This is a genomic window from Xanthomonas sp. WHRI 6108 (genome assembly GCF_040202385.2).
Lineage (GTDB): Bacteria > Pseudomonadota > Gammaproteobacteria > Xanthomonadales > Xanthomonadaceae > Xanthomonas > Xanthomonas arboricola.
Map to the genome: position 1 here is coordinate 911720 of NZ_CP168198.1, position 113472 is coordinate 1025191.

At 66.7% G+C, this 113472-nt stretch carries 101 protein-coding genes, 1 other RNA gene and 1 riboswitch (2 of these 103 only partly in view); of the genes, 58 read left to right on the forward strand and 44 right to left on the reverse strand.

Annotation, left to right across the window (positions count from 1 at the left end):
• The 14 genes from rsmH to lpxC form a co-directional block, all read left to right on the forward strand.
• Nucleotides 1-425, forward strand: partial view of a 16S rRNA (cytosine(1402)-N(4))-methyltransferase RsmH gene (rsmH, locus tag ABQ039_RS03820; RefSeq protein ID WP_184610472.1) — the 3' portion only. Its footprint begins 619 nt before the window's first position; the window shows 425 of its 1044 coding nt (coding positions 620-1044); its start codon lies off the left edge, out of view; it ends in the stop codon at nucleotides 423-425.
• Nucleotides 422-685 (forward strand): cell division protein FtsL, encoded by a 264-nt coding sequence (gene ftsL / locus ABQ039_RS03825; protein WP_005991913.1) that lies wholly within the window; start codon nucleotides 422-424, stop codon nucleotides 683-685. The genes rsmH and ftsL overlap by 4 nt, the downstream gene beginning before the upstream one ends.
• A 139-nt stretch (nucleotides 686-824) precedes the next feature.
• Nucleotides 825-2693 (forward strand): penicillin-binding protein 2, encoded by a 1869-nt coding sequence (locus ABQ039_RS03830; RefSeq protein ID WP_024939428.1) that lies wholly within the window; start codon nucleotides 825-827, stop codon nucleotides 2691-2693.
• A gap of 8 nt (nucleotides 2694-2701) precedes the next feature.
• A complete protein-coding gene (locus tag ABQ039_RS03835) occupies nucleotides 2702-4177 on the forward strand; it encodes a UDP-N-acetylmuramoyl-L-alanyl-D-glutamate--2,6-diaminopimelate ligase (RefSeq protein ID WP_024939427.1) in 1476 nt (491 codons plus the stop codon).
• Nucleotides 4174-5667 (forward strand): UDP-N-acetylmuramoyl-tripeptide--D-alanyl-D-alanine ligase, encoded by a 1494-nt coding sequence (gene murF, locus ABQ039_RS03840; protein WP_184610291.1) that lies wholly within the window; start codon nucleotides 4174-4176, stop codon nucleotides 5665-5667. The genes ABQ039_RS03835 and murF overlap by 4 nt, the downstream gene beginning before the upstream one ends.
• Nucleotides 5657-6742 (forward strand): phospho-N-acetylmuramoyl-pentapeptide-transferase, encoded by a 1086-nt coding sequence (mraY, locus tag ABQ039_RS03845; RefSeq protein ID WP_024939425.1) that lies wholly within the window; start codon nucleotides 5657-5659, stop codon nucleotides 6740-6742. The genes murF and mraY overlap by 11 nt, the downstream gene beginning before the upstream one ends.
• Nucleotides 6742-8121 (forward strand): putative lipid II flippase FtsW, encoded by a 1380-nt coding sequence (ftsW, locus tag ABQ039_RS03850; RefSeq protein ID WP_024939424.1) that lies wholly within the window; start codon nucleotides 6742-6744, stop codon nucleotides 8119-8121. The genes mraY and ftsW overlap by 1 nt, the downstream gene beginning before the upstream one ends.
• Entirely contained in the window at nucleotides 8118-9389 is a 1272-nt protein-coding gene (gene murG / locus ABQ039_RS03855) for an undecaprenyldiphospho-muramoylpentapeptide beta-N-acetylglucosaminyltransferase (protein ID WP_184610293.1), read from the forward strand. Before ftsW ends, murG begins: the two co-directional genes overlap by 4 nt.
• Nucleotides 9386-10819, forward strand: coding sequence for a UDP-N-acetylmuramate--L-alanine ligase (gene murC / locus ABQ039_RS03860; protein ID WP_016902185.1), 1434 nt, complete (start codon nucleotides 9386-9388; stop codon nucleotides 10817-10819). The genes murG and murC overlap by 4 nt, the downstream gene beginning before the upstream one ends.
• Nucleotides 10816-11772, forward strand: a complete 957-nt coding sequence (locus ABQ039_RS03865) for a D-alanine--D-alanine ligase (protein ID WP_184230134.1) — start codon at nucleotides 10816-10818, stop codon at nucleotides 11770-11772. Before murC ends, ABQ039_RS03865 begins: the two co-directional genes overlap by 4 nt.
• A 169-nt stretch (nucleotides 11773-11941) precedes the next feature.
• Nucleotides 11942-12778 (forward strand): cell division protein FtsQ/DivIB, encoded by an 837-nt coding sequence (locus ABQ039_RS03870; protein WP_054591400.1) that lies wholly within the window; start codon nucleotides 11942-11944, stop codon nucleotides 12776-12778.
• Nucleotides 12775-14010, forward strand: coding sequence for a cell division protein FtsA (gene ftsA / locus ABQ039_RS03875; protein ID WP_003485272.1), 1236 nt, complete (start codon nucleotides 12775-12777; stop codon nucleotides 14008-14010). Before ABQ039_RS03870 ends, ftsA begins: the two co-directional genes overlap by 4 nt.
• 293 nt (nucleotides 14011-14303) lie before the next feature.
• A complete protein-coding gene (gene ftsZ / locus ABQ039_RS03880) occupies nucleotides 14304-15542 on the forward strand; it encodes a cell division protein FtsZ (protein WP_016902188.1) in 1239 nt (412 codons plus the stop codon).
• Nucleotides 15543-15774: 232 nt separating this feature from the next.
• Nucleotides 15775-16686 (forward strand): UDP-3-O-acyl-N-acetylglucosamine deacetylase, encoded by a 912-nt coding sequence (gene lpxC, locus ABQ039_RS03885; RefSeq protein ID WP_024938333.1) that lies wholly within the window; start codon nucleotides 15775-15777, stop codon nucleotides 16684-16686.
• Between the two features lie 186 nt (nucleotides 16687-16872).
• On the opposite strand, the gene ABQ039_RS03890 is transcribed toward lpxC, so the two are convergent.
• The gene (locus ABQ039_RS03890) at nucleotides 16873-17319 is read right to left on the reverse strand and encodes a DUF721 domain-containing protein (protein WP_080959932.1); all 447 of its coding nucleotides are present in this window, start codon (nucleotides 17317-17319) and stop codon (nucleotides 16873-16875) included.
• Between ABQ039_RS03890 and ABQ039_RS03895 the strand changes: the two genes are divergently transcribed.
• From ABQ039_RS03895 to ABQ039_RS03915, 5 genes are all read left to right on the forward strand, one after another.
• On the forward strand, nucleotides 17320-18264 hold the full coding sequence (locus ABQ039_RS03895) for a M23 family metallopeptidase (protein WP_024938331.1): 945 nt from the start codon (nucleotides 17320-17322) through the stop codon (nucleotides 18262-18264).
• A 155-nt stretch (nucleotides 18265-18419) separates the two neighbouring features.
• Entirely contained in the window at nucleotides 18420-21158 is a 2739-nt protein-coding gene (secA, locus tag ABQ039_RS03900; protein WP_024938330.1) for a preprotein translocase subunit SecA, read from the forward strand.
• A gap of 423 nt (nucleotides 21159-21581) precedes the next feature.
• Entirely contained in the window at nucleotides 21582-21950 is a 369-nt protein-coding gene (locus ABQ039_RS03905) for a VOC family protein (RefSeq protein WP_054591399.1), read from the forward strand.
• A gap of 142 nt (nucleotides 21951-22092) precedes the next feature.
• On the forward strand, nucleotides 22093-23040 hold the full coding sequence (locus tag ABQ039_RS03910) for a Nudix family hydrolase (protein ID WP_349778187.1): 948 nt from the start codon (nucleotides 22093-22095) through the stop codon (nucleotides 23038-23040).
• A gap of 2 nt (nucleotides 23041-23042) precedes the next feature.
• Complete coding sequence (locus tag ABQ039_RS03915; protein WP_104569437.1) at nucleotides 23043-23555, forward strand: AAA family ATPase; 513 nt, start codon at nucleotides 23043-23045, stop codon at nucleotides 23553-23555.
• Between the two features lie 159 nt (nucleotides 23556-23714).
• Here ABQ039_RS03915 and ABQ039_RS03920 read toward each other — a convergent pair whose 3' ends face one another.
• Entirely contained in the window at nucleotides 23715-24386 is a 672-nt protein-coding gene (locus ABQ039_RS03920) for a hypothetical protein (protein ID WP_349778188.1), read from the reverse strand.
• A 70-nt stretch (nucleotides 24387-24456) separates the two neighbouring features.
• Nucleotides 24457-25284 carry a methylenetetrahydrofolate reductase [NAD(P)H] gene (gene metF / locus ABQ039_RS03925; RefSeq protein ID WP_024938327.1) on the reverse strand — a complete coding sequence of 276 codons (828 nt, stop codon included), beginning with the start codon at nucleotides 25282-25284 and terminating at the stop codon, nucleotides 24457-24459.
• A 364-nt stretch (nucleotides 25285-25648) separates the two neighbouring features.
• On the opposite strand from metF, the gene ABQ039_RS03930 reads away from it, so the two are divergent.
• Both ABQ039_RS03930 and ABQ039_RS03935 read left to right on the forward strand, forming a co-directional pair.
• Nucleotides 25649-26626 (forward strand): NAD(P)H-quinone oxidoreductase, encoded by a 978-nt coding sequence (locus tag ABQ039_RS03930; RefSeq protein ID WP_104543330.1) that lies wholly within the window; start codon nucleotides 25649-25651, stop codon nucleotides 26624-26626.
• Nucleotides 26627-26992: 366 nt separating this feature from the next.
• Nucleotides 26993-27928 (forward strand): Gfo/Idh/MocA family oxidoreductase, encoded by a 936-nt coding sequence (locus ABQ039_RS03935; protein ID WP_349778189.1) that lies wholly within the window; start codon nucleotides 26993-26995, stop codon nucleotides 27926-27928.
• 131 nt (nucleotides 27929-28059) lie between these two features.
• Here the strand turns inward: ABQ039_RS03935 and ABQ039_RS03940 are convergent, their stop codons facing one another.
• Nucleotides 28060-29430: an alpha-amylase family protein gene (locus tag ABQ039_RS03940; RefSeq protein ID WP_024938324.1), complete on the reverse strand. Its 1371-nt coding sequence runs from the start codon at nucleotides 29428-29430 to the stop codon at nucleotides 28060-28062.
• A gap of 383 nt (nucleotides 29431-29813) precedes the next feature.
• On the opposite strand from ABQ039_RS03940, the gene ABQ039_RS03945 reads away from it, so the two are divergent.
• Together ABQ039_RS03945 and ABQ039_RS03950 are read left to right on the forward strand one after the other, a co-directional pair.
• A complete protein-coding gene (locus tag ABQ039_RS03945) occupies nucleotides 29814-30359 on the forward strand; it encodes a DUF2058 domain-containing protein (RefSeq protein ID WP_046345723.1) in 546 nt (181 codons plus the stop codon).
• Nucleotides 30360-30416: 57 nt separating this feature from the next.
• Entirely contained in the window at nucleotides 30417-30974 is a 558-nt protein-coding gene (locus tag ABQ039_RS03950; protein WP_024938322.1) for a DUF3228 family protein, read from the forward strand.
• A 261-nt stretch (nucleotides 30975-31235) separates the two neighbouring features.
• On the opposite strand, the gene ABQ039_RS03955 is transcribed toward ABQ039_RS03950, so the two are convergent.
• From ABQ039_RS03955 to ahcY, 3 genes are all read right to left on the reverse strand, one after another.
• Entirely contained in the window at nucleotides 31236-31541 is a 306-nt protein-coding gene (locus tag ABQ039_RS03955) for a hypothetical protein (protein ID WP_102581985.1), read from the reverse strand.
• Nucleotides 31542-31557: 16 nt separating this feature from the next.
• Nucleotides 31558-31806 carry an SHOCT domain-containing protein gene (locus ABQ039_RS03960; RefSeq protein WP_046345726.1) on the reverse strand — a complete coding sequence of 83 codons (249 nt, stop codon included), beginning with the start codon at nucleotides 31804-31806 and terminating at the stop codon, nucleotides 31558-31560.
• A 327-nt stretch (nucleotides 31807-32133) separates the two neighbouring features.
• A complete protein-coding gene (gene ahcY, locus ABQ039_RS03965) occupies nucleotides 32134-33576 on the reverse strand; it encodes an adenosylhomocysteinase (protein WP_016902210.1) in 1443 nt (480 codons plus the stop codon).
• Nucleotides 33577-33607: 31 nt separating this feature from the next.
• Nucleotides 33608-33721, reverse strand: a riboswitch (S-adenosyl-L-homocysteine riboswitch).
• 189 nt (nucleotides 33722-33910) lie between these two features.
• Between ahcY and ABQ039_RS03970 the strand changes: the two genes are divergently transcribed.
• The 8 genes from ABQ039_RS03970 to ABQ039_RS04005 all read left to right on the forward strand — a co-directional run bounded on the left by ABQ039_RS03970 (nucleotide 33911) and on the right by ABQ039_RS04005 (nucleotide 46687).
• Entirely contained in the window at nucleotides 33911-36385 is a 2475-nt protein-coding gene (locus ABQ039_RS03970; RefSeq protein WP_374057856.1) for a prolyl oligopeptidase family serine peptidase, read from the forward strand.
• Between the two features lie 387 nt (nucleotides 36386-36772).
• The gene (gene ppc / locus ABQ039_RS03975) at nucleotides 36773-39487 is read left to right on the forward strand and encodes a phosphoenolpyruvate carboxylase (protein WP_184551436.1); all 2715 of its coding nucleotides are present in this window, start codon (nucleotides 36773-36775) and stop codon (nucleotides 39485-39487) included.
• A 124-nt stretch (nucleotides 39488-39611) separates the two neighbouring features.
• Complete coding sequence (locus ABQ039_RS03980; protein WP_102581988.1) at nucleotides 39612-40184, forward strand: TetR/AcrR family transcriptional regulator; 573 nt, start codon at nucleotides 39612-39614, stop codon at nucleotides 40182-40184.
• Nucleotides 40181-41218 carry a DUF4105 domain-containing protein gene (locus ABQ039_RS03985; RefSeq protein ID WP_349778191.1) on the forward strand — a complete coding sequence of 346 codons (1038 nt, stop codon included), beginning with the start codon at nucleotides 40181-40183 and terminating at the stop codon, nucleotides 41216-41218. Before ABQ039_RS03980 ends, ABQ039_RS03985 begins: the two co-directional genes overlap by 4 nt.
• Nucleotides 41215-43239, forward strand: a complete 2025-nt coding sequence (locus ABQ039_RS03990) for an alpha/beta hydrolase (RefSeq protein WP_349778192.1) — start codon at nucleotides 41215-41217, stop codon at nucleotides 43237-43239. The genes ABQ039_RS03985 and ABQ039_RS03990 overlap by 4 nt, the downstream gene beginning before the upstream one ends.
• Before the next feature lie 325 nt (nucleotides 43240-43564).
• Nucleotides 43565-44767 carry an OmpA family protein gene (locus ABQ039_RS03995; protein WP_349778193.1) on the forward strand — a complete coding sequence of 401 codons (1203 nt, stop codon included), beginning with the start codon at nucleotides 43565-43567 and terminating at the stop codon, nucleotides 44765-44767.
• Nucleotides 44768-45063: 296 nt separating this feature from the next.
• A non-coding RNA gene (locus ABQ039_RS04000) (sX9 sRNA) lies at nucleotides 45064-45140 on the forward strand.
• Nucleotides 45141-45460: 320 nt separating this feature from the next.
• Complete coding sequence (locus ABQ039_RS04005) at nucleotides 45461-46687, forward strand: histidine-type phosphatase (RefSeq protein WP_349778194.1); 1227 nt, start codon at nucleotides 45461-45463, stop codon at nucleotides 46685-46687.
• Nucleotides 46688-47378: 691 nt separating this feature from the next.
• Here the strand turns inward: ABQ039_RS04005 and metK are convergent.
• Complete coding sequence (gene metK / locus ABQ039_RS04010) at nucleotides 47379-48590, reverse strand: methionine adenosyltransferase (protein ID WP_024938312.1); 1212 nt, start codon at nucleotides 48588-48590, stop codon at nucleotides 47379-47381.
• 448 nt (nucleotides 48591-49038) lie between these two features.
• Between metK and ABQ039_RS04015 the strand changes: the two genes are divergently transcribed.
• Together ABQ039_RS04015 and ABQ039_RS04020 are read left to right on the forward strand one after the other, a co-directional pair.
• Entirely contained in the window at nucleotides 49039-49845 is an 807-nt protein-coding gene (locus ABQ039_RS04015; RefSeq protein WP_047129583.1) for a UDP-2,3-diacylglucosamine diphosphatase, read from the forward strand.
• 233 nt (nucleotides 49846-50078) lie between these two features.
• Nucleotides 50079-51167: a metal-dependent hydrolase gene (locus ABQ039_RS04020; RefSeq protein WP_039523615.1), complete on the forward strand. Its 1089-nt coding sequence runs from the start codon at nucleotides 50079-50081 to the stop codon at nucleotides 51165-51167.
• 59 nt (nucleotides 51168-51226) lie between these two features.
• On the opposite strand, the gene ABQ039_RS04025 is transcribed toward ABQ039_RS04020, so the two are convergent.
• From ABQ039_RS04025 to ABQ039_RS04040, 4 genes are all read right to left on the reverse strand, one after another.
• Nucleotides 51227-52054 (reverse strand): class I SAM-dependent methyltransferase, encoded by an 828-nt coding sequence (locus tag ABQ039_RS04025; protein WP_024938309.1) that lies wholly within the window; start codon nucleotides 52052-52054, stop codon nucleotides 51227-51229.
• Nucleotides 52055-52082: 28 nt separating this feature from the next.
• Nucleotides 52083-53081 carry a tRNA dihydrouridine synthase DusB gene (dusB, locus tag ABQ039_RS04030; RefSeq protein ID WP_065032042.1) on the reverse strand — a complete coding sequence of 333 codons (999 nt, stop codon included), beginning with the start codon at nucleotides 53079-53081 and terminating at the stop codon, nucleotides 52083-52085.
• Between the two features lie 432 nt (nucleotides 53082-53513).
• On the reverse strand, nucleotides 53514-54470 hold the full coding sequence (locus ABQ039_RS04035) for a ribokinase (protein WP_349778195.1): 957 nt from the start codon (nucleotides 54468-54470) through the stop codon (nucleotides 53514-53516).
• Nucleotides 54471-54548: 78 nt separating this feature from the next.
• Nucleotides 54549-55847, reverse strand: a complete 1299-nt coding sequence (locus ABQ039_RS04040) for a NupC/NupG family nucleoside CNT transporter (RefSeq protein WP_016903833.1) — start codon at nucleotides 55845-55847, stop codon at nucleotides 54549-54551.
• An 870-nt stretch (nucleotides 55848-56717) separates the two neighbouring features.
• Between ABQ039_RS04040 and ABQ039_RS04045 the strand changes: the two genes are divergently transcribed.
• Complete coding sequence (locus ABQ039_RS04045) at nucleotides 56718-57686, forward strand: aldo/keto reductase (protein ID WP_349778196.1); 969 nt, start codon at nucleotides 56718-56720, stop codon at nucleotides 57684-57686.
• Between the two features lie 141 nt (nucleotides 57687-57827).
• On the opposite strand, the gene ABQ039_RS04050 is transcribed toward ABQ039_RS04045, so the two are convergent.
• Nucleotides 57828-58070, reverse strand: a complete 243-nt coding sequence (locus ABQ039_RS04050) for a hypothetical protein (RefSeq protein ID WP_184551497.1) — start codon at nucleotides 58068-58070, stop codon at nucleotides 57828-57830.
• Here ABQ039_RS04050 and hemP point away from each other — a divergent pair.
• From hemP to ABQ039_RS04070, 4 genes are all read left to right on the forward strand, one after another.
• The gene (gene hemP / locus ABQ039_RS04055) at nucleotides 58017-58256 is read left to right on the forward strand and encodes a hemin uptake protein HemP (RefSeq protein WP_024938306.1); all 240 of its coding nucleotides are present in this window, start codon (nucleotides 58017-58019) and stop codon (nucleotides 58254-58256) included. The two genes, ABQ039_RS04050 and hemP, sit on opposite strands and share 54 nt — an antisense overlap.
• A gap of 155 nt (nucleotides 58257-58411) precedes the next feature.
• Nucleotides 58412-60643 (forward strand): TonB-dependent hemoglobin/transferrin/lactoferrin family receptor, encoded by a 2232-nt coding sequence (locus tag ABQ039_RS04060; protein WP_349778197.1) that lies wholly within the window; start codon nucleotides 58412-58414, stop codon nucleotides 60641-60643.
• Between the two features lie 5 nt (nucleotides 60644-60648).
• Nucleotides 60649-61281: a hypothetical protein gene (locus ABQ039_RS04065; RefSeq protein ID WP_024938304.1), complete on the forward strand. Its 633-nt coding sequence runs from the start codon at nucleotides 60649-60651 to the stop codon at nucleotides 61279-61281.
• A gap of 27 nt (nucleotides 61282-61308) precedes the next feature.
• A complete protein-coding gene (locus tag ABQ039_RS04070) occupies nucleotides 61309-62232 on the forward strand; it encodes a DUF6607 family protein (protein WP_046345738.1) in 924 nt (307 codons plus the stop codon).
• 617 nt (nucleotides 62233-62849) lie between these two features.
• Here ABQ039_RS04070 and ABQ039_RS04075 read toward each other — a convergent pair.
• The 7 genes from ABQ039_RS04075 to ABQ039_RS04105 all read right to left on the reverse strand — a co-directional run bounded on the left by ABQ039_RS04075 (nucleotide 62850) and on the right by ABQ039_RS04105 (nucleotide 70437).
• Nucleotides 62850-63203, reverse strand: coding sequence for a DMT family protein (locus tag ABQ039_RS04075; RefSeq protein WP_024938302.1), 354 nt, complete (start codon nucleotides 63201-63203; stop codon nucleotides 62850-62852).
• 186 nt (nucleotides 63204-63389) lie between these two features.
• On the reverse strand, nucleotides 63390-64274 hold the full coding sequence (locus tag ABQ039_RS04080) for an ABC transporter permease (RefSeq protein ID WP_046345740.1): 885 nt from the start codon (nucleotides 64272-64274) through the stop codon (nucleotides 63390-63392).
• Nucleotides 64271-65110, reverse strand: coding sequence for an ABC transporter ATP-binding protein (locus ABQ039_RS04085; RefSeq protein ID WP_102252746.1), 840 nt, complete (start codon nucleotides 65108-65110; stop codon nucleotides 64271-64273). The genes ABQ039_RS04080 and ABQ039_RS04085 overlap by 4 nt, the downstream gene beginning before the upstream one ends.
• A gap of 3 nt (nucleotides 65111-65113) precedes the next feature.
• Nucleotides 65114-66160 carry an ABC transporter substrate-binding protein gene (locus ABQ039_RS04090; protein ID WP_349778198.1) on the reverse strand — a complete coding sequence of 349 codons (1047 nt, stop codon included), beginning with the start codon at nucleotides 66158-66160 and terminating at the stop codon, nucleotides 65114-65116.
• An 85-nt stretch (nucleotides 66161-66245) separates the two neighbouring features.
• A complete protein-coding gene (locus ABQ039_RS04095) occupies nucleotides 66246-67163 on the reverse strand; it encodes a TauD/TfdA family dioxygenase (protein WP_349778199.1) in 918 nt (305 codons plus the stop codon).
• Nucleotides 67164-67357: 194 nt separating this feature from the next.
• A complete protein-coding gene (locus ABQ039_RS04100; RefSeq protein ID WP_228912021.1) occupies nucleotides 67358-69841 on the reverse strand; it encodes an ABC transporter permease in 2484 nt (827 codons plus the stop codon).
• On the reverse strand, nucleotides 69838-70437 hold the full coding sequence (locus ABQ039_RS04105) for an ABC transporter ATP-binding protein (RefSeq protein WP_024938296.1): 600 nt from the start codon (nucleotides 70435-70437) through the stop codon (nucleotides 69838-69840). The genes ABQ039_RS04100 and ABQ039_RS04105 overlap by 4 nt, the downstream gene beginning before the upstream one ends.
• 109 nt (nucleotides 70438-70546) lie before the next feature.
• Here ABQ039_RS04105 and ABQ039_RS04110 point away from each other — a divergent pair, with 109 nt between their 5' ends.
• The 3 genes from ABQ039_RS04110 to ABQ039_RS04120 all read left to right on the forward strand — a co-directional run bounded on the left by ABQ039_RS04110 (nucleotide 70547) and on the right by ABQ039_RS04120 (nucleotide 73449).
• Nucleotides 70547-71215 (forward strand): arylesterase, encoded by a 669-nt coding sequence (locus ABQ039_RS04110; protein ID WP_349778200.1) that lies wholly within the window; start codon nucleotides 70547-70549, stop codon nucleotides 71213-71215.
• 104 nt (nucleotides 71216-71319) lie between these two features.
• Complete coding sequence (locus ABQ039_RS04115; protein ID WP_002811889.1) at nucleotides 71320-72033, forward strand: response regulator transcription factor; 714 nt, start codon at nucleotides 71320-71322, stop codon at nucleotides 72031-72033.
• Between the two features lie 144 nt (nucleotides 72034-72177).
• Nucleotides 72178-73449 carry a HAMP domain-containing sensor histidine kinase gene (locus ABQ039_RS04120; RefSeq protein WP_104555948.1) on the forward strand — a complete coding sequence of 424 codons (1272 nt, stop codon included), beginning with the start codon at nucleotides 72178-72180 and terminating at the stop codon, nucleotides 73447-73449.
• Between the two features lie 235 nt (nucleotides 73450-73684).
• On the opposite strand, the gene ABQ039_RS04125 is transcribed toward ABQ039_RS04120, so the two are convergent.
• On the reverse strand, nucleotides 73685-74386 hold the full coding sequence (locus ABQ039_RS04125; RefSeq protein WP_184610321.1) for an SGNH/GDSL hydrolase family protein: 702 nt from the start codon (nucleotides 74384-74386) through the stop codon (nucleotides 73685-73687).
• A gap of 318 nt (nucleotides 74387-74704) precedes the next feature.
• Between ABQ039_RS04125 and ABQ039_RS04130 the strand changes: the two genes are divergently transcribed.
• The 7 genes from ABQ039_RS04130 to ABQ039_RS04160 all read left to right on the forward strand — a co-directional run bounded on the left by ABQ039_RS04130 (nucleotide 74705) and on the right by ABQ039_RS04160 (nucleotide 80037).
• Nucleotides 74705-75085 (forward strand): diacylglycerol kinase, encoded by a 381-nt coding sequence (locus ABQ039_RS04130; protein WP_104608404.1) that lies wholly within the window; start codon nucleotides 74705-74707, stop codon nucleotides 75083-75085.
• Nucleotides 75086-75348: 263 nt separating this feature from the next.
• The gene (locus tag ABQ039_RS04135) at nucleotides 75349-75969 is read left to right on the forward strand and encodes a LemA family protein (protein WP_024938291.1); all 621 of its coding nucleotides are present in this window, start codon (nucleotides 75349-75351) and stop codon (nucleotides 75967-75969) included.
• 383 nt (nucleotides 75970-76352) lie between these two features.
• Nucleotides 76353-77249 carry a YgcG family protein gene (locus tag ABQ039_RS04140; RefSeq protein WP_184610323.1) on the forward strand — a complete coding sequence of 299 codons (897 nt, stop codon included), beginning with the start codon at nucleotides 76353-76355 and terminating at the stop codon, nucleotides 77247-77249.
• Entirely contained in the window at nucleotides 77249-77740 is a 492-nt protein-coding gene (locus ABQ039_RS04145) for a TPM domain-containing protein (RefSeq protein WP_024938289.1), read from the forward strand. Before ABQ039_RS04140 ends, ABQ039_RS04145 begins: the two co-directional genes overlap by 1 nt.
• A gap of 54 nt (nucleotides 77741-77794) precedes the next feature.
• A complete protein-coding gene (lgt, locus tag ABQ039_RS04150; protein WP_024938288.1) occupies nucleotides 77795-78685 on the forward strand; it encodes a prolipoprotein diacylglyceryl transferase in 891 nt (296 codons plus the stop codon).
• The gene (locus ABQ039_RS04155) at nucleotides 78682-79476 is read left to right on the forward strand and encodes a thymidylate synthase (RefSeq protein ID WP_184610325.1); all 795 of its coding nucleotides are present in this window, start codon (nucleotides 78682-78684) and stop codon (nucleotides 79474-79476) included. Before lgt ends, ABQ039_RS04155 begins: the two co-directional genes overlap by 4 nt.
• Nucleotides 79477-79542: 66 nt before the next feature.
• Nucleotides 79543-80037 (forward strand): dihydrofolate reductase, encoded by a 495-nt coding sequence (locus ABQ039_RS04160; protein ID WP_349778201.1) that lies wholly within the window; start codon nucleotides 79543-79545, stop codon nucleotides 80035-80037.
• A gap of 350 nt (nucleotides 80038-80387) precedes the next feature.
• Here the strand turns inward: ABQ039_RS04160 and ABQ039_RS04165 are convergent, their stop codons facing one another.
• The 9 genes from ABQ039_RS04165 to ABQ039_RS04205 form a co-directional block, all read right to left on the reverse strand.
• The gene (locus ABQ039_RS04165) at nucleotides 80388-81347 is read right to left on the reverse strand and encodes a symmetrical bis(5'-nucleosyl)-tetraphosphatase (protein ID WP_184615585.1); all 960 of its coding nucleotides are present in this window, start codon (nucleotides 81345-81347) and stop codon (nucleotides 80388-80390) included.
• 28 nt (nucleotides 81348-81375) lie between these two features.
• Complete coding sequence (gene apaG, locus ABQ039_RS04170; RefSeq protein ID WP_039523655.1) at nucleotides 81376-81759, reverse strand: Co2+/Mg2+ efflux protein ApaG; 384 nt, start codon at nucleotides 81757-81759, stop codon at nucleotides 81376-81378.
• 36 nt (nucleotides 81760-81795) lie between these two features.
• Nucleotides 81796-82584 (reverse strand): 16S rRNA (adenine(1518)-N(6)/adenine(1519)-N(6))-dimethyltransferase RsmA, encoded by a 789-nt coding sequence (gene rsmA, locus ABQ039_RS04175; RefSeq protein WP_024938283.1) that lies wholly within the window; start codon nucleotides 82582-82584, stop codon nucleotides 81796-81798.
• A 116-nt stretch (nucleotides 82585-82700) separates the two neighbouring features.
• Nucleotides 82701-83669: a 4-hydroxythreonine-4-phosphate dehydrogenase PdxA gene (gene pdxA / locus ABQ039_RS04180; protein WP_349778202.1), complete on the reverse strand. Its 969-nt coding sequence runs from the start codon at nucleotides 83667-83669 to the stop codon at nucleotides 82701-82703.
• A 4-nt stretch (nucleotides 83670-83673) separates the two neighbouring features.
• Entirely contained in the window at nucleotides 83674-85074 is a 1401-nt protein-coding gene (locus tag ABQ039_RS04185; protein ID WP_349778203.1) for a peptidylprolyl isomerase, read from the reverse strand.
• On the reverse strand, nucleotides 85071-87503 hold the full coding sequence (lptD, locus tag ABQ039_RS04190) for an LPS-assembly protein LptD (RefSeq protein ID WP_024938280.1): 2433 nt from the start codon (nucleotides 87501-87503) through the stop codon (nucleotides 85071-85073). The genes ABQ039_RS04185 and lptD overlap by 4 nt, the downstream gene beginning before the upstream one ends.
• A gap of 126 nt (nucleotides 87504-87629) precedes the next feature.
• Entirely contained in the window at nucleotides 87630-88538 is a 909-nt protein-coding gene (locus ABQ039_RS04195) for a histone deacetylase family protein (RefSeq protein WP_046345757.1), read from the reverse strand.
• 37 nt (nucleotides 88539-88575) lie between these two features.
• Nucleotides 88576-89133, reverse strand: coding sequence for a cob(I)yrinic acid a,c-diamide adenosyltransferase (locus ABQ039_RS04200; protein ID WP_179464620.1), 558 nt, complete (start codon nucleotides 89131-89133; stop codon nucleotides 88576-88578).
• Nucleotide 89134: 1 nt separating this feature from the next.
• Entirely contained in the window at nucleotides 89135-89713 is a 579-nt protein-coding gene (locus ABQ039_RS04205) for a hypothetical protein (protein ID WP_349778204.1), read from the reverse strand.
• A 269-nt stretch (nucleotides 89714-89982) separates the two neighbouring features.
• Here ABQ039_RS04205 and ubiH point away from each other — a divergent pair, with 269 nt between their 5' ends.
• The 5 genes from ubiH to ABQ039_RS04230 all read left to right on the forward strand — a co-directional run bounded on the left by ubiH (nucleotide 89983) and on the right by ABQ039_RS04230 (nucleotide 94884).
• Nucleotides 89983-91191: a 2-octaprenyl-6-methoxyphenyl hydroxylase gene (ubiH, locus tag ABQ039_RS04210; RefSeq protein ID WP_046345759.1), complete on the forward strand. Its 1209-nt coding sequence runs from the start codon at nucleotides 89983-89985 to the stop codon at nucleotides 91189-91191.
• Nucleotides 91188-92369: a UbiH/UbiF family hydroxylase gene (locus ABQ039_RS04215; RefSeq protein WP_046345760.1), complete on the forward strand. Its 1182-nt coding sequence runs from the start codon at nucleotides 91188-91190 to the stop codon at nucleotides 92367-92369. Before ubiH ends, ABQ039_RS04215 begins: the two co-directional genes overlap by 4 nt.
• A gap of 114 nt (nucleotides 92370-92483) precedes the next feature.
• Entirely contained in the window at nucleotides 92484-93206 is a 723-nt protein-coding gene (locus tag ABQ039_RS04220; RefSeq protein WP_054591364.1) for an alpha/beta fold hydrolase, read from the forward strand.
• Nucleotides 93207-93292: 86 nt separating this feature from the next.
• Nucleotides 93293-93724: a nuclear transport factor 2 family protein gene (locus tag ABQ039_RS04225; RefSeq protein ID WP_039523669.1), complete on the forward strand. Its 432-nt coding sequence runs from the start codon at nucleotides 93293-93295 to the stop codon at nucleotides 93722-93724.
• 125 nt (nucleotides 93725-93849) lie between these two features.
• The gene (locus tag ABQ039_RS04230) at nucleotides 93850-94884 is read left to right on the forward strand and encodes a transporter (RefSeq protein WP_349778219.1); all 1035 of its coding nucleotides are present in this window, start codon (nucleotides 93850-93852) and stop codon (nucleotides 94882-94884) included.
• Nucleotides 94885-95085: 201 nt separating this feature from the next.
• On the opposite strand, the gene ABQ039_RS04235 is transcribed toward ABQ039_RS04230, so the two are convergent.
• The gene (locus tag ABQ039_RS04235; protein WP_054591361.1) at nucleotides 95086-95760 is read right to left on the reverse strand and encodes a GntR family transcriptional regulator; all 675 of its coding nucleotides are present in this window, start codon (nucleotides 95758-95760) and stop codon (nucleotides 95086-95088) included.
• A 235-nt stretch (nucleotides 95761-95995) separates the two neighbouring features.
• On the opposite strand from ABQ039_RS04235, the gene ABQ039_RS04240 reads away from it, so the two are divergent.
• The 3 genes from ABQ039_RS04240 (at nucleotide 95996) to ABQ039_RS04250 (ending at nucleotide 98339) form a co-directional block, all read left to right on the forward strand.
• Entirely contained in the window at nucleotides 95996-96901 is a 906-nt protein-coding gene (locus ABQ039_RS04240) for a gallate dioxygenase (RefSeq protein WP_349778205.1), read from the forward strand.
• Nucleotides 96902-96911: 10 nt separating this feature from the next.
• Nucleotides 96912-97271 carry a protocatechuate 3,4-dioxygenase subunit alpha gene (locus ABQ039_RS04245; protein ID WP_016900752.1) on the forward strand — a complete coding sequence of 120 codons (360 nt, stop codon included), beginning with the start codon at nucleotides 96912-96914 and terminating at the stop codon, nucleotides 97269-97271.
• A 66-nt stretch (nucleotides 97272-97337) separates the two neighbouring features.
• Nucleotides 97338-98339, forward strand: coding sequence for a LysR substrate-binding domain-containing protein (locus ABQ039_RS04250; protein ID WP_016900751.1), 1002 nt, complete (start codon nucleotides 97338-97340; stop codon nucleotides 98337-98339).
• A 195-nt stretch (nucleotides 98340-98534) separates the two neighbouring features.
• On the opposite strand, the gene ABQ039_RS04255 is transcribed toward ABQ039_RS04250, so the two are convergent.
• From ABQ039_RS04255 to ABQ039_RS04285, 7 genes are all read right to left on the reverse strand, one after another.
• A complete protein-coding gene (locus ABQ039_RS04255) occupies nucleotides 98535-100013 on the reverse strand; it encodes an AMP-binding protein (RefSeq protein ID WP_349778206.1) in 1479 nt (492 codons plus the stop codon).
• A 204-nt stretch (nucleotides 100014-100217) separates the two neighbouring features.
• A complete protein-coding gene (locus tag ABQ039_RS04260; RefSeq protein ID WP_349778207.1) occupies nucleotides 100218-101687 on the reverse strand; it encodes an aldehyde dehydrogenase in 1470 nt (489 codons plus the stop codon).
• A gap of 83 nt (nucleotides 101688-101770) precedes the next feature.
• Entirely contained in the window at nucleotides 101771-102598 is an 828-nt protein-coding gene (locus tag ABQ039_RS04265) for a p-hydroxycinnamoyl CoA hydratase/lyase (protein ID WP_184610346.1), read from the reverse strand.
• 34 nt (nucleotides 102599-102632) lie between these two features.
• Nucleotides 102633-103106, reverse strand: coding sequence for a MarR family winged helix-turn-helix transcriptional regulator (locus ABQ039_RS04270; RefSeq protein ID WP_024938266.1), 474 nt, complete (start codon nucleotides 103104-103106; stop codon nucleotides 102633-102635).
• Nucleotides 103107-103251: 145 nt separating this feature from the next.
• Nucleotides 103252-103647 (reverse strand): EF-hand domain-containing protein, encoded by a 396-nt coding sequence (locus ABQ039_RS04275; RefSeq protein ID WP_184610348.1) that lies wholly within the window; start codon nucleotides 103645-103647, stop codon nucleotides 103252-103254.
• A gap of 192 nt (nucleotides 103648-103839) precedes the next feature.
• Nucleotides 103840-104562 (reverse strand): hypothetical protein, encoded by a 723-nt coding sequence (locus ABQ039_RS04280; protein ID WP_016900745.1) that lies wholly within the window; start codon nucleotides 104560-104562, stop codon nucleotides 103840-103842.
• A gap of 81 nt (nucleotides 104563-104643) precedes the next feature.
• Nucleotides 104644-105546 carry an SMP-30/gluconolactonase/LRE family protein gene (locus tag ABQ039_RS04285; RefSeq protein WP_184610350.1) on the reverse strand — a complete coding sequence of 301 codons (903 nt, stop codon included), beginning with the start codon at nucleotides 105544-105546 and terminating at the stop codon, nucleotides 104644-104646.
• Nucleotides 105547-105805: 259 nt separating this feature from the next.
• Here ABQ039_RS04285 and ABQ039_RS04290 point away from each other — a divergent pair, with 259 nt between their 5' ends.
• Nucleotides 105806-106915 carry a Gfo/Idh/MocA family protein gene (locus tag ABQ039_RS04290; RefSeq protein ID WP_046345768.1) on the forward strand — a complete coding sequence of 370 codons (1110 nt, stop codon included), beginning with the start codon at nucleotides 105806-105808 and terminating at the stop codon, nucleotides 106913-106915.
• Nucleotides 106916-107226: 311 nt separating this feature from the next.
• Here ABQ039_RS04290 and rlmM read toward each other — a convergent pair whose 3' ends face one another.
• The 6 genes from rlmM to ABQ039_RS04320 form a co-directional block, all read right to left on the reverse strand.
• The gene (rlmM, locus tag ABQ039_RS04295) at nucleotides 107227-108270 is read right to left on the reverse strand and encodes a 23S rRNA (cytidine(2498)-2'-O)-methyltransferase RlmM (RefSeq protein ID WP_102581919.1); all 1044 of its coding nucleotides are present in this window, start codon (nucleotides 108268-108270) and stop codon (nucleotides 107227-107229) included.
• Between the two features lie 36 nt (nucleotides 108271-108306).
• The gene (locus ABQ039_RS04300) at nucleotides 108307-108867 is read right to left on the reverse strand and encodes a nucleoside deaminase (RefSeq protein ID WP_024938261.1); all 561 of its coding nucleotides are present in this window, start codon (nucleotides 108865-108867) and stop codon (nucleotides 108307-108309) included.
• Entirely contained in the window at nucleotides 108867-109283 is a 417-nt protein-coding gene (locus ABQ039_RS04305; protein ID WP_080689359.1) for a hypothetical protein, read from the reverse strand. Before ABQ039_RS04305 ends, ABQ039_RS04300 begins: the two co-directional genes overlap by 1 nt.
• 176 nt (nucleotides 109284-109459) lie before the next feature.
• A complete protein-coding gene (locus ABQ039_RS04310) occupies nucleotides 109460-109711 on the reverse strand; it encodes a hypothetical protein (RefSeq protein WP_167763021.1) in 252 nt (83 codons plus the stop codon).
• Nucleotides 109712-109772: 61 nt separating this feature from the next.
• The gene (locus tag ABQ039_RS04315) at nucleotides 109773-110702 is read right to left on the reverse strand and encodes a DMT family transporter (protein ID WP_184381341.1); all 930 of its coding nucleotides are present in this window, start codon (nucleotides 110700-110702) and stop codon (nucleotides 109773-109775) included.
• A 217-nt stretch (nucleotides 110703-110919) separates the two neighbouring features.
• Nucleotides 110920-112659 (reverse strand): glutamine--tRNA ligase/YqeY domain fusion protein, encoded by a 1740-nt coding sequence (locus ABQ039_RS04320; protein ID WP_228910986.1) that lies wholly within the window; start codon nucleotides 112657-112659, stop codon nucleotides 110920-110922.
• Nucleotides 112660-112903: 244 nt separating this feature from the next.
• On the opposite strand from ABQ039_RS04320, the gene ABQ039_RS04325 reads away from it, so the two are divergent.
• On the forward strand, nucleotides 112904-113472 hold the 5' portion of the coding sequence (locus tag ABQ039_RS04325) for a glutathione S-transferase family protein (protein WP_024938257.1). The gene runs 73 nt beyond the window's last position; the window shows 569 of its 642 coding nt (coding positions 1-569); it begins with the start codon at nucleotides 112904-112906; its stop codon lies off the right edge, out of view.

Here is a 113472-nt window from a genome sequence, read left to right on the forward strand (position 1 = left end):
CCCACCCGGCCACGCGCAGCTTTCAGGCGATCCGCATCTACATCAACCGCGAGCTGGACGATCTGGAAGCCGGCCTGGACGCCGCCCTGGGCGCGCTCAAGCCCGGCGGCCGCCTGGCGGTGATCAGCTTCCATTCGCTGGAAGACCGCATCGTCAAGCAGTTCATGGCCCGCTACGCCAAGGCCCCGCCGAGCAACCGCCGCCTGCCCGAAGCGCAGCCGTTCGTGCCGACGCTGCAGCTGATCAGCGGCGCCATCAAGGCCGACGACGCCGAACTGGGCGTCAACCCGCGCGCCCGCAGCGCGGTGTTGCGGGTGGCTGAGAAGCTGGGATTCGGGAGTAGGGATTCGGGATTGGAAAAGCGCTCTGAGCGAATCTCGAATCCCGAATCCCCAATCCCGGCGTCTCAAGGAGACGCCGCATGAGCCGCCTGCTGCTCATCGTGCTGCTTGCCTGCAGCATCGCCTCGGCGATCGGGGTCGTGTACATGCGCCACATGCATCGCAAGCTGTTCGTGCAGCTGTCCAAGCTCGAGCACACGCGCGATGAATTGAATATCGAATTCGGCCGGCTGCAGCTGGAGCAGGCCACCTGGGCGGAAAGCAATCGCGTGGATCAGGTTGCGCGTGCGCGCATCGGGATGAAGTTCCCGGAGACCAACGACATCGTGGTGGTGCGCCCATGAGCGGACGCCAGGACAGCCGTTTTGCACGGCACAGCCGCCCGCAGGGTGGCGCACACACAGGTACGCCCATGACAAAACGGCAGGACAGCCGTTTTGCATGGCGTAGCCGCCCGCAGGGTGGCGCACACGGAGGTGCGCCATGAAGGCCGGCCGCAACCGCGCGCGCAGCAACTTCAACCTGCGTGGCCGCCTGACGCTGGTCGGCATCGCGCTGGGCCTGTGCTCGGTGACGCTGATCGGCCGCGCGGCGTTCGTGCAGCTGGTCAACCGCGATTTCTACCAGCGCCAGGGCGAAGCGCGCTATCTGCGCGAACTGCCGATCGCCACCTCGCGCGGCATGATCACCGACCGCAACGGCGAGCCGCTGGCGGTGTCCACGCCGGTGGAATCGATCTGGGTAAATCCGCAGGAACTGTTGCGCAACCCGGATCGCATCCCCGAGCTGGCCAAGGCGCTCGGCCAGCCGCTGGACGAGTTGAACGCCAAGCTGGCGCAGAAGGCCGGCAAGGAATTCATGTACCTGCAGCGCCGGATCAACCCGGACAAGGCACATGCCATTGTCGACCTGAAGATCCCCGGTGTGTTCTCGCAGCGCGAGTTCCGTCGCTTCTATCCGCAAGGCGAGGCGATGGCCCACGTGCTGGGCTTCACCAATATCGACGACCGCGGCCAGGAAGGCCTGGAGCTGGCCTTCGACGAATGGCTGCGCGGCAAGCCGGGCTCCAAGAAGGTGGTGCGCGATGCGCGCGGCGCGATCGTGGAGAGCGTGGATCTGGTACGTCCGGCGCAGCCGGGCAAGGACCTGACGCTGAGCATCGACCGCCGCATCCAGTTCCTGGCCTACAAGGAACTGCGCAACGCACTGGTCGAAAACAATGCGGCCGGCGGGTCGATGGTGGTGATGGATGTGGCCACCGGCGAAGTGCTGGCGATGGTCAACCTGCCCACCTACAACCCCAACGCGGTCACCGGCATCAACCCGTCGGCGCGCCGCAACCGTGCGGTCACCGATCTGGTCGAGCCGGGCTCGACGATGAAGCCGCTGACCGTGGCCACCGCGCTGACCGCCGGTGTGGTGACCAAGGACACGGTCATCGACACCAACCCCGGCTACATGTCGGTGGGGCGCTTCACCATCCGCGATGTGCCGCGCAACAACGGCGTGCTCAACGTCACCGGCGTGATCACCCGCAGCTCCAACATCGGCGCGGCCAAGATCGCCGCCAAGGTGCCGGACCAGACCTTCTATCAGTCGATCCGCAACTTCGGTTACGGCGCTGCCCCGCACAGCGGTTTTCCCGGCGAATCGGCCGGCGTGGTGCTGCAGCCGGCGCGCTGGAGCGGCCCGTCCAAGACCACCATGTCCTACGGCTACGGCCTGTCGGTGACGCCGCTGCAGATCGCGCAGGCCTACGCCACGCTGGGCAACGGCGGCAAGCTGACCCCGCCGACCTTCGTGCGCGGCCAGCACAACGAAACCCGCCAGGTGGTCACTCCGGAAGTGGCGCGCCAGGTCATCGACATGATGGAAACCGTGGTCACCCAGGGCGGCGCCAAGGGCGCGGCGATCCTGGGCTATCACGTGGCCGGCAAGACCGGTACCGCGCGCAAGAACGGCGCCAACGGGTACGAGCGCGGGCATTACAACGCGCTGTTCGCCGGCCTGGTGCCGGCCACGCGGCCGCGCTTTGCCACCGTCATCGTGATCAACGATCCGCAGGGCAAGGTGTATTACGGCGGCCTGGTGTCGGCGCCGGTGTTCCACAGGGTGATGGAAGGCGCGCTGCGGCTGATGGACGTGCCGCCGGACGACATCCAGTCGTGGCTGGCCGCGCAGGCCGCCGGCAAGACCGGGCAGCCGGTGGTCAAGCCGCAGCCGGCCGATCTGGATCCGGCGTTGGTGCCGGACCCGGTGGATGAAGTGTCTGCGGGTATTCCCACCGCACTCGCACCGGCTGCACTGCCCGCACCCGCCCAGCCTGCACCGTTGCAGGAGAGCCGCCAGTGAGCCGCAGCATGCCGCTGTCGCAGTTGTTGCCGGACGTGCCGCTTGCGCACGAGGTGCAGGTCTCGGGCCTGGTGATGGATAGCCGTGCGGTGCGTGCGGGCGATGCCTTCGTGGCGATCGCCGGTTTCGGTGCGCATGGTCTGGGCTTTGTCGACCAGGCGCGCGCCAATGGCGCGGCGGCGGTGTTGTTCGAGCCGCCGGCGCCGGCCGATCTGCCGGCACCGGCCGACGCGATCGCGGTGCCGGGCCTGCGGGCGCGCCTGGGCGCGATGGCCGATCAGTTCCACGGCCAGCCCTCGCGGGCGATGCGCATGGTCGGCGTCACCGGCACCAACGGCAAGACCTCCACCGTGCAATTGCTGGCGCAGGCCCTGACGCTGCTCGGCACCCCGGCCGGCACGCTCGGCACCCTGGGCGTCGGCCTGTACGGCAGCGCCGTGCCGACCGGTTTCACCACGCCGCTGGTGCTGCAGACGCATGCCTTGCTGGCGCAGTTGCGCGACGCGGGCGCGCAGGCGGTGGCGATGGAAGTCAGCTCGCATGCGCTGGACCAGGGCCGCGTGGATGCAGTGCATTTCGACGTGGCGGTGTTCACCAATCTCACCCGCGACCATCTCGATTACCACGGCGACATGGCGCAGTACGGCGCGGCCAAGGCCAGGCTGTTCACGCGTGCCGGATTGAAGGCCGCGGTGGTGAACCTGGACGATGAATTCGGCCGCACGCTGCTGGCCTCGCTCGACCCCGCGCTGCGCGCGATCGGCGTGAGCTCGCGCGCGCAGGCCCAGGCAGGCGTGCGTGCGCAGGCATTGCAGCTGGATCACAACGGCATCAACTTCGCGCTGCATCTCGACGGCCAGGTGCACCCGGTGCACTCGCCGCTGCTGGGCCGCTTCAACGTGGACAACCTGCTGGCCGTGGCCGGTGCGTTGTCTGCGCTGGAGATCGCGCCGGCGCAGATCGCCGAAGTGCTCGGTCGGTTGCAACCGATCCACGGCCGCATGAATCGCCTCGGCGGCGCGCATGGCGCACCGCTGGTGGTCGTCGACTACGCACACACGCCCGACGCGCTGGAACAGGCATTGGCCAGCCTGCGTGCGCATGCACAGGACCGGCTGATCTGCGTGTTCGGCTGCGGCGGCGAGCGCGACACCGGCAAGCGCCCGCAGATGGCGGCCATTGCCGAGGTCAATGCCGACGTGGCGATCGTCACCGACGACAACCCGCGCGGCGAAGATGGCGATGTGATCGTGGCCGATATCCTGCGCGGCTTCGCACGCCCGGATGCGGCCATCGTGCAGCGCGACCGCGCCGCGGCGATCCATCAGGCCATCAGCATGGCCAGTGCCTCCGACATCGTGCTGATCGCCGGCAAGGGCCACGAGCCATACCAGGAAGTCGCCGGCGTGCGGCATGCCTTCGACGACGCCATCGTGGCGGCGCAGGCCTTGTTGCCGCGTACCGTGCTGGGAGTGCGCGCATGAAGCTCACGCCGCTGTCGTTGATCGCCCACTGGGCCGGTGGCGAGCTGCATGGCGACGACGCCATGATCGACACCGTCGGCAACGACACCCGCACGCTGGCCAACGGCAGCCTGTACGTGGCGCTGCGCGGCGAGCGTTTCGACGGGCACGACTTTGCCGCAGACGCGGTAGCGCACGGCGCCAGCGGTGTGCTGGTCGATCGCCTGCTGCCGGCGCTGAGCGTGCCGCAGGTGCTGGTGGAAAATACCGAACTGGCGCTGGCGCGTATCGCCGCCGGCATGCAGCGCGATCGTGCCACGCGGGTGATCGCCTTGACCGGCTCCAACGGCAAGACCAGCGTCAAGGCGCTGCTGCTGGCCATCCTGACCGAGGCCGGGCGTGTCGACGGCACCACCGTGTACGCCACGCCGGGCAACCGCAACAACGAGATCGGCCTGCCGCTGGCGGTGATCGCCGCCCCCGACGATGCGGACCTGGCGATCTACGAAATGGGCGCCGGCAAGCCGGGCGACATCGCCTATCTCACCGAGATCGCCCAGCCGCACGTGGCCCTGGTCAACAACATTGCGCCTGCCCATCTGGAACGCCTGGGCAGCCTGCTCGGCGTCGCCCGCACCAAGGGCGCCATCTACGCCGCATTGCCGGCCGATGGCGTGGCGGTGATCAATGCCGACGATGCCTTCGCTGCCTGGTTCGAGCAGCAACTGCATGCGCAGCCGGTGCAGGGCCGCCGCGTGTTGCGCTACGGCCTGCAGGCCAGTGCCGACATCACCGCGCATGGCTTGCGGCTGCAGGCCAGTGGCGCGCAATTCACCCTGGTGACCCCGCAAGGGCAGGCGCAGATCGCGCTGCCGTTGCCGGGCCGCCACAACGTGCTCAACGCGCTGGCTGCGGCCGGCCTGGCCTTGGGTGCGGGCATCGCCTTGCCGATCATCGCCGCCGGTCTGGCGCAGGTGCGTCCGGTGGCCGGCCGTCAGAGCACCCACGCCCTGCCTGGCGGCGCGGTGCTGATCGACGACAGCTACAACGCCAACCCCGGCTCGCTGGATGCCGCCATCGACACCCTGGCCGCTGCGCCTGGCGAAGGCTGGCTGGTGCTGGGCGACATGCGCGAACTCGGCCCGGAAGGCGCGGCCCTGCATGCCGCCGCCGGACGTCGCGCGCGCGCGGCCAAGCTGCAGCGCCTGTACGCGCTGGGCGAGCTCAGTGCCGCCGCCGCACAGGCGTTCGGCGAGGGCGGCCGCGTGTTCGCCACCCATGCCGCGTTGATCGCGGCCTTGCAGGCGGATCTGGCGCAGCTCGCCGTTTCGCCGACCCAAACGCAGGAATCTTCTTCGATGTACGAACACACCGGTGCGGCGGCGCAGACTGCCGCCACCACGGCGCAAACCCCGCCCACGCTGCTGGTGAAAGGCTCCCGTGGCAGCGCCATGGACCGCATCGTCGCCGCGCTGCTCGCACCGGCGGAGGACGCATCCCATGCTGCTTGAGCTGGCGCGTTGGCTGCAGCAACTGGAGAGCCTGTTCGGGCTGTTCAACTATCTGACCTTCCGCGGCATCCTGGCCGCGCTGACCGCGCTATTCCTGTCGCTGTGGATGGGCCCGGCGGTGATCCGCAAGCTGGCCCAGTTCAAGGGTGGCCAGCCGATCCGCCAGGACGGCCCGCAGACGCATTTCTCCAAGGCCGGCACCCCGACCATGGGCGGCTCGCTGATCCTGCTGACGGTGACCTTGTCGGTGCTGCTGTGGGGCGACTTGCGCAACCGTTACGTATGGTTGGTGCTGGCGGTGATGGTCTGTTTCGGTGCGATCGGCTGGTACGACGACTGGATCAAGATCGTGCGCCGTGATCCCAACGGCCTGAAGTCGCGCTGGAAGTATCTGCTGCAGTCGATCTTCGGCCTGGCTGCGGGCCTGTTCCTGTACTACACCGCCGACGTGCCGGCCGCGATCACCTTCTACATCCCGATGTTCAAGTCGATCGCGCTGCCGCTGGCCGGCGTGAGCTTCGTGGTGATCGCCTATTTCTGGATCGTCGGCTTCTCCAACGCGGTCAACCTGACCGACGGCCTGGACGGCCTGGCGATCATGCCGACCGTGCTGGTGGCCTGTGCGCTGGGCGTGTTCGCCTACGCCTCGGGCAACGTGGTGTTTGCCGAATACCTGAAGATCCCGCTGATTCCCGGGGCCGGCGAGCTGATCATCATCTGCTCGGCGATCGCCGGCGCAGGCCTGGGCTTTCTGTGGTTCAACACCTATCCGGCCATGGTGTTCATGGGTGATATCGGCGCGCTGTCGCTGGGCGCGGTGCTGGGCACCATCGCGGTGATCGTGCGCCAGGAGATGGTGCTGGTAATCATGGGCGGGGTGTTCGTGATCGAAACGCTGTCGGTGATGATCCAGGTCGCCAGCTTCAAGCTGACCGGCAAGCGCGTGTTCCGCATGGCGCCGATCCATCACCACTTCGAACTCAAGGGCTGGCCGGAGCCGCGCGTGATCGTGCGCTTCTGGATCATTTCGGTGGTGCTGGTGCTGATCGGCCTTGCCACGTTGAAGGTGCGCTGATGAACGACATGTCCCGCCAGGCCACGCGACTGGACGCCATCGGCGGCCGCTACGACCCGTGGCTGCTCGGGGCCGCGGCCACGCTCGCCTCGCTGGGCGTGGTGATGGTGGCGTCCAGCTCGATCGAGCTGTCCGACAACCCGTTCTATTACCTGACCCGCCATCTGCTGTTCCTGGGCATCGGCGTGGGCCTGGCGTTCTGGGCGATGCGTACCGAGCTCAAGACCATCGAGCAGTACAACCAGGTGTTGCTGCTGGCCTGCTTCGGCCTGCTGATGGTGGTGTTCGTGCCCGGCCTGGGCAGCAGCGTCAACGGCGCCAAGCGTTGGATCAACCTGGGCGTGTCGAAATTCCAGACCGTCGAAGCGGTCAAGGTGCTCTACATCGTGTGGCTGTCCAGCTATCTGGTGCGCTTTCGCGACGAGGTCAATGCAACCTGGCCGGCGATGCTCAAGCCGCTGGGCGTGGCGATCGCACTGGTCGGCCTGCTGCTGATGCAGCCGGACTTCGGCTCGTCCACGCTGCTGCTGGCGATCACCGCCGGCATGCTGGTGCTGGGCGGGGTGAACCTGCCGCGCATGTCGATGCCGATCGTGTTCGGCCTGCCGGTGTTCGCCTTCATCGCGATCCTGGAGCCGTACCGGCTGCGTCGCATCACCTCGTTCCTGGACCCGTGGGCCGACCAGCTCGGCTCCGGCTATCAGCTGTCCAACGCCTTGATGGCGGTCGGCCGCGGCCAGTGGACCGGCGTGGGCCTGGGCGCCTCGGTGCAGAAGCTCAACTACCTGCCCGAAGCGCATACCGACTTCATCTTCTCGGTCATCGCCGAAGAGCTCGGCTTTGTCGGCGTGTGTGGGGTGATTTCGCTGTACGCGCTGCTGGTCGGCCGCGCGTTCTGGCTGGGCATGCGCTGCGTGGAAATGAAGCGTCACTTCTCCGGCTACATCGCCTTCGGCATCGGCTTGTGGATCAGCCTGCAGAGCTTCGTCTCGGTAGGCGTGAACCTGGGCATCCTGCCGACCAAGGGCCTGACCCTGCCGCTGATTTCCTCCGGCGGTTCGTCGGTGCTGATGACCTGCGTGGCGATGGGCCTGCTGCTGCGCGTGTCCTACGAAATGGATCGTGCCGAGCGCCTGCGCAGCAAGTTGTCGCCGCAGGGTGCGGGCGCAGCGTCGGCCGAGCCGGCCGAACCGGTGGTCGAATCGGCCGCGCCGGCCTATGCGCCCGCGCGCAAGCCGCAGCGCGAGCCGGTTGCCGCCGCACCCGCCCCGGCACCGGTTGCTGCAGCCTCGGCCACGTCTGCGCATGCGTCCGAGTTCCTGCGCGGCACCAGCCGCATGCAGCCGCGCGTGGAACCGACCTTCGGGAGGATTGCATGAGCGCTCATGCAAATCCCGCGCAAACGTCTGCACATCCAGGTGCGGGGATCCGACCAGTGATGATTCTGGCTGGCGGCACCGGCGGGCATATCTTCCCGGGTCTGGCCGTGGCCAAGGTGCTGCGCGCGCGTGGCGTGCCGGTGACCTGGCTGGGCGCCGACGGCGCAATGGAAACCCGGCTGGTACCGCAGCACGATATTCAACTCGATACGCTGGCCATCAGCGGCCTGCGCGGCAAGGGCCTGGTGAAATTGCTCGGTGCACCGGTGCGGGTGATGCGCGCAGTGCGCGCCGCCGGCTTCGTGCTGCGCAAGCGCCAGCCGCGTGCAGTGATCAGTTTCGGCGGCTTTGCGGCCGGCCCGGGCGGCCTGGCAGCGCGGCTGCTCGGCGTGCCGTTGCTGGTGCATGAGCAGAACCGCGCGCCCGGCATGACCAACAAGGTGTTGTCGCGGTTTGCGCGCCGTGTGCTGACCGGTTTCCCGGGCAGCTTCGCCGGCGAAGAAGCGGTGGGCAATCCGGTGCGTGCGGAAATCGCAGCGCTTCCCGCGCCGGCCACGCGCCTGCTCGGCCGTGGCACTGCCGTACGTCTGTTGGTGCTCGGTGGCAGCCAGGGCGCACGCGCATTGAACCAGGCGGTGCCGGCGGCACTGGCGGCGCTCGGTCACCCGGATGTCGAGCTGCGCCACCAGTGCGGCGAAAAGCTGCGCGCCGAAGCCGAGGCCGCGTACGCGCAGGCGGGCGTCAACGCCAGCGTCGAACCCTTCATCGCCGACATGGCCGCCGCCTACGCCTGGGCCGACCTGGTCGTGTGCCGCGCCGGTGCCTCCACGCTGGCCGAACTGTGCGCCGCCGGCATCGGCAGCGTGCTGGTGCCCTTCGCCGCAGCGGTGGACGACCACCAGACCCGCAATGCCGAATACCTGGTCGGCGCCGATGCCGCCGTGCTGCTCAAGCAGGACGACACCCTGGCCGCGCGCTTGCAGCAGGTCTTGCAGACCCTGCTCACCGACCCCGTCCGCCGCCTGTCGATGGCGCAGGCCGCCCGCACCCTGGCCAAGCCGGACGCCGCCGAACGCATCGCCGACATCATTCTCCAGGAAGCCGGGAGTGGAGATTCGGGATTGGGGATTCGTAAAGAGCAACAGCACAAGCAGGAAAGCATGCAGAAATCCGTTAATGGTCAATTCTCGGCGCGATCGATCGCCGCCGTTGCCAATCTCCAATCCCGAATTCCCAATCCCGGCACCTCCACCGGAGGTGCTGCGTGATCCGCCGTCTGCAGGACAGTGGCGACCTGGTGCGTGCATTTCCGCGCGTGCATTTCGTCGGTATCGGCGGCACCGGAATGAGCGGCATTGCCGAGGTGATGCTGACGCTGGGCTATGAAGTCTCCGGCTCGGACAACTCCGATAACGTGGCGACGCGGCGGTTGGCCAAGCTGGGTGCGCGGGTGATGCGCGGGCATTCGGCGGCCAACGTACTCGGCACCGATTGCGTGGTGGTGTCCAGCGCGATCCGCGAAGACAACCCCGAGCTGATGGAAGCGCGCAGCCAGCGCATTCCGATCATGCCGCGTGCGGCGATGCTGGCCGAGTTGATGCGGTTCCGTCGCGGCATCGCGGTGGCCGGCACGCATGGCAAGACCACCACCACCAGCCTGGCCGCAGCGGTGCTGAGCGAGGGCGGGCTGGATCCGACCTTCGTCATCGGCGGGCAGTTGCTGGCCGCTGGCGCCAACGCCAAGCTGGGTGGCGGCCAGTGGCTGGTGGCCGAGGCCGACGAGAGCGATGGCAGCTTCCTGCGCCTGAATCCGCTGATGGCGGTGATCACCAACATCGATTCGGATCACCTGGAAAACTACGGCAACGATTTCGCACGCATCCAGGCCGCCTTCGCCGAGTTCCTGCAGCGCCTGCCGTTCTACGGCCTGGCGTTGCTGTGCATCGACGACCCGGAAGTGGCCGCGCTGGCCGGCAAGACGCCGCGCCACGTGATGAGCTACGGCATGAGCGAAAACGCCGACGTACGCGCCGAAGACGTGGTACAGGACGGCCCGCGCATGCGCTTCACGCTGCGTCTGCCCGAAGGCACCACCACCCCGGTGACGCTCGCCTTGCCGGGCCGCCACAACGTGCTCAACGCACTGGCGGCCGCTGCGATCGGCTGGCAGCTGGGCGTGGCGCCGGAGACCATCGCGCGTGCGCTGGAAAACTTCGCCGGCATCGGCCGCCGCTTCAACGACCTGGGCGAAGTCACCACCAGCACCGGTGCGCGCGTGCGCGTGGTCGACGATTACGGCCACCATCCGCGCGAGCTGGAAGCGGTGTTCGCCGCCGCCCGTGGCGGCTGGCCGGACAAGCGCCTGGTGGTGGCATTCCAGCCGCATCGCTACAGCCGTACCCGCGATCAGTTCGATGCCTTCGCCGCGGTGCTGAGCACCGTCGATGCGCTGGTGCTGAGCGAGGTCTATCCGGCCGGCGAAGCACCGATTCCGGGCGCCGATGCGCGCGCGCTGGCGCGTGCGATCCGTGCGCGCGGCCGCAGCGAACCGGTGGTGGTCGGGCAGATTTCCGGCCTGGCCGAAGTGCTGCCGGACGTGCTGCAGGACGGCGATCTGCTGCTGATGATGGGCGCCGGCGATATCGGCTATGTCGCGCAACACATCATCAACAACGGTTTCACCGGAGCGAGCGCATGAGCGCGGTGATTCCCAACGCACGTACCAGCGATCCGGCCGCGTTCGGCCGCGTCGCCGTGCTGCTCGGCGGTACCTCGTCCGAGCGCGAAGTGTCGTTGAACTCCGGCAGCAACGTGCTCGACGCACTGCGCGCGCGCGGTGTCGACGCGCAGCCGGTCGACGGCATTCCGGCCCTGGCGCAGGCGCTGGTCGAAAAACGCTTCGATCGCGTCTTCAATGTGCTGCACGGCCATAACGGCGGCGGCGAAGACGGCATCGTGCAAGGCCTGATGGAAGCCTTCAAGGTGCCGTACACCGGCTCCAACGTACTGGGCTCGGCGTTGAGCATGGACAAGATCCGCACCAAGCAGGTGTGGCTGTCGCTAGGCTTGTCCACGCCGCGCTATGCGCGCCTGGCCGCCGGTGCCAGCGCCGACGACATCCATGCCGCCGCGCGGCAGATCGGCTTGCCGGTGATCGTCAAGCCGGCCAACGAAGGCTCCAGCGTCGGCATCAGCCGCGTGTTCGACCAGGCCCAGCTCGAACAAGCCGTGCTGCTGGCGGCGCGCTACGACGGCGCGCTGCTGATGGAGCAGCTGATCGAAGGCGACGAACTCACCGTGGCCGTGCTCGGCGATGTCGCGCTGCCGTCGATCCGCATCGTGCCCAAGGGCCAGTGGTACGACTACAACGCCAAGTACCTGGCCGACGACACCCAGTACCTGTGCCCGGGCCTGGACGGCGATGCCGAGACGCAACTGCGCCAGCTCGCCCTGGACGCCTTCCGCGCTGCCGGTGCCCGCGGCTGGGGCCGCGTCGACGTGATGCGCGACCGTGCCAGCGGCCAGCTGTATCTGCTGGAGGTCAACACCGCCCCCGGCATGACCAGCCACTCGCTGGTGCCCAAGGCCGCGCGCCAGCTCGGCATCGATTTCGAAGAACTGGTCTGGCGCGTGCTGGAGCAGACGCTATGACGCGGGGATTGGGGATTCGGGATTCGGGATTGGCCAACAGCGACGCCATGCGCGCCGTTGTTGTTGCCGTGGCGAATCTCCAATCCCTAATCCTCAATCCCGCGCGCGCAGCGCGCGCCGTTGCGATTCCCTATTCCCGATTCCCCATTCCCGCGCGCGGAGCGCGCGCATGAACGCCACCTTGCGCATCCTGGCGTGGTTGCTCGCGGTGGCGCTGGTCGCGTTGCCGGTGGTGGCCGTGCTCAATGGCTGGGTCGGTGCCGAGCGTTGGCCGTTGGCGCGCTTGCGGGTGTCGGGCGACTTCAAGCGGGTGCCGGCCGAAGAGTTGCGCGCGGTGGTCCTGCCATATGCGCGCGCGGGCTTTTTCGCGGTGAAGTTGCAGAACGCGCAGGACGCCATCGCGCGCCTGCCGTGGGTGGAAAGTGCGCAGGTGCGCAAGCGCTGGCCGGACGTGCTGGAAGTGCACGTCACCGAGCACAAGCCGTTCGCGCGCTGGGGCACCGACCGCATGTTGTCCGAGCAGGGCCGGTTGTTCCGCACCCCGCCGTTGTTGAAGGATTTCAAGCTGCCGCAACTCGGTGGCCCCGACAGCAAGACCCAGGACGTGGTGGCGCTCTACAACGAATCGCGCGCGTTGTTCGCGCCGACCGGGCTGGATGTGGAGCGCCTGGAAATGGACGCGCGCGGCAGTTGGTCGCTGGGACTGAGCAATGGCGTGCAGATCGTGATCGGCCGCGACGACGCCCGCGCGCGCCTGCAGCGCTTCGCCCGCGTGCTGCCGCAACTGGCCGACCCGCAACGCCCGATCGCCCGCGCCGACCTGCGCTACACCAACGGCTTCACGGTCGAACGGAATTTGGAAAACGCGGTGCCCGAGACCAAGAAAAAACCTCCGCCGGCCACGCCCGCCGCACATCACACGGTCGTGCTGCAACTCCCTCGCACCCATACCCCGCTTTTCTCCAATCCCGAATCCCAAATCCCGAATCCCGGCTTTAAGACATGAACCGCAAAGGCGACAAATCCCTCATCGTTGGACTGGACATCGGCACCTCCAAGGTCGTCGCGCTGGTCGGCGAGTACTCGCCCGGCAATCCGATCGAAGTGATCGGCATCGGTTCGCATGAATCGCGCGGTCTCAAGCGCGGCGTGGTGGTGGACATCGAGTCCACCGTGCAGTCGATCCAGCGCGCGGTGGAAGAGGCCGAGCTGATGGCCGGTTGCGAGATCCGCTCGGTGTACGCATCCATTTCCGGCAACCACGTGCAGTGCAAGAACTCGCCCGGCATCGTGCCGATCCGCGACGGCGAAGTGACCTGGAGCGATCTGGAGCGCGTGCTCGATGCGGCCAAGGCCGTGGCCATTCCTGCCGACCAGCGCATCCTGCACGCGATCCCGCGCGAGTACGTGCTGGACGATTCGCAGGAAGGCATCCGCAATCCGGTCGGCATGACCGGCGTGCGCCTGGAGGTGCACGCGCATCTGGTGGTGTGCGCGCAGTCGGCAGCGGCCAACATCACCAAGTGCGTGCAGAAGTGCGGCCTGCAGGTGGACGATCTGGTGCTGTCGTCGCTGGCCTCCAGCGTGGCGGTCCTGACCGCCGACGAGCGCGAACTGGGCGTGGTGCTGGTGGATATCGGCGCCGGCACCACCGACCTTGCGGTCTACGTGCAGGGCGCGATCTGCCACACCGCCTCGCTGCCGATCGCCGGCGACCACGTCACCAACGACATCGCGCACATGCTGCGCACGCCCACCCCGGAAGCCGAACAGATCAAGGTGCGCTACGCCTGTGCGCTGGCGCAGCTGGCCACCGCCGAAGAAAGCATCCAGGTGCCGTCGGTCGGCGATCGTCCGCCGCGGCGCATGCCGCGGCATGCGCTCGCGCAGGCAGTGCAGGGCCGTTACGAGGAAATCTTCGAAATGGTGCAGGCCGAACTGCGCCGCTCCGGTTTCGAGGAAATGGTGCGCGCCGGCATGGTGCTCACCGGCGGTGCGTCGAAGATGGAAGGCGTGGTCGAACTGGCCGAAGAAATGTTGCAGATGCCGGTGCGCGTGGGCATTCCCCAGCACGTCACCGGCCTGGGCGAGGTCGTCGGCAACCCGGTGCACGCCTCCGGCGTGGGCCTGCTGCTGATGGGCAGCCAGATCGAACACCCGCGCCGCCCGTCGATCCCGACCGGTCGCGCCGGGAGCTTGTTCAAGAAATTGAAGAACTGGTATCGCGGGGAATTCTGAGGGGCCGGGATTTGGAATTCGGAATTTGGGATTGGCAAGGGCGAAAAAAAGCAGAGTGGTAGCAACGATTAAGTGGAGAGCGGCGAGCGGGTAGGCGGTAAAATTTTTTGCAGGCATTGCGTCGAGGAGTAGGTGCCGTGAGTCGTAGAGCGCAACAGCGCATCCATGGCCCAGGCACACGAATCCCGACTTTCAAACAACAACACTCGCCGTGATGCGGAGTGGGACAGGGACCAGCGCCTTTGCGACTCCCCAATCCCCACTCCCCAATCCCGGCTCAAGAGGACACTGACATGGCACATTTTGAACTGATCGAAAAGATGGCTCCCAACGCGGTAATCAAGGTCGTTGGCGTGGGCGGCGGCGGCGGCAACGCGGTTGCGCACATGGTCAACACCAATGTCGATGGCGTGGAGTTCATCACCGCCAACACCGACTCGCAGGCGATCAAGAACTGTGGCGCCAAGCTGCAGCTGCAGCTCGGCACCAACGTCACCAAGGGCCTGGGCGCGGGCGCCAATCCGGAAGTCGGCCGCCAGGCCGCGCTGGAGGACCGCGAGCGCATCATGGACGCGCTGCAGGGTGCGGACATGGTGTTCATCACCGCCGGCATGGGCGGCGGTACCGGCACCGGCGCCGCCCCGGTGGTTGCACAGCTGGCCAAGGAAATGGGCATCCTGACCGTGGCCGTGGTCACCAAGCCGTTCCCGTTCGAAGGCCGTCGCCGCATGCAGGTCGCGCTCAAGGGCATCGAGGAGCTGAGCCAGCATTGCGACTCGCTGATCACCATCCCCAATGAAAAGCTGATCACCGTGCTCGGCCGCAACGCCACCATGATCCAGGCTTTCCGCGCTGCCAACGACGTGCTGCAGGGCGCCGTGCAGGGCATCGCCGACCTGATCGTGCGTCCGGGTCTGATCAACGTCGACTTCGCCGACGTGCGCACCGTAATGTCGGAAATGGGCCTGGCCATGATGGGCACCGGCTCGGCTCGCGGCGACGATCGCGCGCAGGCCGCTGCCGAAGCCGCCATCCAGAACCCGCTGCTGGACGACGTCAACCTGGCCGGTGCCAACGGCATCCTGGTCAACATCACCGCCGGCCCGGACTTCACCATGTCCGAGTTCGACGAGATCGGCCGCACCATCGAAGCGTTCGCCTCGGAAGATGCGACCGTGGTCGTCGGCACCGTGCTCGACCCGGACATGCAGGACGAAGTGCGCGTCACCGTGGTGGCCACCGGCCTGAACCGTGCGGTTGCCCGCCAGACCCAGCGTCCGGACCAGCGCGCGCCGATCAAGCTGGTGCGCAACGCCACCACTGGCCAGCCGGAGTTCGGCGATTTCGACACCAGCGGCGGCGATGCGGTGTCCAAGGCCGTCGGCGGCAGCATGGGCCTGGGCCTGCGTCGTCCGAGCAGCGACTCGGTCGGCAGCGGCAGCAACAACGGCGGCGGTTCGGCTGCGCCGGCCGCAGACTTGCCCAACGACTACCTGGATATCCCGGCGTTTCTGCGCCGCCAGGCCGACTGAGGATCGTCGGCTGCGTCGCTACGGCGGCGCGGTCCGTCCCGCCCCGGGGTTCGCCCCGGGGGTGCAGTGCCATGTCCTTTCTGCCGGATCGGCCACGATCCGGCAGCTTTTGCAGTGGCGTGACCCGGGGATTACAGTTCCCGTCACGCGCGACTTGTTAAAATTCAGATAATCTCTACGGATTAGACAGCCGGTTCAGCGTCTGTCTGCATTGTTCATCCAGACTTCGCATATGACCCAGCAACGCACTCTCAAGAACACCATTCGCGCCACCGGCGTCGGCCTGCACAGCGGCGACAAGGTGTACATGACGCTACGACCGGCTCCGGTCGATCATGGCGTGGTGTTCCGGCGTGTGGACCTGGAGCCGATCGTCGAAGTCCCGGCCGATGCCGAACTGGTCACCGAGACCACGCTGTGCACCGGCCTGACCTGCAATGGCGCCAAGATCCAGACCGTCGAGCACCTGATGTCGGCACTGGCCGGCCTGGGTGTGGACAATGTCATCGTCGAACTGTCCTCGGCCGAGTTGCCGATCATGGACGGTTCGTCCGGCCCGTTCGTGTTCCTGCTGCAGTCGGCAGGCATCGTCGAGCAGAACAAGGCCAAGCGCTTCATCCGCATCAAGCAGACGGTGGAAGTGCGCGAGGGCGACAAGGTCGCGCGCTTCGAGCCGTACGAGGGCTACAAGCTCGGCTTCACCATCGAATTCAATCACCCGATGATCCCGGCCAAGCAGTCGCGCCAGGAAATCGAGTTCTCCACCTCGGCCTACGTCAAGGAAATCTCGCGCGCCCGCACCTTCGGTTTCATGCGCGACCTTGAATACATGCGCGAGCGCAATCTGGGCCTGGGCGGTTCGATGGACAACGCCATCGTGCTGGACGAGTTCCGCGTGCTCAACGAGGACGGCCTGCGTTACACCAACGAATTCGTGCGGCACAAGATCCTGGACGCCATCGGCGACCTGTATCTGGCCGGCGGGGCCATTCTGGGCGCCTACGAAGGCTTCAAGTCCGGCCACGCGCTCAACAACAAGCTGGTGCGTGCGCTGCTGGCGGATCAGGCCGCCTGGGAATGGGTCAGCTTCCCGGAAGGCACCGTGCAACCGCCGGTCACCTACGCCAGCCCCGTCTACGCCTGATGTCGGGGAATGCCGCAGTCGGCGTTCGAAGTGTGAACTGCGTCGGATTACCGGCCCGTTCTTAACTTTTATTTAAGACTTCTCTAACTCCTGCGTGGCTGAGGCCCGCTAGGATGCGTCGGGTCGTGCGCGGTCTTCGCAATTCTTTCACGCTGCGGCGGCCGCTTCGCACCAGCGGCGCGGTGCTCACCGTTTGGTGGGTGGAACATCCTGCAGGGAGGCCAGCGCATCGCGCAGACCTCTGTGCGTGGCCTCCGAGACGGGGCGCGGACGCTCGCGATTCTGCTGCATTGGGGAATGCAGTGGGGTGGTGGCGGTCTTGATGGTCACTGCGGTGGCCTTCAGTCCGATGGATCGGGCGGCATCCAGTAGTTGGGTCTCGGCAAGTCGCAACTTGGCATGCCAGACAGGTGAATCAACCAGAAAAACGAGCTGTTCGTCTCTGACATTGGCCAGCCGGCAACGGGTGGCCAGATGAGGCGGTAACAGGGGGCGCAACTGTCGGTCCAGCGCATCGAGCCACAACGCTCGGCGCAAGGGGTCGCCAGCCTTTTCACCCAACGCGGCCTCGATGGCCGGTTGTGGGACGGAAGGGTTGCGTGCGTTGGACTTGGGCTTGGACATGACACTCATATGGCGTTGAAGAAAGTTGTAATCAAATCTCGCGAAACCCGGGCGCAGCGGTTGGCCCGCCAGTTCCAGGGCTTTGCCGCGGATCGACCGATGGTAGTCCTCGGCGCCGTGCTTGGGCTGGGCATGTTGATCGGCATCGGTGCCAGCACCGCCACCGGCATGGTGACCAATTCCGCGTTGCAGGCCAAGGTTGCCCGGCAGCAGGCCGAGCTGGCCCAGGCGCAGCGCGCCTCGCAGGCGCAGGTCAACGCACTGGCCGCGCGCATGGGCGAGCTGCAGGCGCAGGCCACCCGTCTCAACGCATTGGGCGAGCGGCTGACCGAAATGGGCAAGCTGAAGGACGGCGAGTTCGACTTCGATGCCCCGGTCGGCGTCGGTGGCGGCGACGAGCCGGTCAGCGACATGCCGGTCGAGTCGCTCAAGCAGACGCTGGGGCAGGTCGAACAGCAGTTCTCCGCCTCCGGCCAGCAACTGAACGTGCTGGCCGCGCTGATGTTCGATCATCAGCTCGAGCAGAATTCGGTGCCTTCGCGGATGCCGATCCGCAACACCTACATCACCTCCGGCTTCGGCGGCCGCGCCGATCCGTTCGACGGTGGTTCGGCCTTCCACAAGGGCGTGGACTTCCATGCCAACGTGGGCGACCCGGTGATGTCGGTCGCCGACGGCGTGGTCAGCTATGCCGGCGTGCGCGGTGGCTACGGCAACGTGGTGGAAGTGGACCACGGCAACGGCTATGTGACCCGCTACGCGCACAACTCGCGTCTGGTGGTGAAGGTGGGCGACCTGGTCCGCGCTGGCCAGCAGGTGGCCCGGGCCGGATCCAGCGGCCGCTCCACCGGCGCCCACGTGCATTTCGAGGTGTGGGCGGACGGGCGGGTGGTCAATCCGCGCAAGTTCCTGGGCGATACCAACACGCCGGTGGGCCGCCGCGGGCGCGGTTGACGACGGCGCGGGCGGCGCTTGATTCGTGAAGGCCCGCCCCAAGCTACAATAGGGTGTTGCCATCGACAGGGCGCAGTGCGCCCTGTTTCGTTTACGGCGGCCGGGTCTTGGGGACCGGCGTCGGTCAAACCGTTCCTTTTCAACCGGTTTCTTCAATGATCAACAGTCTGCTTACCCGTGTCTTTGGCAGTCGTAACGAACGCCAGCTGCGCCAGCTCAACCGCCTCGTCACCCAGATCAATGCGCTGGAGCCGACGATCGAGAAGCTCTCCGACGCCGAGCTGCAAGCCAAGACTCCGGAGTTCAAGCAGCGACTTGCCGCCGGCGAGTCCCTGGACAAGATTCTTCCCGAAGCCTTTGCGGTGTGCCGCGAGGCCAGCCGCCGCGTGCTCGGCATGCGCCATTACGACGTGCAGCTGATCGGCGGCATGGTGCTGCACCTGGGCAAGATCGCCGAGATGCGCACCGGTGAAGGCAAGACCCTGGTCGCTACGCTGCCGGTGTACCTCAACGCGCTGCAGGGCGAGGGCGTGCATGTGGTCACGGTCAACGACTACCTGGCGCGCCGCGACGCCGCGCAGATGGGCAAGCTGTACAACTGGCTGGGCCTGAGCGTGGGCGTGGTGTATCCGGGCATGCCGCACAGCGACAAGCGCGAGGCCTACGGCAGCGACATCACCTACGGCACCAACAACGAGTTCGGTTTCGACTACCTGCGCGACAACATGGCGCTGTCCAAGGCCGACCGCTACCAGCGCAACCTGCATTACGCGATCGTCGACGAAGTCGACTCGATCCTGATCGACGAGGCGCGTACCCCGCTGATCATCTCCGGCCCGGCCGACGAGTCGCCGGAGCTGTACATCCGCGTCAACCGCATCGTGCCGCAGCTGACCAGGCAGGAAAGCGAAGAGGGCGAGGGCGACTTCTGGATCGACGAGAAGGGCAAGCAGGTGCATCTGTCCGAGGCGGGCATGGGCCACGCCGAAGAACTGCTGATGCAGGCCGGCATCCTGGAAAATGCCGAAGACGGCCTGTATGCCGCGCAGAACCTGAGCGTGGTGCATCACCTCAATGCCGCGCTGCGCGCGCATGCGATCTATCAGCGCGACGTGGACTACATCGTGCGCGATGGCGAGGTGGTGATCGTCGATGAATTCACTGGCCGCACGTTGAGCGGGCGCCGTTGGTCCGACGGCCTGCACCAGGCGGTCGAGGCCAAGGAAGGCGTGCCGGTGCAGCGCGAGAACCAGACGCTGGCCAGCATCACCTTCCAGAACCTGTTCCGCATGTACAAGAAGCTGTCCGGCATGACCGGTACGGCCGACACCGAAGCCTACGAATTCCAGAGCATCTACGGCCTGGAAGTGGTGGTGATCCCGACCAACCGCCCGACCGTGCGCAAGGACCATCCGGACCAGGTGTTCCTCAACCGCAAGGGCAAGTTCAACGCGGTGCTGGCCGACATCGAAGACTGCGCCAAGCGCGGCCAGCCGGTGCTGGTGGGTACCACCTCGATCGAGACCTCGGAAATGCTGTCCGAGCACCTGCGCAAGGCCGGGGTCAAGCACGAAGTGCTCAACGCCAAGCAGCACGAGCGCGAAGCCACCATCGTGGCCAACGCCGGCCAGCCGGGCGCGGTGACCATCGCCACCAACATGGCCGGCCGCGGTACCGACATCGTGCTGGGCGGTTCGCTGGAAACCGAGCTGCATGCCATGGGCGACGACATCAGCGACGAGCAGCGCCTTGCGGCCAAGACCGAATGGCAGCGTCGTCACGATGCGGTCAAGGCGGCCGGCGGCCTGCACATCATCGGTACCGAGCGGCACGAATCGCGCCGTATCGACAACCAGCTGCGTGGCCGTGCCGGTCGTCAGGGCGACCCGGGTTCCTCGCGCTTCTATCTGTCGCTGGAAGACAACCTGATGCGCATCTTCGCCTCGGACTGGGTCCAGAAGGCGATGCGCATGATGGGCATGAAGGAAGACGACGTCATCGAAGATCGCCTGGTCAGCCGGCAGATCGAAAAGGCGCAGCGCAAGGTGGAAGCGCACAACTTCGACATCCGCAAGAACCTGCTGGACTTCGACGACGTCAACAATGACCAGCGCAAGGTGATCTACGCCCAGCGCGACGAATTGCTGGATGCCGAATCGGTCAAGGACAACGTCGACGGCATCCGTGGCGATGTGATCTACGACCTGGTCGCACGCTTCGTGCCGCCCAACTCTGTCGATGAGCAGTGGGACCTGAAGGGTCTGGAAGCCACGCTGGAATCGGAGCTGGGCATGCCGCTGGCGCTAAGCGAGATGGCACGCACGCAGGAAGAACTGGACGCCGAGCAGATTGCGGCCAAGGTGCAGGCAGCGGTGGATGCGCACTTTGCCGAGAAGGAAGCGGCGGTGGGCAACGACACCATGCGCGCGTTGGAGAAGCACGTGATGCTGACCGTGCTCGACCAGGGCTGGAAGGAGCATCTGGCCAAGATGGATTACCTGCGCCAGGGCATCTATCTGCGCGGGTATGCGCAGAAGCAGCCCAAGCAGGAATACAAGAAGGAAGCCTTCGAGCTGTTCTCCGAAATGCTGGAGAACGTCAAGCGCGAAGTGATCAACCTGCTGGCGCGCGTGCGCATCCGCAGCGAAGAGGAAGTGGCCGAGCTGGAAGAGCAGGAGCGTCTGCAGGCGCAGGCGCGCTTGATGGCCTCGCAGTTCCAGCATCAGGACGCCGGCGGCTACGGTGCCGACGAGGAAGTGGAACAGATGCAGGGCGGCAACGCTCCGGTGCCGGTGTCGCAGGTGACCCGCGACGAGCCCAAGGTGGGCCGTAACGATCCGTGCCCCTGCGGCAGCGGCAAGAAGTACAAGCACTGCCACGGTCAACTCAGCTGAGCTGAGTTGACCGTGCACCAGGCATCCGCTACGCGGATGCCTGGTGCACGGTCCTTGCTTCCGATCCCCGCGCCTTTGGCGCGCCCCCTTACCAAGGGGCTCTGCTTACGGATGGGATCCTGAGCGGGTCTTGAAGCAGGAAAGGGGATATCGCAGACCGGGTGCGAGGCCACGCTCAGGTTTCGCCGCCCTTGGCCAACTCCCTGCGAAGCCATAGCTTGCATTGCTGCCAGGCAAGGTCGACAAGCACGGCATAGACGCTGGAGGAATCCGGCGAGCTGTCTTGCGGCGGGCCTCGGCACGGCAGGTCCGCCACACGCTGTCCATCTCTCGCGGCGCCAACGGCGCCTTCCGCATACAAGCGTCTCCGCCGGTGCCACTGCGGGGCGTATGCTCGATCCATATCCTGCGTGGAGTGCGGTCATGGCGCTGCTGTCCAGCCAGCAATTGAAGGTGTTCGTGCCTGCACGCGACTACGCGCTGTCGCAGCGGTTCTATCGCGCGCTGGGCTTTGTGCAGGAGGACGAGGTAGGCAATGTGACCTGCTTCCGGCATGGCACGCATTGCGCATTCCTGCTGCAGGATTTCTATCTGCGCGAACTGGCCGAGAACCTGATGCTGCACCTGTGGGTGGACGATGCTGACAGCTGGTGGCAGCACGTGCACGACACCGGCCTGGGCGCGCAGTTCGGGGTGAGCTGCAGCGCGCCGGAAGATCGGCCGTGGGGTGCACGTGATTTCACCTTGCACGATCCCAGCGGTGTGCTCTGGCGCATCGGGCATCCACTGTAGGCCGGGATTGGGGATTGGGGATTCGGGATTCGGGATTGGCAGAAGCACACGTGCCGCGCTTTGACCAATCTCGAATCCCCAATCCCCAATCCCCGCCCCCAAGCGATTGCACTGAACGGCTCACTCGCGGCACTCTTGTGCCATGCCTGATTCTCTAAGATCCATCCACGTCGTTGCCGGCGTGATCACCGACGCTCGCGGCCGCATCCTGCTGACCCGCCGTACCGAAACCCGCGACATGCCCGGCCTGTGGGAGTTTCCAGGTGGCAAGCGCGAACCTGGCGAAACCTCCGAACAGGCATTGGTGCGCGAACTCAACGAAGAGCTCGGTATCGAGGCGCAGGTCGGCGAGTGGCTGATGGACGTGCCGCAGTTGTACCCGGACAAGCGGCTGCGCCTGGAAGTGCGCCACATCACCGCATGGAAAGGCAGCCCGCGCGGCCGCGAAGGCCAGGCGATGACCTGGGTGGCCGCCGACAAACTGACCCGTTATTCGATGCCGCCGGCCGATGTGCCGGTGGTCGGTGTGCTGCGCCAGCCCGACCGCTATCTGATCACGCCCGAGCCGGACGATGACGCGCTGTGGCTGGAAGGTCTGGAGCGTGCGCTGCAGGACGGCATCACGCGCATCCAGTTGCGTGCGCGGCAGGCCGAACCGGCGCGCTGGCAGGCCTTGCTGCAGCAGGTGATGCGCCTGCGCGGCCGTACGCGCGCGCAACTGCTGCTCAACCGCGATATCGCACTGGCCAGCGAACTCGGCATCGGCGTGCACCTGGGTTCGGAGCAACTGGCCAGCCTGCAGCAGCGCCCGTTGCCGGCCGAGCAGCCGGTCGCCGCTTCCTGTCACGGACTGGAAGACCTGCGCCACGCACAGCGTCTTGGCTGCGATTTTGCGGTGCTGGGCCCGGTGCAGGCGACCGCGTCGCATCCGGGTGCGACACCCTTGGGATGGGATGGGTTCGAACGCTTGCGCGAGCAGGTCTCCTTGCCGATCTACGCACTCGGTGGCATGCAGGTCGATGACCTGCGCGAAGCCCGTTCGCATGGCGCGCAGGGCATCGCGGCGATTCGCGCGCTGTGGCCGCAGTGACCCTGCAGTCAGCGATCTTGGTGGTGTTCGGCGGATTGCCGGGCGTCGGCAAGAGTTCCATTGCCCAGGCGCTACTGACGCAATGCACTGCGTTTTATTTGCGTATCGATACGATTGAGCAGTCACTACGCGAAAGTGGTGTACTCGCCAACGACGTCGGAGCAGCCGGCTACATGACCGCCTATGCACTTGCCGAGGCCAATCTGCAGCAGGGTCACGTGGTGGTTGCCGATTGCGTGAACCCGTTGCCGGTCACCCGTGAAGCGTGGCGCGATGTAGCTCGTCGCACACGGAGCCGTTTGCTGGAGATCGAGGTAGTGTGCAGCGATCGCAACGTACATCGGCAGCGCGTGGAATCGCGGCAAAGCGACGTGGTCGGATTGCGCGTGCCGGGGTGGGCCTCCGTGCTCGCGCATGATTACGTGGCCTGGACCGAGCCGCACTGGGTGATCGACAGCGCCGTGCTGAGCCCGCAGCAGGCGGTCACGCAGATCATGGGCCGGCTTGTCGTATAGCCTGCAAGCGTCACCTATGAGGCATGAGGTTCGGAGTCTCTGAGCCGATACGCTCACTGCCTCGCAGCCCACACCACCATCGTCACCATCACCGATTGCCGGGGCAATGCGCCGTCGCATGTACTTGGCCGCTGCAATCCGCTTACGCCGGGCGCTGCGCTAAAACGTCACCCAGAAGCAGTTGTACTGCCGGCGCAGCCGCAACACGCTGCTTGCGGGCGCACCGCTGGCGAGGTTCTGTTCCAGGCGCAGGCCCCAGGGGCGTGGGCGGCTTGGCGGTGCCGGGAGTGGGGCGTCGATGGCGCTGCCGTCCAGGGATGGAGCCGCTGCCGTGCCGGCATCGGCTTCCCAGGTCGGCGGATCGCGTTGCGGGTACATCGGCACGATGTCGAGCAATGGGCGTTGCACGATCGCCTCCAGCCGGCTCAGCACCTGGTTGGCAGCGGCGTCGGACTGGCCGCTCCACAGGTAGAGGCTGGAGAGCCGATTGACGTCGCGGCTGTCCACCGCCAGTTGCAGCAACGACACCAGTTCGCTCAGCCGGCGCGGGCAGCCGTAGCGATGCAGGCCGGTGTTGCCCTGCGTGCGCGCGGCCGGCGGCGGGCGCGCCGCGGCGCCGACATCTTCGCAACGACGGTCGGTGAACATGGTCTGCCCGTCCGCTGTCACGCAGCGACGGATCTCCTGCGCCTGCACGCGCGTGGCCGGGCACAGGCAGAACAGCAGTAACAACGGCAGCAGGAGGCGAGGCATCGGCGCAGCGTAACGGGGCGTGCGTGAGCCGGCGAGCAACGCGCCGGGACAGTGGCAGCTTGCACGGCGTTTGCGCATCACGCGCGCGTTTGCCGATGATGTGCCCGCGTGGAGATGCCCGCCGAGGGCATGGCTGCGACCGGCCGGCTCAGCGCCCGAGCAGCTGCAGCACCTGCGTGGTCGGCTTGGCCAGGTTGAGCGTGTAGAAGTGCAGGGCAGGCGCGCCGCCGGCGATCAGGCGCTCGCACACGGTGGCCACCACTTCCGCACCGAAGGCGCGCACCGCATCGGCATCGTCGCCGTAGGACTGCATCTTTTTGCTGATCCAGCGCGGAATTTCCGCACCGCATTGCTCGGAAAAGCGCCGCAACTGCGAGAAATTGGAGATCGGCATGATGCCGGGGATGATCGGGATCTCCACGCCCATGCGCTGCACGGCGTCGCGGAAATGAAAGTACGCGTCGGCGTTGTAGAAATACTGGGTGATCGCGGCATCGGCGCCGGCATCCACCTTGGCCTTGAAGTAACGCAGATCGCTCAGCGCGTCGGTCGCCTGCGGATGGGTTTCCGGATACGCACCCACCTCGATCCGGAACGCATCGCCGTGCTCGGCGCGGATGAAGGCGATCAGGTCCGAGGCATAGCGCAGGTCGCCGGGATGGCCCATGCCCGAGGGCAGGTCGCCGCGCAGCGCGACGATGCGGGTACAGCCGATCGCGCGATACAGCTTGAGCAGCTCGCGGATCTCCTGGCGGCTGCCGCCGACGCAGGACAGATGCGGGGCGGCTTCGAAACCGTGCTTCTGCTTGAGGTGACGCACCGTCTCGGAGGTATAGCTGAGCGTGGAGCCGCCGGCACCGAAGGTGCACGACACGTACTCCGGCGCGTAGCCCTTCAGCCTGGCCGCCGTGCGGTCCAGCTGGGCGCGCTGGTCGTCGGTCTTGGGCGGGTAGAACTCGAAACTGAGATGCGTCATCGCGGCAGGTCCGGCGGATCGTGCCAGCATAATATCGCTTCATCGCGATGAATGCATATTTGGTTGCGGGTGTCCTGCATCCGGTTACCTGGCGTGCTGTCAGCGGAATGACGGCGCGCTCCGCGGGGCCCTGCAGGCGCTTGCCGCGCGGTGGCGAGCGAAGCCTTGCCTTGCAGCGGGCAGGCGAATCGCGTTTGTCGCCGCACCGGTTTCACGCGTGATGCCGGCCATCGCGTCGTTGCCTGCCGTGAGTTGATGGAGGCGGTGGTTGCGCCGCGCTTGCGTGCTATGTCGCGACCGGGCTTGCGCCGGACGTTGACGCGGGCAGCTCTACACTGGGTGCACTTTCTACGGAGTGCTGCGCATGAGCGATACCACGATGACTGCAATCGCCATTCGCGATGGCAAAGGCGATGCGGATGCACTGTACGCCAGCGAGCAGCCGCGCCCGCGTCCTGCGCCGGGGCAGGTGCTGATCCGCGTGCATGCGGCCGGGATCAATCGTCCCGACCTGCTGCAGCGTGCCGGCCACTATCCGCCGCCGCCCGGCGCGCCGCAGACGCTCGGGCTGGAAATCGCCGGCGAGATCGTGGAGCCGGCCGGTCGCTGGAAGGTCGGCGATCGGGTGTGTGCACTGCTGGGCGGTGGCGGATACGCACAGTACGCAGCGGTCGACGCGCGGCATGTGCTGCCGATTCCGCCTGGCATGGATCTGGCGCATGCCGCGGCGCTGCCGGAAACCATCTTTACCGCGTACACCAACCTGTTCGAGCATGGCCGGCTGGCGGCCGGGGAATGGCTGCTGCTGCATGGCGCCACGTCCGGGATCGGCGTGACTGCGATCCAGATGGCCAAGGCCGCCGGTGCGCATGTGCTGGCGACTGCGCGTTCGGCGGGCAAGGCGGCGCAGGCGCGCGAACTGGGCGCCGATGTGGCGATCGACTCCACCACCGAATCGTTTGTCGACGTGGCCAAGGCGCACGGCGGGGTGGATGTGTCGTTGGACATGGTGGGCGCTGCGGTATTCGCCGACACCCTGGAGGCGCTCAACCCACGCGGGCGCATCGTCTACATCGCCTCGCAGGCCGGCTCGACCATCGAGGTGCCGATCCCGCTGCTGATGCGCAAGCAGGCCATCCTCACCGGCTCGACGCTGCGCCCGCGCAGTGCCGACGAAAAGGCGCGCCTGGCCGCGGAAGTGGAGCGCGTGGTGTGGCCGTGGATCGCGCAGGGCAAGCTGCGCGTGCTGCTCGACAAGCGCTTCCCGCTCAACGAAGCCGCTGCAGCGCACCGCTATCTGGAGCAGGGCAGCCACCTGGGCAAGGTCGTGCTGGAGATGTGAGCGCATCGCAATGCGCATGCAGGTAGCTCTGTCTGCAGCAGGCGTCGCAGGCCTGGCCATACACTGCCGCAGGCCGGGCGCCCCACCGCAGCCGCCGAGTGCTCCAGCGCGACCAGGTGGAAGGCCACGAACGGCAAGGCGTGCCGTGCAGTTGCACCGATGCAGCATGGCGGCTCCTGCACGGCCACCGGGCGGCGCAGGTATAGCAAAACAAGCAGGAGCGATGTCTCGCAGCGAACCGCAGCCTGACCTTACACTGCGCCGTTGCGTGCGCGTGCAGCGCGCCGCTGCCGCAGTGTCCGTGCATGCGCCCGAAACGGGCGATCGCGCGGGTCCCGCCACGTCACTATCAGCCCGAAGGTTTCGATGAAGCATCCAGACGCATTGCGCATTGCCCTTGTCGGCATCGGCAAGATCGCCCGCGACCAGCACGTGCCCACCATCGCCGCGCGTGCCGATGTGCAGCTGGTGGCCACCGTGAGCCGGCATGGCACGGTCGATGGAGTGCCGGCCTACCACAGCCTGGCAGAGGCCTTCGCGGCGCATCCGCAGATTGAAGCGGTGGCGCTGTGCACGCCACCGGTCGGGCGGCACGCGCAGGCACAGGCCGCGCTGGCCGCCGGGCGCCATGTGTTCCTGGAAAAACCCCCGGCCGCCACCCTGGCCGAGATCGACGATCTGCGCGCGTTGGCGCAGCGTGCGCAACGCAGCCTGTTCACCAGCTGGCACTCGCGCTGCGCCGCTGCCGTGGAGCCTGCGCGGGCGTGGCTGGCCGACAAGCAGATCCTGCGCGCGCATCTCACCTGGAAGGAGGACATTCGCCATTGGCACCCGGGCCAGGACTGGATCCTGGAGCCGGGCGGCATGGGCGTGTTCGACCCCGGCATCAATGCGCTGTCCATCGTCACGCATCTGCTGCCGCGCCCCTTCGCGCTGCGCGAAGCGGAGTTGCACACGCCGGAAAATCGCCAGGCACCGCTGTACGCCAGGCTTGGTTTTGTCGATACCGCAGGGGTGCCGGTAACGGCGGAATTGGATTTTCTGCAGACCGGCCATCAGCGCTGGGATATCGAAGTGGACACCACCGACGGCCTGCTCATGCTCAGCGAGGGCGGTGCCAGGCTCAGTATCGATGGCCAGCCGCAGCCAGTGGAAGCCGCCGGCGAATACGACGGCTTGTACCGGCGTTTCGTGCAATTGGTGCGCGCCGGCGAATCGGAGGTGGATGTCACCCCGTTCGTGCATGTGGCCGATGCGTTCATGCTCGGCGCGCGCAAGGTCACCGCGCCATTTGCCTGGTAGCCGGTCGCACCATCCAACCTGTTGCAGCATCCAGAACACCGGCGATAAGCCGGTGTTTTTTGTGTCAAAGTCTGGGTGTCTTTGAGACGTGCTTCAACCACGCAGCGGACGCCTCGTGCTCACCCGACAGCTCAGCGGCGCCACATGCGTGCACCGCGCGCCGGCAGCGTGAAGGTGTAGGAGCCGCTGGAAATGCGCACCACGCTGCCCGAGCCCAGTGCATCCACATAATCCGCATTCCAGTACAGCACGCTGCCATTCATCGCCACGGTGGTGGTGACCGGATTGCCGCACTTGTTGATGCCGACGATGCCCAGGCTGCCGCGCCGGAACAGCACATGGCAGGAGCTGGACGACAGCACCTGCATGTCGCTGCCTTGCACGCCGTTGTGGAAGCCGATCATGCGGCGCAGGTCGTCGCGCAGATAGGCGTTGACCCAGCGGTTGTCGCCGCTTTCGTTGTTGTCGGTGTAGACCATCGGCATGCCGCCATTGCGGCCGATCAGATACGCGTATGCCAGCGTCTCGTCGACGGGGTCGAGGATGGCGTAGCGGAAGCCGGCATTGTTGGGGATGTCGTGGGTGACGGCGAAGGTCACCGCGCGATTGCCCGGCAACGCCTGTCCGGTGGACGCGGGATCCACCAGCTGCTGCAGGCTGGCGCCAATGGCGAATGCATTGCGCACCGCGTTGAACAACGGGAAATCGTAGGCCGCATGCGGCGTGGACTGCAGGTACGGCGCCAGGAACTGGTCGTAATCGCCATTGCCGCTGCCGCCGCCGGTGATCACTTCGCCGAACACATACACGCCGGAACGAATGCCCGCATCGAAGACCCGATTGAGATGGTCGAAGCTCATATGCTTGGCCGCATCGACACGGAAGCCGGTCACACCCAGGCCCTTCAGCGCTTGCAGATAGGCACGCTGCTGCTGCACCACCCAATCGTTGCCGACCAGGTCGGGCAGGCCCGGATCGCTGCCGCCACCGCAAATGCGATAGGTGCGCACCTGGTAGGCGTCGTTGTAGTTGGTGATGCACTGGGCCGGGCCGAAATCGCTGGCGCTCAGGAAATTCGATTGCAAGGTGCCGAACAGACGCAAGGTGTCGTAACGGCCTGGATTCGCAGCGTATTGCGCGAGCACGGCGCTGCCGGGGTAGTTGAGATCCGATCGTGTCGCGGCCTCGTTGGCCATGTGGTTGAGCACCACGTCGGCATAGGTTTCCACGCCGTTATTGGCCAGCGCCTGCACCATGCGCGAGAACGCGGCGGTGTCGCCCAGCGGGCCATCGATTACGCGCAGATCCTGCGGCTGGTAGCGTGCCCACCACGCACTGCCTTGCGAGCGATACGCGGGAGCGACCAACACCTTGCGATAGCCGGCATCGGCAATCTGCTTGGCACGTGCTTCCACGGTGGCATACGGCCAATTGAAGGCGTGCAGGATCACATCGGCCTGCACATTGGCGGTGGTCAGCAGCAGCACCAGCGCGGCGAGCAGCAGCCGCGAGCTGCGTTGAAGCCGTGAGGGTGGGGGGGGAGTGTGCGTATCGCGCATCGGATGGATCTCCAGTCGGTAAGCGCGAGCACACGCATGCTGTGCGATGCCCGCATCAAGGCCTCCGGCCCCTGTTCCGGAAAGCGCGCGCACGGCGTGCAGCGCGCGGTGATGCTAAGCGTGCATCGCGGCGCAACATCGCTGTTGTGCATACGTATTCAATGCGAGTACCCGCGAAAACCCCGATGCAGGTCGCGCTTTGCGCGGTGCGGGTGGATCGCGGTACCGCGGTACGGCGCGGTGCTGCAGCCGGGGCGGGCTTGGGCAGTCAGGCTGGGTGGCGCGGGGCGCGGTAAACTGGGCGCACATTCACCGGTTCCCCTCCCATGCGCAATCCGCTGCAAGAACAACTGCTCAAGGCCGGCCTGGTCAAGAAGGCCCAGGTGGACAAGGTCGCGCGCGAGCAGAACAAGCAGCGTCATGCCAAGGGCGCGGCCGTGGCACCGGCCGAGGTCGACAAGGTGGACGCAGCGCGGCTACAGGCCGAGCGCGCCGAGCGCGATCGCGCGCTGGCCGAAGAACGCAAGCTGCAGCTGCGGCGGCAGGAAGTGCTGGCCCAGGTCCGGCAGATCGTGGAGACCAACAAGGTCAAGCGCGATGGAGAGATCGACTACCGCTTCAACGACGGCCGCGTCATCCGCAGCGTGCTGGTCAATCCCACGCTGCGCAGCCAGCTGGCCAGCGGAGCGCTGGTGATCGTGCGGCATGGCGATGGCTTCGAGCTGATTCCGCGCGCCGCCGCCGACAAGGTCTACAGCCGCGATGCGGACACTGTGGTGCTGGATCATGGCCGTAGCAGCACGCCTTCGGCGCCGGACAGCGACGACGACTATTACAGCCAGTTCAAGGTGCCGGACGATCTGATCTGGTAAGTGGTCGCATGGCAGGGCTGCAGGCTACCCTGGCGTTCTTTGCCACCCACCACCGTCATGTCCATCGTTCTCACACCGTTTGCCCGCACCCGTCTGTTTCCCCGCGATGGTCGTCGCAACGCCATCCAGGACTGCACGCCCGAGCAGTTCATCCAGCGGCTCAATGAAGAGGCGCCGGTGCGCGTGATCGAAGGCTATGCGCCGTTCTGCCAGCTGCATGTGCACCGCAACTGGACCTCGACGCGCTGCCTCACTGCACCGATCACCGACGACAACCGCCACCAGCTGCGCTCCGGCTACGAGGCACGCAGCACGCAGGAGTTACCGGTGCTGGTGCGCTGGTTCGAAGGTGTGGAGCCACCGGTGGCGACGTATCTGCTGCCGATCCTCTATAGCCGCGATCAGCTGGCCAAGGAGGGCGCGCCGATCGACGCCGACTGGGGCGTGGTCGGTTGCCTCTACACCACCGAGCCGGAAGAAATTCCAATGGCGCCCATCACCATGCTGCGCAATGCACTGGGCGTGGACGAGGGCGGCTCCGGTGTGGCACTGGACCGCGATGCGTACCGGCGCAGCGTTGCGTTCTGGGAACGCAATGCGAACTGGCGGCCGTAGCGCGCGGATAGCCACGGCGTGTCGTGCAATTCTTCCGCGTGGCAGGGAACGCAGCGCTGCTCTTGAACTCAGGCGTGGCAGTGCGGTTCCGCTCGCCACCGCGGGCGCTTGCTTTCGTCGAGCATAAACGTAGCTGCAGGTGCGACTGCAGAGCCGAGCTGCGTCTGCAGTTTTCGGCCTTGCCGCAGCGCGACAGTCTCAGGCGCGGCATTGCGTGGATTGCACCGGATCAGCTGCCGGCACCCCTGGCGCTGATGCGTGCTAGCCGACGCCGAGCGCGGGCATGTCCGGGGCGACCCATGCGACGGTAGTGATCGCGCCTTGCACCAGTCCCTGATCCCTGAGCTGCGCGAAGACGGCCGCAGGGGGCCAGCCCGCAGGTGCGTCGGCAAAGGGAACCTGCAGTGATTGCAGCAGGCTGAGGATTTCGGCAAGTTCCTCAGAGCCCTTGAAGCTCAGACTGATGCGGTCTTGCATCGAACTGCCGCGCGTGAGCAATCGCTGGCGCAGGGCACTGTCGCAGATCACATGGACATGTTGATCCAGGACAGCGGAAACATGGTTCATGCGTTGCAGCCGCTGCTCAGATCTCGCTGAGGATATGGCTGCGGCGCTGTTGGTACTCCGCATCGGTGATCAACTGCTGCGACCTCAGCGTGTCCAGCTCCAGCAGTCTGGCTTGAGCGCTCTTCGGCACTGCTGACCCCGTCGTTGCCACAGTCGATTTGCGCGACGCGCGCTTTGCGACCCAGACGATCAGGCTGATCACGGCAGCAATGCTGCAGAAAAAGAAAAGAACGATGATCCAGTGCCAGATGCTGAAGCCGCCCATGTTGGTTCCTTTTGACGATGGGTGTTACGTAGTGGTTGACCGGTCTTGCTGCCACGCAGGTAAGTCGCAAGCCTTGCCCGAGTATCGCACACGGCAACAGCTGCCATGCCGACGACAAGGCTACCCGGCGTGCTGGATTCAATGGTGCCTTGCTCGAGGCGTTGCATCCATGCGATGCATGTCGATGCCGCAGGCACGAACGCAGATTGGTCGCCATGTGGGGCCGCTTGCACGCAGGGCCATCCAGCATCCTGCAAAGAAAACGGGCGCCTTGCGGCGCCCGTTCTGTTCAAGCGGTGACATCCGGGCAATCAACCGCCCGGCTGATCAGTAGCGGTAATGATCCGGCTTGTACGGGCCGGCCACGTCCACGCCGAGGTAGTCGGCCTGGTCCTTGGTCAGGGTGGTCAGCTTGACGCCGATCTTTTCCAGGTGCAGACGTGCCACTTCTTCATCCAGGTGCTTGGGCAGGATGTAGACCTTCTTCTCGTAGCTGTCGCGCTTTTCCCACAGGTCGATCTGCGCCAGGGTCTGGTTGGCGAACGAGTTGGACATCACGAAGCTCGGGTGGCCGGTGGCGCAGCCCAGGTTGACCAGGCGGCCGTCGGCCAGCAGGAAGATCGCATTGCCGTTGCCGAACACGTACTTGTCGACCTGCGGCTTGATGTTGATCTTTTCCACGCCCTTGAGTGCGTTCAGCGCATCGACCTGGATCTCGTTGTCGAAGTGGCCGATGTTGCAGACGATGGCCTGATCCTTCATCGCCTGCAGGTGCTCGACGGTGATGATGTCCTTGTTGCCGGTGGTGGTGACGTAGATGTCGCCGCGGCCCAGGGTGGATTCGATGGTGTTGACCTCGAAGCCTTCCATCGACGCCTGCAGGGCGCAGATCGGGTCGATCTCGGTGACGATCACGCGGGCACCGTAGGCACGCAGCGAGGCAGCGCTGCCCTTGCCGACGTCGCCATAGCCGCAGACCACCGCGACCTTGCCGGCCAGCATCACGTCCATCGCGCGCTTGAGGCCATCGGCCAGCGACTCGCGGCAGCCGTACAGGTTGTCGAACTTGCTCTTGGTGACCGAGTCGTTGACGTTGATGGCCGGGATCAGCAGCTTTCCGGCTTCGGCGATCTGGTACAGGCGGTGCACGCCGGTGGTGGTCTCTTCGGAGACACCCTTCCAGTCCTTGACCACGCGGGTCCAGTAACCCGGACGCTCGACGGCCACGCGCTTGAGCAGCGCCTTGATCACGCCTTCCTCGTGCGAGGAGGCCGGCTCGTCGACCCAGGTGGAGCCGTTTTCGAGCTCATAGCCCTTGTGGATCAGCAGGGTGACGTCGCCGCCGTCGTCCACCACCAGCTCCGGGCCGGTCTGGGTGCCGTCGGGCAGGGTGAAGGTCAGCGCGTCCAGGGTGCAATCCCAGTACTCTTCCAGCGTCTCGCCCTTCCAGGCGAACACCGGCGTGCCGGAGGCGGCGATCGCGGCGGCCGCGTGGTCCTGGGTGGAGAAGATGTTGCACGAGGCCCAGCGCACGTTGGCGCCGATGTCCTTGAGCGTTTCGATCAGCACCGCGGTCTGGATGGTCATGTGCAGCGAGCCGGTGATGCGTACATCCTTCAGCGGCTTGGTCTGCGCATGCTTGCGGCGGATCGACATCAGGCCCGGCATCTCGTGCTCGGCGATGTCCAGCTCCTTGCGGCCCCAATCGGCCAGGGAGAGGTCGGCGATCTTGTAATCGGTATGTGGGGCGATTTTCGTGACAGCGTTCATGCAATAGCTCCGGTAAGCAGACCAATGTCTGCAATGCGGGGCGCCGTTGAACGATGAATGCTTGTCGAGCCTGGCCGTATTTCCTGCACTTTTCGTGCAGTTGGCGGATCAGTCCGCCATACCGGTCGCAGCGCCCCTCGACGAGAGCGTTGATTATATCGGCAGCACCCCCCTCCGGCATGAATTGGCCGGCTTGAATCGGCACGCGCCCCAACCAACGGCAGGGGAGCGGGGGAGCGTGTGGCTGCTATGGTCCGGAGTCGATCGACACTGGGGATGGACAATGCAGGCGACACCCGATGCACGGCACGGCAGGCGGCAGCAGCGATGGGCCCTGGCAGGCGTACTGGCGCTGAGCGCACCACTGGCTGCGGCCGCAGCCGTCGCGCCGGCTGGCCCGCCTGCCGCTGCGGCAAGCACTGGCTACCAACTGCCCTCCAAGGCGCTGCAGGCAGTGGTGGATGCCCCGCGCGCGCCGCTGCTGCACCTGTCGCCCAACCGCGACCTGGGCGCGATGGTGCAGTTGCCGGCGTTGCCGGACATCGCCGAGGTGGCCCAGCCCAAACTCAAGCTGGCCGGCCTGCGCATCCATCCCAAAACCTTTGCCAGCAGCCGGTTCTCCTTTGCCGACAAGCTATGGCTGCTGTCGGTGGCCGACGGCAGCGAGCGGCAGATCGCCGGGCTGCCGTCACCACTGTCGCTGGCCACGTTGAGCTGGTCGCCGGATCAGCGCTACTTGGCGTTCCGCCGCGAGGACGCGGCCAGCGGTGCCAACGAGCTGTGGCTGGTGGACGTGGCGGCCGGGCAGGCGCGGCGTCTGGTGGCCGGTTTGAACACCAGCGTCAACGACGATCTGCGCTGGTTGCCCGATGGCAGCGGCCTGCTGCTGCTGCAGCAAGTGGCCGGGCAGGGCGCGCCGCCCACCCGCGATGCGGTGCCGGACGGCCCGGCGATCCAGCAGACCAGCGCCGCTGCCGGCGTGCGCTCGCTGCCGACCTATCAGGACCTGCTGCGCAACGAGGCCGATGCGCGCGTGTTCGAGTATTACGCCACCGGCCAGCCCATCATCGTCAGCGTGAGCGGGCAGGTGCGCCCGATCGCCACGCCCGGCATCTATCTCAATCTGTCGGTGTCGCCGGATGGCCGTTACATCCTGAGCGAACGCAGCGAACGGCCGTTCTCGTATCTGGTGCCGGTGGACAACTTCGCACGCCGTATCGAGGTGCTGGACCTGCAGGGCAAGCTGGTGCGCCAGATCGCCAGGCTGCCATTGGTGGAAGGCCTGCCGACCGGCAACGACGCCGTGCCCACCGGCGTGCGCGACATCGCTTGGCGCGTCGATGCGCCGGCCACGCTGGTCTGGGCCGAGGCGCAGGATGGCGGCGACCCGGCACGCGAGAGCAAGATCCGTGATGCGGTGCTGATGCAGGCTGCGCCATTTACGCGCGCGCCGGTCACGCTGGCGCAACTGGGTAGCCGCTTCGAAGGCATCCAGTGGGGCCGCGGCGATCTGGCCATCCTCAGCGAAAGCTGGTGGAAGACCCGCCGCACCAAGCAGTGGCGCATTGCACCGGACCAGCCGCAGCGCGCGCCCGAATTGCTGTGGGACCGCTCCTCGCAGGACCGCTACAACGATCCCGGCACGCCGGCGACCGTGGCCGACGGCAAGGGCCGCACGCTGCTGCAGACCGGCGCCGATGGCAACAGCCTGTTCCTGCTCGGCAAGGGCGCCTCGCCGGAAGGCGACCGCCCGTTCGTGGATCGCTTCGATCTGCAGAGCAGGCGCGCCACGCGCCTGTTCCATTCGCAGGCGCCGAGCTATTCCGCACCGCTGGCATTGCTGGATGCGCAAGGCACGCAGTTGCTGCTCAGCCGCGAGTCGCCCGAGGAGCCGGCCAACTATGTGGTGCAGGCATTGGGCGATGCAGCGCCTGCGCTGCGGGCGTTGACGCATTTCGCCCATCCGCTGCCGCAGTTGCGTGGCGTGCAGAAGGAGCAGATCCGCTACAAGCGCGCCGATGGCGTGGACCTCACCGCCACGCTGCTGCTGCCGCCCGGTTACGACCCCAAGCGCGACGGCCCGCGGCCGCTGCTGATGTGGGCTTATCCGGGCGAGTTCAAGAGTGCCGACACCGCCAGCCAGGTCACCGACTCGCCCTATCGCTTCAACGCGATCAGCTACTGGGGGCCGCAGGCGTTTCTGGCGATCGGCTATGTGGTGCTCAACAACCCGACCATGCCGATCGTCGGCGAAGGCGATGCCGAACCCAACGACACCTATGTGCCGCAGCTGGTCGCCGATGCGCAGGCCGCGGTGGACGAAGTGGTGCGGCGCGGGGTCACCGACCGCGAGCACATCGCCATCGGCGGGCACTCGTATGGCGCGTTCATGACGGCGAATCTGCTCGCGCACACGCGGCTGTTCAAGGCCGGCATCGCGCGCAGCGGTGCCTACAACCGCACGCTCACCCCGTTCGGCTTCCAGGCCGAGGAGCGCAACTACTGGCAGGCGCAATCGGTGTATCAGGCGATGTCGCCGTTCAACTACGCCGACAAGATCAAGGATCCGCTGCTGTTGATCCACGGCCAGGACGACAACAACACCGGCACCTTCCCGATCCAGAGCGAGCGCATGTTCGCCGCGATCAAGGGCCTGGGCGGTAACGCGCGGCTGGTGCTGCTGCCCAACGAATCGCATGCGTATCGTGCGCGGCAGTCGATCCTGCAGATGCTGGCCGAGAGCGAGCAGTGGTTGAAGACCAATCTCGGCGAGCCGGTGAAGGAGACCGGCGCGACGCGCACGCGTTGATCGGTGGTGCGCTGGCACCGGTAGGAGCGCGCTTGCGCGCGGTGGGGCTTTATCGATAACGCCTCGTCGCGCCCGGGTGCGCTCCTACGGTGAATGCGTCCGCCTCGCGTCCCGGGAAGATTCGCTGCGCCGTCCACGCGATTGCCGCGATCACCGGTAGGAGCGCACCCGGGCGCGACGCAGCATGACCAGGACAGCCACCTCGCGTAGCAGCGGACCTGCCCGCGATGGGGCATCACCGGGAAGCCCCATCGCGCGCCAGCGCGCTCCTACGAGGTCATGGGCAGGCACGATGGTTGGTGTTGAAACCGTCGTGCCGGTCGCGATCATCTAATCCTTTTGGGTTAGTCTTCGACGACTTTGCGCTTGAGAGGGTGTGCGTTTCCGATGAACGAGTACCGCAGCAGTCTTGTGTTCGCTACCCCCGATCTTGCCTTGCGCGACGATGTGCGTCGGCTCGGTGCACTGGTCGGTGACCTGCTCGCCGAGCAGGTCTCTGCGGAATTTCTCGATGAGATCGAACGCGTCCGCACCACGGCGATTGCGCGCCGCGAGAGCGATGCCCCGCCGTCGACGCTGAGCGAGCAGCTGGCCGGGCGCGAGCCGCGCGAGGCCGAATCGCTGGTGCGCGCCTTCAGCACCTATTTCCAGGTGGTCAACATCGCCGAGCGCGTGCACCGCATCCGCCGCCGCCGCGAATACCAGCGCAGCGGCACCGACACGCCGCAGCCGGACGGGTTGCACGATGCCTTGCGCCGGCTCAAGGCGCAGGGCGTGACGCTGGACGAGCTCAGCGAGTGGTTGCCGCGGATTGACGTGGAGCCGGTGTTCACCGCGCATCCCACCGAAGCGGTGCGCCGCGCGCTGCTGGAAAAAGAGCAGCTGATGGTCGCCAGCCTGGTCGACAACCTGGACGGCATGCGCACGCCCAACGAGCGCGCCACCGACGCGGCGCGCTTCCGCATGGCCTTGACCGCGTCCTGGCAGACCGCCGACTCCTCGCCGGTGCGCCCCACCGTGGAGGACGAGCGCGAGCATGTGGGCTTCTATCTCACCCAGGTGCTGTATCGCGTGGTCCCGGTGATGTACGAAACCCTCGAACACGCCATCGAAGAAACCTACGGCAGCGTGCCGACCCTGCCGCGGCTGCTGCGCTTTGGCACCTGGGTCGGCGGCGACATGGACGGCAACCCCAACGTGGATGCCGTCACCATCGCCGGCACGCTGGATGCGCAACGGCGTGCGGTGCTGGACCGTTATCAGAAGGAACTCTGGCAACTGGCCAGCCTGCTCAGCCAGTCGACCACGCTGGTGGCGGTGAGCCCGGCGTTGAGCGAGCAACTGCAGCGCTACCGCGCGCTGTTGCCGGAGGACGCCGCACGCTCGCGTCCGCGCCACGGCGACATGCCGTACCGGCTGCTCAACGATCTGATGCGCGCGCGCCTGCAGGCCACGCTGGACGATGCCGAGGGTGCCTACACCAGCCCGTCCGAGCTGGAACACGACCTGCAATTGATCCTGGACAGCCTGCAGGCCAACAAGGGCCTGCACGCCGGTTGGTTCGCGGTGCGCCGCCTGTTGTGGCGCGTGCGCACCTTCGGCTTCCATCTGGCGCGGCTGGATGTGCGCCAGGAATCGAGCGTGCATGCGCGTGCGGTGGCCGATGCACTCGGCCAGGCGGATTGGGACGAACAGGAGGCCAGGCAGCGCGCTGCATTGCTCGGTCCGTATGCCGCCGGCGAGCAGGCATTGCCGCGCGTGGATGACGAAGGCAATGCGCGACTGGATGCGGTGTTTGCCGCGCTTGCCGATGCGCGCAGCCGCCACGGCGCCGATGCGCTGGGCAGCTACATCATCTCGATGGCGCACAACCGCGCCGACGTGCTCACCGTGCTGGCGCTGGCGCGCCGTGGCGGCCTGGTCGACGACGCCGGCGCGGTGCCGCTGGATATCGTGCCGCTGTTCGAAACCGTGGACGATCTGCGCGGCGGCACCGGCACCGTGCAGGATCTGCTGGCCGACCCGGTCTACCGCCAGCATCTGGCCGCGCGCGGCGATACGCAGATGGTGATGCTCGGGTATTCGGACAGCGGCAAGGACGGCGGCATCACCGCCTCGCGCTGGGGGCTGCAGCGCGCACAGGTGGAACTGCTCGAAGCCGCCGCCGAGTTGGGCGTGCGGCTGACCTTCTTCCACGGCCGTGGCGGCTCGATCGCACGTGGCGGCGGCAAGACCAGCCGCGCGCTGGATGCCGCACCGCGTGGCAGTGTCGATGGCCGGCTGCGTGTGACCGAGCAGGGCGAGGTGATCCATCGCAAGTACGGCATCCGTGCCCTGGCGCTGCGCTCGCTGGAACAGATGACCGGCGCGGTGCTGCTGTCCAGCCTGCGTCCGCGTGCGCCCGAGCCGCGCGAGGATCGCTGGCGGCCGGTGATGGACCTGGTCGCCGAACGCAGCACCGTGGCGTATCGCGCCTTCGTCGGCGCGCCGGATTTCATGCAGTACTTCCGCCGCGCCACGCCGATCGACGTGATCGAACGCATGACGCTGGGCTCGCGCCCGTCGCGCCGGCTCGGCCAGGACGCGGCCTTGTCCAACCTGCGCGCGATTCCGTGGGTGTTTGCCTGGAGCCAGGCGCGTGCGGTGATCCCGGGCTGGTACGGCGTGGGCAGCGGCCTGCAGGCGGCGGTGGATGCCGGGCACGAAGACACCTTGCGCGAGATGGCGCAGGACTGGCCGTTCTTCCGCACCTTCCTCGACGACGTGGCGATGGTGCTGTCCAAGGGCGATCTCACCATCGCCGAGCTGTTCTCGCGGCTGTCGGGCGACCTGCACCAGCGGTTCTTCCCGGGCATCGGCGCCGAGCTGGCGCTGACCAAGGGCTGGGTGAAGGCATTGACCGGCCAGCAGTCGCTGCTGCAGCACGACCCGCGGCTGGCCTTGTCGATCCGCCTGCGCAACCCCTACATCGACCCGATCAGCGTGCTGCAGGTGGACCTGCTGCAACGCTGGCGTGCCACCGATGGCGAGGACGACGAACTGCTGCGCGCGCTGGTCGCCTGCGTCAACGGCGTCTCGCAAGGCGTGCAGAACACCGGCTGATCCGGTTCGCTGATTGGACCGTCGGATTCGATGGTCCAATCCGATCCGACCGTTGGTCGGAGAGGGCGCGGAATCGACAAGCGGACTCTGGCGTAACCGGACAAATCTGTCCGATAATGCCGCGATGACGACTTCCCGCCCTGATGCCGCGCTGCGCCGCCGGCAGATACTCGATGCCGCCGACGAAGTGTTCAGCGAACACGGCGTCAATGCCCCGCTGGAACTGGTGGTCGAGCGTGCCGGCCTTGGCCGCGCCACGCTGTACCGCAATTTCCCCGACCGGCTCGCGCTGATGACCGCGCTGATGACCCGCGGCCTGGATGGCCTGGAGCGGCTGGCCGCCGATCTGGCCGAGCGCCCGGACGGACTGGCCGTGCTGCTGCACGACGTGGCCGAGCACATCGCCCAGTCCGCGCCGCTGGTGGATTTCTGGCGGTCCATCGAACGCGCGCACCCGGCGGTGGAAACCGCCGACCGGCGCGTGGTGCGCATCTTCCTGCCATTCGTGCATCGCGCCCGCGATGCCGGCCTGTGCCGCGCCGATGTCGACGACGAACAACTGCTGCTGGTGATCGACATGCTGGGCAGCTGCCTGCGCGGCAATGACGAGTCCGAACGCAAACGCCTCGCCCATCGTTCGGCCGATCTGTTGATGCACGCATTGGGCATGCAGGTGCCGGAAGGCGGCACCCGATGAAATCGGCCACGCGTTCGCGCATCGGGCGCTGGGCGTTGCGGGGGGCGCTGGTGCTGGCCGCGCTCTGGGGCGGGCTGGCGATCTACTTCGCACTGACCGGCAATGCGTTCGTGCGCGCGGCGTGGGTGGGCTCGTGGTGCGCGATGGCAATCGCGGCGTTGTGGGGCCTGCGCCGTGGCCGCGAGAACTGGGCCTTGGTGGGCATCTTCAGTGCGGCATTTGCGGTGCTGGCGGTGTCGTGGTGGATGATGCAGCCCAGCCAGGACCGCGACTGGGCCGACGATGTCGCCCAGCGCCTGCGGCCCGAGGTGCACGGCAACATCGTCACGCTGCACAACGTGCGCAATTTCGACTGGCATAGCGAAACCGACTACCAGCCGCGCTGGGAAACCCGCCAGTACGATCTGGACCGTCTGGTCAGCGCCGATCTGGCGCTGTCGTACTGGATGGGCCCGGCGATCGCGCACACCCTGGTGTCGTTCGGTTTCGACGACGGCTCGCACGTGGTGTTCTCGCTGGAAATCCGCAAGGAGCGCGACGAGTCGTTCTCGGCATTGGGCGGGTTTTTCCGCAGTTTCGAAGAGACCCTGGTCGCCGCCGACGAGCGCGACATCCTGCGCGTGCGCACCAATGTGCGCGGCGAGGACATGTATCTGTATCGGCTGGCGATTCCCAAGGCCGGGCTGCGCCGCATGTTCATGGGCTACGTGGGCTTGGCCAACGACTTGAATCGCGCGCCGGCGTTCTACAACACGCTCACCAGCAACTGCACCACGATCGTGTTTGCGTTGGCGCGGCAATTGCAGCCCACATTGCCGCTGGATCATCGCCTGCTGCTGTCCGGCTACGCCGACGAATACGCCTACGATCACGATGGGCTGATGCCCGGCTACGACTTCGCCACACTGAAGCAGCGTGGGCATTTCACCGCACGTGCGATCGCTGCCGACAAGGCGGCCGATTTTTCCGAGCGCATCCGCGCCGGCATGCCGCTTGCACCGGCGCCTGCCGCTACCGCGAGCGCACCCCGGTGATGCCGCGCCTGCGTGGATGTCGTACCGCCGCGGTGCTGGCGGGTGTACTGGCGAGCCTGTGGCTGAGTGGCTGCGCCATGGTCACGGTGCAATCGCACAGCAGCGGCGACTTCATCGCGCGCACGCGTGGCGATGTGCTCAGCACTGGCGCGTTGAGCCAGGCCAGCGGCGAGACGGTGCAGGTGGCCGGTCTGCAACCCAAGGCCTGCCGCAGCGACCCGCTGCCCTGCCTGCAGCAACTCGCCACCGTCGCAGGCATCGGCGATGAGCGCCGGCTGGCAACGCAGGCCGAGCTATGGACCGCGCATGCGATTGCGCTGGGCGGGCGCGACCCGACAACCATGAGCGATGCCGCAGTCGACGCCTGGTTGGAGGCCGCGCGGCATGCGTACGCGTATCTGTTTTTCACCGATCGGGCGCCCAGTGCGCGTGCGTTCGAAAATCGCCAGACGCAGGTGCGCGACTACTACAACTACGCCGTGCAGCAGGTGATCGAACGCCTGTTCGCACGCGCGCAGCAGACCGGCCAGAGCGAGCGCGAGCCGACCAGCATAGGCCGCTGGCAGGTCGGTATCGACATGTCTGCATATCGGTTGCCGGGCGGCGGCAACACGCCGCGCGCGATCTTTGCCGCCTCGGCATTGCGCTTCGATGGGCTGCGCAGCACGTATCGACGCGACGGCTTCGGCGCCGAACTGGTGGCCGAGGTGGACCCGCAGGTGGTCGGCGACCCTGCCGGACTGGCCTTGCAACAATCTGCTGCCGCTGCCGCGACACCTGAGCGTCCGCTGCCTACCTTCAGCGAGATGCCGTATGCACCGGCAACGCTGCTGCTGCGCTTCGAGGGCGATACGCTGGATGCGGTGCTGCGCGGTCGTGCCGTCACCGTGGTGCCTTACGACCCGTATCGCCAGAACGAAGTGGTACTGCATGGCCAGCGCGTGCCGCTGGCGGCCAACTTCACCGCCGCGTATGGCCTGTGGCTGGCCAGGTCCGGGTTTGCCGCGCAGTCCCTGCGCTCGATGCTGGGCAGCGCGCGCGGCATCGACCGCCCGCATCTGTATCTGATGCAGCCCTACGACCCGGACCGACGCGTGCTGCTGATGCTGCATGGCCTTGCCAGCAGCCCGGAAGCCTGGGTCAATGTCGCCAACGAAGTGATGGGCGATGAAGCGCTGCGCCAGCGCTACCAGATCTGGCAGGTGTACTACCCCACCAATGCGCCGGTGGCGGTCAACCGCGCCGAAATCCAGGCCCTGGTGGAGCGCAGCCTGCAGCACTTCGATCCGTCCGGCACGGCGATCGCATCGCACGACATGGTGTTGATCGGCCACAGCATGGGCGGGGTGATCGGGCGCCTGCTGGTGTCTTCGTCGGGCGAGCGCCTGTGGAATTCGCTGCTGGAAGACTACCGGCTGGACGGCGAGCGCGGCGCACGCATCCGCGCGAAGTTGTCGCCGTTGCTGCATTTTTCGCCAATGCCGCAGGTCGACCGCGCCATCTTCATCGCCGCGCCGCATCGCGGCACGCCCTTGGCCGAAGGTGGTCTCGGGCGCTTTGTCGGCCGCCTGGTGCGTTTGCCGATCGCCTTGCTGGATCGCTTCGGCGATGTGTTTCAGGACCTGGCCAGCAGCGAGCGTGGCGGCCAGGGCGACGACCCGCGACGCAAGCGGCGCCTGCTGCCACCGACCAGCATCGACAACCTGCGCGATACCGACCCATTCGTGCGCGCCAGCATGGACCTGCCGATCTCACCGCAGGTGCATTACCACACCATTGTCGGGCGCGAAAAACCGCAGGTGCCGCTGGCCGAGTCCGACGATGGCCTGGTGCCGTATCGCAGCGCGCATCTGGACGGTGCCGAGTCGGAGCTGGTGGTGACCTCCTGGCATAGCGTGCAGGAAACCCCGCAGGCGATTCTGGAAATTCGCCGCATCCTGCACGAGCAGCTGCAAGCCGAAGCGGCAGGCGCAAACCAGGCGCAGGCCGCGCGTCCGGCTGCGACGCCTGCGACGTTCTGAGTGCGCTGCACCCTCGCTGGAAGGTGTGGCTACTAGTCACGCACCGCGGGGTGTGGAGTTTGTCCGCTGCCAATGCGCACCATTGTCCGGTACGCGTCCCGGCGTTGCGATCGCCCACGCCTGGGCCGGCAAACCTAGGCAACACGCGGTCATCCGGTGGGTGCGGACGACGCGCAGGAGGCGGAGTGCACGAGCATGCCGATCCCGGCACCGACCGCACTGCCTGACGGTCGCGCAGTCGTTGCGTTGGCCGCGTTTAGCGCGTTGTTTACCTGGCCCGTGCTATCAGGCGGTTCTCGAACACGCTCGAACCAGGGAAGACGCAATGCGCAAGACGCTGTCGGCAGTGATCTGGGTGCCTTTGCTGCTGGCCGGTTGCGGCCGCGGCGAAGGTCAACGGGAGGCGGCCGACCCTGTGGGTGCCACGCCGCCGGCAGCGCAGACCGCAGTGCCTCCATCCGCATCGCCACCGGTCGCCGATGAAGCGGTGCCCGAGTTCCCGGCCATCCCGTCGATCGTGGTGCCGGAGATTGCTGGCGTGACCCCGGCGCAGCGCGCACTGGAGGCCTCGCTGCAGGACATTCTCGACCCGATCGAAGGCGTCAGCGTGACGCCGGCACGCTGCGGCGATGGCGGCAGCCTGATCAACGACGCCGGTATCACCAGCGTCGATGCCAACGGCAATCTGCTGCGCAACGGCGACGGCGGGCTGTTCGACCTCAAGGCCGATGGCAGCGGTACCGCCAACTTCGATGGCGGCCTGATCCGCGTCAATGCCGACGGCAGCGGCACCATCAATGCCAGCGGCGCCGGTGGCGACGACGCGATCATCCAGGTCCAGGCCAGCGGCGCCGGTACCTACAACGGCCCGGCCGGCCTGATCAGTCTGGATGGCAAGGGGGCGGGTACCTGGAACAGCGACAAGAGCGGCTTGGTCGACAACCACGGCGATGGCAGCGGTACCTGGAACGGCCCGCGCGGTCTGATCACCATCAACGCCGACGGCTCGGGAACCTGGAACGGCCCGGACGGGCTGGTGCAGAACCGCGGCAATGGCACCGGCACCGTCGGTACCCCGCCGCGCGAAGTGCGCATGCCGCCGCTGCCGAAGGTGCCGCCGGCCGGGCGCTTCCCGCTGCTGCAGAAGTTCGCACTTCCCGGCGCACCGTGCGGCTATCTGATCACCTTGAACGAGCGCATCCTGTTCGACTTCGACAAGGCCGAGATCCGCCCCGACGCCGCGCGCGTGCTCGACGTGCTGGCGGCCGCACTCGGCAAGGTCAGCGCCAAGGACATGGAGGTTCGCGGGCATACCGATGCCAAGGGCAGCGACGCCTATAACCAGGCGCTGTCCGAGCGCCGCGCCGAGGCGGTGCTGGCCGCATTACGCACCCGCGGTGCCGCGCAGTCGGCCGGCGCAAAAGGCTATGGCGAATCGCAACCGGTGGCACCCAATACGCTGGATGGACAGGACAACCCCGGCGGGCGACAACTCAACCGACGCGTGGAAATCTTCCTGCGCACCTGAGTGGGCCGATCTGCGTGGCATCACTCGCACGCATGCACAGGAGTACGACGATCCCGGATAGCTGACGCGGCGCGCAGGCGGTTCGGGCAGATGTGTGGATGGGCAGATGCCGGCCCATCTCATGTCAGTGCGCCGCTGCCTCGTGCAGTGCGTCCTGACGGTCGGTGCGCGGGGGATCTGCTCAAAGCGGCGCACCATGCGGTGAGTTGCAGGTGGAAAAGACTGATGCCGCACTTCGAGCGGCCAACACACCGACTGCGCCGCCGGCATGCGGGGCGGCCGTGCTCGGAAGCATCACGGACCACTCGTACATTTCGATTCTGAGCGCGCCCTCCGCACCCACCTGACGACCGCCAGCGTTCTTGTGTTGGCCGCTCTGGTACCGCAACCGTGCGACCGCTTCCGGGCATTTATCGCCGCGTGGTGGCTACCCGGACATGTTGGATAAGTTCCGCCAGGTGTCGTCTGCCTTGCACATTGGCCCGGTAAATTCCGCGATGAACAACCGGATGACCAACGCGTATGGGTTCCAGGCAAGCGAAGAAAATGGGGCAGGGCGGTGAACAGACGCCTGCAGGCGATGACGGCAGCGACGCGATGGGGATCGCGTCGTTGCCGTCGTGCGGGATCAATGCGCCGTTGCACGCAGGTGCCAGGCAACGTGCGACGACAGCGCTGCGGCCGCGATGGCGGATGCCGGCACTCGCACTCGGCGCGCTGTTGCTGATCGGCTGCACGCCGCGTCCGCCCGGGTCGCCCGCAATCGCGCAGACCGCACAACTGGAACGCGTGGTCGCTGTCTTCCGGCACGGCGTGCGCGCACCGCTGCAGGGCGAAGCCGCAGCAGCGCACTATGCCGATGCGCCGTGGCCGCAATGGTCCACACCGGCCAGCCTGCTGACGCCACACGGGCGCATCGGTGTGCGGTTGAACGGCGACTATCTGCGCCAGTGGCTGGCGCAGCAGGGCGTGCTGCCGCGTAGCGGGTGCCCGGCAGCAGGCAGCGTGTCGGTCTGGGCCAATACCGATCAGCGCACCATCGACAGCGGCGCCTTGCTGGCCGAGGCGTTGGCACCGGGCTGCGGGATCGTCGCCGGACATCGCCCGGCCGGCAGCAACGATCCGTTGTTCCGCCCGATCGAAGCCGGCGCGGTGCCGTTCGATGGCACGGCGGCGGTTGCGGCGATCGAAAGGCAAACCGGTGGCCCCGCCGCATTGCTGCGAGGGCACGCAGCCGAGTTGCAGGCAATGCAGCAGATCCTGGGTTGCACGCGCACCCCCTGCGACTTCGCGCAGATGCCGTCCACGCTGGCACCGTCGGCCAACGGACGCGGCCTGGCCCTGGGTGGGCCGATCGACCTGACCTCCGGCACCGGCGAGGTGTTGCTGCTGCAATACGCCGAAGGCCTGCCGCTGTCGCAGGTCGGCTGGGGCCGCGCCACACCCGAGCGGCTGGCGCAGGTCTCGCGCCTGCACGCCTTGTTGTTCGACATCTACGCGCGCCCGCATTACATGGCCTCACGTTCGGGCGCACCGCTGGCGCGCGAAGTGCTGCAGCGCTTCGGCGATATGCAGGCGGCAAAGGTCTCGGTCTTCGTTGGCAGCGATACGCATATCGCTGCCTTGAGCGGTTTGCTGGGCGTGCACTTTCATCTCCCCGGCTACGGCGCCGACGATCCGCCGCCGGGCGGCGCGTTGCTGCTGGAGCTATGGCGCGAACCGAATGGGCAGCAGGTGGTGCATGCGCGGTATCTTGCGCAATCGCTGGATCAACTGCGGACGCTGGCGCCATTGGATCTAGCGCACCCGCCGTTGCAGCAGGAACTGGCCTTGGGTCTATGCACGGGCGAGCAACGGATGGCGTGTCCGTTGAAGGCGTTCGCTCAGGCGTTGGAGCAACAGTTGCAACGTGGGCCTTGAACGCAATGCCGGGGCTGCGATGTGCAGGCGCCTTCAGCTCATCGAAGCATCCGCATGGAACCGATGGAACAAGATCCAGGCCACGACCAGTCAACCGAAGGCCGCTTTTCTCTCAGTTGCCGACAATGATCGGTGGTGCTTGCGCGGGTGCCGGCGTGGGACCTTGAGCGGCATGGATGCCGCGCCAGAGCCTACATGGACGTACTTGCGGCGTGTCCCACGCTGGTACGCGTGCAAGCGCCCGCAGCAAACCGAAGCAGAATGCATGAAACGCAAGGTGTCGTGCGCAAGATCGATCGGTGTACGGAGTCGGTCGGCAGCGCGGCGCCGCATCCGGTGTCGGGACACGCCGTGAATCCGTCCCTGGAGGCTCGGTGGCAGCGTCCATGCCGCCACACGGCCCCGCGCTCCCAGTATTGCCACTGCTGATCGGCAGACACTACGCGTGCAAGCGCCTTCAGTGGCCGAAGCCCTCAGTAACAAAGCATCAGTGACCGGAGCATTCGCACAACCCCACTAGACGTCCAACACGAAGATTCGTCAGTACGCGGTGGCTGCATCAAAAAACCGAACACGCAGTGAATCCATCCGTGGTGCTCCGTTGGACGCATCCATTCCACCAAAACGCACATGGGCCGCATCAGCGGCCCATGTGCAATTCACTATATTCGCTCCCGCAGGAGCAGCTGGCTTACTTCAGCTTTGCGTCGGCGCGCAGGGCATCGGCGCGGTCGGTCTTTTCCCACGAGAACGCGGTGGCGGTGTGCTGCGCGCCGGTTGCGTCGGTGTAGGAGAAGTCCTTCGGCTTGCGGCCGAAGTGACCGTAGGACGCAGTCTGCTGATACATCGGGTGGATCAGGTCGAGCATCTGGATGATGCCGAACGGACGCAGGTCGAAGTGCTTGCGGATCAGCTTTTCGATCTGCTCGTCGGCGATCTTGCCGGTCCCGAAGGTGGTGACCGAAATCGAGGTCGGCTCGGCCACGCCGATGGCGTAGGAGACCTGCACTTCGCAACGGTCGGCCAGGCCGGCAGCCACCACGTTCTTGGCCACATAGCGCGCGGCGTAGGCTGCCGAGCGATCGACCTTGGACGGATCCTTGCCGGAGAACGCACCGCCACCGTGACGCGCCCAGCCGCCGTAGGTGTCGACGATGATCTTGCGGCCGGTCAGGCCGCAATCGCCCACCGGCCCGCCGATCACGAACTTGCCGGTCGGGTTGATGTGGAACTTGGTGCCCTTGTGCAGCCACTTGGCCGGCAGCACCGGCTTGAGGATTTCCTCACGCACGGCCTCGACCAGATCCTTCTGCTTGATGCCCGGATCGTGCTGGGTCGACAGCACCACCGCGTCGATCGCGGTCGCAACGCCGTCTTCGTAGCGCAGGGTGACCTGCGACTTGGCGTCCGGACGCAGCCACGACAGCGCCGAGTTCTTCTTCTTGCGGATCTTGGCCTGCTGCTCGACCAGGCGGTGCGCCAGATGGATCGCGGCCGGCATGTGGCTGTCGGTCTCGTTGGTCGCGTAGCCGAACATCAGGCCCTGGTCGCCGGCGCCCTGCTGTTCCGGGTTCTTGCGATCCACGCCCTGGTTGATGTCCGGCGACTGCTTGCCGATCAGGTTGAGCACGCCACAGGTCTCGCCGTCGAAGCCGACGTCGGAGCTGTTGTAGCCGATGTCCAGAATGACCTTGCGGGTCAGCGCTTCTAGGTCGATCCAGGCACTGGTGGTCACTTCGCCGGCAACGATCGCCACGCCCGTCTTGACCATCGTCTCGCACGCCACGCGGGCGCGCTTGTCCTGGGCCAGAATGGCATCCAGCACTGCGTCGGAGATCTGGTCGGCGATCTTGTCCGGATGGCCTTCGGAGACCGATTCGGAGGTGAACAGGTAGCTGGACATCAGGCTTATATCCCTTAATTCGGATGAAAAGATGGGTGCGGATGATACACCGTCCGACAACCCTGTGCATTGTGCGCCTGAACAGCCCGCTGTGGCGTTAAACCCGTGTCGTGGCGGGGGTTTGCACGGTCATCCGGGTGTCGTCAGCTTGCCATGCAGCGGTCGTACTGAACTGTCAGCATGCGCGCGTGCCTGGCGGCATGGCCGCGTGCAGCCACGCCGCTGGAGGGGAATGAGCCATATCGTCGGACAGCGTGCCGGGGCGAGGGGCGCATGGCTGCCATGGCGACCACGAGCCGGGATGCGCGCGTCCGATTGCAGTGCTACGCCGCGGCTTGCTGCGGGGCGCATCTGTGTCAGCGCGCTGCCGATGCCTGCGGGCGGCGCACGCAGCCTGCCTGCGCAGCGCCCGATCGCGGCCGACATTTTTTGCCCTGGAGATGTCCGCATGCACGTGTCCACATTGCACCCTCCCGTCCGCGCCCTGTTCCTGTCCGACCTGCACCTGGGCTCGCGGCACTGCCATGCCGCCGAGATCGCCGCGTTCATCGGCCGCCAGCGTTGCCAGACCCTGTATCTGGTCGGCGACATCATCGACCTGTGGTGGATGTCGCAGCGGCGCGCGGTCTGGGATGCGGCGCATCAGCAGGTGATCGCCGCCCTGCATGCGCAGGCCAGGCGCGGCACCGAGATCATCTACGTGCCCGGCAACCACGACCGTGCCATCCGCCGCTTCTGTGGTCTGGTAATGCCGGCCATGCAGGTGCGCCGACGCAGCGTCCACACCTTGCTGGACGGGCGCCGGCTGCTGGTCACCCACGGCGACGATTACGACGCGCAAACCCATTTCGGCGGCTTGCAGGAACGATTTGGCGACTGGCTCTATTACCGCATCCTCACCGGCAATCAGCTGACCAATCGTCTGCGGCGGCGCCTGGGCATGCGCTACTGGTCGCTGGCCGAGTTTCTCAAGCGCCGCAGCGGTGCGGCCGAGCGCTACATCGGCCGCTTCGTGGCGGCCGGCCTGGCCGATGTGGTGCGCCGCGATCTGGATGGCATCGTCTGTGGGCACATCCATCGCGCCGCACTGCGCATGCAGGCCGGCCATCTCTACGCCAACACCGGCGACTGGGTGGAGAGCCTGACGGCGCTGCGCGAGACACAGTCCGGCGCACTGCAACTGGTCAATCATCACGGCGACGTGCTGGCCGAGCTGGCGCCGCAACCTCATGCCGCGCAGCAGCGCGCGGCCTGAGGTTGGCCAGGCGCAGCAGCTGCCGGCAGACCGCAGCTGCCGGTATGTGCCATCGGACGTGCGCGGCGTGCAGCGTTCGCTGTCCTGGTGCAAGGGCTGCGGACGGCGGCTGCAGCGTCGTTTTCGACCGCGAGCCGCAGCGCGATGCGAGCACTGCGGCTGCTGGCTGACTGCCAGCCGGCCGGAACGCACGTGATGGCACTGGACGATGCCCGTCCTGCTAGCATCGGCCGATGGATTCATTGACCCAGATCGTTCTTGGTGGCGCCGTCGCTGCCGCCATCGCACCGGCCGGACAGCGCCGTGCAGCCCTGTTGGCCGGCGCCGCACTGGGCACCTTGCCCGATCTCGATGCGCTTGTATTGCTGCCGCTGACCGACGATCCGGTCACGCTGATGACGGTGCATCGCAGCGCCAGCCATTCGTTGTTCGTGCTGCCGTTGCTGGGCTGGCTGATCTGGTGGCTGTTTCGCCGTTACGGCAACGGGCGCGTGGCCACTGCGCCCAAGCGCTGGTTCTGGGCGATCCAGCTGGCCTTGATCACGCATCCGCTGCTGGATGCCTTCACCGTCTACGGGACCCAGCTGTGGTGGCCGCTGCAGCCGCATCCGGCAATGTGGTCCAGCGTCTTCATCATCGACCCGGCCTACACGCTATGGCTGTTGCTGGCCTGCGCGGTGGCATGGTTTGCGCGCGCGCGGCCGCTCGCGCAGCACGCGCTGGTGATCGGGCTGGCGCTCAGCTCCGCCTACCTGGGCTGGTCGTTGCTGGCCAAGCACCTGGTCGACCAGGAAGCGGACCGTGCGCTGGCTGCGCTCGGCTTGAAGGATGCGCCGCGCTTCTCGGTGCCGATGCCGCTCAACACCTTGCTGTGGCGCGTGGTGGCGATGACGCCCAACGGTTATGTGATCGGCGAACGCTCGCTGGTGGCCGACAAGGGCCCGATGCAGTTTCGCGGCTATTCCAGCAACACCCAGGCCCTGGGCGAGGTGGCCGGTTTCGACGCGGTGCGCCGGTTGACCTGGTTCAATCGCGGTTTCATGCGCGCACGCCTGGTCGATGACGAGCTGATGCTCAGCGACCTGCGCATGGGTCTGGAGCCGGACTACAACTTCAACTTCGTGGTGGCGCATCGCCAAGACGGGCAATGGCAACCGATTACGCCGCGACAGATCCAGGCCGCCTACCGCGCGCCGGTGGCGCGCGATCAAATCGGCGAGGTGCTGGCGCAGATGTGGCGCCGCATCTGGCACGAGCCCACCGGCACGGTACTGACCGGCGACCTGGAACACGCCACCACGCCTGCGCCGGCCGCTCGGTAGGTTAGCTCAGGCGGTTCGCCCAGCAATACGCACGCAGCAAGTCCGGGCAGCCCGCCGGCTCAATACACTGTCGCGCGCGCCTGCACGAACGAGTAGAAGAACACCGCGTTCGGGTCGCTGTGCACCTGCGCCAGTTCGCGGCGCATGCCGTCCACGGTGTCTGCGTTCACCGCACCGGCCTCGCGCAACTGGTCGGCCGCCGACAGCAGCACTTCTTCCCAGAACCCGATCATGGTCTTGCGCCGGCCCGGCTCGCGGTTGTCCAGATGCAGCGTCTTGATCTCGGTGTGCACATCGCGAAAGCCGCCGGCCAGCAGCAGGTTGCCCAGCTTGGCGCCGACGAACGGGTCGCCACCCTGGTCGTGCTGGAAATCGTTGAAGGCCATCCAGTAGCGCCACAGATTGGGCGAATACGGATGCAGCAGGAACGAGGCGTTCATCACCTCGGTGACATACACCGGCGAGCCCGGCAGCAGCACACGCCGCACCTCGTTGAGCACGCGCGCAGGCGAGGGCACATGCTCCAGCACCCAGCACAGGAACGCCGCATCGAACTGACGCGCCTCGAACGGCAGATCGCTGGCATCGGCCTGCTGCAGCGTGTAGCGCTCGCGGCACCATGCCAGCCGTTCCAGATTGGCACGTGCCGCGCCCAACTGCGCCTCGCTCAGGTCCACGCCGGTGACATGCAGGTCGGGAAAGCGGCGCAGCAGGATTTCGGTCTGCGCGCCCACGCCGCTGCCCACTTCCAGCAGCCGGCGTGCGCCGCTGTAGTCGATCTGGTTGAACAGCGTGGCTTCCAGCAGGCGCGCCTGTTTGAGCAGGCGTGCCTGTTCGGTGGACGAAAACCCATGCAGATAGGTCGGGGTGTCGCTTGGTGCGGTCATGGCTGCAGCTCCAACAACGCAGGAAAACTCAGGCGGCAACCGACAACGCTGGCGGCACACCGGCGATCAAGGCGTCGAAATACGCGCGGGTCAGTTCCAGCTGCGCTTCCGGCGTTTCGGCGCGATTGACCACTGCACGGAAGTCGGCGCTCTGCGGGTGATCCTTGGCGTACCAGCCCAGATGCTTGCGCGCGATGCGCACGCCCTGAGGCTGCCCGTAGAACGCATGCAGCGCGTCCAGATGGCCGAGCAGGGTGTCGCGCACGAACGCCAACGACGGCGGCGGCAACAACTCGCCGGTGGACAGATAGTGCGCCACCTCGCCGAAGATCCACGGGCGCCCCTGCGCGGCACGCCCGATCATCACCGCATCCACGCCGGTCTCGCGCAGCACTAGCGCCGCCTTCTGCGGCGAGTCGATATCGCCGTTGGCGATCACCGGAATCTGCAGCGCCGCCTTGATCTGCGCAATCGTGGCGTACTCGGCAGTGCCGGTGTAATGCTGATCGCGGGTACGCCCGTGCACGGCCAGCGCGGCGATCCCGCAGTCCTGCGCGATGCGCGCGATGGTCGGGCCGTTGCGGTGATCGCAGTCCCACCCGGTGCGGATCTTCAGGGTCACCGGCACATCCACCGCCTGCACCACCGCGCTGAGGATGCGTGCCACCAGGTCTTCGTCGCGCATCAGCGCCGAGCCGGCCCAGGCGTTGCAGACCTTCTTGGCCGGGCAGCCCATGTTGATGTCGATCAGCTGCGCACCGTGGTCGACGTTGTAGCGCGCCGCCTCGGCCAGTTGCTGCGGCTCGGTGCCGGCAATCTGCACGCTGACCGGATCCGGCTCGCCGGCATGATCCATGCGGTGCAGCGATTTGCGCGTGCCCCAGAAGCGCGGGTCGGAGATGGTCATCTCCGACACCGCCAGCCCGGCGCCCAGCCGCTTGCACAGCAGCCGGAACGGCTTGTCGGTGACGCCGGCCATCGGGGCCAGGATCACTTTCGGGTCGATGGAGTAGGGGCCGATCTGCATGGTGGCATTGTAGCTGGGTGGGGATTCGGGATTCGGGAATCGGGAATCGGGAATCGGGAGAGCAGTTCCGGCCTTCGGTCTTGTGCGGTTGCTGTGTGGGTCAGGTGACCAGTAGAGCGAGGGCAGCGGCGAGATTGCTGGCTGACCGTACCCTCACCCCAACTCCTCTCCCGTCGGGAGACGGTGTCGCGTCAGCGCCGGATGAGCGTACGGGTGCCCGACGCGGCATCACGCCGGGTCCTGCCGCCCAGACTGCTATCCGATGAAGAAGATCGAAGCTCCGGCGCAGCGGGTCTGGCGGCGTCCGTCGATGGACAGGCCTCGACATGCCGTTCGCGGATCGAAGCAGTCTCCTGTGTATGCCGACGCCTTGAACGCAAAAGGCGACCGCATCGCTGCGGTCGCCTTCGTTGTTTGCTTGAAGCGTCCGGATCACACGGCCGGTTCGGGCACCATGCGCGGCATCGAGGTGGCGGCGCCTTCCACTTCGGTGGAGCGCGCGGCGTAGCGGGTGGCAAAACGCACGTGGGTGACGAAGCTGGCAGTCGGCGCCTGCGCCAGCGAGGCGACCAGCGCGCCATTGAAGGCGTCGCCGGCGCCGGTGGTGTCCACCGTCTGCGCGCTTTCCGCGCCCACGCGGTAATGCGCGGCCGTGTCGCCGCGCAGCTGTTCTTCCGCATGCGAGATGAAGGCGCCCACCGATCCCAGCGTCACCACCACGGTACCGCCCGGCAGCAGCTTGCGGCACAGCGAATGCAGCGTGTTGCCGTCCAGCGCCGCCACATCGTCGGCATTGATGCGTTCGCCGACGTGGCGGCCGAGCAGGGCTGCAAATTCGGTTTCGTTGGGCGTCAGCACGTCCGACAGCTTGAGCAGGCCGATCGAGGTCGGCGCATTGGCCGGTGCGGCGTTGAGCACGGTCAGCACGCCGCATTCGCGTGCCAGCGCCAGCGCCGATTCGATGGTCTCCGCCGGCGATTCCAGCTGCGCCAGCAACACGCCGGACGAGGCCACCAGCGCGCGCTGGTTGTCCACAAACGCTGCGCTCAGCACCGAGTTGGCACCGGCGCCGATCACGATGGTGTTGCGGCCGTGCGCGTCGACATAGATACCGCCGGTACCGGTCGGCTCATTGCTGGGCTCGGCGATCAACGCAAAGGCGTCGTGCGCAGCCAGCGAGCGCGCCAGCGCGCCGCCGGCGTCGTCGCCCAGCGCGCACAGGAAGTGCGTCCTGGCACCGGCACGTGCGGCCGCGACCGCCTGGTTGAAGCCCTTGCCACCCGGGCCGGTGCTGTAGCGACCGGCGATGGTGGCACCCGGCGCAGGCAGGACATCACAGCGCCACACGTGATCGACATTGAAGGACCCGACAACGACGACCGAACTCATAAATACCCTTGACTTGAATGACTGAATGAAACGTGGCGTGCGGCGATTAGACCGTCACGCCGATGAACCCGCGCCGCCTCAACCGAAATGCGAGAGCACGCCGGCAATGGTAGCGGTCATGAACGTGGCGATCGAACCGCCCAGCACTGCGCGCAGGCCGAATTTGGCCAGATCGTGACGGCGTTCCGGTGCCAGCCCGCCGATGCCACCGATCTGGATCGCAATCGAGCTGAAGTTGGCAAAGCCGCACAGCGCATACGTGGCAATCAGCCGACCTTCCGCGCTCAGGCCAACGCCCGGCACTTCGCCCTTCACGATACGCGACAGCTCGCTGTAGGCGACGAACTCGTTGATCACCACCTTCTGCCCGATCAGCGAACCGACCGTGGTCGCGTCCACCCACGGGGTGCCGATCACCCAGGCGATCGGCGCCAGCACGTAGCCGAAGATCGTCGACAGGTTGGTCGGCCGGCCCAGCAGTGCGGCGGCGCCGGTGATCTCGCCCAGCCAGGTCAGCGGTGCGTTGATCAAGGCGATCAGCGCAATGAAGGCCAGCAGCATCGCGCCGATGTTCAGCGCCAGGCGCAAGCCGTCGCCGGCACCGGCCGCCGCCGCATCGATGACGTTGCTGGTGGTCTTTTCCACTTCCATCTTGACCGTGCCGCGGGTCAGCGGGGTGCCGGTTTCCGGCACCAGCAGCTTGGCCACCACCAGGGTGGCGGGCGCGGCCATGATGCTGGCAGCGAGCAGATGCTTGGCATAGAACGCCTGCTGCGCGGGGTCGCTGCCACCGAGCATGCCGACATAGGCGGCCAGCACGCCGCCGGCGATATGCGCCATGCCGCCGATCATCATTGTCAGCAGCTCGGACTGGGTCATCTTGGGGATGTACGGGCGCACCGTCAGCGGCGCTTCGGTCTGGCCGATGAACACGCTGGCGCACACGCTGGTGGTTTCCGCGCCGGACACGCGCATCACCTTGGTGATCGCCCAGGCCATCGCGCGGACCACCACCTGCATCACGCCCAGGTGGTAGAGCACGCCCATCAGCGCCGAGAAGAAGATGATGGTGGGTAGCACCTGGAACGCGAAGATGAAGCCGTAGCTGTCGATGTTCATCAGGTTGCCGAAAATGAAGGTGGACCCCTCATTGACGAAGCTCAGCACCTTGACGAAGCCCTTGCCCAGCGAGTCGAACACGTCGCGTCCGCCCGGCACCAGCAGCACCAACGCGGCGAACGAAATCTGCAGCGCCAGACCGGTGGCGACCAGCCTCCAGTCGATCGCGCGGCGGTTGCTCGAAAACAGCCAGGTGATGCCGATGAGCACCGCCAGACCGAACAGGCCGAAACCGATCCTTCCCAAACCTTCGACCATTCCAATCCCCGGGGCTGCTGACGGCAAAACGAGAAGCCTAGAGCAGGGGGTGACCGTGGGCAAGGCGAGCAGCATTCAGGGCCCGCTCGTTGGCCTGCAGGCGAGCCAGGGCGGGCGCGGGCAGTTGCCTGCGCGCGGGCGAGCGAGCCGCGCTTGCGCAAGGTCATTGATCGGGGGGCGTCGATTCGCTGCCGAGCGTCGCCCGCAAAGACCTCGCCCCGAAGCGCGATCACCCGACCGGGTGCCGCTTTTCCCTTCAGCCGTCGACGAAAACCGGTGCTACTTGCGCGCGTAGCGGGGTGGGACCTTGAGCGGCATGGATGCCGCGCCAGAGCCTACATGGACGTACTTGCGGCGTGCCCCACGCCGGTACGCGTGCAAGCGCCCTCGGTAGACCGAAGCTTGCACTGAGAACCTGAAGATCTCATGCGCATGGTTGGTCGGCGGCGCGGCGCCGCATCCGGCGTCGGGACACGCCGTGAATCCGTCCCTGGAGGCTCGGTGGCGGCATCCATGCCGCCACACGGTCCCGCCCCCGGACGCGACACCACGCTTCCAGCATTGCCACTGCTGATCGGCAAGCAATGCGTCAAGACACGTGTTGATCTCTACGGACTCCGTGGCCGCTGTGATCGGTAAGCGATCCATCTGGCGTCACGCGCCAGGAATGGACGCTAGGAAGAACGTGCAGCTCATCTGGCTGTTCGCACTTCTTTCCGGAACCGATAGAACCGGTGGTACCTGCGCGTGCCGGCATGGGACCTTGAGCGGCATCGATGCCGCGCAACCCTGTCGCCCCGGCAGCACCACGTCCTACACTGCGCACGCCGATCCGGGGCAGGGCGCCGCGGAGGTTGCTGGAGTCTGCCAATGCAATACCGTCGTCTGGGGTCCACCGGGCTACAGCTGTCGGCCCTGTCGTTCGGGGCCTGGGTCACCTTCGGCAAGCAGATCGGGCGCAGCGAAGCGCGCAACCTGATTGCCGCCGCCTGGGACAACGGCATCAATTTCTTCGACAACGCCGAGGTCTACGCACGCGGCCGCGCCGAAGAAGTGATGGGCGATGTGATCGCCGACCTGCGCCTGCCGCGCGATGGTTACTGCGTGTCGAGCAAGGTGTTCTTCGGCGCGGTGGACAGCCCGCGTCCGACCCAGCGCGGACTCTCGCGCAAGCATGTCACCGACGCCTGCCATGCCGCGCTCAAGCGCCTGCGCGTGGACTATCTGGACCTGTACTTCTGCCACCGGCCCGATCCGGACACGCCGATCCGCGAAACCGTGCGCAGCATGGATGCCCTGATCCGCCAGGGCAAAGTGTTGTACTGGGGCACCTCCGAGTGGAGCGCCGAGCAGTTGCGCGAGGCCATCAGCATCGCCGGGCAGGAACACCTGCACGCTCCGGCGATGGAGCAACCGCAGTACAACCTGCTGCACCGCGACCGGCTGGAGCGCGAATACGCGCCGCTGTGCGAGGGCGGGCTGGGCACCACGATCTGGTCGCCGCTGGCCTCGGGCCTGCTGACCGGTAAGTACAACGCCGGCGTGGACGCGGACAGCCGCCTCGGCCAGCCGGGCAATCAGTGGCTGCAGGACGAAGTGCTGGGCGCACCGGAAGCGCGCCGCCTGGAACGCGCCCGCGCCTTCTGCGCGTTGGCCACCGAGCTGGGCCAGTCGCCCGCACGCCTGGCGATCGCCTGGTGCCTGCGCAACCCGCACGTGTCCACGGTGATCCTGGGGGCCAGCCGGGTCGCGCAGCTGGAAGAAAATCTCGGCGCGCTGGAGACCTTGGCCCAGGTCGATGCCGACGGTTGGGCACGGGTGGAGGGGGCGACGCGCTGAGGAGTGCCCTGTGCGATGCATGCGTGCGGGACAGTCGACTGCGCTGCGTTGGTTTGTTGGTTCTCAACGCGAACAAGAGGCTGCACTTGGCAGGTCGTGCGCGCCAGCCAAATCCATGCATCGCAAGGTGCTGCCGTCCGCTCAGTCCTCGCGCTTGCCCAGCGTAGTCCTCACCACCGATGTGATCAGCAAGGCCACGATCTCTGCACGGAAAACCCCAATCAGAAATCGCGGCTGAATCTTTTCAATAGGATTGGTGAATCGAAATCGTCTGACCCATGCAAAGGTCGTGTCGAGAAGATGAGAATGGCTCTTGATCATTAAATGAGAATGGTTATTATTTGTCTGGCCAACCGACTGGAGATCCAGATCATGACCGCTCATCCCGTGCTGCTCCGCTCCGAACCGGTCAACCTGCGCGACCGCGCTGCTCCGCGCGCCGTCCCCGCAGAAGACCTCATCAGCAGCGAGGCGCTGCTCAAGGGCCGTCGCGAAGTGCTGATCCAGCATGGCGACCGCGTCTATCGCCTGCGCCACACCAGCAACGACAAGCTCATCCTGACCAAGTAAGTTCCACCCTCCGATTCCGCGCAGTGGCGCCGGGGATCGGGTTGTCTGCCGCGGGCGTTGCCGCCGCCGTCCGCGCATCCCACGCTCTTTCCCGGCGGCCGGTCGCGGCCTAGTCTGCAGCACACGCTGCCGGGAACTTCCCTCAAAGGTTCCCGATGATTCGCCTGCATCCGCTGGTGGTCGCGCTGTCGCTTGCGCTGCCCGCTCTTCCGTTGAGTGCCCACGCTGCCGACCTTGCCGCCAATGGTGACGCCGCGCGTGAGGTCCACGACTTCGACCGGTTGCAGGTGACCGCCACGCGCACCCAGCGTGCCCTGGTCGATGTGCCGAGCACCGTGGATGTGATCGATCGCGAACAACTGGACAACCAACTGGTGCGCGAGCTCAAGGATCTGTTCCGCTACACGCCCGGCGTGTCGGTGACCAGCACCAGCGGCCGCTTCACCGGCGCCAACGGTATCCGCATCCGCGGGCTGGACGGCAACCGTGTGGCGATCCTGGTCGACAACGTGCCGGTGTCGGACACCTTCAGTTTCGGCAGCTACCTCAACGCCAATCGCAACTTCGTCGATCTGGAAACGCTCAAGCGCGTCGAAGTGGTGCGCGGGCCGGCCAGCTCCCTGTACGGCTCCGACGCGCTGGGCGGCGTGGTGGCTTTCGTCACCAAGGATCCATCCGATTACCTGAGCGCCGACAAGCACAGTTATGTCGGCCTCAAGTTCGGCTATGAAGGCGACTGGAACGGCCTGTTCGCCGGTGCCACCGGCGCATTCGGCGGCGAGCGCTGGAGCGGCATGGTGGCTGTCAGCCATCGCCAGGGCCAGGAGGCACAGAACCAGGGCGACAACCGCAGCCGCGATTTCACCCGCACCGCGGCCAACCCGCAGCGCATCGATGGCCGCAGCGTGCTGGCCAAGCTGGTGTACGCGCCCAGCGCGCAGCAGCGCTTCAAGCTCACCGTGGAAGGCAACGAAGACTACGGCAGCATCGAGGCGTTGACCGGCATCGACCCGCGCGTGACCACGCCATCGCTGCGCATCCTGTCGCAGGACGGACGCGACCATCAGACCCGCGCGCGCGTTTCGCTGCGCCACGAGCTGGATGCATTGGATTGGGCACTGGCCGACGACCTGCAGTGGCAGCTGTATCGCCAGGACAGCGAGAGCCTGCAGCGTACCGACGAGCTACGCGGCAACAACACCCGCCGTCATAACGAACACAACTTCGATCAGCGCGTGTACGGCCTGCTGGTCAACGCGCACAAGACCATCGACACCGGCACGCTCAGCCACGACATCACCTATGGCCTGGACGGCACCTGGACCGACACCCGCGCCAAGCGCGATGGCTACTCGGTCAATCTGGCCAATGGCGCGATCACCAACCGCGTCGGTCAGGACGTGTTCCCGGTGCGCGATTTTCCCAAGAGCGAGACCACCAAGCTCGGGCTGTATGCGCAGGACGAGATCCGCCTGTTCGATGGCCAGCTGTCGCTGACGCCCGGGGTGCGCGTGGATTACTTCCGGCTGTCGCCGCAGGTGGACGACATCTTCCGCGAAGACAATCCCGGCGTTGCCGCCGAGACCATCGACGAGACCCAGGTGTCTCCCAAGTTCGGTGTGGTGTGGCGGTTTTCGGACGCGTGGTCGGCGTATGCCAATTACGCGCACGGCTTCCGCGCGCCGCCGTACAACGACGTCAACATCGGCTTCACCAATCTGCAGGCGCGCTACACCGCCATCGCCAATCCGGATCTGAAATCGGAGACCAGCCGCGGTGGCGAACTCGGGCTGCGTTTCAATGATGCAGTCGGCTATCTGGGTGTCAGCGTGTACTACACCGACTACCGCAACTTCATCGAATCGTATGCGCCAGCCGGCTTCAATGCCGAAGGGCTGATGCTGTTCCAGTCGCGCAACGTGGACGATGTGGTGATCAAGGGTGCCGAAGCGCGCGGCGGAATCGATCTGGGCGCCCTGGCCGGCTGGCAGGGTTGGTCGCTCAACAGCGCCGTGGCGTATGCGGAAGGCGACAATCTCACCGACGACACTCCGCTCAACTCGGTCGACCCGCTGCGCGGCACGCTCGGCGTGGCCTTCGACAGCGATGCCTGGGGCGCGGAGCTGATCGGCACCTTCGTCGCGCGCAAGCGTCGCCCGCAGCTGGACAGCTATTACACCCCGGCCGGCTATGCCACGCTGGACCTGTTGGGGCATTGGCAGTTCGCACCCGGTGCCAAGGTCACCGCCGGCATCTTCAATCTCGCCGACCGCCGCTATGTGGACTGGAATGCGCTGCCCAACGGCACGCTGGCCAGCAGCACGGTGCTCGATCGCTTCACCGGCGCCGGGCGCACCGCCTCGGTCAGCCTGGCGGTGAGCTGGTAGCGGCCATGCCCATCGCCCGCCCGCTGCCGTCGTTGTCGCATGCACGTGCCACCCGCGCTGCGCTGCCGCGTCCGCAGCAGTTGGCGGCGTTGGGCACGGTGCTGTGCCTGTACCGGCCCGCATTGGGCAACGAACTGGATGGCTGGCAGCACGCGGTGGATGCGGCGGCGTGCCGGCAGGTCGACAGCGATGGCGTGCGTGAGAGCATCTGGTTCTTCGATGCCGAGGGGCAGTGCTGCTGGCGGATCTGCCTGCTGCCTGACAGCGATTTCCTGATCTGGGATCGCCTGGTCTCGCGGCTGCCGCCATTGCCGATGGAAACTCATGAGCTGGGCGTCGGCGAGCGGCTGTGGCGTCGTCTGGCCGGGCGCATGCGTGGGGAGGCATGGCGATTGAGCGCATTGCGCCTGCAGGCGGCCGCCGCCCGTGAGCAACCGTTTGTCGCCAGCCTGGCAACCGTGTCGGCGCTGGGTGCGGAGGTTGCCGCACGCCTGGCGCGCGAAGAGGGCATCGACGGCCGCGTGGCGGTGGACGATTGCTGCTGCGCGCGCGCTGCCGCCTTGCGCACGGCCTCCGCCACATCCAGCAACAACAACCCATCCGACATGACCACGTCGCTGGTGCGCCTGCGCCGCTGACGTCTCCAACCACTCCCGAGAGTTCCGATGAGCCGAACGTTTCCCCGTTGTATCGCACTGACGCTGAGCCTGTTGCCGTTGATTGCCGCCGCCGACGCCCAGCGCGATCGGCAGAGCATCCTGGCGATGCAGGGCGAATACGCGGTGGACTTTGCCTTCGACGAGACGGTGTTGCTCAAGCCCGGTTACGAGCGTGCATCGGCCATGCGCAGCGGCGCCAGCGAAGTGGTGATCGTGGTGGAGGATTCACCGCGCAAGCTGGTGTTGCAGCATCTGCTGGTCGACGAGAAGAGCAGGCATGTGACCAAGCATTGGCGGCAGGACTGGATCTACGAGGCGCCGCAGCGTTTCGAATTCAGCGCCGATCAGACCTGGACGGTGCATGCGCTGCGGCCGGCAGTCACCGCCGGTGCCTGGACCCAGTGCGTCTACGAGGTCAGCGACGCGCCACGCTATTGCGGCACCGGGCGCTGGGACTATGCCGACGGCCATCCCACCTGGACCAGCGACCTGAGCTGGCGCCCGTTGCCACGCCGCGAGTACACCAAGCGCAGCGACTACAACGCGCTCGCGGTGATCAATCGCCACACGCTCACGCCCAACGGCTGGACCCACGAACAGTTCAACACCAAGGTGCTGCGCAAGCCCGACGGCAGCCAGGAAGCGATCGCGCGCGAGTTCGGCTTCAATGATTACCGCAAGACCACCGAGGTCGACTTCGCCCCGGCCTATGCGTACTGGAAGGGCACCCAAGGCTACTGGGCCAAGGTGCGCACGCGCTGGGCAAGGTTCCTCGATACGCCACCCGGCCTGCATCTGAAGACCAAGCCGGACGGCATGGCGATGATCATGCCGATGTTCCAGCAGGCCGAGGCGGTGCAGAACGGCAAGCGGATCAAGGACGCGCAGTTGGACGCGGTGTTCGCGCAGTGGGTCGAACCGGCGAACTAAGCACCCGCATGCCGTAGGAGCGCACCCGGGCGCGACGTGGCATGCCCGAGAAGGCCCATCGCGCCCGGGACGCTTCTGCGAGGTCGCGCCCTGGTGCGCTCCTACGAGCGAGACGGCGGGGCGCCCAGAGCGATGGGGCCAAGGTGCGCACGCGCTGGGCCAGGTTGCTCGATACGCCCCCCGGCCTGCATCTGAAAACCAAACCGGACGCGGTGTTCGCGCAGTGGGTCGAACCGGCGAACTAAGCACCCGCATGCCGTAGGAGCGCACCCGGGCGCGACGTGGCATTCCCGAGAACGCCCATCGCGCCGCAGGACGCTCTTGCGAGGTCGCGCCCTGGTGCGCTCCTACGAGCGAGACGGCGGGGCGCCCAGAGCGATGGGGCCAAGGTGCGCACGCGCTGGGCCAGGCTGCTCGATACGCCCCCCGGCCTGCATCCGAAAACCAAGCAGGACGCGGTATTCGCGCAGTGGGTCGAACCGGCGAACTAAGCACCCGCATGCCGTAGGAGCGCACCCGGGCGCGACGTGGCATTCCCGAAAAGGCCCATCGCGCCCGGGACGCTCCTGCGAGGTCGCGCCCGGGTGCGCTCCTACCGGCGAGACGGCGCTTGGTCGTTATTCCTTGAACATCAGGAATGCCGCGACCAGGATCAAGCCGAATGCGGCCCAGTGATTCCACTTCAACGACTGGCCCAGGTAGAAGGTCGAGAAGCCGGCGAACACCAGCAGCGTGATCACTTCCTGCATGCCCTTGAGCTGCGGCGCCGAGTACACCGCGCTGCCCAGGCGGTTGCCCGGTACCTGCAGGCAGTATTCGAAGAACGCGATGCCCCAGCTGACCAGGATCGCGATCATCAGCGGCGTGCTCTTGTACTTCAGATGCCCGTACCAGGCAAAGGTCATGAACACGTTGCTGGCGATCAGCAACAGCACCGGATACAGATAGGCAGTGAAGGGGGCGGTAGGCATGACGGCAGACGGCAGGTAAGGGGCCGGCAGCATAAGCCAGCCCCGTTAAGCGCACGCGACCGTGCCGATGAGCCCGGCACGCGGGCTCAGGGCGTTGGTGGCCGGCGCAACACGTTCATCTGCAGCGAGGCCAGGCAAAACGCCTGGCCACGCACCGCTGCGCTCGCAGCGCCTGCGGTCATCCCGCTAGCGCTGCATGCCCCAGCGGCGCACGGTCAGCCGCTCGATGGCCTGGAACACCACGCCCTCCACCAGCAGGCCCAGCACGATCACCATCGCCAGGCCGGCGAACACGCGGTCGGTATACAGCTCGTTGCGGTTCTGGAAGATGTACCAGCCCAGGCCGCCCTGGCCGGAGGTGGCGCCGAACACCAGCTCGGCGGCGATCAGGGTGCGCCAGGCGAAGGCCCAGCCGATCTTCAGCCCGGACAGGATCGCCGGTAGCGCGGCGGGAATCAGCAGCTGCGCCACGTAGCGCGGCCCACGCAATCCGTAATTGCGCCCAGCCATGCGCAGGGTCTCCGGCACTGCCTGGAAACCGGCGTAGGTGGTCAGCGCCAGCGGCCACAGCACTGAATGCACCAGCACGAACACCAGGCTGCCGGTGCCCAGGCCGAACCACAGCAAGGCCAGCGGCAGCAGCGCGATCGCCGGCAGCGGATTGAACATGGCGGTCAGCGTGCCGAGCACGTCGCGGCCCCAGCGCGTGGAAGCGGCCAGCGCGGTCAGCACGAAGGCCAGCACGACGCCGAGCGCGTAACCCTGCGCCAGCACGCGTAGCGAAGCGCCCACGCGGCGCAGCAACTCGCCGGACAGCAGCCCGTCATAGAACGCGCGTGCGGTCTGCAGCGCGCTGGGCAGCATCAGGTCGTCGCCAACCACGCGTGCGGCGATCTCCCACACCGCGACCAGCACCACCAGCACCAGCGCCTTGCGCAGCCACGGCGGTGCCTGCCAGCGCGTTGGCGCGGCGGCTGCAACCAATGCCGGGTCCAGCGGCTGCAGGGCGACTTCGTACTCGGCCCGCACCGGTGGCAGTGGCGGCAGCGCGGTGGCGTTGCTGCGGCTCATGGCAGCGCCTCGCGTTGGCGCTCGGCCGGGCGACGCAGCGGCGCCACCTTGGCGTCTTCCAGGGCGTCGTCGGGTAGGTCGAACAGCAGCCGATGAATGCGCTGCGCAGTCTGCTGGAATGCCACGCTACCGGCGCTGTGCGGGCCGAACGCATGCGCGTTGAGCTCGGCGCGCACCTGGCCCGGATGCGGCGACAACAGCAGCACGCGATTGCCTACCACCAACGCCTCCTCGATCGAATGGGTGACGAACAACAAGGTGAAGCGCGATTGCTCCCACAGCTCCAGCACCTGCTCCTGCATGCGCGAACGCGTCAGCGCATCGAGTGCGGCGAACGGCTCGTCCATCAGCAACACGCGCGGCCGCATCGCCAGCGCGCGTGCAATCGCCACGCGTTGCTTCATGCCGCCGGACAAGGTGTGCGGGTAGGCCTGGGCAAACGCGCTCAGCCCGACCTGCGCCAGGCTGTCGTCGGCACGTTCGCGCGCCTCGGCACGCGACAGCCTGCGGGCTGCGCGCAGGCCGAACACCACGTTCTCGCGTACGGTCTTCCAGGGCGCCAGCTGGTCGAATTCCTGGAAGACGACGACCCGGTCCGGCCCCGGCCCGGTGACCGCCTTGCCATCCAGACGGATCTGCCCCTCGCGCGGGGTGACGAAGCCGGCCACCGCCTTGAGCAGGGTGGATTTGCCGCAACCCGAAGGCCCCAGCAGCACGAAGCGATCGGCTTCATGCACATCGAAACGCACGCGATGGGTGGCGCGCACCACGCGTTGCGCCGAGGCGTATTCCAGGCTGACGTGATCGACCTGCAGCAATGGTGTGGACGGACTCATCGCTCAGCTCCCGCCCGCAATCAGCGGATCGTCGAAGAAGTAGTCGCCCAGCTTGCTCGGGGTCTGCTTGATCGCACCACTGTGCTGCATGAACTTGCCCAGCCCCAGGGTGTTCTGCGGCACCACGGTGAACTGCACTTTCGGGTCCTTGAGGATCTGCAGCACCAGCGCGCGATCGATGCTCGAGCCATTGCGACGCAGGAAGATATCCGCCGCCTGCTCCGGATGCGCGGTGACGAAGCGCGCGGCCTGATCCAGCGCCGCGACGAAGGCGCGATAGGTCTTGGGATTGTCGCGGCGAAATTTCTCGGTGGCATACAGCACAGTGGCCGAGGAGGGACCGCCCTCGATCTCGTAGGAACTGGTCACGATGTGCGCGGCCGGGTTGCGCGCCAGTTCCTGCTCCTGGAATGGCGGGCTTGCGAAATGCGCGGTGATCTCGCTGCGGCCACGGATGATCGCGGCGGCCGCGTCCGGGTGCGGCAAGGCGACCTGCAGCGGATCCAGCTGGTGGGTGCCCTTGTCGCCCCAGCGTTGCTGGGAGGCATGCTGCAGGAAACGCGACTGCACCGACACACCGGTGGCCGGCACCGCGATGCGGTCCTGCGGGGTGAAATCGCCGATGCTCTTGATGCGCGGATTGTTGCTGATCAGGTAGTACGGGAAGTTGCCCAGCGACGCCACGCCGCGCACGTTCTGGCGGCCATGCGTGCGGTCCCAGATGGTGAACAACGGCCCGACGCCGGCACCGGCGATATCGATCGAACCGGTCAGCAGGGCATCGTTGACGGCCGCGCCACCGGACAGCTGCAGGAACTGCACGTCGATGTCCACGCCGGCCGCCTTGCCCTGCTGCTCGATCAGCTTCTGATCCTGCGCCACGTCCAGCAACAGATAGACGATGCCGAACTGTTTGGCGATGCGCAGCTTTCCTTCGGCCTGCGCATGCGTGCTGTGCAGCAATGGCAATGCGGCCAGGAGCAGCAGCGCGACATGTCGGGAAAAACGTCGGCGCTGCGGACGTGCGTGAGAGGTGACGGTCAAACGCATGCGGCGCTCCAGTCGAGGGGGGAGGAAGAAGGCGCGTTTCCCAGCGCATTACGTGTTGCGAAACGCGCGCGAGGCAGCACCTTGGCTAGAACGGCGCATCGCCTTCGATGGTGGTGCGGTTGAGCCGGCGACGCAGATGATCGGGCGTGCCGGCGGCCAGATGCATGACCGAGCGGTTGTCCCAGAACACCATGTCGTGCGGCTGCCAGCGATGCCGATACACCAGCGCATCGCCGGTGCTGTGTTCAAACAAGGCCTGCAGCAGTGCAGCACTTTCGTCGTCGGGCAAGCCGACGATGCGGGTGGTGAAATGCTCGCTGACAAACAGCGCTTTCTGGCCGGTTTCCGGATGGGTGCGCACGATCGGATGCTGCACCGGTTTCACTTCGGCAATCTGCTCCGGCGTCAGCGCCGGGCGCCACGGATTGCGCGCACGCAGTTCTTCGTACTTGGCCAGATAGCTGTGCTCGGCACGCAGGTCCCGCACCGCGTGCTTGAGCGCGTCGGGCAGGGTCTGCCAGGCCAGATGCTGGTTGGCGAACAAGGTGTCGCCGCCTTCGCTGGGCAATTCCTGCGCATGCAACAACGATCCCAGGCTGGGGGTGTCCTTGTACGACAGGTCCGAGTGCCAGTAGTGGCCGGCATCGCCCAGACCGATCGGCTCGCCGTTCTCCTTGATGTTGGATACCACCAGCACTTCCGGATGTCCTTGCAACTGGAAGTTGCGCAGCACATGGATCTGCAACGGGCCGAAGCGACGGCTGAAAGCGACCTGCTGCGCCGGCGTGATGCGTTGCTCGCGGAACACCAGCACGTGGTAGTCCAGATGCGCCTGATGGATGCGCGCAAAGGTGTCTGCATCCAGTGGCTGTGACAGATCCAGGCCGATCACTTCGGCGCCCAGCGGGGCATCGAACGGTACGATCCGGACACTGGAAGAATGCTCTGTGGAAACCGCATCGCGCGGCGGCTGCGCACGCGCAGCGGAAGTGACGCTGGCCATGACGGTGGCACCTCGACGGCAACGAAAGGCCGCCTGGGCCGGCGGCCGGACACACCACTGTAGGCAGTCCGGTCGCCGCTGCGAACGTACGATTGGCAAGGTGCTTATGCGCTGCCGGTATATGCAGCGGTGTGACGGAACGCGGACGGGCGACGCCTGCGCGCCGCCCGTCCGCGGGTTCAACCGACCCGGCCTTAGTCGGTCCGCAGTGCCAACGCCGGCGGCGTGGACAGGATGCGGCGCGTGCCCGACCAGCCGGCCAGCAGGCTCAGCGCAAGGCCAAACGCGCCGCCGAGCAGCAGGCGCGGCCAGTCCGGCGTCAACGCGATCTCGAACGCCTTTTGCCCGACCACCGCCCCGATCACCGCGGCGGCGGTCACCGCCAGCGTCGCCGCCAGCAGGCCGAGCGCGCCGAACTCCACCAGCACTGCGCCACGCAGCTGCCCGCGCCGCGCGCCCAGCGTGCGCAGTACCGCGCTGTCGTAGCGACGCTCGCCGGCGGTGGCCTGCAAGGCCGCCAGCAGCACCAGCACGCCGGCCAGCAGGCTGAAGCCCATCACCAGTTGCACCGCCTGCGCCACCTGGTCGATCACCTCGCGTACGCGGCCGAGGATCGCATCGATGTCCAGCACCGAAATGTTGGGGTAGTCGCGGCTCAGCGCCGCCAGCTTGGGTGCATTGCCGGGCGGCAGGTGGAAGCTGGAAATCAGGTTGTACGGCGCATCGCCGACCGAGCCCTGGTTGAGCAGCAGGAAGAAATTGACCCGGAACGAGTCCCAGTCGGCCTTGCGGATGCTGGTGACGGTGAAGCTGCGCTGCTGCTCGCCCAGCAGCAGGGTGATGCGGTCGCCCAGTTTGAGCTGATACCGCTGCGCCCAGCCTTCTTCCACCGAAGCCTCCGGCGCGGTGCTGTCGGCCGCCCAGAACTTGCCTTCCAGCAAGGTGTTTGCCGGCGGAAATGCATGCCGCCAGGAGAAATTGACCGGCCGGTTGTCGCCGTCGCCATCGTCGGCCGGATCGCGGTCGCCGCGCAATGGCGGCTTGTCGTTGATCGCCACCAGGCGCCCGGTCGAAAACGGCTCCACGGCCGCATCCTGCACACCCAGGCCGCGCAGCGTCTGCAGCACCGGTTCGGTCTGCTCGGGCTGGATATTCATCAGGAAATAGTTGGGCGTGTCCGCCGGCAGCCGGTCGCGCCATTGCCCCAGCAGGCCGGGGCCGACCACCGCCAGCAGTAGCAGCGCGCACAACGACAGCGACAGCCCGACCAGCTGCACCACGCTCAGCCCGCGGCGCCGCGTCAGCGAGGCCAGGCCCAGCTTCCAGGCGCCGCGCAGGCGGTGCTGGATCGGCCGCAGCAAGGCCAGCAGGCCCAGTCCCAGCGCCATCGCCACCAGCGCCAATGCGGCCAGGCCACCCAGCACCCAGCCGGCCAGCACCAGGTTGCCGGTCGCGTACACGGTCAGCGCCAACGTGGCCGCCAATGCCGCGGCGTAGACCAGCAAGGAACTCGGCGGCACCGCGGCAAAGCTGCGGTTGAGCACGCGCATCGGCGGCACGTTGCGCAGCCGCAGCAGCGGCGGCAGGCCGAAGCCCAGCAACAGCACCAGGCCGATGCCTGCGCCCGCCAGGGCAGGGGTGGCCTGCGGCAGCGGCAGCCGGTTCGGGATCAGGCTGCCCAGCGCCTGCACCAGGCCTTCCTGCGCGAGCATGCCTAAGCCGATACCGACCAGGCAGGCAGGGATCGCGGTCAACAGCAATTGCAGCGACAGCATCGCCAGGATGTCGCGCTGACGTGCGCCCAGGCAGCGCAACACCGCCACGGTGTCGATACGCCGCATCGCAAAGCGGTTGGCTGCCAAGGCAGTGGCCACACCGGACAACAGCACCGCCAGCAACGCCGACAGGGCCAAAAAGCGCCCCGCGCGATCGAACGCCGCGCGCATGCCGCGCTGGGTGTCCTCGATGCCGACCAGGCGGTATTCGCTGGCGCGCGGTTTCAGCCAGGCACGCAAGTCGGCGATGGCCTCCGGCGCGCCGGAGAACATCAGCCGATACGAAGCGCGACTGCCCGGGCCGAGCAGGCCGGCACCATCAATATCAGCGCGATTGACCAGCAGCGGCGGCGACAGCTGCATCAGCTCGCCGGAGGCATCCGGTTCGGCACGCAACACGCCGGTGATGGTGAGATGGCCGGCGCCGAATTCCAGCTGTTCGCCCACGCGCAGGCCCAGGGCCTCCAGCAGGCGGGGATCGGCATAGGCCTGGCCCGGCGGCGGTGCGCCCGCCGGCTTGCCCTGCATGCCGGCACTGTCCGTGGACACCAGCAATTGCCCACGCAGCGGGTAGCCCGCGCCGACCCCGCGGATATTGGCCATCTGGCTGGCGTCGCCATGGAACAGCACGCTGGGGAAGCTGACCATGCGCGTGCTCTGCAAGCCACGCCGCTGCGCTTCCGCGGCGAAGTCGGCCGGAATCTCCTGGCGGCCGGTCACGCCCAGATCGCCACCGAGCACCTCGGCTGCGCTGGAGGTCAACGCCAGGGTCACCCGATCGACCAGCGTGCCCACGGCCGTCATCACTGCCACGCCCAGTACCAGCGCGGCAAACACGGTCAGCAGGTCGCCGGCCAGGAATTCGCGACGTACCGCGCGCGCGGCTTGGCGCAGCACGTTCATGCGGCCGAACCGGGCTGGGCGTGCAGGCGGCCGCTGTCGATGCGGTAGATGTGGTTGCAGCGCTGCGCCAGCGTCATGTCGTGGGTCACCAGCACCAGGGTGGTATCGCTGGTGGCATTGAGCGCAAACAGCAGGTCGCTGATCTGCGCGCCGGTGGCCTGGTCCAGGCTGCCGGTGGGCTCGTCGGCAAACAGGATGCGCGGTTTGGCCACGAAGGCGCGTGCCAGCGCCACACGTTGCTGCTCGCCGCCGGACAGCTGGCGCGGGTAGTGGCGCGCGCGCGCGCTCAGGCCCACCGCCTCCAGCACCTCGCGCACCCGCGCCGGGTCCTCGCGCCCGGCCAGTTCCAGCGGCAGCGCGATGTTTTCTTCGGCGGTGAGTGCCGGCAGCAGATGGAAGCTCTGGAACACGAAGCCCACCTCGCGCGCGCGCAGGGCGGCACGCGCCTCTTCGTCCAACTGGCCCAGCTGCTGGCCGGAGAGCGCGATGCTGCCGCGGCTGGGCAGGTCCAGCCCGGCCAGCAGGCCGAGCAGGGTGGTCTTGCCCGAGCCGGACGCGCCGACGATGGCGATACTGTCGCCTTCACTGACCGTCAAGCTGATGTTGTCGAGGATGTGGAGTGTTCCCTCCGGTCCGCTGACGGACTTGCCGACCTCGCGGACGTCGATGGCGGTGCGGGTGCTGGAGCGGGGGGCCAGACTGTCGATGAGGAATCTCCGAATGCGTGAAAGAACACTGCGATATGGCGCGCTGGTCCTGTGGCTGCTGACACTGTCCCTGCTTGCGCCGGGAATTGCCTCTGCCAAAAGTCCGGTGGCGACCGCACCGATCCTGGTGGTCGGCGACAGCCTGAGCGCTGCGCACAACATCCCGATGCAGTCCGGCTGGGTCACCTTGCTGGACCAACGCCTCAAGCGTGACATGGCGACGCCACCGGCGGTCGTCAATGCCAGCATCAGCGGCGAAACCACCTCCGGTGCGCTGACGCGGCTGCCCGGCCTGCTGCAGAAGCACCGCCCCGGCGTGGTGGTGATCGAACTCGGCGGCAACGATGCGCTGCGCGGCCTGACCCCAGCCCAGCTCAAGGGCAACCTGGAAAAGATGATCCAGCTCAGCCAGCAGGCCGGGGCGAAGGTGCTGCTGCTGGGCATCGATGTGCCGCCCAACTACGGCCCCGCCTACCGTGAGCGCCTGAAGGCGAGCTACGCCGACCTGTCCAGGCAGTACAAGACCGCATTGGTGCCGTTTTTCCTGGAAAAGGTCGCGCTGCAGCCAGGCCTGATGCAGGCGGACGGCCTGCATCCCACTGCCGCTGCCCAGCCCAGGGTGCTGGAAACGGTGTGGCCAGCGCTGCGTCCGTTGCTCGGGCGCTGACAACCGGCGGCCACCGCGCGCCGTCACAGAACGTTAGTTGGTCTTCACGCCCTTTCCACTGCCGATCCGGCATGTTTCACAAAGCTGAAGACCGAGGAAAGTCCATGCGTCAGACCAAGGAAACGTCCGGCCTCGTGCTGGTCGTCGAAGACAACCGCAATATCTCTGAAATGATCGGCGAGTACCTGGAAGGCCGTGGCTTCGAGGTCGACTATGCGCAGGACGGACTCGACGGCTACCGTCTGGCCGCCGAGAACAGCTACGACGTGGTCGTGCTGGATCTCATGCTGCCACGTCTGGACGGCATCGAAGTGTGTCGCCGCCTGCGTAACGACGCACGCAAGTCCACCCCGGTACTGATGCTGACCGCCCGCGACACGCTGGACGACAAGCTCACCGGTCTGGGTTTCGGTGCCGACGACTACCTGACCAAGCCGTTTGCGATCCAGGAACTGGAAGCGCGCCTGCGTGCCCTGATCCGCCGCGAGCGCCGCCAGGTCGGCTCGGAAGTGCTCAAGGTCGCCGACCTGGTGCTCGATCCGGTCAGCATGCGCGCCACCCGCGCCGGCACCGAGCTGCAGCTCTCGCCGATCGGCCTGCGCCTGCTCACCATCCTGATGCGCGAGTCGCCGCGGGTGGTCACCCGCCAGGAAATCGAGCGCGAGATCTGGGGCAACGGGTTGCCGGATTCGGACACCCTGCGCAGCCATCTGTACAACCTGCGCAAGATCATCGACAAGCCGTTCGACCGTCCGTTGCTGCACACCGTGCAGAGCGCCGGCTATCGCATCGCCGACATCGCCCAGCCGATGGCCTGATGTCACCGGCCGGCCGCCGTTCTGGCGGCCGGTCACCTCCTTTAGGCGCCCACGCGCCTGTCGCTTCCGCGTGCTGCCGTCTGGCTGCACGACGGGCTTACGGAAGCGTTGCCTATAATCCGGCGCTCTCCCCTGGATGCAGCAATGCCGCACGGGCTTCCACGAAAAATACGTCTCGCCTTCCTGCTGCAGGTCGCCCTGGCGAGCCTGGCGATCGTGTTGGGCGGCTATCTGCTGTCCTTCGTGATCAAGTACAGCCTGGTGCGCACCGTGCTTGCCGACGAGGCAGTGCATTTCTGGCGCCTGCACAAGAGCGCGCCGAGCAATCCGCCGCCGAATACACGCAACATCCAGGGCTATTTTTCGCCCGCCGGCCAGGGCCGCGATCCCGCGCCCGCGGCGTTGCAGCAGTTGTCGCCGGGCTTCAGCGAAGTGGCCGCCGCCGACGCCCTGGTGTATGTCGACCAACGTCCGGAAGGGCGCTTGTACCTGGTGTTCCCACGCTCGCGCGCGGCGCACCTGACACTCTGGTTCGGGGTGGTGCCGGCGATGCTGGTGCTGCTGGCGATCTATGGCGTGTTCTGGGTGACCTACCGGATTTCCAAGCGGCTGGTCTCGCCGATCAGCTGGCTGGCGCGGCGCGTGTCGCAGTGGGATCCGCGCAATCCCGATGTCGACGAACTGGCGCCGGAGCGGTTGCCTGCCGATCTGCAGGGTGAGACGCGGCAATTGGCCGCCGCGCTGCATGCGCTGGGGCAGAGGGTCAGCGACCATGTCGCACGGGAGCGCAATTTCACGCGCGATGCCAGCCATGAGCTGCGCACACCGTTGACGGTGATCCGGGTGGCCAGCGACATGGCGCTGGCCGACGACGAACTGTCGCAGCGCACCCAGCGCAGCCTGCGCCGGATCCAGCGTGCCGGCCGCGACATGGAAGCGGTGATCGACGCCTTCCTGATCCTGGCGCGCGAGGCCGAGATCGACCCGCAAAGCGAAACCTTCGATGCCGCCGAACTGGCCAGCGAGGAAGTCGACAGCGCCCGCGAACTGCTGGGCGACAAGCCGGTGTCCCTGACGATGGTTGGCGACCGCAGCCTGCAGATGTTCGCCCCGCCGCGGGTGATGCGCGTGGTGCTCAGCAACCTGCTGCGCAATGCCTGCGCCTACACCGACACCGGCAGCATCGAGGTGGAAGTCACCCAGGACCGCATCATCGTGCGCGATACCGGCATCGGCATGAGCGAGGAAGCGCGCGCGCGCGCATTCGAGCCGTTCTTCCGCGCCGATCCCACCCGCCCGCAGGGCACCGGTCTGGGCCTGTCGATCGTGCGCCGGCTGTGCGATCGCTTCGGTTGGCGGATCGAGCTGCATAGCGAGTCCGGTGTCGGCACCTCGGTTGCGGTGGTGGTGGCCTGAGGTCGTGGTGGCGTTAGCGACATGCGGGTCGCCTGGAATCGTCTGCTGACGAGGCAGGCGCGCTGCATGCGCCTGGGGCGCCATTTGCGGTTGCGATGATGGTGTTTTCGACTGCGCTGCATTGATCCCGCGCGCTGTGGCGATCCACCGCAGAGGCCAGCTGCATCTGCAGGATCGCTTGCCGCAATTGATCGACCGATCTGGCAAGCGCCTCGCCAGATCGATCCGCAGGGCGCTACTTCTGCTCCAACACCGGGGCCACCGCCTTGCGCCAGATGGCATAGCCATCGGCGGTCATATGCAGCATGTCCTGGCGAAACAGCTCGGCGCGCGGTTTGCCGTCGGCGTCGAGCATCGGCGTGTAGACGTCCACGTAGTCCACGCGCGGCAGCGGCGCGAGTGCGTCCTTGATCAGGCGGTTGGCAGTGACGATCGAAGGCAGCAGATGCGCGCGCGACGGGCTGGGTTTGATCGACAGATAGCTGATGCGCGCGGTGGGCAGATCACGGCGGATGCGCTGCACGAATGCCAGCACGTCATCGCGCACCTGCTGCGGCGTGCGGCCGCTGTTGAGATCGTTGTCGCCGGCATACAGCACCACCTGGCGCGGCGCATACGGGATCACGATGCGGTCGGCGTACCAGGTGCTGTCGCGCACCTCCGAACCGCCGAAGCCGCGATTGATCACCGGCATGCCGGGGAAATCCTGGGTCAGCGTGTCCCAGAAACGGATCGACGAACTGCCGACGAAGACGATGCCGTGCTTGGGCGGCGGTTGTTGCGCATCACTGTCGGAAAAGCGCCGCATGTCGTCTTCCCAGGCGGGATTGGACACCTGCGCCGGTATCTGTGGTGCGGTGTGCGGGGCGGCGGCGTGGACGTGGCCGGACAACAAGGCAAGTGCGCACAGCAGCGTGCGCAAGGGATGTTTGGTCATGCGAAAGAACCTGCGACAGTGAAGCGGACCACCATGGTGCGACAGGCTGGAAGCCGAGGGCAAACCGGCGGGCGTCCAGCGCCTGCCACGGGTTGCTCGCAGAGCCTGCCGCCGGGCCTGCACCGGCAATGTGGAAAAGATTGCGCCATGCGGCAGCATCTGACGGCCTTGCAGGCCCAACGCCAGCTGTTGCGGCACCTAGTCACGCCCTGGCGGCGCGCTGCACGACGGTGCAAGATTCGCACTTTCCCCAGCAGTGACCACGCCATGCGTTCGAGCCGTCCCCAGATATGCCCTTGCGGCCGGAAGCACTGACGCATGGCCGATCAACTGGGACACGTGCCGCGCGGTCCGCGCCGCATGCTCAAGGCAGCGGTCTGGTCATGGCAGGGCCTGCGCGCGGCATGGCTGCACGAATCCTCGTTTCGGCTGGAAGTATGCCTGGCGGTAGTGCTACTGCCGCTGGGGCTGTGGCTTGGCCAGTCCGGCCTGGAACGCATTGCGCTGATCGCGCCGTTGCTGATCGTGCTGGCCGCCGAACTGCTGAACTCGGCCATCGAGGCGGTGATCGAACGTTACGGCCCCGAGCACCACGTGCTGGCCGGCCGCGCCAAGGACATGGGCTCGGCTGCGGTGTTCCTGCTGCTGATCAATGTGCTGCTGTGCTGGGGACTGATCCTGCTGCCGCGCTTGTTCTGAAGAGTGTGGGCTGCGCGACGCGCAGCTGCCAGTCGGCTTCTGTAGGCGACTGGATTGGCAGGCGCATGGAGACCTTCGTTGCGATGGGACGCACCGGATCGCGCCAGCTGACGTATCAACCTGTCACGCGGCATGCAGCGACTGCTTCTGCCGATGGCCGGGCGTCATCTTGCCTGGCCGAATCGCCTGCCAGGCGCACGCGTGCATGCCGGCTTGACTCGCCGCGTGGCATGCTGCGGCTCTCTTTCAACGGAATCGCCTGCATGCCCGTCCTGATTCGCGCCCTGGTGTTGCTGATCCTGACCGTCTCGCTGTCCGGTTGCGGCTACAACGCGATCCAGCAGAAGGAAGAAGGCGTCAAGGCAGGTTGGTCGGAGGTGCTGAATCAATATCAGCGTCGCGCCGACCTGATTCCCAATCTGGTGCGCACCGTGCAGGGCTATGCCCAGCAGGAGCGCCAGGTGCTGACCGAGGTGACCAATGCGCGCTCGCGGGTCGGGCAGATCCAGGTCAATGCCGATGACGAAGCCTCGCTCAAGCAGTTCCAGCAGGCGCAGGGCGAACTCGGCAGCGCACTGTCGCGCCTGTTGGTGGTCAGCGAAAACTATCCGCAGCTGAAATCCGACCAGTCGTTCCGCGATCTGCAGGTGCAGCTGGAAGGCACCGAAAACCGCATCACCGTGGCGCGCGGTCGCTACATCCAGACGGTGCAGGAGTACAACACCTACATCCGTTCGTTTCCGCAGGTGATCACCGCCAAGATCTTCGGCTACCAACCCAAGCCCAATTTCAGCGTGGAAAACGAGGCGCAGATTTCGCGCGCACCGCAGGTGGATTTCGGTAATCAGCAGGCGCCGCAGCAGCAGCCCGCGCCTGCGCAGTAAGCAATCGCAAACTGCGCGCCATCAACTGCTGCGTGTCGTGCATGGCATGGCGTGGGACTGTTAGCTGGGCCATGTCGACCTATCCATCGTTCGCTGGAGCAATCGACTTCAGACGCGGCACATCAAGCCTCTGCCCTCGGGGCGATAAGGCACGGCTTGCGCGCCGCTGGCGCACGTGCCCTGGAGCGCCCGCGCTGCTAGCGAGGGCCGGGTGGCGGAGCGGGGGAGGGGAGGATATGGGGTGAAGTCCTCGTGCTATTCCAACTGGACGAAGCTTCGCTCGCACCCTCATCCGCCCCTTCGGGGCAGCTTCTCCCGCAGGGAGAAGGATCAGTCAAGCCAGTGCCGATGACGTGTCAGTGCTAATCAGCCAGGAGTTGCGAATGCGGAAGAACTACATGCGGGTGTTCTGGATGTTGGCGCTGTTGCTGTTGCCGGCCTCGCTGCTGGCGCAGGATCTGGCAGCCATTCCGCCACTGCGCTCGCCCGTGGTCGATACCACCGGCACATTGGACGCAACGCAGATCCAGCAACTCGAGCAGCAGGCGCTGGCCTTGCAGCAGCGCAAGGGCGCGCAGTTGCAGGTCCTGATCGTGCCGACCACGCAGCCGGAGCCGATCGAGCAGTACACCCAGCGCGTGTTCGACCAGTGGAAGATCGGCCGCAAGGGCGTGGACGACGGGGTGTTGCTGCTGGTGGCCAAGGACGACCGCCGGGTGCGGATCCAGCCCGGCTACGGCCTGGAAGGTGCGATCCCCGACATCACGGCCAACCGCATCATCCAGGAGTATCTGGCGCCGCGCTTCCGTGAGGGCGACTACGCCGGTGGCATCAGTGCGGCGACTGCGACGCTGGCCGGCCTGATCGAGGGCGAGGCCTTGCCCGCGCCGGTCAGCGGGCACGCCGATGGCGGCGCGGGCAATGGCTCGGGTGGCGGCGGCTGGATCATGGCCTTGTTCATCGGTTTTGTGGTCGCGATGGTGGCGCGCGGCATTCTTGGTGCCCTGCCACGGCCGCTGCGCGCGCTGCTGACCGGCGTCGCCGCCGGTGGCGCCGCCTTGCTGTTTACCTCGCTGCTGTTCGCCAGCGCCGGCGCTTTGGTGATCGGGCTGCTGGCCGGCCTGGCGTCCGGTTCGCCGGGGCGCTTTGTCGGCGGCGGTGGCTGGGGCGGTGGTGGATTCGGTGGCTTTGGAGGCGGTGGCCGCGGCGGTTTCGGCGGCGGCGGCTGGGGTGGTGGTGGCGGATCATCGGGAGGCGGTGGCGCCTCGGGGAGCTGGTAATGCGGTGGCTCAGGCATGTCTTCGCGCCCTCGGCGCAGCGCAGTTTCCCGGCCGGCTGCATGGACGCGATCGCCGCGGCGGTTGCCGCCAGCGAGCGCACCCATACCGGCCAGGTCATGGTGGCGGTGGAAGCCGACCTGCCGTTGGACGCGCTATGGCGCGGGCACACCGCGCGCCAGCGTGCCGAGCAGGCCTTCGCGCAATTGCGCACCTGGGACACCGAAGCCAACAACGGGGTGCTGCTGTATCTGCTGCTGGCCGACCACGCCATCGAAGTGGTCGCCGACCGTGGGCTGCGCAGCCGGGTGCCGGAGGCGCAGTGGGCAGAGGTGTGCCGGCGCATGCAGCAGTTCCTGCGCGAGGGCGAGCACGAGGCGGCGGTGCTGGCCGGGATCGAGGCGGTAACCGAGCTGTTGACCGAGCATTTTCCTGCCGCTGCCGGCTCCCAGCATGAAGATGAGCTGCCCGATCGTCCCCAGCTCTTAGGCTGAACGCGTGCGAGGTGTCAGAATAGACGCCTCGCTTTTTCGTGATCCGCGGTCCGCATGATCTATCTGCACGCCATCGACCCCATCGCCTTCTCGCTTGGACCGGTGCAGGTGCACTGGTACGGGTTGATGTACCTGGCCGCATTCTTCTCTGCCTGGGCGCTGGGGCGCTCGCGCATCCTGCGCGGCCGCCTGCCGGGCGTGGACATGGACGGATTTTCCGACCTGTTGTTCTACGGCATGCTCGGCGTGGTGCTGGGCGGGCGCATCGGCTACATGCTGTTCTATGCGTTCGACAGCCTGCTGGCCAACCCGTTGATCCTGTTCAAGGTGTGGCAGGGCGGCATGAGCTTCCACGGCGGCCTGCTGGGCGTGCTTATTGCCTGCGGGCTGTGGGCGCGCAAGCACCGGCTGCACTTCTTCGACGTGATGGATTTCGTGGCGCCGCTGGTGCCGCTGGGCCTGGGCTTCGGGAGGCTCGGCAATTTCGTCGGCGGCGAGTTGTGGGGCAAGTTCACCGATGCCGGCTGGGGCGTGATCTTCCCGCTTGCACCGGAACTGGCCGGCAAGTTGCCGGCAGAACTCCAGGCGCAGTACGCCGCCGGTGCGTTGAACCAGTTCGCGCGCCATCCTTCGCAGCTCTACGAGGCGGCGCTGGAAGGGGTGGTGATGTTCGTGGTGCTGTGGACCTTCTCGATGAAGCCGCGCGCACGCTATGCGGTGTCGGGGATGTTCGCGCTGCTGTACGGCGTGTTCCGCTTCATCGTGGAATTCGTGCGCGTGCCGGATGCACCGATCGGCTACCTGGCCTTCAACTGGCTGACGATGGGGCAGATCCTGAGCCTGCCGTTGATCATCGGCGGCCTGGTGTTGCTGGCGATGTCGCGCCGCGCGCCAGTGCTGCAGCCGATGCTGGCGCAGACCGCGGGCGCGGAGGCGGCCAAGTGAAGCCCTATCTGGACCTGCTGCAGCATGTGCTGGAACACGGCGCCGAGAAGTCCGACCGCACCGGTACCGGCACGCGCAGCGTGTTCGGCTGGCAGATGCGCTTCGACCTCAATGATGGCTTTCCGCTGGTCACCACCAAGAAGCTGCACCTGCGCTCGATCATCCATGAGCTGCTGTGGTTCCTGCAGGGCGACACCAACATCGGCTATCTCAAGGACCACCAGGTCCGCATCTGGGACGAATGGGCCGACGACAACGGCGATCTCGGCCCGGTCTACGGCAAGCAGTGGCGGCGCTGGACCGGCCCGGACGGCGTCGAGATCGACCAGATGCAATGGCTGGTGGACGAGATCAAGCGCAACCCGGATTCGCGCCGGCTGGTGATCAGCGCCTGGAATGTCGGCGAGTTGCCGCAGATGGCCTTGCTGCCGTGCCACAGCCTGTTCCAGTTCTATGTGGTGAACGGCAAGCTCAGCTGCCAGCTGTATCAGCGCAGCGGCGACATCTTTCTCGGCGTGCCGTTCAATATCGCCAGCTATGCACTGCTGACGCATATGGTGGCGCAGGCCACCGGCCTGGGCGTGGGCGATTTCGTGCACACGCTGGGCGATGCGCACCTGTATTCGAATCACTTCGCGCAGGCGCGCGAGCAACTGACCCGCACACCGCGCGCGCTGCCGCGCCTGCGCCTGAATCCCGCCGTGAACGACCTGTTCGCGTTCCGCTTCGAGGACATCGTCATCGAGGGCTACGACCCGCATCCGGCGATCAAGGCGCCGGTGGCGGTGTGAGCGTCGCTTCACTGGCTGAGTGATGCCACACATTGATTTGATGTTCGAAGGGATATCGTCCGCTGCATGAAACTTATCCTGATCGTCGCCTTCGACCGCAGCAACGCCATCGGCCGCGACAACGAATTGCCGTGGAAGTTGCCGGACGATCTCAAGCGCTTCAAGGCACTGACCGTGGGCAAGCCGATCCTGATGGGGCGCAAGACCGCGCAGTCACTGGGGCGTGCCTTGCCGGAGCGATTGAATCTGGTGCTGACGCGTTCGGGGCAGGTGCCGTTCGCAGACATGCAGGCGGTGGCGTCGCTCGATGAGGCGATTGCGCAGACCGAGGCGGCCGGTGCACAGGAGCTGTGCGTGATCGGTGGCGGCGAGGTCTATCGCCTGACCATGGAGCGTGCGGACCTGCTGGCTGTCACCGAAGTGGACACCACCGTGGAACGGGCCGACACCTACTTTCCACCGATCGACCCGGCCGTGTGGGAACCGGTGCAACGCGCGTCGCATGCGGCCGATGCGCGGCATGCCTTCGCATTCGATTACGTGGACTATCAGCGGCGCTGAGGCTTGCGTCTCGGCTGAAGAGCGAGTGGTTCAGTGGTTGCGGCACGCCGTTTTGTCCATGCGCTGTTCGGTACTGCGCAGATCACGTTCAAGCAACTGCCGCGCGATCATCCGATGCGTCTGTTCACCACCAGCTCGCCTAACTCGACGCGCCGCGCATGCACGATGGTGCTTGTCTAGTGCACGCAGCCCATCTGTTGCAGCGCGGTGAATGCGACCCGCGTGTCCGCGCGCTGGAGGTCGAACGTGCAAGCGTGCCTGTCGCGTAGCTGATGCATGATCAGGCTGATTCGGAAGCGCCGACGCACTGCCTCGGTATGCAGCAACAGTGCGCCGACCACGACCGTTGATTAGTCCGCAGCGGGAGCGGGCGGAGCAGCACTGGGAGCGGTCGAACCGGTGCCTGCGTTCGCATTGTCTCCGCCACCGCCACGCTGGCGTTGCCGGCGGCGCGGTGGCCGGCTGCGCTGTGCGGTCTTCTGCGGCTGCGTGATCGGGATTCCCGGCACCTGCACCACGCGCAGTTCGTCGGTATCCAGCTGCAAGGCGGTGAGTTTGCCGCCCCATACCGCACCGGTATCGATGGCATGCACGCCCTGGGTGATGGTCAGCCCGAGTGCGGACCAATGCCCACAGACGATCTTGAGATCGCGCTCGACCCGGCCCGGCACTTCGAACCAGGGATACAGGCCCTGCGCCTGGGTACCCGGCGTGCCCTTGTCGTCGGTGGCGATGCGCCCGCGCGGGGTGCAATAGCGCATGCGCGTGAACAGGTTGATGATTGCGCGGCTGCGGTCGTACCCGCTCAGGCCCGGCGACCAGCCCGGCTGATCGCCGTACATGTTGCGCAGCAGTTTGCGATAGCCGCCGCCCTGCAGTTGCTGCTCGACCTCGCGCGCATGTTTCTCGGCCATCTGCGTGGTCCATTTCGGCGCCAGCCCGGCATGGATCATCATCCAGCCCAGTTCGCGGTCCACGTGCGCCAGCTTCTGCATCCGCAGCCAGTCGAGCAGCAGGTCGCGGTCCTCGGCCAGCACGATGCGCAGCAGATCCGGGTTGACCTTGCGCTGTTCCTCTTCCGAACGCGCGCCGATCGCCAGCAGCGACAGGTCATGGTTGCCCAGCACCACCACGCTATGCGCGCGCAGCGAATGCACCAGGCGCAGCGTTTCCAGCGATTGACCGCCGCGGTTGACCAGGTCGCCACAGAACCACAGGGTGTCCTGCGCGGGGTCGAAGTTGATTTTTTCCAGCAGGCGCTGGGTGATGTCGTAACACCCCTGCAGGTCGCCAATTGCCCAGACGCTCATCGCGTGCGCTCCATCAGTCCAGCATCCATCAGTGCAGCGTCCTGGGTACGCTCAGCACGAAGGCGGCGATCGGGGCGGTGAATTCGGTGCCATCGTCGGCCACCATGTCGTAATGACCTTGCATCTGTCCCTGCTCGGTCTCCAGCAGCACGCCGGAGGTGTAACTGAACGCCTCGCCGGGACGCAGCCAGGGCTGTTCGCCGACCACGCCTTCGCCATCCACCCGTTCGGTGCGTCCGTTGGCGTCGGTGATCTGCCAATGGCGCGCGATCAGGCGCGCAGGCACGGCCCCCGCGTTCTGGATGCGGATGCTGTAGGCGAAGGCATAGCGGCCTTCGTCGGGGGTCGATTGATGGGCGAGGAAGCGGGGCGACACCTCGACCTCGACCCGGTAGCGCGGATCATCGTGCATGCGGAAAGTCTAAATAAAACCGTGTGGGAGCGGCGCTCAAGCCGGCTCGACATTGGCCAGGCGGATGAAATCCGCGACCTCGAGTTGTTCGGCGCGAGCATCCGGACGCACCTGCGCGGCCTCGAAGTGGGCGGGCTCGCAGACGTTGGACAAGGCATTGCGCAGGGTCTTGCGACGCTGGCCGAAGCCGGCGCGCACCACGTCGGCAAAGCGCCGCCGATCCCTGATCTGCACCGTGGCCGGATCGCGCGGCACCAGCCGTACCACCGCCGAGTCCACCTTCGGCGGCGGCCGGAATGCGCCCGGCGGCACCACGAACAGTGCGGTGACCTCGCAATACGCCTGCAGCATCACGCTCAAGCGCCCGTACACCTTGCTGCCGGGGCCGGCGGCCATGCGGTCGACCACTTCCTTTTGCAGCATGAAGTGCATGTCGGCTACCGCACCGGCATGGTCCAGCGCATGGAACAGGATCGGCGAGGAGATGTTGTAGGGCAGGTTGCCGACCAGCCGGATCGGCGTGCCATCGGCCAGTGCAGTGAAATCCACACTGAGCACATCGCGATGGATGATGCTCAGCGCGCCGATCGGTGCGGCGGCGTCGGTCAGTGGTGCGATCAGGTCGCGGTCGAATTCGATCACGGTCAGTGCGCCGTGCTTGCGCAGCAGCGGAAAGGTGATCGCGCCCTGACCAGGGCCGATTTCGACCAGGTGCTGGCCGGCGCGCGGGTCCACTGCCTGCACGATGCGGTCGATGTAATACCGGTCGGCAAGAAAGTGCTGGCCAAGCGACTTCTTGGCCGGTGCGCTGAAAGAATGATTCATGTGCGCAGTTTAACGTGGCAGCGCCTGCACGCGGTGCCGGTTCTGCGCATCGCCGGTACGCCAGACGGGCTGCGTGCACGCTGTGCCCCTTCCAGGCCCGGCAATCGCCCCCTCGCTCAGCCGCGTGCGGCCAGGCGCGCGCACAGCTCGGTCGCCGCCATCAGGCTGGACGGATCGGCGATACCGCGCCCGGCCAGATCCAGCGCGGTGCCGTGATCGACCGCCACGCGCGGATAGGGCAGGCCGAGCGTGATGTTGACCGCCTGCTCGAAGCCGCTGTACTTGAGCACCGGCAGGCCCTGGTCGTGATACATCGCCACCACCGCATCGAAGCCGCTGAGCTTCTGCGGCAAGAATGCGGTATCGGCCGGCAGCGGGCCGATCAATTGCATGCCGTCGCCGCGTAGCTGCTCCAGTACCGGGATGATGACGTCCAGCTCCTCGCGGCCCAGATGCCCATCTTCGCCGGCATGCGGATTGAGGCCCAGCACCGCGATGCGCGGGCGCTCCAGGCCGAAGTCGCGTCGCATCGCGGCGTCGGTGATGCGCAGGCAGCGCGCCACCGCGTCGGCAGTGATCGCATCGGCCACTGCGCGCAGCGGCAGATGGGTAGTCACCAGGGCGACGCGCACGATGGCATTGGCCAGCATCATCACCACCGGGCAGCCCGCCTGCTCGGCCAGCAGCTCGGTGGTGCCGGTGTAGGGAATGCCGCCGGCATTGATCACTGCCTTGTGCACCGGGCCGGTGACGATGCCCTGCAGCTTGCCGGACAGGCAGTCGCCGGCAGCGCCACGCAGGCCGGCGATGACCGCCGCCGCATTGGCGGGGTCCGCGGTGCCAAAACGGGTCGGCACGGCCTGGCGGATCGGATGCAGCGGCAGGTCGCCGGGCGCGCGGGCGCGCTGGTCCGGATCGAGCAGCCGTACAGACAAAGACAGCGCCTTTGCGGCGCTGTGCAGGGTATCCGGATCGGCGTAGGCGATCAGGTGGGCATCCGAGCGCGGCCGCTGGGCGAGCCGGACGCACAGTTCCGGCCCGATCCCGGCCGGCTCGCCTGGCACCAGCGCGAGCGACGGGAGCATCGAATCAGCGCGTCGGCTGTGCCGGCGGCGGCGTCGGTGCGGCAGGCGCTGCAGGGTCGGCTGGCTTGGCCGGAGCGGCACTGGCATCGCCGTCGGCGCGGTCGCCGGTGCGGAAGCTCACGTAGGCTTCGCCACGCAGTTCCTGCAGATAGCGGTTGTACTCTTCTTCCAGCTTGCGGCGGCCGATCGTTTCACGGATCTGCGCACGCTGGCTTTCGGCGCTGACGTCGGTCTGACGGCTGCCCACGCGTTGCACGATGTGCCAGCCCGCCTGGGTGCGGAACGGTTCGGACACCGCGCCATCGGCCAGTCCTTCGACCTGCTTGCCGAAGTCAGGGCCGAATGCGTCGGCCGGGAACCAGCCCAGATCGCCACCCTGGCCACGGCTGTTGGTGTCTTCGGACGACTCCTTCGCGGTGGCCTGGAAATCGGCGCCACCAACGATGCGCGCACGCAGCGTGTCGATCTTGGCCTTGGCCTGCGCTTCGGTTTGGCTGTCGTTGATACGCACCAGGATGTGGCGTGCGTTGTATTCGGTGACCAGCTTCTTTTCGCCGCCGGCATTGGCGTCGCGCATTTCCACCAGCTTGAGCAACTGGAAACCGCTCGGGCCGCGCAACGGACCGGCGACCTGGCCGGGCTGCATGTCGCGGATCAGCTGGGCGAATGCGTTGGGGATCTCGTCCAGGCTGCGCCAGCCCAGGTCGCCGCCTTCCAGCGCGTTCGGGCTGTCGGAGTACCGCACTGCGGCCGCCGAGAAATCCAGCTCGCCCTTGTCGATCAATGCCTTCACGCCATCGACCTTTTTCTGGCCGGTGGCGATCTGGTCGGCCGTCGCGCCTTCCGGCAGGCCGACCAGGATGTGTGCCAGGTGATATTGGCTGCCGGTGGTGGCCTGCTGCGCCAGCGCAGTGTCCACTTCACCTTCGCTCACGCTGATGCGGCTCTGCGCAAAGCTCTGACGCAGGCGCTGCACGATGATTTCGTCGCGCACCGAAGCACGGAAATCGCCATAGCCCATGCCGTCGGCCGCCAATTTCTGGCGCAGGCCATCGACAGTGGTGCCGTTTTGCTGGGCGATGCTGGCGATTGCCCGGTTGAGTTCCTCGTCGCTGACACGGATACCGCTGCCATCGGCGCGCCCGACCTGCAATTTGACCAGAACCAGACGCTCCAGCACCTGGCGCTGCAGGACATCGTCCGGCGGCAGCTGGTTTTCCCGGCCGGCGTACTGCGACTTGACGTTGCGTACGGCGCGATCGAGCTCGCTCTGCAGCACCACGTCTTCATCGACGATGGCGGCAATGCGATCCAGCGGCTGGGATTGCTGTGCCGAGGCCAACGGCGAGAGCGTGCTGGTGAGTGCCAGCAGCGAGGCAAGAACAACAGAGAAAGGCTTGGTCATGGAATCAAGTTCGGATCGTAATCGTCCGGATTAGTCGTGGTATTGCTGGGCGGGACCAGGTACAGGTCGTCGCGGTAATAGCCGAGAATAGCACGGCGCAAAGTGCGGTCCGTGTTCTGCCCGAACGAGCTTAGGCCCTTCAGCACGAACTCCACCTGGATGGAGTTGTCCATCTCGCCATTGCGGTTGCGCACGAACCGGCGCACCAGCGCGCGCACCGCCAGGCAGCAGCTGTCCCACTGCACGCCACCGATGATTTCCAGTGGCTTGCGGTCCAGCAGCGAGTAGTAATAACGGCCGACCGCACTCCAGCTGGGGTTGATCGGGTACAGGAAGGAGAAGTCGGCCTGCTTGAGCTGGTCGCTGTCATCGATCAGGTTGCGACGGTAGCGATACGCCAGATTGATGATGCCGTCGTTGTTGAGCAGGTAGCGCGTACGCAGGCTGGCCAGATCTTCCTTGCGCGAATTCGGGTTCCATTGATAGGTGGCGCCCATCGACCAGCGGTCGTTGATCATATAGTTGGCGTCGGCCACCCAGGCGGACTTGCCCTGCTCGATCGGTTGCTCGCTGCCGCCCGTGGCAGTGTTGGTGCTGTTGTTGATGGTGACCAGCGAGTCGTTGAAGTACAGGATCTGCCCCGCACTCAGCGACAGTTTCTCGCGGCCATCGTCCTGGCGCAGCCAGCGCGAGGTCACTGCCAGGGTCAGCTGGTTGGCATCGTTCTGACGGTCGGCGCCGGTGTAGCGTGAGTCGCGGAACAACTGCCCGTAGCTGAAGGTGAACGGGCGGGTATCGAAGACCGGCAGATCGTCCTGGTCGCGGTACGGCACGTACAGGTAGTACATGCGCGGTTCCAGCGTGTTGAGATAGTTGGTGCCGAATACCGAGGTCTCGCGGTCGAAATACAGACCGGCGTCCACCGATGCGATCGGCAGGCTGCGCGACGGAGAACGGTCGCCGGTCAGCGGCGCGGTGTTGGCCAGCGTCGAATCCAGCTGATACGCGGTGTAGCGCCATGCCACGGTCGGAGTGAAGAACCAGGCTGCGCCGGACAGCGGCATCGAGATATAGGGCTTGATGTCAAAGCGCGAACCGCTGCCGTATTCCTTGTTGCGGATGTTGGTGCGCACGTAATCATCGCCGTCGTCACCGTTGGTGTTCCCGTCGGTCGGAGGCCTGACAAAGTAAGAGTCGTCGTGGTTGAAACGCACCGCTTCGGCGTACACGCCGGCCTCGAAGATGCCGAATGGCTTGTCCCAGGTGAAATACGCGCGCGGCTGGCGGTTGTAGGGCAGTGCCTGCTCGTCCAGCGTGTAGTCGGTCAGCTGCCAGCGGTCGGCCATCAGGCCGGCGGTCCAGGTTTCGCCGGTACCGTAGATGCCGACGGTGCTCTGCAGGCTGGAGGCCGAGCCCATGCCGTTCAGGCGGCTGGTGAAGTCTTCCACATAGCGGGTGTCGCTGACCCAGGAGATGCTGGCGCGCGCCTGCCAGTACTTGTTGACGTTGTGATAGCCGCTATAGAAGACGCTGCCGCGATCCTTGTCGCGCAACTTGTCGTTGGGCAGGTAGTTGCCGGTGATCTCGCCGCGACCGCCTTCGTACAGGTAGCGGAACTCGGTGCCGAACATGAAACCGCGCTTGCTCATGTAGCGCGGCAGCAGGGTCGCGTCGTAGTTCGGCGCCAGGTTCAGGTAGATCGGCTGCAGGTAGTCGAAGCCATTGCGACCGGACAGGCCGAACTGCGGGAACAGCAGGCCGGTCTGGCGACGGTCGTCGATCGGGAACTTGAACCAGGGGAAATACAGCACCGGCACCTTGCCGATCTGCAGCACGGCGTTGCGGGCGGTGCCGAAGCCTTCTTCGTTGTCGACGTCGATCTCCGGCGCGCGCACGCGCCAGATCGGCTGCGAGGGATCGCAGGTGGTATAGGTCGAGCGGTGCATCTGGCCGACCTGGCCCTGCAGGTCCACCGACTCGGCCGCGCCGTTGCCGCGCCGGTCCACCAGCTGGTACTGGATGTTGGTGACCTTGTGGGCGTCGGTGTCCTGATTGCCTTCGGCGCGGTCGGCGACCATGCGGAAGGAGGTGTCCTGGTAGCGGACATGGCCTTCGGCGATGTAGTTGCCGGTCTCGGTGTCCATGCGCAGGTTGTCGGCGCCCAGGAACTGGTCGCCGCGCTTGAGCGCCACATTGCCCTGGTACTGCGGGGTGGTGCTGGTGCCGGACAGCTGGTCGCCTTCGATGTCGGTCGGCAACTGCTGGCGCATTTCGGCGGCCTTGGCATCTGCGGCGGGCGCGCCGTCGAAGCCTGGCAGCGGATCCACGGCCGGGCACAGTCCCCAGTTCAACGGCTTGTCGGCAGCCATGGCCGGGAGGCAGATGGCGATGCTCAAAGGCAGGGGCAGCAGGCGGAGAACTCGGCGCACGCGTGATTCAACCAATAAAATGGCGACTAGCTTGCCGTATACCCCGCATAGGGGCAATGAAGAGCTCCCTGGTCGGGAGGGCGAGGTTCATCGCGATGGGGGGCGCGAGCAAGGCGCCGGTAGGGTTCAACGCAGCGCGGCCACGTGCGCCACGCTGCTTTCGCGCAAGGCCTGCAGGTCGTAGCCGCCTTCCAGCATGGACACCACCCGGCCACGGGCATGCCGCTCGGCCAGGGTGCGCAGCGCGCCGGTCAGCCAGGCGAAGTCGTCGGCATCGAGCATCAGATCGGCCAGCGGATCGCGCAGATGCGCATCGAAGCCGGCCGAGATCAGGATCAGCTGCGGGCGGAAGGCATCCACCAGCGGCAGCATCTCGTCTTCCCACACGTTGCGGAAGCGCAGCCCGTCGCTGCCTGGTTGCAGCAGCAGGTTGTGGATGTTGCCGATGCCGCGCTCGTAAACGCTGCCCGAGTGCGGATAGAGCCCGGACTGGTGGGTGCTGAGATACTGCACGCTCGGGTCGCGCTCGAAGATCGCCTGCGTGCCGTTGCCGTGGTGGACGTCGAAATCGACGATGCTGATCCGTTCCAGCCCATGCCGGTCGCGCGCATGCGCGGCGGCCACGGCAATGTTGTTGAACAGGCAAAAGCCCATCGACACCTGCGCGGTGGCATGGTGCCCGGGTGGGCGCACGGCGCAGAAGGCGGTGCGGGTGGCGTCCTGCATCACCGCGTCCACCGCGGCGATGCCGGCCCCGGCCGCGCGCAACGCCGCCGCGCGCGAGCCGGGCGACATCACGGTGTCCACGTCGAGCCGGTGGTGGCCTTCGAAGGCGGTTTCCAGCACCGCGTCGACTTGTTCGCGCTCGTGCACCCGGCACAGGTCGCCGAGCTTGGCCAGCGGCGCCTCGCGCCAGTCCAGGTCCGGGAACGCGTCGCGCAGTGCCTCCACCACCGCTTCCAGGCGGGCGGGGCTTTCGGGATGCTCGGGGCCGGCGTCGTGCCCGAGGCAGGCGGGATGGGTAAAGACCAACATGGGGCAAATCTAGCCTGTCCGCCGTGCCATGTGCAGGTCAGCCGCGCCGGCGGTCGTGCCGCCACAGCACTTCCTGCTGGCCATCGGCGCGCGCCAGCACGCGCGCCAGCACGAACAGCAGGTCGGACAGCCGGTTCAGGTAACCGATCGCCTCGCTGCGCACGCTCTCCTGGCGCGATAGCGCAACGGTCTCGCGCTCGGCCCGGCGCACGATGGTGCGGGCCAGGTGGCAGCGCGCAGCGGCCTCGCCCCCGGCCGGCAGGATGAACTCCTTCAGCGGGGGCAGCGTGTCGTTGAAAAGGTCCAGCTGGCGCTCCAGTGCATCGATATCGGCGCGATCGATGGCGGCATGGCCGGGGATGCACAGCTCGCCGCCCAGATCGAACAACTGGTGCTGGATGGTGGTCAGCAGCCCGGCGATCGGTTCCGGCACGCCGGGGGCAGCCAGCAGCACGCCGATGGCGGAATTGGCCTCGTCCACGGTGCCATAGGCGTTGACCCGCAACGCATCCTTGCCGGTACGGCTGCCGTCGCCCAGCCCGGTGCTGCCGTCGTCGCCGGTGCGCGTATAGATCCGCGAGAGCCGGTTGCCCATCTCAGCCGGCCTGGGTCTGGCCGGGCGCGCTGGTCAGGCGCTCGGCGGCCACCTGGATCGCCGCGGCAGCGGCGACATACAGCGCGGCGCTGCGCAGATACGGCCCCAGCCAGTCGGTGTAGTTCTTGAACCAGCCGGCCACGGTCGGCTCGGCCACGCTGGCACTGATCCAGTAGAAGCTGCCCTGGGCGATCAACTGGCACAGCGCCACCGAGAGCAACAGCGCCGGCGCCAGCCGGGCCAGCGCGCTCCACTGCGCGCCGTGGTACTGCCGACGCAGCCACATGCCCCCGGCCCACAGCGCGAAATACGCCGGGATCAGGCACCAGTACGCCGGCGACACGCAGTAGTGCTGCCAGAAGCTCAGGCCCTGGCTGGTGATCACCAGCCAATCCACCGCCACTGCCAGCAGCATCAGCAGCGGGAACGCCAGCCTGGTACGCGCGGCCAGATGGAAGCCGCCGATGAAGAACACCGCCCAGGACGCGTCGGGGATCGGCGCGAAGTGATTGATCCGCGTGGCCGCCATCAGGACGGCAAGCAGACCCAAAACCAGGGTGTCGTGCGAGCGAGGAGTCATGCGCGGAGGTGGCCGGATCACAGGCTGGCGAGTGTAGCGTGGAACCCGGCACGCCCGCGCCATTGGCGGCTTTGCGGTGGCCCGCCTGGCCGCCCCCGTTGCTGGACACGGCGGACGCAAATCGGTGGGTGCCCGGATGCGTCCTGCACCGGCCAGGGCCGGCAGCGCTCCCTGCGCGAGCAGCCGGCCGCGTCAGACCAGCTAGGGCGCGGCAAGCTGTCCCACCCGTTCGCGGCAACGGGTCATGGGCGAAGGCTTATCATGTGGCAATGACACATCCACATGACGTTCTGATCGTCGGCGGCGGCCTGGTCGGCTCCAGCCTGGCGATTGCGCTGGACCGCATCGGCCTGGATGTCGGGCTGGTGGAAGCCACCCCGGCCGCCACGCCGCCAGCGGTGTTCGACCAGCGCAACCTGAGTTTTGCCGCCGCCACCGTCAATGCGCTGAGCGTGCTGGGGGTGATGGCCAAGCTGCGCAGCGCCCCGGGGCCGATCCGGCGCATCCACGTCAGCCGGGCCGGCGACTTCGGCCGTGTGCAGCTGGATGCGGCCGATTACGGCCGCGACAGCTTCGGCCAGGTGGTGGTGGCGCGCGATTTCGGCGAGGCATTGGCGGCACGCCTGGACGAGCTGACCCGGTTGCGCCGCTATCGCCCGGCACGCTGCATCGGGGTCGAGCCGGTGCAGGACGGTCTGCGCGCGCTGCGGATTGCCACCGCCGATGGCGAGCAGCGCGTGCAGGCCCGGCTGGTGGTGGGCGCCGACGGCACCCATAGCGCAGTGCGCGAGCTGCTGCATATCGGCAGCGATGCGCACGACTTCCTGCAGACCTTGTTCGTGGCGCGGGTGCGCGCCTCCCGCCCACCGGATGGCACCGCCTGGGAGCGCTTCGGCGAGCACGGGCCGACTGCGCTGTTGCCGCGCGGCGATCGCCACTACGGCGCGATCCACTGCGTGGCGCGCGCCGAGGCCGAGGCGGTGGCCGCGCTCGACGAGACCGGATGGCTGGCCAGGTTGCAGCGGGCGGCTGGATGGCGCGCCGGGCGCTTTGTCGCCAGCGGCGAGCGCAGCGCGTACCCGCTGGTGCAGGTGCTGGCCAACGAGTTGGTCGCCGAGCGCGTGGTGCTGCTCGGCAACGCCGCGCAGACGCTACATCCGATCGGCGCACAAGGCTTCAACCTCGGCTTGCGCGATGCACTGACGCTGGCCGAATTGATCGAGCACGATCGCAGCGATGCCGGGGCTGGCGCATTGCTGGCCGGTTACCTGGCACGCCGACGCGTGGACCGCGAGCAGACCATCGGGTTTTCCAGCGGGCTGGCGCGGCTTACCGGGAATCCGGCGCCGTTGCTGCGGCCGTTGCGCAGCCTCGGCCTGCTCGCCACCTCGCAGGCGGCGCCGCTGCAGTCGATGCTGGTCGGCGGGGCGATGGGTTTCCGGGGCGATGTGCCGCAGTTGTGCAGGGGCGTCGCATGAGCCGTCGTGGTAATCGTGATGCCTTGATCGTTGGCGGTGGCGTGGTCGGTGCCGCCTGCGCGCTGGCGCTGGCCGATGCCGGCCTGAGCGTGGCCCTGGTCGAAGGCCGCGAGCCCGCGCGTTGGCGGGCCGACCAGCCCGATCTGCGCGTCTATGCCTTTGCCGCCGACAATGCCGCATTGCTCGACAGCCTGGGCGTCTGGGCCTTGGTGCGCGCTGCCCGCGTGCAGCCGTACCGGCGCATGCGGGTCTGGGATGCGGCCGGTGGTGGCGAGCTGAGCTTCGATGCCGACACCCTGGGCCGCGAACAACTCGGCTGGATCATCGAGCACGCGGTGCTGGTCGATCGCCTGTGGGCCGCCGTGCACGCGGCCGGCATCGAGGTGCATTGCCCGGCACGCGTGGTCGAGCTGGAGCAGGACGCACACAGCGTGCGCCTGCGCCTGGACGATGGCAGCCGTCTGGAAGCGGCGCTCGCCATCGCTGCCGATGGCGCCGCATCGACCTTGCGCGAGCTCGCCGGTCTGCCGGTGTCGCGGCATGCCTACGCGCAGCGCGGCGTGGTCGCCTTCGTGGAGACCGAACAGCCGCATCAGGCCACGGCCTGGCAGCGTTTCCTGACCACCGGCCCGCTGGCATTCCTGCCGTTCGCCGATGGCCGCAGTTCGATCGTATGGACCTTGCCGGATGCCGAGGCCGCGCGCGTGCTGGCGCTGGACGATGCCGACTTCTCGCGCGAGCTGACCCAGGCCTTCGCGGCGCGGCTGGGGCAGGTGCGTGTGGTCTCCGCGCGCACGGCGTTTCCGCTGCAACGGCAACTCGTGGAGCAATACGTCAGCGGCCGCGTGCTGACCTTGGGCGATGCCGCGCACGTGGTGCATCCGCTGGCCGGGCAGGGCGTCAATCTGGGCCTGCGCGATGTCGTTGCGTTGCGCGATGAGGTGCGCAATGCGCTGGCAAGGCGTGCGGACTGGGCCGCCCCGCATCGGCTGCAGCGCTGGGCGCGCACCCGGCGTAGCGAGAACACCGTGGCCGCCTATGGCTTCGATGCGATCAACACGGTGTTTTCCAACGACGACATGCATCTGACCCTGTTGCGCGGGTCGGTGCTCGGGCTGGCCGGCACGTTGCCGCCGCTGGTCGATGTGCTGTGGAAGCGCGCCTCTGGCAGCGCGTGATCGCCTGACGGCCGACGCGCATGGCGTCGGTCATGTGTTGGTATGTCGATACGCTTATAGCGCGGGCAGCATGTTCCATACGACGGGCGAAGCCGGCGTGGCTACAGTCGAGCCATGTCATCTTCCACCACCCGTTCGTCCAAGCCCGGCCTGCTGCTGCTCTGCGGCCTGCTCTGCGACGCCAGCATCTGGCAGCCGCAACGCGCGGCGCTGAGCGATCTGGCCGAGGTGCAGGTGCTGGACTTCGCCGGCTTCGACAGCATCGTGCAGATGGCAGCACACGTATTGGCCGTCGCTCCGCCGCAGTTCGCGGTGGCGGGCCATTCGATGGGCGGGCGGGTGGCGCTGGAAATCGTGCGCCAGGCGCCGCAACGCGTGCAGCGCCTGGCCTTGCTGGACACCGGTATTGCGCCACGCCGCGACGGCGAGCGTGAGCAGCGCGCGGCGCTGGTGCGGCTTGCGCAGACGCAAGGCATGCAGGCGCTGGCACGGCAATGGCTGCCGCCGATGCTGCATCCGGACCGGCACGCCGATGCCGGGCTGATGAACCCACTGATGGCGATGGTGCAGCGGCATAGCGTGCAGACCTACGCCGGCCAGATCGAAGCCTTGCTGGAGCGCCCCGATGCCGCGCCGGTGCTGGCACAGATCCGCTGCCCGACCTTGCTGGGCGTGGGTCGCCAGGACGTCTGGAGCCCCCTGGCCCAGCACCAGCAGATGGCGCGGCAGATCCCGCACGCACGGCTGGTGGTCTTCGAAAACAGCGGGCATATGGCGCCCCTGGAAGCGCCCGCGGCCGTCAGTGCTGCAATGCGCGACTGGCTGCAGGACGCGTGATGGCGGCCCGGTCCGGCTGGCGGCGCGTGCGCTGCCGTCGCTGACCAGGCGTGTCGGTTTTTTCAGCAACACCCCGAGGAGGCTGCATGCCCGACGATGCATCGATCATCATTGCCTGCGAGCAGGTAATTCGCCAATTCGCACTGCTCAACGATCGTCACGATCACGACGGTCTCGCCGCATTGTTCACTGCCGACGGCGTGTTCGCCCGCCCCAGTGCGCCGGAGCTGCCGGTGCACGGGCGCGAGGCGATTCTGCAATCGTTCCGCGCCCGCCCGCCGCGGACGACCTGTCACCTGATGCTCAACACCCTGGTCAGCATCCAGTCGCCGACCCTGGCGCATGCGCACAGCAAGGTCCTGCTCTACACCGCTGCAGACACCTCGACGGCGCCGCCCTGGACAGCTCAATCGCCTGCGTTGCTCGGCAGTTTCGACGACGTGCTGGTACTGGAGCAGGGGCGCTGGTTGTTCAAGCAGCGGCTTGGCGCCTTGCTGATGCGCATCGGCGCTGACTGATCGCTGCCTCGCACCGATTCAACGACGCACAGACGGCGCGTTCGCCGCCGCCGCGTACCGCAGCACCGCTTTCCTCCCCCACGTCGCGCCGCAGTCATCCATCCATCGCCTTGGAGAATCGCCTAGTGGAACGCGTGAGCTCATCTGCCCGTTGTGCCGTTGCACCGCCACGGTTACCGTCGTACCGGCGCCGTGTCCTGACCTTGCTGACACTGCTGGGCGCCGGCGTGCCCGTTGCGGCATCCGCACAAGCGGTGCCGGAAACCGCTGCACCGCCGCAGGGCATCAACCTGGGCGGGACGAGTTTTCTCGATGGCTTCGGCTCCTCGACGCAGGGCTGGACGGTGATCGAGTATCTACGCCACTACGACTTCGACGCGATCAAGGACGCGCGCGGCGACGATTCGGCCGCCTTCCGCGATCCCAAGGTTGGTGTCAGCGTTCTGCTGACCCAGCTGATCTACGTCACGCCCTACCGGTGGAAGCGCGCGTCGCTGAGCCTCAATGCGATCGTGCCGCTGGTCAATTACGACATGTCCTTCGCCGCAGACAGCCCCGTGCAGTTGCGCGGCAACGGGTTCGGGATGGGCGACATTTCCTTCGGCCCGGCGCTGCAGATCGACCCGGTGATGCGCAACGGACGAGTCCTGTTCTTCCAGCGCTTCGCAATCGATGCGTTCGCTCCGGTAGGCAAGTTCGATCGCGATGTCGCGATCAACCAGAGCACCGGATTCTGGTCGGTGGCGCCGCATTGGGCGTTCACCGTGCAGCCTAGCGACAACTGGGAGATCAGCATGCGGCTGAACTATCTCTACAATTTCCGCACCGATCGCGCCGGCGGCGTACCGCCGATCCCGGGATTCCGTTTTCGCAATGGTCAGGCCGGCGATGTGCTGTGGGCCAACCTGGCCAGCTCGGTCAAGGTCAGCGAGCAACTGCGCCTGGGCATCAACGGGTATTACCTGCAGCAGCTGAAGGACAACCGCACCAACGGGCAGCGTGTGCCCGACAGCAAACGCATGCAGTTCTATCTCGGGCCGGGGCTATCCTGGCGGCTGGATGCCAACAACCTGCTGAATTTCAATGTCTATCTGCCGGTAGAGGTGAAGAATTCGGTGGCCGGCACCAGCGTCAACCTGATGTTCGTGCATTCCCTTTGACGTGGAAGCACGCACATATCCGCAGCATGCACGCCGGCGGGTCTGCGTGCATGCTGCGGCGCAGACGGATGCAGCACGCTGCTGCAGGCAACGCTGCATGCAGCGCTAGGCGGGGTGATCCTACTTTCGAGTTCTGAGCTGAGCAGGCTGCTACGCCAGGCCTGGCCAGTGCACCCTGTCCGCGCCAAACCCGCGCGCGCGTCAGATGCCCATGCTGTGGCGCTGGGTATTGGCATGCTCGCGGAACAACAGCTCGGCACGCGCGCCATCGCGTTGTTCGATGGCCGAGACGATGGCGCCGTGCTGCCGATGTCCGTAGTACAGATCGTCGTAGGCCAGGGTGGGCGAGCGTTGGCCGAACACCACATTGACCGGGCTGACGAAGGGCACCACGGTGCACCGGTCCACGGTCTCGGTCAGGATCGGCTTGTTGGCGGCCACCACGATGGCACGGTGGAAGCAGGCATTCATCGCGCCATAGGCCTGCTCGTCGTCGGCATCCAGGCTGCGCGAGGCCAGGATCCGGTCGCCTTCGCCCAGACAGGCATGCAGCGTGGCCAGCAACGCAGCCGAGGCGCCCTGTTCGGCGACGGCGCGTGCGGCCATGCCTTCCATCAGGGCACGCACCGCCAGGGCGTCCAGGCTTTCCTGCTGGCTGAAACGTCGCACCGCATAGCCGCGGTTGCCGGCCTGCACCAGCAGGCCTTCCTGGCACAGCGCCGGCAGGGCCTGACGGATGGGGGTGCGCGAGATGGCCAGTCGTTCGGCCAGTGCGGCTTCGGTGATGCGCTCACCGGGGGCGAAGGTGCCGCACAGGATCAGTTCGCGTAGCTGCTGGACCGCTTGCAATCGGTGGTTGTTCGCCATTGGCTCCATTCTCTCGCGCCGTACCGCAGCGCACGTTCCTTCGACGGGGAAAACTCGCAAAACCGGTATAAAAACCTTGCAGATGAGAGCGCTTGGTGGCACTTTGGATCCCAAGGATACCGTTTTGGCGGTCCGGAGTGGCTGGTCGGCGTTGTTGGGATCCCATGGCGGGACGGATTTCGACTCAATCAATGGTGCGCACCCGGCCACGGAAAGTGGCCGGCGTGCATCGCAGGAGTGCAGCATGGCAAGCATCATCGGCGGCATCGGAACCTCGCACGTTCCCACCATCGGGGTGGCCTACGACAAGGGCAAACAGCAGGATCCGCTGTGGAAGCCGTTGTTCGACGGCTACACGCCGGTGGCTGCCTGGTTGGCCGACCAGCAGGCAGACGTGCTGGTGTTCTTCTACAACGACCATTGCACGACGTTCTTCTTCGACCTGTATCCGACCTTCGCCCTGGGCATCGGCGAGCGCTTCCCGGTGGCGGACGAAGGCGCGGGGCTGCGCAACCTGCCACCGATCCGCGGCGATGTGCAATTGCAGGCGCATATCGCCGAATGTCTGGTCAACGACGAGTTCGATCTGACTGTTTTTCAGGACAAGCCGATCGACCATGGCTGCGCGGCGCCGCTGCCGTTGCTGTGGCCGCACGTGCCGGACTGGCCGGGCACGGTGGTGCCGATCGCGATCAACGTGCTGCAGTACCCGCTGCCGACCGCGCGCCGCTGCTACCGCCTGGGCCAGGCGGTGCGGCGGGCGATCGAATCCTATCCGGAGGATCTCAGGGTGGTGGTGGTGGGCACCGGCGGGCTGTCGCATCAGATCCACGGCGAGCGCACCGGTTTCAACAACACCGACTGGGACATGGAATTTCTGGACCGCTTCCAGCATGCGCCGGAAACGCTGACCGATCTCACCCACACCGATTACGTGCGCCTGGGTGGCGCCGAGAGCGTGGAGCAGATCATGTGGCTGGCGATGCGTGGCGCGCTGGGCGGGCCGATCCGCAAGCTGCATCAGAACTACTACCTGATGACCACCACTGCGATGACGGTGGTGCTGTACGAGCCGGGCGTCGAAGCCGCTGACGCGCCGTCTTCGGCGCAATTGCTCGCGCACGCCACGTCTACCGCGAATGCTGCATGAGGGCCGGCCGATGAATCCGCAAGTACAGGGCATGGAGCAGATCGGCGGCACTTACCTGTTCGATCTGCGCACCAGCAACCGCGCGTTGCGCATCAACCGATTCTTCTGGCATATGATCCGCGCCCCATGGCGCGATCGCTTTCTTGAAGATTCCGAAACCCTGATGCAGGAAGCCGGCCTCACCGAGCATGAAAAGGCGCTGATCCGTGCACGCGACTGGCTCGGGCTGGTGCAGTACGGCGCCAACTTCTTCGTCATCGAAAAATTTGCCCGCGTGGTGCGCATGACCAATCTGCAGGTCTACGCCATCATGCGTGGCGAATCCTTCGAAGATTTCATGCAGACCCGGCGTGTACCCGATGCACGCTGAGCTGCAGGCGGCGGCCTGGTGCCGTCCCGCCGCATTCCCCGACTTCCCAACGTAAGGTCTACCCCCATGACCATGTCCTCCGTGTTCTTCGAACACCGCATCAAGGTCCGGCATCTACGTGTCATCGAGGCGCTGGACCGGCAGAAAAGCCTGCTCCGCGCCTCACGCGTGTTGAACGTCACCCAGCCCGCATTGACGCGTGCCCTGCAGGAGATCGAAGAGATCGTCGGCGCGCCGCTGTTCGAGCGTCATTCGCGCGGCGTGCGCCCCAATGCCATGGGCGAGGTGCTGGTACAGACCGCGCATGTCGTGCTCGGCCAGTTGCGCCGCGCGCAGGACACCTTCGAGGGGCTGCTGCAGGACGATGCGCTCACCATCACCGTGGGTGCGTTGCCGGTCGCCGCTAGCGGCCTGTTGCCGGCCGTGCTGGCCGCCTTGTATCGCGCCGAACCCACGCTGCGGGTACGCCTGCTGCACGGACGCACCGACGAGCTGCTGCCCAAGCTGGCCGGTAACGAGATCGACCTGGTGGTGGGTCGGCTGTATCCGCTGGCCCGCTACGACGCGTTGATCCGCAAGGTGCTGTACCAGGATCCGATCGCGCTGGTGGCGCGCAGCGATCACCCCCTGTTTGCCAACGGCCAGGTGCGCATCGCCGAAGCCGCTGCGTATCGCCAGGTGCTGCCGACGCTGAGCCAGCATGTCGAGCGCGACGTGGCGCAGGTGATGCGCGAGCATGGGCTGGCCACGCGCGATCAGCTGCGTTCCAGTTCGGCCAGCTTCACCCGCGAGATCCTGCTCGGCACCGACAGCATCGCGGTGATGCCGAGCATGATGGTGGCCGGGGATATCGCACGCGGCGAGCTGCGCGCCTTCCAGCTGCAGCAGCCGTCGCAGGCGCGCGCAGGCGGGGTGATCTATCGCGATGGCAGTGCCATCCACAAGCCCGGCGTGCGCCTGTTGATGCGCGAACTGGAACACCAGTTGGCGGTCATGGCCGAGCAGGGGGCGGTGTGGGTGGACGACCAGATCAGCGAGGACAACCTGTTGCTGGGCGAGTCCGCGTGATCGATTGAGCGCGGCATGCGCGGCGTAAGCCGCTGCCATGTCGCGATGGCGCTGGAGTGCGGCATGCATGCAATGGGCAGCTCAGGCTGCCCATTGTGCTGTCTGGCATCGGCCGCTGCCGTGTCGCTGGTGTGGCGGGGCAGCAGCCTGCGCGTCACTGCCGGCTGCTTGCGGCGTAATCCAGATCCGGGCGCATCACGCTTCGGTAGCCAGGGCATCTTTCAGGCGCGCCTTCTGCAGCTTGCCGGTCGCGGTGCGCGGCAGCGCCTCGACCACGCGCAGGTGTTTGGGCACCTTGTACTTGGCCAGTCGCTCGATCAGATAGGCGCGGATCTGCTCCAGATCCGGCGTCTCGTCGGCCGGCACGATCGCCAGGTAGCCCACCTCTCCCCATTGGGGGTCGGCGATCCCCACCACTGCGCATTCGCGCACCTGCGGGTGATCGGCAAGCAGCGCTTCGATCTCGGCCGGGTACACGTTCTCGCCGCCGGAAATGAACATGTCCTTCTTGCGATCGACCACCCAGAAGAACCCGTCGGCATCGCGCCGCACGATGTCGCCGGTGCGGAACCAGCCGTGCTCGTCGAGCGCAGCGGCGCTTGCCTGCGGATCGCGCCAGTAGCCGGGGCTGAGGTTGGCGCCGCGCAACAACAGCTCGCCGGGCACGCCGACCGGGCAGTCGTTGCCATCGCCATCGACCACGCGCGTCTGCACTGCAGGGGTCGAAATGCCGACTGCGCCCAGCTTGTCGCGGATCACCGCGCAGTCCACCGACATTCCGAACACCGTGCCGGCCTCGCTCATGCCGAAGCCGCTGACCATCGGCACACCGTCGTCCAGCCAGCCGAGCAGGTCATCGCTGGCATGCGGCGCGCCGCCGCTGACCAGCGCGGTGAGATGCCGCAGCGACGCCGCATCGAAACCGGGCTGGCTGCGGAAGGCCTGCATCATCTGCGGCACGCCGACGTAATGGGTGATGCCCAGCGACTGGTCGCTCAGCCAGGCCAGCGTGCGCGTGGGCTCGAAGCCGTTGGAGACCTGGATCGAGCCGCCCACCGCCAGCACCGGGCGCACATTGGTGGCCAGGCCGATGACGTGGAACATCGGCGCTTCGCACAGGAAACTGCTGCCGGCATCCACGCGCGTGGTGACGCCGAAGTTGTGCGCCACCTGCTGCAGGTTCTGCTCGCTCAGCATCACGCCTTTGGGCTGGCCGGAGGTGCCGGAGGTAAACAGGATCAGGCTGATGCGTTCGGGGGGAATCGACCCGGTGTCCGCCGGTTCGAGCGTGTTCGCCGCATCGACGAAGTCGGCCAGCGAGGCGACATCGGCGCGCCCTGCAGCAACGTCGTCGCCCAACAGCAGGCGTGGCTCGGCGCGCTGCAGCAATGCATCCAGTTCGGCCGTGCTCAGCCGCCAGTTCAGCGGCACGTAAATCGCGCCTACGCGTCCACAGGCGAAATGCAGCGCCACCTGCCAGACCGAATTGCGCGCCAGCACGGCGAGCCGTTCGCCATCGATGCAGCCGCGCGCCTGCAGCAAGGCGGCCAGACGGCCGATCAAGACATCCAGTTCTGCGTACGTCCATTGCCGGTCCTGCAGCAGGTCGCGGGCGGCAAGCCGGTGTGGGGTAAGGCGGGCGTGGAAGGAGATCGAGTCGGTCGGCATGGTCATGGCGCTGTCTTCCGAATGCAGATTGGGAGAGTGACTGGCGTGAGTGCGACGGCTGCGGCTGAAGGTTGACGCGTGTGCGAAAACACCTGGCGAACGTTCACCAGAAAGTGCGGACACACCGCAGGAACCGATGGACAAGGCAGTGCCTGTCGCATCGCGTTGCGACCGCGCTTTGGTGATTGCGCGGTCGGTGGGCTAAAGGGCCTAACTGAGATAGATGGTCTTGGTTTCGAGGAAGGCGTGCAGCCCTTCGATGCCGCCTTCGCGGCCGATCCCGGAATGTTTGACCCCGCCGAACGGCATGTCGAAGTCCACCCACATGCCATTGATCGAATGACTGCCGCTGCGCACGCGGCGGGCGATGCGGTAGGCGCGATCGGGGTCCTCGCTGTAGACCGTGCCGTGCAGGCCGAAGTCGCTGGCATTGACCTTGGCGATCAGGTCGGCCTCGTCGTGGTAATCGATGAAGCTCACCACCGGGCCGAAGATCTCTTCGCGGGCGATGGTCATGTCCGGCGTCACCCCGGCAAACACCGTCGGCTCGATGAAGAAGCCGCGCGGCAGATGCGTCGGGCGGCCGCCGCCCATGACCAGGCGCGCGCCCTCGGCGCGGCCTTGTGCGATGTAGGACTGCACGCGCTCGAGCTGGCGGCCAAGCGCCAACGGGCCCATGCCGGTCTCGGCTGCGAACGGGTCGCCCAGCTTGAGCGCGCCCACAGCCGCGCAGTACGCCTGCAGGATCTGGTCGCGTCGCTGCGCCGGCACCAGCACCCGGGTGAGCGCGAAGCACACCTGGCCGGTGATCGGCATCGAGTAGGGCACCAGGCTGGGCAGCAGCTTGGCGATGTCTGCATCGTCCAGCACGATCGCGGCCGACTTGCCGCCCAGCTCCAGCCCGACCCGCGCCAGCCGCTCGGCGCAGGCCACCCCGATCAGCCGCCCGGCCTGGGTGGAGCCGGTGAAACTCACCTTGTCCACCTGCGGATGGCGGATCAGCTGTTCGCCGACCTCGCGACCGCCCGGCAGCAGATTGAACACGCCATCGGGCACGCCGGCGGCGCTGATGCATTCGGCCAGGATGTAGGCGTCGATCGGCGTTTCCGGTGAGGGTTTGGCCACCACCGTGCAACCGGCCGCCAGGGCCGCAGCGACCTTGTAGCAGAGCAACACCAGCGGTGCGTTCCAGGGAGTGATCGTGGCGACCACGCCTACCGGCTCCTGCACGATATGCACGCGGCCGCCGTTGGCACGTGCACGCGGCTCCACGAATGGGTGGGTTGCGATCAGGTCGCCGTAATAGTCGAACAGGCCGGGTGCCTGCTGCGAGGCGCGGCGACTGAAGCCGATGGTGGCGCCGACCTGCCCGGTCCAGGCTTCGGCCAGCTCCGGCAGGCGCGCACGCAACCGTGCGGCCACGCGCTTGAGCACGACGCCACGCTCGTGCGGCGATAGCTGCGGCCAGGGGCCGCTGTCGAACGCGGCACGCGCGGCGGCGATGGCCGCCTCGGTGTCTGCCGGCGAGGGCTCGGTGTAGCGCAGCAGGCGTTGTTCGGTGTGCGGGGCAATCACATCGACGTCGCGATCGCCGCTGCTTGCGCGCCATTGGCCGTCGATGAACAGGCCAAACGGCCCACGCGCGGCGATTCCGCGCAGGGTTGCGGACAAGGCTTCCATACTCCCTCCTCGGTGCAGAAAACCACTGGCAGCGCCAGCGATGCGCGTGCTGCACGCATCGCTTCAGGCGCCGTAGGACGTGCTCAGGCGCTGTTTTTGGTCAGGTCGTATTCGCCCAGGCCGGGCTTGTAGCTCTTCTCGTCGATGAACTGACGGATGCCTTCCTTGCGGGCGTTGTTGTCGAACGAATTGGCTGCTTCCTGCATGCGCACCAGGTAATCTTCGGCTTCGTCGTAGGTCATGGTGCCGACCCGGCGCACCGCATCTTTTGCGTACTTCAGCGCGACCGGGTTCTTCCTGAGCAGCATCTCGGCCACCTCGCGCGTGCGCGCTTCCAGCCGTTCCAGCGGCACGCTTTCGTTGACCAGGCGCCATTCGGCGGCCTTCTTGCCGTCGACCATCTCGCCGGTCAGCGTCATCCACATCGCATCGCGCATGGACAGCAGTTCCACCGCGACCTTGGTGACGCCGCCACCGGGCAGGATGCCCCAGTTGATTTCCGACAGGCCGAACTGCGCCTCGTCGGCGGCGATCGCCAGATCGCAGGCGAACAACGGCCCGAAGCCGCCACCGAAACACCAGCCGTTGACCATCGCGATGGTGGGTTTCTGGTACCAGCGCAGGCGGCGGAACCAGCCGTAGGATTCGCGCTGCGAGCGACGTACACCGCGCAGGCCCTGGGCTTCGGTTTCGCGGAAATATTCCTTCAGGTCCATGCCGGCCGACCAGGCGGTGCCTTCGCCACCGAGTACCAGCACGCCGACGTTGTCGTCGAATTCCAGCTCGTCCAGCACGTCCATCATGCGGCGGTTGAGCGCCGGGCTCATCGCATTGCGTTTGTCGGGGCGTGCGAACTTCACCCAGGCAATGCGGTTTTCGATGCGGACCGATACCACGTCATGCTCGTTCAAGCGGCGTCTCCTTCGAGTCGGTACAGAGTGGAAGTCACAGTTCTTCAGCGAGCGCGGCGTCCGGCACGTTTGCCCGTTCCAACGTGGCGCTGGCGTTCAACTTGCAGAGTAGGCGCAGCAAGGTCTGCTGCTCGCTGGCCTGCAGGCCGGTGCAGGTGCGCGCGACCGCCCGCGCCAGGCAGCCCTGCGCGGTGCCGAGCGTGCGCTCGCCAAGCGGGGTGAGGTACAAACCCTTGCTGCGTCGGTCGCGGCCGGCCAGGCGCTCGATCAGGCCCTGCTCGGCCAGTGCGTTGGCGATCTTCATGCCGGCAGCGCGATTGACCAGCAGGCGGTTGCCCAGTTCGGTCTGGTCGCAGCCGGGCTGGTCGCGGATATGGATCAAGGCGGTGACGCGCGCCGGAGTCAGGTGCAGTTCGGCCAGTTCCTGGCGCGCGGCGTGGCTGGAGGCCAGGGTCGCCAGTTGCAATTGATAGCCAAGGTCTGCGGCAAGGGCCAGGCGAGCGCTCATCGATCCATCCAAATTGTATCCGTTAAATACAATCTAGCCGACCGAAGCGGGCACTGCAAGAGGTTGTGGCGGTCATAAACGAAGGGCCGTGCGCGCCTGCGTAGCGCGGGTGCGCGCGGCCCTGTTTGCGATGCTGCCGAATGACTTACCGGATCAGCCAGCCGGCCAGCTGTTCGCTGCTCAGGTGGCCGCTGTGCTGGGTGTCGAGCGCGTCGAATTCATCGGCCAGTGCCGGGTTGGCCTGTGCCTCGGCGCGACTGATGCTGCCGTCGCCATCGGTATCCATGGCCTGGAAGTCGATGCGGTAGCTGCCGACCACGCTGTTGGGCTGGATCGAGCGCACGATCACGCTGGACTCGCCGCGCGGGCGCTCCAGCTGGGCCTGATGGGTGACCTCGCCGCTGGATAGCGGCTGGGTGCGAATCACATTGGGCACATCGATCAGCGGCATGCTGCTGGCCGGCGTCGGCGCCTGTTGCGCGAGCGCGTGGCCGCCGAGCAGCAGCAATACGGAAAACGAAACGGTACGAACGGTGGTCATCAGATCCCCCTGATGTGGAACAGCCCGCAAGCATAGAGGCTGTCGGGCGTCCTGAGGTGTGCAACGTGCGCTCGATGTCTGGCGACAGTAACTGCATGCACTAGGCTGACGGTGCAGCGTGCGCGATGCGGCATCGGCAACCGGAACCCATGGCCGCAGCGCACCGTCGCACGCTGCATCCAGGACAGCGGCTCAGCCGGGGATGAATGGAAACACGATCTTCAACAAGCCCTTCAGACCGCCCTCGGCAGTGCTGGCCACGGCCTTGGCGCCCAGGCTGTTGAGCGCGCGCCGTACGTCTTCCCAACGCACCTGCGCGATGTCCTTCTTCAACAGGTCCGCCACCTCTTCGGCGGTGGGCGTGAGCTTTTGCAGTTCGCGCACGGTGGCCTGCGGGTCCGGTTGCAGATAGCCCCAGCGCTCGGCGACTTTCAGCAGCGTGTCGAAGCGTACCGCGACCACTTCGCGATTGCGCTCGTACACCGGCAAGGCACCCACATCCAGGATGGCCTGTTCGAATTGCTGCGCATCGTCCGGGTGCTCGATGCGAACCGCCAGAAAGCCTTCCTTGCGGCTACGCTCGCTGACGTGCTTGGCACCGGAGCGCAGGTTGTCTTCGGTGAGCACGTTGGCGACGATGCGCTGCATTGCCGCGTCGCCTTCCTCGGGTACCAGCGAGCGCCAGCGCGCATAGCCGTCACGACGCAGCGCCTTGACCTTGGCCGAGGTCACCCGCAGCTGCAGCGCGACCATTGCGTTGGAGCTGTTGCGCGAGATGGCGCCGTCGCGTTCGAGCAGCACGAAGATCAGCAATTCCAGATCGCGCTTGGTCAGCGATTGGAATCCCTGCAGCAGGGTCAGGCGCAGGAATTCGTTGCCGAAGGCAGCCGCGTCCTTGAGTTCGATCGGTTGCATGGGGAGTCCTCCACGGGTGACCTGCAGGATGCCAGGACGCTGTTGCGCGACCTGAGAACCGTTGCGACGCGCGCAGCAGTTTCAGCGTCCGGTTTCGCGGCCCGGACGATCGGACCTGAACGTTTCAACTGCGCCACGATCCTGCAAGGTGACGAACACCTGTTTGCCATCGGTGCCGCCGAACGCGACGTTGCTGGCCTTGCGGCCTTTCAACGCGACCGTGCGCAGCAACTTGCCCTGCGGCGAGACCACCGCGATCTGCCCGGCATCGTAGCGGGCGATATAGAGGTTGCCGTCGGCATCGCAACGCATGCCATCCATGCCGAAGTCCGGGAAGCTGATCAGCAGGCGCTTGTTGCGCAGGCCGCCGTCGACGCGGTCGTATACCCACACCTTGCGCGACATGCTTTCGTTGACGTAGAGATGCTTGCCGTCGGGGCTGACGTCCAGCCCGTTGGGCGTGGTCATGCCCGATTCCATCAACGCGACGACGCCCTCGCGGCTGATGTGCCACAGGCGGCCGCTGTTGTCCTTCCAGTTCGGGTCGCTTGCATAGAAGCTGCCATCGGGCGCAATCGCCAGATCGTTGGGGCCGTCGGCATCGGGCAGCGAGGCGAAGGTGCTGACCGCACGCGTCTGCAGGTTCACCTGCAGGATCTTGTGGCCGGTGAAGTCGGCCACGTACATCGTCCCGTCGCGGAAGCGGATGCCATTGCCGGTACTGCCCTCGGGCAAGGTCACGAACACCTCTGCCTTGGCGCTGCCATCGGCGTGCAGGGCAATGCGTGCGATGGTGCCGTCCTTGCCCAGATTCACCGCATAGAGCGCGCCATCCGGTCCGGCGGCAGGACCTTCGGCATTGTGGGTGAAGGCGCCATCGCCGATCAGGTCGCGCGCAACGAAGGGCGCATCGGCAGCGATCGCCAGCGAGCTGGACAACAGCAACGCCAACGGCAGGAAACGGCGGCGTACGACAGCGGTCATGCGGCATGCTCCAGATGGGATCGTTGCCAGTGTGCCAGAACGTGCGCAGCGGCCATGGCGGTGATCACGCACGATCAAGTAAGGTGCCCGGGCAGCATTGGCCGACGAGCGACCAACAGCAGCACTGCGCCCATCTGCGGGCAGTGTGAGTGGGCGCGGTGCGGCATGTACCCACTGACACTCCGTGCGAGTGTGTCGTCGTCGCTGACGACCGCACGCGATGGTGTCAGCCGCTCTCAATCTTGCCAAGGAGGTTTGCATGTCCGTGGAATCGATCACACGTCGCCGTTTGCTCGCCGCGTTCGGCAGTGCAGGCATCCTGCTTGCTGCGCCCGGCTGGGCATTGCCGAAGAAAAAGCCGGGCAAACCGCTCAACGTGGCGTTGGCCGGCCTGGGCAGTTATGCCAGCGAACAGCTCGCGCCGGGCCTGGCATTGACCAAGCATTGCAGGCTGGCCGGCATCGTCACCGGCACGCCCGCGAAGATTCCGCAGTGGCAGGCCAAGTACGGTATCGCCGACCGCAACGTCTACAACTACGAGAACTTCGACCGGATCGCCGACAACGACGACATCGACGTGGTGTACATCGTCACGCCGACCCATCTGCATGCGCCGCTGACGCTGCGGGCGGCGGCGGCCGGCAAGCACGTCTGGTGCGAAAAGCCGATGGCGATGCATGCCGGCGAATGCGAGGCGATGATCGCGGCGTGCAAGCGCAACAAGGTGGCGCTGACGATCGGTTACCGCATGCAGCACGAACCCAACACGCGTCGCCTGATCGCGATGGCCAGCGAAAAACCGTTCGGCGCGATGCAGCGTGTGCGCGCCGAGGCCGGGTACAACGGCTATCACGATGCGACCAAGGCCGATCGTCCGTGGCGCTTGCGCTCCCAGTTCGGCGGCGGGGCGATGTACGACATGGGCGTGTACCCGCTCAACGCCGCGCGCTACACGGTGGGCAGCGAGCCGTTGGCCGTGACCGCCAAGCGCTGGACCGATCGCCCCGAGCTGTTCGACGAAGTCGACGAGCATATGGACTTCACCCTGGAATTTCCGAACGCGGTGCGTGCCGAGTGCAAGACCAGCTTCGGCAACAACATGAATGTGCTGCGTGCCGAATGCGAACGCGGCTGGTACGAGTTGTCGCCGTTCCAGAGCTACCAGGGCGTGACCGGCAAGGCCAGCGACGGGCGCGTGTTCGACGCCAAGGTGCCGCACCAGCAGGCACTGCAGATGGACGAGGACGCGCTGGCGATCATCAACGGCACCCCGCTGCGTGCGCCCGGCGAAGAAGGCCTGCGCGACATCCGCATCGTCGATGCGATCTACCGCTCGGCCCGCGAGGGCAGCAAGCGAATCGTGCTCTGATCGCGCCTAAGCTCCGTCAATCGACGGAGCTGCCCGCCGAAGCGAAACGAGCAGGCTGGCGCGCACCAGCCTGCCACGATGAAATTCCCAAGGGCCGTGCAGTCGACTACCAAAAAGCGGCTACCCAGCAATCACGCCGGATTGCCATCAGTGCGACTGGCGCAGGTGAATCACCACACCAGCTCCCGCGATACCCGCCAGCACCCACCGCAATAACAACGCCACCAATCCGCGCTTTTACGATTCCCGATTCCCGAATCCCGAATCCCAGCTCTTACGATTCCCCAATCCCGATTCCCGATTCCCCGCTCTCAACCCCGCATCGCCAACACCGTGATCTCCTCACGATCGTGATACAGCTGCTTGGCACGCACGATCAGCGATTTCTCAGCCTGCTGCTCGAACAGGTCCAGGCACAGGCGGGTTTCGTCCCAGCGCTTTTTCATCGGCAGCTTGAGGTTGAAGATGGTGTTGCGGCACCAGCCTTCGCGGATCCAGGTGGCCATGCGTTCGGCCACGCGGCGCGGTTGCTCAACCATGTCGCAGACCATCCAGTCCAGTGCCTGCGCAGGCTTCCAATGAAAGCCGTCGGCACGCAGATGCTCGACCAGGCCGGTCTCCAGCACATGCTCGCGTAGCGGGCCGTTGTCGACGCTGGTGACATGCAGGTGCTGGCGGGTGAGCACCCAGGTCCAGCCGCCGGGAGCTGCGCCCAGGTCGGCGGCGCGCATACCGGGCTTGACCAGCGCTTCGCGTTCGTCCGGTGCGAGCAGGGTGAGCAAGGCTTCGTCGAGCTTGAGCGCCGAGCGCGATGGCGCCTCCGGCAACAGCTTCAAACGTGGAATGCCCAGAGGCCAGGGCGCGCTGTCGGCACTGTCGGCCACTGCCAGCAAGGCGTGGTCGCCATCGAGAAAACAGATATGCAGCCGTGCCAGGCGCGGCTGCGGCTTGTCGGTGAGCAGGCCGGCCTTGCGCAAGGCCGGACGCAAGGCGTTGCCGAAGCTGCGCGCCAGCCCTGCCAGCGGCTTGCCCGCGTCCGAATCCGGGTGTTCCACCCACAGATCGCCGAAACGCGGCTGGCCTTCCAGTGCGGCCAGGATCGGCGTGATGCGGTCCTTGGGGTCGATGCCCTTGAGTTCGGCAATCACCACCAGCTTCTGCCGCGCGAAGATCAACTCACGCCAGTGCAGCCTGGCAGCCAGTTGTGCGGCCTCATCGCAGACGAACAGCACATAGCCGTCGTTGCGCTGGGTACGCGCATAGCCGGCGATGCCGACGAATGCGGCGCGCGCGCTCAACTCGGCGGCCAGCTCCGGCTCGAAGCCCTGGCGGCAGTAACACAGCAGGCCGCTCATCGCAGTGCCTGGCGTGCGCGATCGCTGCGGGGCAGATCAGTAATGGTCACCGCCGCCCTCGCCATAGTTGCGCAGTACCGCGCAGGCCTGATCGCGATGCACGTCGCGCACCACCTCGATGCCGCGGCGGGTGAGCTCGCCCACCCAGTCGGCAGGCAACGGGCCTTCGTCGAATTCGGTCAGCGCCATCACGTCTTCGGCGCGTGCGCCGATCAGCAGCCGGTCGATGCCGGCCCACACCGTGGCGCCGTAGCACTGGCAGCACGGCTGCGCGGAGGTGGCCAGCGTCACTGGCGACAGCACATCGTTCAGGCGCGGCGTCTGCAGGCGCTGCTGCGCGAGCATGTAGGCCATGTTTTCGGCATGCGCCAGCGAGGTGGTCTGCGGCACCACGCGGTTCACCGCCGCGGCGATGATGCGGTGGTCCGGGCCGAACACGACCGCACCGAACGGGCCGCCGCTGCGCTCCTGCACATTCATCCGCGACAGTTCGATTGCCAGCGCCACCTTGTCCTCGTCGCTGGGATAGGCGCGGCTGTCGTCGACATGCGCGTGGATCCAGTCGGGCAGCGTGAGGTGGACTTGCGCGTAAAGCATCAGTGGACCATTTCTGTAGAGGGGGGAGCGGGGCGCAGTGTATCGGCCTGGGCGTCCTTTGCGGCACATTGCCCGGCCACGCACTGGCAGGCGCTGATCTCGCGGAAGCCGCACACGCTCATCATGCCGCTGGCCTGGCACTGCGCCATCACGCCTTTGGGGTCGGTGGCACTGTTGACGTTGACGCAGGCCGGGAAGGCGCCGCAGCAGTTGCCCACGTTCTTCACCGTGCAATCGGCGTCGGTGCGGCAGGTGGTGGTCACGGTGACCGGTTTGCCGGTGGCCGGGCCGCTTGCCGAGTCGGTCGCCGGAGGCGGCGCGGCGGTATCGGCCGGTGGTGCGGCCACGCAGCCGATCGACACCAGGCAGGCCAGCAGCAACAGCGTGCTCAGACAACGGGACAAAAGACGGGACATGCGGCCGCTCCGATCAGGACAGGTGAGCGGCCATGGTAAGCCCCGGATGCGCGGAATGTGGCGCGCGCTGGATCGGCTACGGAAAGCCCGGGGATCGGGGCCCTGCGCGCGTTGCGGCTGACGACGCTGGCCGGGGCGCGGCGTGCGACCGCAACACGCCTGCAGCCTCAATGCAGTCAACGCTGTCTGCGCAGCGCCCGCTGGCAGCGCGTGGCAAGGTCCAGTTGCTGCATGCTTTCGTCGCGGCGGTCGCTGGGCAGATCGTCATCTGGCCGGCCCGGAAGAAGCGTGCAGAACACCTCGGCCGGGGTCACCGCGTTCGGGACCGGTGGCTGCGGCGAGCAGGCCGCCAGGCCGAACGACAGCGAAAACACCGCGCTGCGCAGCGTGTTTGCAGGCGGGCGTGGACATGGTTGTGGGAGGCACATGGCGGCGTTGCTGGCGGACACAGCCTGCAATCTAGGCCGCTGCGTGCATCAGGTGCCGGCGTCATTTCGCTTCCGCATGCAGTGCTGCGCACCACAGCACGCCGACCAGGAGGCAGGCGATGGCGGCCAGCTCCAGTGGCGTGGGCAGGCGCATTTCCCAGGCAAAGCCGTACAGCAACGCAAAGACCGTCTCGAACACGATCATCTGGCCAACCAGAGTCAGCGGCAGCACCCGGCTGGCCCGGTTCCACAAGGCGTTGCCGATCACCGAGGCCAGGATGCCCAGCAACAGCGAAATGCCCCAGAAACTGGCCCAGTCGATCGGCGCATGTGGTGCGCTGCCGATCAGTGCGGCCGGCGCCAGCAACAGCGCCAATGCGCCGGTGACCACACCGGTCAGCAGCGACCAATCGCCACCGGACAGGTCCGGGCGCCGCCGCAGCCAGCGCGCATTGCCGATGGAATAGGCCGACCACGACACCAGCGCACCGAATGCGCACAGCAGGCCGGCGATGCGGGTGGCGCGATCGCTGGCGTGGTGAGCGGCATCGTGCTGCAAGGTGTCCAGGGCGACCAGCGCCACGCCGATGACGCACAACACGCATGGCGCGGCCAGGCGTCGCAGCTGCACCGCGCCTGCGGCCCGCGTGCCGATCACGGTGACCACCACCGGCAGCAGGCCGATGATCAGTGCGGTCGCCGCACTGCCGGCCCACTGCACCGCGCTGCTGAGCAGCACGTAGTAGATCAGGTTGCCCAGCAGGCTCAGACGCACCAGCGCCCACCATTCGGTGCGCCCCAGCCGCGCAGCGGTCTGGCGCGCGCGCGGTGCCAGCACCAGGGCTGCGACCGCGCCATACGACAGGTAACGGGCCACGGCCAGTTGCAACGGCGTAAACGCCGCCAGCAATTGCGGCGCCAGAAACACCAGTCCCCATAACGCACCTGCGCCGATGCCGCAGGCAACACCCACCATCAAGCGCTCACGCATCGTGCTGCTCCTTCATGCCATGCAGCATGCAACGAAGTGCGGCACGCAGTCTCCATTGCGCTTGTTCATCAACTCGGAAGATACCGCTCTGAGGCGCCGTCCCCGCTGGCTGCATCACGCGCGCTGACCACCAGCGATGCGCCGATTACCGCAGGCCCGGCTGCGGCTGCCTGCCGCCGTTCCCGCGCCGGATGGCTGGCATCCGGCGCGGTCTGACTCACTTGGCCCAGGTGTCGCGCAGGGTCACGCTGCGGTTGAACACCGGCGTGGCGGCGCTATGGTCGCGGCGATCGGCAACGAAGTAGCCGGTACGCTCGAACTGGAACGACTGCTCGGGCGCTGCCTGTGCCGCGCCCGGCTCCACGTAGCCGCGCACGCTGCGCTTGGACTCGGGGTTGAGATGGTCGCGGTAGGTCTTGCCCTCGGACTCGTCATCGGGCTTTTCCACCGAGAACAGGCGGTCGTACAGGCGGATTTCCGCTTCCACCGCATGCGCGGCGCTGACCCAATGGATGGTGCCCTTGACCTTGCGGTTGGCGCCTTCCATGCCCGGACGCGACTCCGGGTCCAGCCAGCCACGCAGCTCGACGATCTCGCCTGCGTCGTTCTTGATCACCTCGTCAACGCGCGCAATGCCGGCGCCGCGCAGGCGGATCTCGCCGCCGGGCACCAGGCGCTTCCAGCCCTTGGGCGGGACTTCGGCAAAATCCTCGCGCTCGATCCACAGCTCGCGTGAGAACGGCACCTCGCGCGTGCCGAAGCTCTCGTCCTTGGGATGGTTGGAGAAGCTCAGCGTCTCGTTGTGGCCTTCCGACAGATTGGTCAGCACCAGCTTGAGCGGGTCGACCACCGCCATGCGGCGCGGCGCGGCCGCATCCAGATCCTCGCGCAGGCAGCCTTCCAGCACCGAGAAATCGATCAGCGAGTTCTGCTTGCTGATCCCCACCCGGTCCACGAACAGGCGCATCGCCGCCGGCGTATAGCCGCGCCGGCGCAGGCCCTGCAGCGTGTACATGCGCGGGTCGTCCCAGCCGTCCACCAGCTGTTCTTCCACCAGCGCGGTGAGCTTGCGCTTGCTCATCACCGTGTAGTTGATGTTCAGGCGCGAGAACTCGATCTGGCGCGGCTTGGCGGCCTCGCGCGGCAGGCCCTTGTCCAGCAGCGGCTGCAGCAGCTCCGGATGCGCGGCCAGGTCCACCTTGTCCACGCACCAGTCGTAGAGCGGGCGGTGGTCTTCGAATTCCAGCGTGCACAGCGAATGGGTGATGCCTTCCACCGCATCGCCCAGCGAATGCGCGAAGTCGTACATCGGATAGATCGGCCACGCATTGCCGGTGTTCTGATGCTCGACATGCTTGATGCGGTACAACGCCGGGTCGCGCAGGTTGATGTTGCCGCTGGCCATGTCGATCCTGGCGCGCAGGGTGCGTGCGCCATCGGGGAATTCGCCGGCACGCATGCGCCGGAACAGGTCCAGGTTTTCCTCGACGCTGCGCTCGCGGAACGGCGAATTGCGGCCGGGCTCGGTCAGCGTGCCGCGGTATTCGCGCACCTGCTCGGCGGATAGGTCGCAGACGAAGGCATGGCCGTCGCGGATCAGTTTTTCCGCGGCCAGGTAATACACCTCGAAATAATCCGATGCGTGGCGCAGCTGCGCCCACTCGAACCCCAGCCAGCGCACGTCGTCCTGGATGGCGACCACGAACTCGGGGTCTTCCTTGGCCGGGTTGGTGTCGTCCAGGCGCAGATTGCACAGCCCGCCGAACTCGGCGGCCAGGCCGAAATCCAGGCAGATCGCCTTGGCGTGGCCGATATGCAGATAGCCGTTGGGCTCGGGCGGGAAGCGGGTGCGGATGACCGTGTGCTTGCCGCTGGCCAGATCCTCGCGGACGATCTGGCGGATGAAGTCTTTCTTCTCCGCCGGGGCGGTGGCGTCGGTGGCTAGGGTCTCGGACATGCGCGCATCAGCAATAGGTAAACCGCAAGTTTAGGCGGTGGCACCGGTTAGGGGTAGGCGGCGTGTCAGTGGCCGGCCATCGCGCGCCACCTGCGCGCGGTGGTCCTGCGCGCAAGCGCCTTGCTGCCTGGGACCGCATGGGCTGACCGCAGCCAGGCCGGCTGCCATCTGCAGGCGGCACGGCGGGCTGGCCGGCACCGCCGCCGGCGCGTACGCTGCGGCGATCCTTCGGAGTGCCCCACGCATGCCTCTGCCCCGCCTGGTGATCGGCGACAAGACCCTGTCCTCCTGGTCGCTGCGCCCGTGGCTGCTGCTGCGGCACTTCCAGGTACCGTTCGAAGAGATCGCGCTGCCGTTGGATACGCCGCAATTCCAGGCCCGCATCGCCGGTTATTCGCCCACCCGCAAGGTGCCGGTGCTGTGGGACGACACCCTGCATGTCTGGGATTCGCTGGCGATCTGCGAATACGTCAACGAACGCTGGCTGGATGGCCGCGGCTGGCCGTCCGAGCTGTCGGTGCGCGCGCAGGCACGCGCGGCGGCGGCGGAAATGCACTCGGGCTTTGTGGATTTGCGCACCCAGCTGCCGATGAACCTGGCCCGCGCGCCCGGCCCGGCCCGCTGGGACGCGGCTGCCGAGCGCGACATCACCCGCATCCAGGCGCTATGGGCCAGCCTACGCGCCGAGCATGGCCATGCCGGGCAGTTCCTGTGCGGCGACTTCGGCATCGTCGATGCGATGTTCGCCCCGGTCGCGCTGCGTTTTGCCAGTTACGGCGTGCCGTTGTTCGAGGCTGCCGGCGATTACCTGGC

Coding starts and splice junctions, on each gene's coding strand:
- ftsL (WP_005991913.1), top strand. CDS start 422: ATGAGCCGCCTGCTGCTCATCGTGCTGCTTGCCTGCAGCATCGCCTCG.
- ABQ039_RS03830 (WP_024939428.1), top strand. CDS start 825: ATGAAGGCCGGCCGCAACCGCGCGCGCAGCAACTTCAACCTGCGTGGC.
- ABQ039_RS03835 (WP_024939427.1), top strand. CDS start 2,702: ATGCCGCTGTCGCAGTTGTTGCCGGACGTGCCGCTTGCGCACGAGGTG.
- murF (WP_184610291.1), top strand. CDS start 4,174: ATGAAGCTCACGCCGCTGTCGTTGATCGCCCACTGGGCCGGTGGCGAG.
- mraY (WP_024939425.1), top strand. CDS start 5,657: ATGCTGCTTGAGCTGGCGCGTTGGCTGCAGCAACTGGAGAGCCTGTTC.
- ftsW (WP_024939424.1), top strand. CDS start 6,742: ATGAACGACATGTCCCGCCAGGCCACGCGACTGGACGCCATCGGCGGC.
- murG (WP_184610293.1), top strand. CDS start 8,118: ATGAGCGCTCATGCAAATCCCGCGCAAACGTCTGCACATCCAGGTGCG.
- ABQ039_RS03865 (WP_184230134.1), top strand. CDS start 10,816: ATGAGCGCGGTGATTCCCAACGCACGTACCAGCGATCCGGCCGCGTTC.
- ABQ039_RS03870 (WP_054591400.1), top strand. CDS start 11,942: ATGAACGCCACCTTGCGCATCCTGGCGTGGTTGCTCGCGGTGGCGCTG.
- ftsA (WP_003485272.1), top strand. CDS start 12,775: ATGAACCGCAAAGGCGACAAATCCCTCATCGTTGGACTGGACATCGGC.
- ftsZ (WP_016902188.1), top strand. CDS start 14,304: ATGGCACATTTTGAACTGATCGAAAAGATGGCTCCCAACGCGGTAATC.
- lpxC (WP_024938333.1), top strand. CDS start 15,775: ATGACCCAGCAACGCACTCTCAAGAACACCATTCGCGCCACCGGCGTC.
- ABQ039_RS03890 (WP_080959932.1), bottom strand. CDS start 17,319: ATGAGTGTCATGTCCAAGCCCAAGTCCAACGCACGCAACCCTTCCGTC.
- ABQ039_RS03895 (WP_024938331.1), top strand. CDS start 17,320: ATGGCGTTGAAGAAAGTTGTAATCAAATCTCGCGAAACCCGGGCGCAG.
- secA (WP_024938330.1), top strand. CDS start 18,420: ATGATCAACAGTCTGCTTACCCGTGTCTTTGGCAGTCGTAACGAACGC.
- ABQ039_RS03905 (WP_054591399.1), top strand. CDS start 21,582: ATGGCGCTGCTGTCCAGCCAGCAATTGAAGGTGTTCGTGCCTGCACGC.
- ABQ039_RS03910 (WP_349778187.1), top strand. CDS start 22,093: ATGCCTGATTCTCTAAGATCCATCCACGTCGTTGCCGGCGTGATCACC.
- ABQ039_RS03920 (WP_349778188.1), bottom strand. CDS start 24,386: ATGCGCAAACGCCGTGCAAGCTGCCACTGTCCCGGCGCGTTGCTCGCC.
- metF (WP_024938327.1), bottom strand. CDS start 25,284: ATGACGCATCTCAGTTTCGAGTTCTACCCGCCCAAGACCGACGACCAG.
- ABQ039_RS03930 (WP_104543330.1), top strand. CDS start 25,649: ATGAGCGATACCACGATGACTGCAATCGCCATTCGCGATGGCAAAGGC.
- ABQ039_RS03935 (WP_349778189.1), top strand. CDS start 26,993: ATGAAGCATCCAGACGCATTGCGCATTGCCCTTGTCGGCATCGGCAAG.
- ABQ039_RS03945 (WP_046345723.1), top strand. CDS start 29,814: ATGCGCAATCCGCTGCAAGAACAACTGCTCAAGGCCGGCCTGGTCAAG.
- ABQ039_RS03950 (WP_024938322.1), top strand. CDS start 30,417: ATGTCCATCGTTCTCACACCGTTTGCCCGCACCCGTCTGTTTCCCCGC.
- ABQ039_RS03955 (WP_102581985.1), bottom strand. CDS start 31,541: ATGAACCATGTTTCCGCTGTCCTGGATCAACATGTCCATGTGATCTGC.
- ABQ039_RS03960 (WP_046345726.1), bottom strand. CDS start 31,806: ATGGGCGGCTTCAGCATCTGGCACTGGATCATCGTTCTTTTCTTTTTC.
- ahcY (WP_016902210.1), bottom strand. CDS start 33,576: ATGAACGCTGTCACGAAAATCGCCCCACATACCGATTACAAGATCGCC.
- ppc (WP_184551436.1), top strand. CDS start 36,773: ATGAACGAGTACCGCAGCAGTCTTGTGTTCGCTACCCCCGATCTTGCC.
- ABQ039_RS03980 (WP_102581988.1), top strand. CDS start 39,612: ATGACGACTTCCCGCCCTGATGCCGCGCTGCGCCGCCGGCAGATACTC.
- ABQ039_RS03985 (WP_349778191.1), top strand. CDS start 40,181: ATGAAATCGGCCACGCGTTCGCGCATCGGGCGCTGGGCGTTGCGGGGG.
- ABQ039_RS03995 (WP_349778193.1), top strand. CDS start 43,565: ATGCGCAAGACGCTGTCGGCAGTGATCTGGGTGCCTTTGCTGCTGGCC.
- ABQ039_RS04005 (WP_349778194.1), top strand. CDS start 45,461: ATGCCGGCACTCGCACTCGGCGCGCTGTTGCTGATCGGCTGCACGCCG.
- metK (WP_024938312.1), bottom strand. CDS start 48,590: ATGTCCAGCTACCTGTTCACCTCCGAATCGGTCTCCGAAGGCCATCCG.
- ABQ039_RS04015 (WP_047129583.1), top strand. CDS start 49,039: ATGCACGTGTCCACATTGCACCCTCCCGTCCGCGCCCTGTTCCTGTCC.
- ABQ039_RS04020 (WP_039523615.1), top strand. CDS start 50,079: ATGGATTCATTGACCCAGATCGTTCTTGGTGGCGCCGTCGCTGCCGCC.
- ABQ039_RS04025 (WP_024938309.1), bottom strand. CDS start 52,054: ATGACCGCACCAAGCGACACCCCGACCTATCTGCATGGGTTTTCGTCC.
- dusB (WP_065032042.1), bottom strand. CDS start 53,081: ATGCAGATCGGCCCCTACTCCATCGACCCGAAAGTGATCCTGGCCCCG.
- ABQ039_RS04035 (WP_349778195.1), bottom strand. CDS start 54,470: ATGAGTTCGGTCGTCGTTGTCGGGTCCTTCAATGTCGATCACGTGTGG.
- ABQ039_RS04040 (WP_016903833.1), bottom strand. CDS start 55,847: ATGGTCGAAGGTTTGGGAAGGATCGGTTTCGGCCTGTTCGGTCTGGCG.
- ABQ039_RS04045 (WP_349778196.1), top strand. CDS start 56,718: ATGCAATACCGTCGTCTGGGGTCCACCGGGCTACAGCTGTCGGCCCTG.
- hemP (WP_024938306.1), top strand. CDS start 58,017: ATGGTTATTATTTGTCTGGCCAACCGACTGGAGATCCAGATCATGACC.
- ABQ039_RS04050 (WP_184551497.1), bottom strand. CDS start 58,070: ATGAGCGGTCATGATCTGGATCTCCAGTCGGTTGGCCAGACAAATAAT.
- ABQ039_RS04060 (WP_349778197.1), top strand. CDS start 58,412: ATGATTCGCCTGCATCCGCTGGTGGTCGCGCTGTCGCTTGCGCTGCCC.
- ABQ039_RS04065 (WP_024938304.1), top strand. CDS start 60,649: ATGCCCATCGCCCGCCCGCTGCCGTCGTTGTCGCATGCACGTGCCACC.
- ABQ039_RS04070 (WP_046345738.1), top strand. CDS start 61,309: ATGAGCCGAACGTTTCCCCGTTGTATCGCACTGACGCTGAGCCTGTTG.
- ABQ039_RS04075 (WP_024938302.1), bottom strand. CDS start 63,203: ATGCCTACCGCCCCCTTCACTGCCTATCTGTATCCGGTGCTGTTGCTG.
- ABQ039_RS04080 (WP_046345740.1), bottom strand. CDS start 64,274: ATGAGCCGCAGCAACGCCACCGCGCTGCCGCCACTGCCACCGGTGCGG.
- ABQ039_RS04085 (WP_102252746.1), bottom strand. CDS start 65,110: ATGAGTCCGTCCACACCATTGCTGCAGGTCGATCACGTCAGCCTGGAA.
- ABQ039_RS04090 (WP_349778198.1), bottom strand. CDS start 66,160: ATGCGTTTGACCGTCACCTCTCACGCACGTCCGCAGCGCCGACGTTTT.
- ABQ039_RS04095 (WP_349778199.1), bottom strand. CDS start 67,163: ATGGCCAGCGTCACTTCCGCTGCGCGTGCGCAGCCGCCGCGCGATGCG.
- ABQ039_RS04100 (WP_228912021.1), bottom strand. CDS start 69,841: ATGAACGTGCTGCGCCAAGCCGCGCGCGCGGTACGTCGCGAATTCCTG.
- ABQ039_RS04110 (WP_349778200.1), top strand. CDS start 70,547: ATGAGGAATCTCCGAATGCGTGAAAGAACACTGCGATATGGCGCGCTG.
- ABQ039_RS04115 (WP_002811889.1), top strand. CDS start 71,320: ATGCGTCAGACCAAGGAAACGTCCGGCCTCGTGCTGGTCGTCGAAGAC.
- ABQ039_RS04120 (WP_104555948.1), top strand. CDS start 72,178: ATGCCGCACGGGCTTCCACGAAAAATACGTCTCGCCTTCCTGCTGCAG.
- ABQ039_RS04125 (WP_184610321.1), bottom strand. CDS start 74,386: ATGACCAAACATCCCTTGCGCACGCTGCTGTGCGCACTTGCCTTGTTG.
- ABQ039_RS04130 (WP_104608404.1), top strand. CDS start 74,705: ATGGCCGATCAACTGGGACACGTGCCGCGCGGTCCGCGCCGCATGCTC.
- ABQ039_RS04135 (WP_024938291.1), top strand. CDS start 75,349: ATGCCCGTCCTGATTCGCGCCCTGGTGTTGCTGATCCTGACCGTCTCG.
- ABQ039_RS04140 (WP_184610323.1), top strand. CDS start 76,353: ATGCGGAAGAACTACATGCGGGTGTTCTGGATGTTGGCGCTGTTGCTG.
- ABQ039_RS04145 (WP_024938289.1), top strand. CDS start 77,249: ATGCGGTGGCTCAGGCATGTCTTCGCGCCCTCGGCGCAGCGCAGTTTC.
- lgt (WP_024938288.1), top strand. CDS start 77,795: ATGATCTATCTGCACGCCATCGACCCCATCGCCTTCTCGCTTGGACCG.
- ABQ039_RS04160 (WP_349778201.1), top strand. CDS start 79,543: ATGAAACTTATCCTGATCGTCGCCTTCGACCGCAGCAACGCCATCGGC.
- ABQ039_RS04165 (WP_184615585.1), bottom strand. CDS start 81,347: ATGAGCGTCTGGGCAATTGGCGACCTGCAGGGGTGTTACGACATCACC.
- apaG (WP_039523655.1), bottom strand. CDS start 81,759: ATGCACGATGATCCGCGCTACCGGGTCGAGGTCGAGGTGTCGCCCCGC.
- rsmA (WP_024938283.1), bottom strand. CDS start 82,584: ATGAATCATTCTTTCAGCGCACCGGCCAAGAAGTCGCTTGGCCAGCAC.
- pdxA (WP_349778202.1), bottom strand. CDS start 83,669: ATGCTCCCGTCGCTCGCGCTGGTGCCAGGCGAGCCGGCCGGGATCGGG.
- ABQ039_RS04185 (WP_349778203.1), bottom strand. CDS start 85,074: ATGACCAAGCCTTTCTCTGTTGTTCTTGCCTCGCTGCTGGCACTCACC.
- ABQ039_RS04195 (WP_046345757.1), bottom strand. CDS start 88,538: ATGTTGGTCTTTACCCATCCCGCCTGCCTCGGGCACGACGCCGGCCCC.
- ABQ039_RS04200 (WP_179464620.1), bottom strand. CDS start 89,133: ATGGGCAACCGGCTCTCGCGGATCTATACGCGCACCGGCGACGACGGC.
- ABQ039_RS04205 (WP_349778204.1), bottom strand. CDS start 89,713: ATGACTCCTCGCTCGCACGACACCCTGGTTTTGGGTCTGCTTGCCGTC.
- ubiH (WP_046345759.1), top strand. CDS start 89,983: ATGACACATCCACATGACGTTCTGATCGTCGGCGGCGGCCTGGTCGGC.
- ABQ039_RS04215 (WP_046345760.1), top strand. CDS start 91,188: ATGAGCCGTCGTGGTAATCGTGATGCCTTGATCGTTGGCGGTGGCGTG.
- ABQ039_RS04220 (WP_054591364.1), top strand. CDS start 92,484: ATGTCATCTTCCACCACCCGTTCGTCCAAGCCCGGCCTGCTGCTGCTC.
- ABQ039_RS04225 (WP_039523669.1), top strand. CDS start 93,293: ATGCCCGACGATGCATCGATCATCATTGCCTGCGAGCAGGTAATTCGC.
- ABQ039_RS04235 (WP_054591361.1), bottom strand. CDS start 95,760: ATGGAGCCAATGGCGAACAACCACCGATTGCAAGCGGTCCAGCAGCTA.
- ABQ039_RS04240 (WP_349778205.1), top strand. CDS start 95,996: ATGGCAAGCATCATCGGCGGCATCGGAACCTCGCACGTTCCCACCATC.
- ABQ039_RS04245 (WP_016900752.1), top strand. CDS start 96,912: ATGAATCCGCAAGTACAGGGCATGGAGCAGATCGGCGGCACTTACCTG.
- ABQ039_RS04250 (WP_016900751.1), top strand. CDS start 97,338: ATGACCATGTCCTCCGTGTTCTTCGAACACCGCATCAAGGTCCGGCAT.
- ABQ039_RS04255 (WP_349778206.1), bottom strand. CDS start 100,013: ATGACCATGCCGACCGACTCGATCTCCTTCCACGCCCGCCTTACCCCA.
- ABQ039_RS04260 (WP_349778207.1), bottom strand. CDS start 101,687: ATGGAAGCCTTGTCCGCAACCCTGCGCGGAATCGCCGCGCGTGGGCCG.
- ABQ039_RS04270 (WP_024938266.1), bottom strand. CDS start 103,106: ATGAGCGCTCGCCTGGCCCTTGCCGCAGACCTTGGCTATCAATTGCAA.
- ABQ039_RS04275 (WP_184610348.1), bottom strand. CDS start 103,647: ATGACCACCGTTCGTACCGTTTCGTTTTCCGTATTGCTGCTGCTCGGC.
- ABQ039_RS04280 (WP_016900745.1), bottom strand. CDS start 104,562: ATGCAACCGATCGAACTCAAGGACGCGGCTGCCTTCGGCAACGAATTC.
- ABQ039_RS04285 (WP_184610350.1), bottom strand. CDS start 105,546: ATGACCGCTGTCGTACGCCGCCGTTTCCTGCCGTTGGCGTTGCTGTTG.
- ABQ039_RS04290 (WP_046345768.1), top strand. CDS start 105,806: ATGTCCGTGGAATCGATCACACGTCGCCGTTTGCTCGCCGCGTTCGGC.
- rlmM (WP_102581919.1), bottom strand. CDS start 108,270: ATGAGCGGCCTGCTGTGTTACTGCCGCCAGGGCTTCGAGCCGGAGCTG.
- ABQ039_RS04300 (WP_024938261.1), bottom strand. CDS start 108,867: ATGCTTTACGCGCAAGTCCACCTCACGCTGCCCGACTGGATCCACGCG.
- ABQ039_RS04305 (WP_080689359.1), bottom strand. CDS start 109,283: ATGTCCCGTCTTTTGTCCCGTTGTCTGAGCACGCTGTTGCTGCTGGCC.
- ABQ039_RS04310 (WP_167763021.1), bottom strand. CDS start 109,711: ATGTGCCTCCCACAACCATGTCCACGCCCGCCTGCAAACACGCTGCGC.
- ABQ039_RS04315 (WP_184381341.1), bottom strand. CDS start 110,702: ATGCGTGAGCGCTTGATGGTGGGTGTTGCCTGCGGCATCGGCGCAGGT.
- ABQ039_RS04320 (WP_228910986.1), bottom strand. CDS start 112,659: ATGTCCGAGACCCTAGCCACCGACGCCACCGCCCCGGCGGAGAAGAAA.